Below are 115343 nucleotides of genomic sequence, written 5' to 3'. Positions count from 1 at the left end.
GTCGCTCTCAGGACCGCGACGCAGGCGCTCATCGATCAGGGCGCAACCGGCGACTCGCTGGTTGTGCTCAACCGGATGCTGCTGGAAGACGCCTTCCCGGCTGAGATCCGCCGCGCCCCGGGAGGTGGTGCGGTTCAGATCGTCAGCAACACGCTGGTCTACACGCCGGTCCCCGGCTTCGTCGGAACGGTACGATTCTTCTACGACGTCTCGGACGGACTTGGTGGAACCGGTACCGCCGAGGTGATCGTCAAGGTGGGTGATGTGAGCGTCAGCGATGACTTCTACACCGTGCTCGCCGGTGAAGGACCGGTGAGTCTCGACGTCACCGCCAATGATGGCGTGCGCAGGACCTCTTTCCCGGCCGTCCCCGATCCGGCCCAGGCCGACTTCACCCTGACCGCGTTGCAACCGGTGACAGTCGATCCGCTTGCCGCCGGTACCGCGATGGTGGTCGACGGCGAGGTCGAGTTTGTGCCGGACGCCGGATTCACCGGGATCGCGATGCTTACCTACTGGGTCGAGGACGACGGAAGCTGCACCTACCCTGGCACCGCCTACGTCGATGTCCGATCCCCGCTCGAGGACGAAAGCACTGCGGAAGTCTCGGTGACCGTGACCGGGATCAATGACGAGCCGATGCTTCTCGATGCCGATCCGAGCGCGATCGACGACACCATGCAGAACAATCCGTTCGCGAGTGCGACCGTGATCGAGTGGGACGAGCAGCGTCAGCAGATCGTCACGCTGACGATCACCTATGATCCGATTCGCGGCACGCTCATTGGCGACTTCACCGAGGTCTCGCCAGGTGTGCTGCAGTTCATCGGCACGGCCGAGGAAATCACCGCGGCCCTCCGCGCTCTGGTCTTCACCCCGACGATCAACCGCATCCCGGTCGGAACCACCGAGGACACCTTGTTCTCGGTCAGCATGGATGACGGTTTCGTGGCAACCCCGGTGGTGGTGGACACCGCGGTGGTGACCGTCACTCCGGTCAATGATCCGCCGGTGCTCACCGGCACGGTCGCCAGCCAACCGCTCTACCAATACTCCTGGATGTATCCGTTCAGTGGCGTGGACATCAATGACGTCGACGATTTGGGGCTGCAGAACCAGACCGTGACGGTCCAGATCGATGACCCGATCAAGGGCCAGCTCACCGAGCTCGGAGGTTTCGTTGAAACCGTTCCCGGAACTTATGTGGTGTCGGGCACGCCGGCTGCCGTATCGACCGCGATCCGGGGTCTCCTGTTCACACCGACTCCGGCGGACCGGGTCACCCCGGGGGCTCCGGAGGTTGCCCAGTTTACGATCAGTGTGGACGACGGCTTCGCTCCTCCGGTCGTAGATGCCTCAACAAGCGTGGTCGTCCTTCACGGCCAGGTCGACAAGCTGCTCCCCCTAGACGGGACCGGAGCGGACCAGTCGGAGCAGAACTCGGACTACGGCAATACCGTTGCGATCAGTGGCGACACTCTGGCGGTTGGGTCACCGTTCCGGGATGGCGTCGCCAACAATGAGGGCCGCGTGTTCGTCTACGAAAGGAACTCGGGCACAGGATTGCCATGGGGTCAGGTGGCTGAATTGACCGCCTCCGATGCGGCCGGTGGTGACCAGTTCGGCGATGCGGTCGGCATCGATGGCGACTGGATGGTGGTGGGCGCTCCTGGTGAGGACACATCGGGCGGCAATACCGGCGCGGTTTATGTCTTCCAGCGGGATTCGGTGAACCCCAACGCATGGTCCGAAGTCGCCAAGCTGCTTCCTCCAACCGTCAATGGCAGTGGTGGGGATGGTTTCGGCTCCGCGGTGGCTATCGATGGTGACACGATCCTTGTCGGTTCGCCCTTCGCCAATCTGCCCGGTGCGCCACGGTCCGGTCGGGCATTCGTGTTCCGTCGGATTCTCGGCACATGGACCGCGGGCGAGACGCTGATCGCGGCGGACAACCGGGTGAACAACGCATTCCCGAATGACTCCGAGCGCTTTGGTGCTTCGGTCGATCTGGAAGGGGACACCGCGGTGGTCGGTTCGCCGCGGGCCAACCTGAGTGGAACCAGTACGGACTGGGATTACGGTGCGGTGTATGTCTTCACCCGCACGGCCTTCGCCGATGCCTTCACCGAACAGACGAGACTCGACGAGTTCAGCGATCCCGATGGTCAGAGTTACTCCGGGTTCGGCTACTCGGTGTCTCTCTCCGGTGACCGACTCGCGATCGGCATTTACTCGGGTGGTTCGCCAGTCGGCAACTTCAAGCCCGGCCGCGCGCGCATCCACGAGCGGAATCAGGATGGCCCGAACCAGTGGGGGCTTGTTCAGAAGTTCACGCCGTTCAACGGCGGTCCGTCGACCCACTTCGGTCACGCGGTCGCGGTGTCCGGTGACCTGCTGATGATCGGCTCGCCCGGAGCGGACCAAGGTTCTCTCGAGCCCCGCGGGGCGGTCGATGTCTACCGCTTCGGTGACGGGGGAGTTCCGACGTGGAGCCAGATCGATCGTTTCATGCCCGGGGCGGAGGGTGCCGATGACCGTTTCGGTCACTCGCTCGCCTTCGACGGATTCACCGGTGTTTCGGGAGCGATCTTCGATGGTGTCAACCCGTTGCTCGCTCCGACGGCAGGTTCCGCCTACGTCTACCAGTTCCAGTACGACCTCGGACCCCGTCTGGTCATGCCTCCGACGGATCTCATGGCGGAGCAGAACGAGTTGTTCGAATTCATCTTGCCGGCCGAGACGTTCCGCGACCCGATCTACATCGATGACCTCATCATTGGGGTGGAACTTTCCGACGGAAGCCCGCTGCCGGTCGACGGCTGGTTGTCGTTCGATCCTGTCACCGGGACGTTCTCCGGAACACCGACTGCCGCCGAGCGACGGGACTACGCGCTGGTGCTATACGCGGTGAACCCTCTGGGCACGCGCTTCACCTCGGGTGTGTTCAACATCACCGTGGCGGTGTCCGACGATCTCCAAGCGGCCTACGACATCTGGGTGGCCACCCAGTTCCCGCCGGGCGTGCTGAACGATCCCGGTCAGGAGGCGACCGTGTGGGGTATGAATGCGAATCCCGATGGCGACGGCCCGAACATTCTCGACATGCTCTTCGGTACGTCCGCGACAACATGGGATCCGCCTCAGATGACCTTCGTGAAAGTCGATCCCTCCGGTGGTGAGCTGACCTTCCCGCTCTCCGATGGCATGCCGCCAGGGACGTGGCGCGTTCAGTGGAGCCTCGATTTGGTCACTTGGTTCGATACCGACGTCAGTTACACCTTCGGGCCATCGGTGCTCGGAGTACGCGAAACGATCGCCTTGGTCGATCCGCCCGGGAACCCGATCCGCCTGTTCGTCAGGATCGTGACGGACTAGGCGACCGCATTTTCAAACCTCGCTCCGCCCGTCCGTGATGGGCGGAGCAATCAGTCGATCGGCACGGTCAGGCGCCGCCACCGGTGATGCGCGCAAACTTGGCGTCGACGAAGCGGAGGACCATTTCCTCCAGTTTCTCGTTGCCAAGGCGCTCGACGACCTCAACCGAGAAGCCGCGGGCGATCAACTGGCGGGCGCGAACGGCATCGATACCGCGTGCCTGGAGATAGAAGATCTCTTCGTCGCTGATCTGGGCGCTGGTACTTCCGTGGGAGCACTTCACATCGTCGGCGTTGATCTCGAGCCCGGGCATCGAATTGGCTTCGGCCTCGTCGCTCATGAAGAGATTGCGGCACGTCTGATAGGCATCGGTGCGGTGGGCGCCCTCGTCCACGAAGATCAGCCCCGAGAAGATCGTGCGCGACTTGTCGTAGAGCGAGTTCTTGTAGAGGAGGTCGCTGTAGGCACCGGCGGAAACGTGGTGCTGGAAGGTCCGCTGGTCGTATTCCTGGGTGCCGGACGGGATGCTCACGCTGAGCATGTCTGAGCGCGAGCCCTCACCTTCGAGGCGGGAGAGCGATTCGTTGCGCGCCCACTCGGCTCCCACGTTGAGTATGAATCCGGTGGTCGACGCGTCTTTCGCCACGCCCGTCTCGTTGATCGAGATCATCTTGCTGCGGTTGTTGACTGCCTGAATCGCAAGGTAGTCGATCTTCGATCCCACGCCGGAGCAAAGGTCGTTGAAGGCGATGACCAGGCCGCTGTCGGTCTCGTTCTCCGACTGGAAGTAGTCAACGACGCTGACTTTCGAGTTCGCGCCGGTGACAATCAGAGTGTGGGGGAAAACCGCGCTGCCTTCGCCGGACAGCCAGTGGAAGACCTCGATGGTTCCCTCGACTTCGACGCCGTCGGGAACATGGACAAACAGTCCGTTGCTGACCCGGGCTTCGTGGAGCGCGGCCCACTTCGCAGAGCCGAGCCGGGTGTCCTGGCGTATGAACGATTCGCGCACCTTCTCGCCCTCGACGATGAGCGCTTCCGCGAGGGGCAGGCAGATCACCTCCTCCGGGAGGCTCGACTCGATCTCGATCAGCGTCTCGTTGACGAGGATGAACTTCGCGACCGGTGCCTCGACTCCTTGGGAGCGCTCGATCAGCGAACCCGTGTCCTCCGGGACGTTTACCGACCCCTTGAAGCCGGAGAAGTCGAGTTGCTTGATGCTGGCGAAGCGCCAGTTCTCATCCTTGCGGCCGGGCGTCGGGGTATCGAGAAACCGCTGCCACGCGGCAGCCTGCCGTTCCTTGAACCAGTCGGGGAAGTCGGCGGGGGTTTCGGGGGCGGCATCGAGAATGCCGGAGGCGCTTTCGAGAAGTGCGGACATCTGGGTTGGATGGGAGAGCAGTGATGGAAACTCTTGATGGGTGGGTTGCCGGTCTGAAAACCGGCAGTCCATGTCAGCCGACCGAACCTTCCATTTCGAGGTCGATCAGGCGCTTCAGTTCGACCGAATACTCCATGGGGAACTCGCGGACGAGGTCGTTGATGAAGCCGTTGACCGCGAGAGACATCGCGTGTCCCTCGTCGATGCCGCGCTGCTGCATGTAGAACAGCATCTCCTCGGAGACCTGCGAGACGCTGGCCTCGTGCTGGGTCGCGTGCTGGTTGCCTTTCACCGTGATGGCCGGATAGGTGTCCGTCCGGCTCCGGGTGTTGATCAGGAGGGCATCGCACTCGGTGTTGTTCTTGCAGCCCTTGAGGTGCTTCGGGATGTGGACCTGGCCCCGGTAGGTCGAGCGTCCTTCACCGACCGAGATCGACTTGGAGACCACGTTCGACGTGGTGTTGTCGGCGGCGTGGATCATCTTGGCTCCGGTGTCCTGGTGCTGTCCACTGTTGGCGAGGGCGATCGAGATCACCTCGCCGCGGGCGCGCTCACCCTTCATCACCACGCCGGGATACTTCATGGTCAGGCGTGAACCGATGTTGCAGTCGATCCAGCGGATCTCCGCGTCTTCCATCGCGAGCCCGCGCTTGGTGACGAGGTTGTAAACGTTGCTGCTCCAGTTCTGCACCGTGACGTATTGGATCTTGGCACCTTTCAGGGCCACCAACTCAACGACTGCGGAGTGGAGCGTCGATGTCTCGAACTTCGGCGCGGTGCAGCCTTCCATGTACATCACCTCGGCGCCTTCGTCGGCGATGATCAGCGTGCGTTCAAACTGTCCGAAGCTCTCCGAGTTGATCCGGAAGTAGGCCTGAAGCGGCTGCTTCAGTTTCACTCCCTTGGGGATGTAGATGAAGGAGCCGCCGGAGAAGACGGCGCTGTTGAGGGCGGAGAACTTGTTGTCGCCGGTCGGGATCACCTTGCCGAACCACGGGCGGAACACCTCTTCGTATTCCTTCAGGCCTTCGGTCGAGTTGACGAAGATCACGCCCTGCTTGGTCAGCTCCTCCTTCATGTTGGAGTAGGCGGCCTCCGAGTCGTACTGGGCCTCAACACCGGCCAGGAACGCGCGCTCCTGTTCGGGAATGCCGAGACGGTCGAAGGTCTTGAGCACCTCTTCGGGCACCTCGTCCCACGAGCGCTTCGGCTTTTCGCCATCCGAGAGGTAGTAGCGGATCGCGTCGAAATCGATGTTGTTGAGATCCTCGGTCGCCCAGTTGGTGGGCATCGGTTTCTCAAGGAACGTCCGGAGCGCCTTGTGACGGAACTCGCGGACCCACTCGGGGTCCTTCTTGACGTCGCAAATGTAATCGACGGTCTTCTCCGTCAATCCACGGCCGGCATCGTACTTGTGCTTCTCAGGGAAAACGAAGTCGCCCTTCGAGCGGTCGATGTCGATCGCGGTGCGGGTGTCCTGGTCGAGGGTGGTGGAGGAATCGTAGCTCATGTGTTGGGTCGCGCGGTGGCGTGCGTTCGGGCTCAGGCGGTAACGGCTTCCTTGAGGAAGTCGTAGCCGTTCTCTTCGAGCTCCAGCGCGAGTTCGGGGCCGCCGGAGCGGACGATGCGGCCCTCGGCCATCACGTGGACATGGTCGGGCGCGATGTAGTTGAGCAGCCGCTGATAGTGGGTGATGAGGAGGAATCCGCGTTCCGGGGAGCGCATCGAGTTGACGCCCTTGGCGACGATCTTGAGCGCGTCGATATCGAGGCCGGAGTCGGTCTCGTCGAGGAGGCAGTACTTGGGATCGAGCATCATCATCTGCAGGATCTCGTTGCGCTTCTTCTCTCCGCCCGAGAAGCCTTCGTTCACGGAGCGGCCGGTGAACTTCCGATCCATCTCGAGCAGGTCCATCTTTTCATAGAGCGACTTGTAGTAGCCGACCGCGTCGAGCTCCTGGCCTTCCGGAAGGCGGGCCTGCAGGGCGGCGCGGATGAAGTTGGCGTTCGAAACCCCTGGCACTTCCGCAGGATACTGGAACGCGAGGAAGACGCCGGCGCGGGAGCGTTCGTCGATGCCCATCTCCAGCAGGTCCTCGCCGTCGAGAGTGACCGAACCCGAGGTTACCTCGTAGCCTTCATGGCCGGCGACCACCTTCGAGAGTGTGGACTTGCCGGAGCCGTTCGGGCCCATGATGGCGTGGACTTCGCCGGCGGGAATCTCGAGGGAAACTCCCTTGAGGATTTCGGTGCCGTCTTCGAGCTGGGCGTGGAGGTCGGTGATGACGAGGGACATGGTGGGAAAGTTCAAATTTCTAAGTTCCAATTTCCAAATCAGGAGGAGGGGAGTTCGCCGCGGAGGGTAATCTCGATGTCGGTGATCACCGTGCCGGGGGGCAGGTCGAGGACGTCGGCGAGGTTGACGCCGGGCTTGAAGGTGACGTCGTGGATCGAGCCGGTGGGCTTGTCGTGGAAGTGGCCGTGCTCGGCCAGATTCGGGCAGAAGCGCGACGCGTCGCGGTCGAAATTCACTTGTCGCACGATGCCGTGCTGGGTGAGCGCCTCGAGGCAGTTGTAGACGGTCGCCAGCGAGATATTCGGCAGCCGGTCCTTGATCCGGATGAAAACCTCGTTGGCAGTCGGATGGTCCCGCTGCTCCATGAGGAGCCGGTAAACCTCCCAGCGCTGCTTGGTCATACGCAGCCCGGCAATCTCGGAAGGCATGTCACCTTTCGGATCGGGCTTGCTTTCTGGAGTCGGAGAGACCATGCGGGACGGCGGACGCTAGGCGGGGTTCGAATAAGAGCAAGAATAATTCTAAATTGCTCGGCCGAATCGGTGGCAATCCCTGAAAAATGGGCAAATCCGGTGCTCTGGCTCAGCCGCCGCAGCCACCACACCCCCCACAGCCACCACAACCGGAGCCGCAGCCGGATCCGCACCCCCCTCCGTCGGCGCCGGCCGAAGAGCTCGAACCGAGCTGTTGGTTCATTTTCTCATGGATGTGCTGGAACCCCATGACCTCGGCCATCGCGGTGGGACCGAAAAGTGCAGCGCCGATCGTGATGTCCGGGAGGTGGGCCGAAGGGTCGCTGAACCGCATCCTGCTCCGGTCCTTGTGCTTTTCGCGCAGCTGATCGACGACCCGTTGACCCGCGGGTGTCAGGTAGCCGCTCGTCCAGCCCAGCGCCAAGATCAGGATGCCTGTCACGATCACTCCCATCACCAGCAGCCCGACCGGCTGGTCCCGGACGAGTCCGATCACGATCCGGATCACCCCGATCACCGCGACGACCTTGAGGGGCCAAGTGATCGCCATTCGGGCCTTGCGGCGCTCTTCCGTGGTCGGCCGCAACCCGATGCCGGCGAGCCGGACTTCGATCGATCGCAGCCGTGCCGCGAGTCCATCGCTCAGTTGTCTGGCCGGCATGCCTTTGATTCCGAACAGCCGAATCTGCTGAAGCAATGTGTCCTCCACCGGATGGATCGGAGGTGGCCCAGCAGGTTCGTCAGCGATGCTCAGGGAAGACCCGGTCAGAGAGTCCCGCCACTGCGCCCGTCCGCTGGCGATAAGGGCTGTGGCGGCAGTGAGCGTGACCCGCCGGGGGCCTCCGGCGAGGTAGGCGACATCGTAGGGGTCCTCCGGGACCTCACGGATGTTGTTTTCGACTTGGGCGCGGAAGGCCGACCGGCGGATCGCGGCGTATCCGACTGCCGCAATCAGGGCGATGCCGTAGATGATCAGGAATTCGAAACCGCTGATGGCGAGAATGTTCATGTGCGGGAAAGCCAGCGGGGGCGGGGAACGAGCCAGTACCGGGAGCTGTCGACCCAGCGTCCGGATCCGGGGTTCGCGAAACGGACGGACGGCTCAGGCCATATCTCTCTTGGCGGGGCGGTGACGAAGGTCTCTTCGTAGCTCTGAAGAGTTCGCGAGTACCAGTCCTCGAACTTGTCTCCCTCCACCGGGCCACCTTGGGTCGGTTCGTGATGGAGTTCGCGGCCGAGGACTTCCCCGCAAAAACGTTCCCAGTAACTGCGCGTGTACGTGAGATGGAGATGCCATGCCTGATCGACCGCTTCGGACGGCGTGACCGGGTGGCCGCTCTCAAGCGCGAGGAAGACGAACCGCTTGTACTCGACGATCACCCGCGCGGCGAAGGCATGGGTCCAGTCCTGCTCGCGGGCGAGGCGGCTGGTGAAGGGAAGGGATGCGTCGGGGTGGTCGAGGCGGAAATCCTCGATCCGCCGCCAGAGGCTCGCCCCTTCCGGTTTCATCACCCGAGAATGGCCTGCCTGTCACCTCGTCGGCAAGGCGTTTGAAGTCCCTTACCTGAGCTGCTCGCGCTGCGCGGATGTGAGGAAGCCCTGCGCTTTCTTTCTGTCGCTGCGAATCCACGCATTCACCTTGGTTGCTTGAGCCGGGGAGAGGTCGAGCTTGGCCGCCGCAGTCCCGGACAGCTGCTTCTTTTGATCGGACTCCGGGGCGCGCCGGTAGCCTTCGAGTCTGCCGGTTTTCAGGCGGGTTGCCGGCAGTTTGCCGAGGTCGTCGGCCGGCAAATACACGGCATCGGCGCATTCGACGCGTGCGGCTGCCGCCACAAGGTCCGGGAGTTTGGCGGCCGAAGGGTCGTAACGGACGAGCGTGACCTCGCGGCCATTGAGGAAGCCGGCTTCGGTCGTCACCACACCTTCGATCCGGCCCAACTTCATCTCGCCGGTCCAAAAGCAGAACATCGCGAATGCCGCTTCCTTCAATCGCCCCGAATGTTCCGCCGCCGTTAGCGAGAGATAGCCTGGCACGGGACGACCGGCTCTTTTCAAGGCGGCGATCATCCGACCGGCGAGCGGACCGGTGGTCCAGACGCGATCCTTGCGCGGGATGAGGTCCTTGGCATCCGCGTCGAGGAAGCGGACGACCTGGTAGTTCCATGCCGGCTCGCCGAATCGCTTCAGCACTTCCGCATCCTTGCCGCCCTTGTTGTTGTGAATGAGCAAGGGCGTGAACTCGCTTTCTATGGCACTGACGACGAGCGGGTCGGACAGCACGTCGCGGCCGAACTGCTTGCAACCGGCGCAACCCGGCACTTCCTGGAACAGGGCGAAGACCGGCTTGCCGCTTGCTTTCGATGCGGTAAGCGCCGCGTCGAGCTCGCGTTGCCAACGGACGGTGCCGGTTTCGACCGGTTGATCGGGAGCTGCGGAACAGGAACACATGGCGATGAGGGCGGTGGCGAGCGTCCACTTCATGAGGGTGGGAGTCGGCGGGCGGCAGGCGATTCCCGAGTTCTCGGCTTTCATGGGTTCGCGGTCGCGGCAGGGGTGTGGATTCGTGACTCGACAATCTCCCGCAGGGAATCATCGAGGGAATACTCCGGCACGAAGCCGGTGATCTTCCGCAGCAACGATGCGTCGCATCCTTTCCGTAGCGCTCCCTCCGGCTTGGTCGTGTCGAAGCGGACCGGCTTGGAGATACCGCTGATGTTCATCAATCGCGGCACCAGATCGGCGAGCGAGATCTCTTCCGAGGATCCGATGTTCACCGGATCGGGAGTTGGATGCGTTTCGACGAGCAGGAGCAGGGCGGTTGCGACATCGCGGGCGTCGAGGAAACTCCGGGTCTGGCGGCCACTGCCCCAGACGACGACTTCCTCGGTCGCCGGGTCGAGGATCTTCGACAGCAGCGACGGGATCACATGGGCGCCTGGGCCGGTGGCTCGGTCACGCGGTCCGCAGGCGTTGAATGGGCGCGCGATCGTGATCTTCGTTACGTCTCCGGCGGCTGCGATGGCCCGCTTCTCGATCTCCCGCTTCGCCCGGCCGTAGCCTCGATTGGCCTGTTCCGGTTCGGTTTGCTCCAACGGCAGTTCGGGTGTCGGAACGGGCGCGTCGTCCGGATAAACGCAGGAAGAACTGACGACGAGCAATCGCGGCACTCGGGCGTCGACGGCGGCTTCGAGCACGGCGTCGGCGATGCGGAGGTTCTCCTGATAGAGGCGTTCATGCCGGTCTTCGTCCGGAGTCAGTCCAGGAGCGAGGCCGGCGAGGTTCAGCACGACGTCGGAATCACGGAAGGCCTCCCTGAGATCGATCCTGTGCACGTCGGTCCGAATTCGCCGGATCGCCGGACCGTGCGTATCGAGCCGCGAGAAGTCTCCGGAGGATTCGTCGTCGATGACCGTGACCCGGGCCGAGCGGGCCACCAGTGCATCGACCACCGACGAGCCGATGAAGCCCGCCCCGCCGGGAACGATCACCGATTTGCCGTCCCAGAAGCCGCACATCCTTCAAAGCTCCCCGCGCTGGTGGATGATGGCGAGGGAAAAGGCGGGAGGGCCGCGGCAGCGCGGGCTTTACCTGATCCGGGTTCGTGCGCCAGGTTCTGTCGGGTGCGGCTCAGTGTGATTGTGGCGGCGTTCAACGAGGAGCATGCGATCGGCTCGACCCTCGCGGACCTGCACGCGCATTTGCCGGCTGAGACCGAGATCCTGGTAGTGGATGGCGGGAAGGATCGCACCGGTGAAGTGGTTGAAGGATGGACGGATCGTCTGCCGGGCCTGCGCTACATTCCGCACCCCAATGATCGTGGGAAAGGACACGCGATCCGAACCGGGATCCGCGAGGCGACGGGCGACCTGCACGCGCAGTTTGATGCCGACGGTCAGTTCTTCGCCAAGGATCTGCTGCCGCTGGTTGAACCGCTTGAGCGTGGCGAACTCGATGTCGTGCTGGGCACGCGATTCGCGACCGGCAGCGGGCGCGATGCCGATGCGGCATGGTCCCGAAGCCTGGGCAATCGAGTCGTCAGCGGTTGGGCGAGCCTGCTGTTCGGACAGCGGATGACCGACGTGCTGGCCGGGATCAAGGCGTGGACCCGGGCGTCGGCGTCGGCGATCGACCTGCGAAGCGACACCTATGAGTATGAGGTCGAGATCCCGTGTCGCGCGATCCGTGCCGGCCTGCGGGTCGGTGAGGTGCCGGTCGACACCCGGGCCCGAGAAGAAGGCGAATCGAAGGTCCCGGTCCTGCGAACTGGCATCCGGGTTCTCACCGCAACCACCCGCTTCCGATGGCAAAGCTGAACGTTTGGTGGATGACGTTACTGCCGGCGCTTCTGGCCTTGGCCGTTTATGCGCCGGTCGCGGGATACCCCTTCGTCAACTACGACGACCCGTTCTACTTCTACAGCAATCCGCATGTCGTTGGCGGCCCGACTGCCGAGAACCTGCGGTGGGCCTTCGAGATCCACGGGCCGAGCATGTGGATTCCGCTTACGTGGATGTCCCATCAGGTCATGGCCGGACTTTTCGGTACGGACCCCGGGCCGCAGCATGTCTTCAACCTGATCCTCCATGCGGCGAATGCCATGCTGCTGGGCGTTTGGTTGCGGCGTTCCACCGGTCGTGCCGGGCTGGCTCTTGGCATCGCCGCGGTTTTTGCGGTCCACCCGATCCATGTTGAATCCGTCGCGTGGGTCACCGAGCGCAAGGACGTGCTCGCCCTGTTCTTCTGCTTGCTGGCCCTCCTCTTTCACGAGCGCCGTTGCCGCAGTGGCGGTTGGGGAAGCTATGTCGGCATGTTCGTCTGCCATGCGCTTGCAGTGATGGCGAAGCCGCTCGCGGTGACCCTGCCGTGTGCGATGCTTCTCTGGGAATGCTGGCCGCTAGTCGGAAGGCTCCGCGTGAGAGCGGTGCTCGAAAAGGTGCCGTTGCTGGCCGTGTCGGCGGTTGGTAGCTGGCTGACGATTCTCTGCCAGCAGTCGGCCGGAGCCATCGGGTCGGCTGCGGACTTCCCCTTCATCCTCCGCCTTCAGAATGCGGCCGTTGCATATGCGACCTACTTGAAGCGCCTCGTCCTGCCCGACGATCTGTCGGTCTTCTATCCCTATCCGGAAACGTTGCCACTGGCCGTCTGGCTTCCGTCGTTGATCGTGCTCCTGGTGATCAGCGCGGCTGCGTGGAAACTGAGGAGGACGCTCCCGGCGTTGGCGGTCGGATGGCTGTGGTTCCTCGGAACGTTGCTGCCCATGATCGGCCTCGTCCAGGCCGGTGCGGCGGCGATGGCGGACCGCTACGCCTACTTCAGCTTCATCGGTCTCTATGTCGCTGTGGCATGGAGTCTCGATGCCTGGCTCAAGCGCCAGCCGGAACTGAAGCCGGCGGTCGCCGGCGCGGTGGGCGCGATGGTGATCGGGCTGGCGGTTGCCGGACGGTGGCAGGTCTCCTTTTGGCAGGACTCGACAGCTCTGATGCGGAGGGCCATCGAGGTGACGGAAGGGAATTACCTGGCCCACAACAATCTGGGTCTGGCGCTCGAGGAAAGGGGAGACACCGCAGCGGCCCGAGCCGCTTACGGGGAGTCCTTGGCCGTTCGGCCCGATCACACCCAGGCGTTGTCGAATCTCGGAGCCCTTGAAGCGAAACAAGGGAACCTGATGGCCGCCTTGGATCTCCTCGAAGCGGCGGTGGCGGCGGATGTCGACCATGCGGCTGCGTGGCACAACCTCGGTAAGGCGCGGCTGCAGGGAGGGGATATCGACGGCTCACGCGAGGCATTCCGGAAGGCTATCGACATCGCGCCGGACTTCGGCATGCCGCGATACGATCTCGCGGTGTTGGAGATGGGACGGCGCCACTGGGATGAAGCGGTGACTCTTCTGGCGGATCTGGTGGCGCTGGCCCCCGATCATGCCGATGCGTGGGTGAACCTCGGCTTTGTCGAACTCAAGCGTGGCAATCTGGAGGCCGCCGAGCGGGCTTTCGTTCGCGCGGTCGGACTGGGCTCGGAGCTCGGTCGGCTGAACCTCGAACGATTGCGTGCCGAGCGAGGCAGCTCGCCGGCAGAAGAGTAAGCCTACTCGTCCGGTGATGAGCGAAGTGGCGCGCTCCGGCCGGAGGACTTGAGTCGCTCCAAGGCTTCCTTCAGTTCTCGAACCTTTTCCGGGTGCTTGAGGTAGAGATTCTCCGTTTCTCCCGGGTCCTTCTCCATGTCGTATAGCTGGCCCGGAGCGTCCGGCGCTTTTTCGGGAAGAATGTAGGGCGTGAGCTGGGGCTTTTTCCGGTAGTCGTTGCCGCCGGACCCCCGGTGGTCGAGGTACTTCCATTTCCCGCTTCGGATCGCCAGTTCGAGCCTGTTGGTCTGGTGGATCGTGAACGGACGGATCGGATCCTTCAGGTCGGGATCCTTCAGCAGGGGCAGCAGGTCGAAGCTGTCTTCGGCGGCATCGTTCGGCAGTTGGTACCCGATGATCGAGGCACAAGTGGCCATGATGTCGGTGAGGCATGTGGTCTGGCTCGTTTCACTTCCTGCTTCGATCTCGCCCTGCCAGCGAACGATGAACGGCACGCGGTGGCCGCCTTCCCACTGGTCCCGTTTCATGCCTCGCCACGGGCGGGCGCCATCGTGGCCGTGATCCGCCCGCATATTGACGATCGGTGCGATCTCCGGGCCATTGTCGCTGCTGAGCATCACGATCGTGTTCTCGGACATGCCGAGTTCGTCGAGTTTCGTCATCAACCGGCCGACGATGGCGTCCAGTTCCATGATGAAGTCTCCATGCGCTCCGAGTCCGCTTTTGCCGACGAACTCGGGCGCGGGGATCGATGGCAGATGGACCGCCTGGGTCGAGTGGACGAGGAAGAACGGCTGGTCCGGACGCTCGCTTTTGTGTTTGTCCAGAAAGCGGAGGCTGCGATCGAGAAACTTCAGGTCGACTTCGTCCATCTTGAAGTCCGGCGCGATGCGGCCGGGACGGCAATCCTTGGTGTAGGGGTTCTCGGGGATGGTTGACTTGTCGATTGGCGCCACCGGTGGATTCGGCACCCGGTCGTCCTCGATGTAGGCGTAGATCCAGTCAGTTGTCGGGCAGCAGGCGGTGCCGAAGAACTCGTCAAAGCCCCGGTGCACCGGCGAGTCGGTGATCGGCCGGCTGTAATCGATTCGCTTTTCCCCTTCCGGTCCGCCATCGGAGATCGGCTTGCCCTCCGAGTCCCGGAAAGTCAGTCCGACGTGCCATTTGCCGATGAGCGCCGTGAGGTAGCCCTTTTCCTTCAGCATGCCGGGCAGGGTCAGCCGGTCGGCCTCGATCATGTTGGGGCCGCCCGCTCCGGTGAAGACGCCCTTCAAGCCGGTGCGGAACGCCATGCGGCCGGTGAACAGGCTGTAGCGCGAAGGTGTACAGACCGTGGACGGACTGTGGGCGTCGGTGAAACGCAGTCCTTGGCTGGCGAGGCGGTCGATGCTGGGAGTCGCGACCTTGGACTCGGGATTGTAGCAGCCGACATCTCCGTAGCCGAGGTCGTCGGCGAAGATGATCAGGATGTTCGGCAACGATCCGGCCGCGGCCGCCGGGGCAACCGCGGCGGCAAGCAGCAGGCTGAGGAGTGCCGGTCGGATCATTCGGCTGGCGCCAGGCGCAGGATGGAATCCGGATCGTTCAGGATCACGTAGAGATAGCCGTCAGGTCCGTCGGTCACATCGCGGACGCGGCCGAGGTCCTTGAGGATGACTTCCTCTTCGACAACCTTGTGGTCCTTGATACGCAGCCTCCGCACCTCCTTCTGGGCGAGGGCGCCGGCGAAAAGGTCGTTCTTCCACTCGGGGAAGCGGTCACCGGTGTAGAAGTCGAGCCCGCAGGTCGCGATACTGGGAACCCAGTAGGTCACCGGTTGCTCCATGCCTTCCTTTTCCGTGATTCCGGTGATCGGCGTGCCGTTGTAATTCATCCCGTAGGTGATGACCGGCCAGCCGTAGTTGAGTCCCTTGCGGATCCAGTTCAGCTCGTCGCCGCCCCGCGGCCCGTGCTCGGTGCTGTAGATCGAACCGTCGCGCGGATCGATGTCGAGACCCTGCGGGTTGCGGTGGCCGTAGGTCCAGATTCCCTTGATGGCTCCCTCCGTCCCGACGAACGGGTTGTCTTCCGGTTCGCGGCCGTCATCGAACAGCCGGTAGATCTTGCCCTTCGGATTGTTCAGGTCCTGGGACTCCATCATGCCACCGCGTTCGCCGACGATGAAGTAGACGTAGCCCTTGTTAAAAACGATCCGGGTGCCGAAGTGCACGCCGGCGTCGGTGTAAAACGGCTTGTCGGTTTTCCAGATCCACTCCTGATCGACCCACTCGTGGTCTTTGATCCGGCCGCGGACCACAGCAGTGATGGTCTGAGGCTTGTCTGCCTTCTTGCCGTCCTTGCCTTCTTTCCCCGCACCCTTCTCCCACCAGCCGTCAGAGAAGGCGAGGTAGACCCAGCCGTTGGACTCGTAGCCGGGATGCACCGCGACCTCGAGCAGTCCACCCTGTCCGTGGGCGATCACCTCCGGCGTGCCTTTGACCGGTTGTGGGTCGAGCTTGCCATCGGCGCCGATGATTCGGAGTTGTCCGCCGCGTTCGGTCACGAGTTTTCTTCCGTCCGGAAGAAAGGCGAGGGCCCACGGAAGTTTCAGGCCGTCATCGGCGACCGTCTCGATCGTGTAGTCCTCGTGTGCGGTTTGGGTGACCTTGCCCGGCTCCGGCTTCGGAAAGTCGATGCCCTTCGCCAGGGCCTCCTTCTCCTTCTCACGGATGTAGATCACCAGCGAGCGGATCTGGTTGTCGTCAAGCACCGTCGAGAACGGCGTCATTCCGAGCTGCGGGTTGCCTTCGGCGATGCTCTTGCGGATCTCGGCTTCGGTCGCGCCATGCTTCCACTCGCCGTCGATCAATGAGCCGCCTTGCCCTCCGCTCAGATCCTTGCCGTGGCAGCCCGAACACAGCGTTTCGAACAGCTTGTCGACCTTCATTTCCGAGTAGTCGGGGGTGTCTTCAGCAAACAGAGACAGCGGCAGGAGGAGGAAGGCGGTGAGTGACTTCATCGGTTGGACGGAACCTTGACGCTTCCGGTTGATCGCGCAAGTGAAGAGCGCTGAAGCCCCTTGTGGGCTGGTCAGAATCCGAGCTCGGCGGTGATCCAGAAGCTCCGCGGCTGGCCGGTTCCGCGGATGCCGTCGCTGCCGAGGCCGGTGACGATTTCGGCATCGAGCAGATTCTCGACGCGGGCGTGAACGCTCAGCGAGTCGGTGGCCTGCCACGTTCCGCCGATACGGCAGGTGTAGTAGCTGGGAATCCGGCGCGAGGCGAGGGCGTCGTCGAAACGAGACGATCCGTATTCGATCCCGGCGAAGACCGAAACGGTGTCGCTTGGTCTTGCTGTCAGGCTGCCGATCAGGCGGAGGTCCGGCGCGAAGGGGAAGGGTTTGTCCTCCAGAAGAGGCTGGTTCCTCGATGAGCTGAACTCTGTGTCGGACCAGAGCCCGTCGAAACGCACGGTCCAGAAGTCATCGGGCCGCCACTCGGCCGAGGTCTGCAGACCAAGGATGCGGGCTTCGTCGACATTGGCTCGTTGGGCACCGGTGCCGCCGGGAGGCAGGCTGCCGAAGATCGCGGCGATTTCGGCGGGGTCGGTGACCGGCACGTTGGCAATCGCGTCGCGGACCCAGTGATGGAAAACGGATGCCTCGAGCGTGAAGCAGTCGTTCGGTCGCCACTCGAGACCGGCCTCGATGCTGTAGAACCGCTCGGGATCGAGATTCGGGTTTGCCTCGGTCAGGTCGTTGCGCACCCGGAACGGCCGGTGGAGTTCGTTCAGGGTCGGCAGCCGGTAGCTGGTCGAGATTGCGGCGTGGCCGGTCAGCCTGCGGGTGAGGTCGTGCCGGATCGAAAGTGCCGCCGAGGGCTCCCAGCCCTCGCGATTCGGCGAAAATCCGGAACGCAGCAGCGCGCCACTCGTCAGGGATCGTTCGATGCGCTTGCCGTCACGCAATTCCCAGCGGTCGAGCCGCAGGCTGGCGTCGAGGCGGGTGCCTGCTCGCGGCTGCCACTCACCCGTCGCGAAGATTCCGGCAAGGTTCTGCGAGCCGCCTGCCTTGCGGCGGCGGAAGGTGCCAGCGTCCTCGTTGGTTTCGCCTCGTAACAAGCGGAGGTCGGCGCCGACCGTGACAGCGGATGTGTCGCCCGTCTCGCGTCGGATCACGAAGGCTCCGCCGACGCCTTCGCCCGGGACGTCGAACTGGTTCAGCGCGACCCGTTCGGTGGAGCGGAGAGAGTCGATGGAACTGAAGACCGACGCGAACCGCCGGCGCTGGTAGTAACCGAGCAGCTGCCAGGAAAGCGGGCCATCTTCCGAAGTGATGCGCACGGAAGCGTCGAAGGCCTCCGTCGTGTTGCCGGTCACCGGAGTGCCGTTGCCACGGCGTTCATCGTAGAAGGACAGGGCCGGTTCGACCGTGAGATGATCCGTCGGCCGCCATACGGCCCGCAGGTCGAAGCCGGAGAAGTCGAGTCCGAGACGGCGGTCGATCGCACCGCGCTGCGATGCCGGAACCGTTTGGAATCCGTCGCTGTGGGTCGTGAAGCCGAGAAACGAGAAGCCCAGCCGTGTGTCGTCGGAAACCAGATTCGCCGCCACGGAACCGCCGTAGGTCCCGTGGGATCCCGCGGTCAGGCGCAGCATCGCGCGGTTTTGGTCGATCGGGCGCCGGTTGAGCCGGATGCTGCCGGCGGGGCTCAGGTTTCCCCAAGCGGCAGAGCGGGAGGCGGGGGCGATCCGCACGCTTTCCAGCGCCCAGGGATCGAAGCGTGCCCAGTGCACCCATCCGCCGAAGGGATCGTTCTGGGGGATGCCGTCCCGGAGGACCAAGGTTCGCGATGCGGCGGTGGCACCGGTATTGCGCAAGCTTACACCGGCGGCGGTGGGATTGGCGAAGATGGCCGACTGCGGACGATATAGGGAGAAGGAAGGATCCGTCGCGAGCAGTTCGTCGATGGTCCGGGGGGCGAAGCTGGATATCTCCGTTTCATCCCAGAAGGCGAGCGATCCGGGTGCGCTGCCATCGCGTTCGGCCAGCACCACCGTTTCCGGAAGCTCCTCGGCGGCGGCGAGGGTGCCGAGCGCGAGAAGCAGGCTGCCGCGGAACATCAGTAGCCCTTCCAGAACAGCAGCGCGCAGGCGAGGACGGCGACGCCGTATCCGAGACCGCCGAAGCAGAGCATCTTCCAGCGCTTGTCCTCGGCGGTCGCCCAGCTGACCGCATCGCGGAACAGGTAAGGCATGCCGACCCAGTAGAGCGACTTGATGATCAGCACGTAGGCGAAGATCGGGATCAGCAGGCGGCTGGTGGGAGCTTTCAGGAAGGCCGACTCGAGCAGCGGGGCCGCGACGAGGAGGCCGAGAAGACCGAGGGCACGGACGGCGAGGAATTCCTTCACCGCGATGCAGATGAGCACGATCGAGATCGGCACCGCCAACTTGAGGAACGGCTTCATCGCGTTGAACTGGTCGCCGAGGTCCATCGCCAGCGAGTTCAGCAGGCCGGGCCCAGGTTGGGCGACGAGCAGCCAGAACCAGATCAGGCCGACACCCACGAGAATCTGGCCGATCTGCTGGTTGCGTGGGAAGCGCTTGAGGAACCTCTTCACCGCGTCCGCTTTGACCAGCATCAGCGCGTGGAGGCCGATCAGCCACAGGCCGAGGACGATGCCGGTCGTGAAGAGCGGCAGTTTCTCGTAGGCGTGCATTGACTGAGAGGCATCCATGCGGGCTCGGGATTAGGGGGCGGAGGGGCGGATGTCCAATATTGATTGTTGGAGGCTCACGGAGCCTGGGTTTCCTCGGGCGGCATGCGGCCCGGGATGAGGCAGAGGCCGAGGAAAGTGAGAGTGGGAGCCGCGGCCAGCGGATACAGGAAACGAATTACGTCTCCGTCTTCATGGGCAAACCACACCATCGTCGCGGCAGCCATGCCCGCAATACATCGCAGGAAAATCCGCAGAAGCTTGCTGCTTCCGAGAAACGGAAAGAGAAAGGGTGCCGAGGTCACTACAGCGCTAACTGTCAGAAACGTGGCAATCGCGCGACCACCGTCGATTCCACCGGTATCCAACGTGACCAGGCTCTCGGCAACCCAAGGCCATACGTCGTGGCTTTCTGCGTCAAGGTAGACCGCTCCGTAACTTACAAGGCCGCCGATCAGTCCGGTCATCCCAGCCCACTCACGGGCGCTAGACGGAAACCGCGCCCTCGGCGCGCCGGTCGGCACCTCCGTCATTCCCCGGTGCCGTTCACCATGGCGATCGCCTCGTTGAGCGCGTCCTTCATCGTCTCCTTGAGTTGGATCCGGGCACCGAAGACCGCCTCGGCTTCCTCTTCGGTCAGGAACTCGGGAAGTCGCTTGCCGAGGAACTCCGTCTGAGCGTCCCACTCCTCGTCGAACCGTTTCTCCGGTTCACCGGCCACGATCGCCTGCATGCCTTCGAGGGAGTTCCAGTCGACTCCGCTGGTGGCCTTCCGGGCCTCGTGAAGCGTGGAAATCAGCATCCGCTCCTTCTCGATCTCAAGGGCCACTCCGCTCTGGTCCATGATCGGCCGGAGTTGCTCGACCATGTGACGCTCCGGCTGCATCTCGTGGTAGTCCTCGAAGGTTTCGAAGTCGGCGTCGCTGTCGAGGAAGTCCCGGATGCGACGGTCGTTGGCGACCTCGAACTCCGCGATTTCCTTCTCGATCAGCGGCCGGTCGGTCGGCAGCGCATCGACCCAGCGGGCGGCCATTTCGCGAAGCTTCGCATTGCGGGCGGCGATGAGGTCTTCGAAATAGGCCCGCTCCTTGTTGGTCAGGTTGAGCTCGTAATGCAGGTCGGAATACGGGCTCAGCGCGTTCTTCTGGATCACCCCGGTATCCGGAGCGGGGTAGCTGTCGGGCACGTTGCGGATTCCTTCGGCGATGACCGGCGCGGGATCTTCCGAGTTGTTGTCGGCGGCTCCGGGCGTCCCGGTCTTCGCGGGAGCCGTGCCGGCTTCAGGCTGGGCATCCGGTGGCGGCAGCGCCCGCAGCCGGTTGATCTCCTCTTGCAGCGACTTGATCCGGGTTTCCTCGACCACGACCGTGGCGAGCACCGCGACAACGACGGTGGAAATGGCGAGAGCGGGCTTCACGTTGTCGCGAGCATGGGGGCGGATCCGTGGCAGGGCAAGGAGGAGCGCCGAATATGGAATGGAGCGCCGGTTATGAATCCGGCAGTTCGGCCGCGGTTCGGAAAGATGCCGGTTTCATAACCGGCGCTCCTTCAGCCGATCAGCGCTTCTTCGCCTGATCCATCGCCTGGCTGAACCAGTCGTTGCCGCCTGCCGGCTGCGGCCGGTGGTCGCGACGCTGCGGACGCGGCCCACGTTGCGAATTGCCCCGCCCGCCACCGTTCGAGCGTGGCTCGAGATCCGGCTTCGCCTTCATCGAAAGGGAGATCCGGTTGCGGGGAACGTCGACTTCAAGGACGGTGACATTCACCTTCTGCCCGACCTTCACCACCTCGGCGGGATCACGGACGAAGTGGTCGGCGAGCTGGCTGACGTGGACGAGTCCGTCCTGGTGGACGCCGACATCCACGAACGCACCGAAGGCGGCGACGTTGGTCACGATGCCGGGCAGCTTCATGCCGGGGCTCAGATCGGATGGCTTCTCGACACCCTCGGCGAAAGAGAACAGCTCGAACTGCTTGCGCGGGTCGCGGCCGGGCTTAGCGAGCTCGTCGAGGATGTCCTGAAGCGTCGGCAGTCCCACCTCGTCACTGGCATATTTGCGCAGGTCGATCTTCTTGCGCAGGGCTCCATCGCGCATCAGGTCGGCCACACCGCAGCCGAGGTCGGCTGCCATTTGCTCGACCAATCCGTAGCGCTCCGGGTGGACGGATGAGGCGTCGAGCGGATGTTCGCCGTCGCGGATCCGCAGGAAGCCGGCGGCCTGTTCAAAGGCCTTGTCGCCGAGGCGCGGCACGTTCTTCAGATCCGCCCGCGAGCGGAACCCGCCGTTCTCGTTGCGGTAGGCGACGATGTTCTCCGCGAGGGACGCGTTGAGGCCCGAGACGTAGGCGAGGAGCTGCTTGGACGCGGTGTTGAGCTCGACCCCCACCGCATTCACCGAGCTGACGACGGTGTCATCGAGGCTTGCCTTCAGCGCGCGCTGGTCGACGTCGTGCTGGTACTGTCCGACCCCGATCGCCTTCGGGTCGATCTTCACCATCTCGGCCAGCGGGTCCATCAGGCGGCGGCCGATGCTCACCGCACCGCGCACGGTGACGTCCTCGTTCGGGAACTCGTCGCGGGCGACCTCGGATGCCGAGTAGACCGACGCGCCCGACTCGTTGACCATGATGACCGGGATGGAGGAGGGCAGCTTGAGTTTACGGACGAAGGCTTCGGTTTCGCGACTGGCGGTGCCGTTGCCGATGGCGATCGCCTCGATCTGGAACTTCTTGATCAGGCCGGTGAGCTCGACGGCGGCCTCGTAGAGCTGGCTGTTCGAGCCGGCGGTGGCGTGCAGCACGGTGTGGTGGAGCAACGAGCCTCGGGCATCGAGCACGACCGTCTTGCAGCCGGTGCGAAAGGCCGGGTCGATGGCAACGGTGCGCTTGCCACCGAGCGGCGAGGCGAGGAGCAGCTCGCGGAGGTTGTCGGCAAACACGCGAATCGCGGTTTCATCGGCCGCCTTCTTTCCGGCGAGGCGCATCTCGGTTTCCATCGAGGGCATCAGCAGGCGCTTGCAGCCGTCCTCGACCGCCAGCCGGACCTGTTCCGCGGCCGGGCCCGAGCCGGTGACCCAGTCGGGCGCGGCGAAGGTCGAGACCCGCTCGAGCGGCACCTCGATCCGCATGATCAGGAAGGCCTCCTTCTCACCGCGGCGGATGGCGAGCATGCGGTGCGACGGGATCTTGTGGAACGGCTCGCTCCAGTCGAAGTAGTCGCGGTATTTCGCGGCGTCCTTGTCCTCGTCCTTGCCATACATCACCCGCGAGCTGACGACGCCTTCCTCCTCATAGATCTTCCGTGTGCGGCCCCGCAGGTCGGCGTCGTCGGCCACGCGTTCCGCAATGATGTCGCGGGCGCCGGCGAGCGCTTCATCGGCGTCGGCGACTTCCTTCTCCGCATCGACGAACTTGGCGGCTTCGTCGGCCGGATCGGCGTTCTGGTTTTCCAGCAGCCAATCGGCAAGCGGCTCGAGTCCTTTCTCCCTGGCCTTTGTCGCACGGGTTTGGCGCTTCGGGCGGTAGGGAGCGAAGATGTCCTCAAGCGCGGCCATGGTGGAGGCACCGGCGACCTTCTTTTTCAAGTCATCGCTGAGCAGGCTGCGCTCCTCAAGGGACTTGAGGATGGAAGAGCGGCGGGCGTCGAGTTCGGCGAGCTGCACCATCCGGTCGCGGACGGCTTGGATCTGGACCTCGTCGAGTGAGCCGGTGGCTTCCTTGCGGTAGCGGGAAATGAAGGGGACCGTGGCGCCCTCGGCGAGGAGCTTGGCGGTCGAGGCAACCGAAGTGGCGGCGATGCCGGTTTCGGATGCGATGGTGGCGATGTGGCTGGCAGCGGCGGAAGTCGGAACGTCGGACATGGGTGAAAGGGCGAAACTAGCGGGGTCGGATTCGCGGTGGCAAGCGATGGAAAATTGCAAGGCCGGAGTGGCGAAACAAGAAGATGGGGAACAACGAAAAACGCGAAATTGACGAAATGACTGTGCTTGGACGGGAAAGCCCCCTCGCAGGATTTCCGGGAGACGGATGATTCGGAGAGATTTCGCGTCCTTTCGCGTTTTTCGTTGTTCCTCCGTCCTCTATTCGGGGGGGTGAAAGGCAGACGGGTCGGAAGTCGTTGAGGGGGACATGATTGCACGACTCCTGACCATTCTTTCCTTCAGCCTGGGCATCGCCGCGGCGGCGGACCGGCCGAACATCGTGCTGATCATGGCGGACGACCTCGGCTTCGCGGATCTCGGCTGCTACGGGGCGGAAATCGAAACGCCCCGTCTCGACCGGATTGCCGGAGAGGGTCTGCGGTTCACGCGTTTCTACAACACCGCGAAGTGCCACTCGTCACGGGTCTGCCTGCTCACCGGCCTGTGGTGCGACCAGGCCGGCAGCGAGTCACTGTCGCGCGGTGCGACGATCGCCGAAGCGTTGAAGCCGTCGGGCTACCACACGATGATGGTCGGCAAGTGGCACCTCTCGAAGGCGCCGACGGACTTCGGCTTCGAGCGCTACTGGGGGCACCTTTCGGGTGCGACCAACTTTTTCACCGGCGACAAGACCTTCCGGCTCGATGAGAAGCCGTGGAAGGTTCCGTCCGAGCTGAACGGCAAGCCCTTCTACGTGACGGATGCCAACATCGACTTCGCGCTCGATTTCCTCAGCGATCACCGGAAGTCGGAGCGGAAGGACGATCCGTTTCTTCTCTACGTCGCTTTCAACGCGCCGCACTACCCGCTGCAGGCGCCGGAAGAGGACGTGAAGAAGTATGCAGATCGCTATGACTTGGGTTGGGACGAACTGCGTGCCGCACGCCACAAGCGTCAGTTGGAGTCCGGGCTGCTGTCGTCGGAGTGGAAGCTCTCGCCGCGCCCCGGTCATGTGCCTGCGTGGGACTCACTTTCGGAAGCGGAGAAGAAGTGGGAGTCGGAGCGGATGGCGGTGTTCGCGGCGATGGTCGACATCGTGGATCGGAACGTCGGACGCCTCGTCGATGATCTGAAAGCGAATGGTGAGTGGGACAACACGCTCTTCCTGTTCTGCTCGGACAATGGCGCTTGCCCGTTCGAGCGGACGCGCGGCAAGGAGCTGCGGCCGTGGGATCCGAAGTCGTATTGGACCTACGACACCGGCTGGGCGCACGTCGGCAACACGCCTTTGAGGCTTTACAAGCAGAACCAGCACGAGGGCGGGATCTCGTCGCCGTTGATCGCGCACTGGCCGAAGGGAATGCCGGATTCAGGCGACGGCTGGCGCAAGCTGAACGACGGATCGCAGGCGACCGACCAACCGGGGCACCTCGTGGATTTCATGGCGACCTGCCTGGATCTGGCGGGAGCGGAGTACCCGAAAGAGGTAGGCGGGCGCGTGATGGATCCGCTGCAGGGCAAGTCATTGGTGCCGGTGTTGAAGGGGGAGGTGCGCGAGCCGCACGAGACGCTGTATTTCCACTTCGCAGCGGGTGACCGGGCGTTGATGAAGGGCGACTGGAAAGTCGTCTCGGCCAAGCGCGGCAAGTGGGAGCTGTATCACCTCGGCAAGGACCGGACGGAGTTGAACGACCTGTCGGCGAGCGAGCCGAAGCGTCGGCAGCAGATGATCAACGAGTGGTTCCGGATCGCGAAGGATGTCGACCGCTTGCCGGAAAGGCAGCTCAAGCCCGCCACCGGCGAGGCACCGAAGCTCGGAGTGGGGCGGAAGGAGTGAGGGATGGTGCGCGGACTTTAGTCCGCTTGGTCAGACCGAATCAGCGGACTAAAGTCCGCGCACCCTTGGCCAGTCGATTCCGGCGCTAGAGCAGGGCCATGCTTTCGGCTCGGAACAAAGACCGGCCTTCACGGGGTTGTTGCGGATGTAGGATCGGGCTTGGAAGAAGTGTTTTTCATCACGAATGGCGCGGTCGAAGTAGTCCTTTTCCCACAGAGTCCCCGTCCGGCCGAGCGTGCGATTGATTTTCATCGATGAACCGCCCTTCCACTGTTGGACGATCGCAGAGAGGGGATGTTCGCTCTGAATCCGAATCAACACGTGGACATGATTCGGCATGATGCACCACTCAAGCAGGTCGTAACGCTCCCCGTCTCCTGCAATCAGCGTGTCTTGGACGATTTTGGAGACAGATGCTTTGGCAAGAACACAGGCCCCGTAGCCGGAGTCTTCGTGCCGAGCGATCAGTTTACGAAGTCTCTCGGCAGCTCCTGAGGCGATCCTCTGGTCCGGCGAATCCAATAGCTCGGAGAGTTCGGTTTTCCACTTCGTGATGAGTGGTTTCGGAACCGAATCCGCCAACCGGAAGGTGATTCCCTGAAGTGAGCCGGGGACATCCCTATGAGGCAGGTAACCCCGATTGTAGATGCCCTTGTGCTCCATGGTGCGCGGACTTTAGTCCGCATCTCACCGGTGGACGATGAAGAATGCGGACTGAAGTCAGCGCACCATCAAACCACCTCGCCGTAGAGCGTGAAGCCGGTGGACTCGTCGACCTTGATGTCGATCAGTTCGCCGGTGAGCTTGTTCGGATCGCCTTCGAAGATGAGGATCTTGTTCTGGCTCGTGCGGCCGCTGAGGCGCGACTTGTTGTTCTTCGACGGCCCTTCGCAAAGCACACGCTGCACGGTGCCGACCAAGGCCTCGTTCTTGGCGCGGGCGATGACGTTCACGGCGTCGAGGAGACGCTGGTTCCGCTCCTCCTTCACGCTCTCCGGAAGTTGCTCGTCCATCTCGGCGGCCGGCGTGTCCTTGCGCTTCGAGTAGCGGAACACGAAGGCATTGTCGAAACGCAGCTGGTTGCAGGTGTCGACGGTCGCCTGGAAGTCCTCCTCGGTCTCGCCGGGGAAGCCGACGATGATGTCGGTGGTGATCGCAAGGTCGGGCCGTGCGGCACGCATCTTCTCGCAGATCTCGACGAACTTCGCGTGCTTGTACGGGCGGCGCATCAGCTTGAGGATGCGGTCGCTGCCGCTCTGCATCGGGAAGTGGATGTGCGAGCAGAGCTTGGGCAGGTAGGTGAAGGCGGCGACAAGGTCGTCGCGGTAGCCAATCGGGTGCGGCGAGGTGAAACGGATCCGCTCGATTCCGTCGATCTCATGCACCGCCTCAAGCAGCTGCACGAAGGGCGACTTGCCGTCGACCTTCTCGAACTCGGTGCGGCCGTACAGGTTCACGATCTGGCCGAGCAGGGTGACTTCCTTCACGCCGCGATCGACGAGGCGCTTCACCTCCTCGACGACCTCGGGGATCGGCCGGCCGCGTTCCTTGCCGCGGGTGTCGGGGACGATGCAGAACGAGCAGCGCATGTTGCAGCCCTGCATGATCGAGACGAAGGCGGTCGCCTGGTAGTCCTGCGGGACGTGGTCGCGGATTGTGTTCTGCGATCCTTCCTCCTCCTCGATGTCGCAGACATTGTCGCCGAGCAGCGAAAGCGCGGGATCGTCCATCCGGCGCTCGAGCCGGCGTGAAAGGATGCTGTCGACGTATTCGAAAACCTTGTGGTACTTCTGCGTGCCGACGACCACGTCGAGGTGCGGCACGCGTTCGAAGAGCTCGGGCCCGCGTGACTGGGCCATGCAGCCCATGAAGCCGTAGACGACGTGCGGGCGGGTCTGGCGGTGCGCACCCATCAGGCCCATCTTGCCCAGCGCCTTCTGCTCGGCTTGGTCACGCACCGAGCAGGTGTTGACCAGGATGGCGTCGGCTTCCGTCTCGTCGCCGGTCACCGTGTAGCCGCCTTCGCGGAACATCTGCGCCACCTGTTCGGAGTCGCGGGCGTTCATCTGGCAACCGTAGGTGCGGATGTGGACCTTGGGCATCGGGCGGGAAGCGATACCCCCCGCACGCGGTTGTTCAATGGCAAAAGTGCCGATTGACGGATCCCGTGATCCGGTCGAATGCGTGACGTGAAAGCGATCCTGACACTTCTGGCGGCGGCATTTCTCACGAGTTGCTCGACCCTGACCGTGCCCGGGCAGGGCGATACGGTCGCCGGACCGGACCGGGCCGCGGCGTTGCTGGAACGTTCGGCCAAGGCCACCGGAGACGCGTGGAGCCGGTATCGGAAGGTCACGGTTTGCTTCGATGGCGAGTGGGGTTCGATTGTGAAACGCCTGCAGCCGGAGCTGGTCGACGACCGGTTCCGGAAGACGTCGGTGGAGACCTACGACACCCGCCGGGGAACGGTCGTTCAACAGCACCGTGGGCCGGACGGAGCAAAGACCGTGGAGCGCAGTCGCTCGGATGTCGTGGTGACCTACAATGGCGAACGGATTGGCGACGAGCCGCGTCGGGATGCCTCGGCATTGGTGGCCGACGCCTACACCGCGTTTCTGCTCGGGACGTCGTGGTTGAAGGAAAAGGGTGAGGATCTTTCGGTGATCGGCACCGACACCATCGACGGCGAAGTCTGCGACGGCGTGCAGGGAACGTTGCGTCCCGGGCTCGGGTTTTCGGAAGAGGACCGGTTCATCGCGTGGATCGGCCGCGACAGTGGGCTGATGCGGCGCTTCCAGTTCACGATCGAGGGACTGGCGAGCACGCGGGGGGCTGACGTCGATGTGACGTTTTCGGAATTTTGGAAGGCGGCGGATGGCAGTGTCTGGCCGGGTCGGTTCCTCGAGTGGGTGCATCGGCCGGTATTCGTCATGGCGCACGAGTGGACGATGACCGGCCTGGAAGTCGACGGGCGGAAGCTGAGGTAGGGGGGCGGAGCGGGCCTTTCAAAAAGGTAGGGACAAGCGCCCCCGGGTCCCCCGATAAAGTCGGGGCTTGTCCGATGCGCGAAGGATCGCAACGGCTGTGTGGGTGGATCGCGGGCGACTGGGGGCAGTCGTCCCTACCTGCCGGGGTTCCGGGGCGCGGCTGGCGCCACGCGGTCCGCTCCGCCAGCCCTCCCCGTGCTTGCATGCCGGGGCGAGCGCCCCGATGCTCCGCACATGTTCGATTTCCTGAAGCCCCGCTGGAAAAAGGATGCGAAGCATCTTCTCAAGGGCGCGAAGAAGTTCATCCACTACAAGCGGGATCTGCTCGCGGACGACCGGATCGATGAGATCGAGTCGCGCCGGGTCGATCTCCGGGAGGCGATGAAGTCGAACGACCGGAAGCTGGTCGAGGAGGCCGGCAAGCAGCTCCGGGCGACCTGCGAGCAGGCACTGCCGCGGGCGCCGAAGCAGACGTGGTGGGAGGAGAATGTCGAAGTGCTGTTCGTCGCGCTGGTGATCGCGCTCGGCCTGCGCGCCTATGTGCTCCAGCCGTTCCGGATCCCGACCGGTTCGATGCAGCCGACGCTGAACGGGATCACGGTCGTGCGAGCGCCCGACAGTTTCGAGAAACCGTGGATCGGTCAGCGGGCATTCGAGTGGTTGTGGCGTGGCCGCACCTACAAGACCTATGTCGCGGAGAACGACATGAAGCTGGTGCCCCAACGCAACGGCCATGCGGGTCGTCCAGCTTCGTGGTTCCTGTTCACGAGGACGGCTTTCGACTTCAGCGACGGCACCACGATCAAGGTTCCGGCCGAGTCGAACGAGGCCGGTAACATTTTCAAGGGGAGTGACACGCCTGGGCAGTACAAGGCGGGCGAGACCATCTTCAACGGCTGGATCGACACCGGGGACCTCGTTCTGGTCGACAAGATCTCCTATCACTTCCGCAAACCGAAGCGGGGTGAAGTCTTCGTCTTCGACACACGGGGCATCCCGACCCGCGGTGAGTCGCGTGGGCCGATGGCCGATCAATCGGGCGGATCCCACTACATCAAAAGGCTCTGCGGTGTCCCGGGTGACGAACTCCAGATCGATGCCCCTGAATTGTGGGTGAACGGAAAAATCGCCGACGAACCCGGAATCGTCCGGGTGATGAAACACGAGGGCGAATACGCCGCGTACGCGAACGGAGAGCCACGGCCGGGATACATTCTCGGAGACCTGAGACCGGGCGGAATGGCGGTGGCCTACTCCAAGGCGCCGCTTGTGAAGGAAGGTGATGTTTTCAAACTCAAGGACTCCGAGCAGGTCGGCATGCGCCAGTATGCGGCGCTCGGCGACAACACCGCGAACTCGTTGGACTCCCGCTACTGGGGGCCGGTCCACGAGTTCAACCTCGCGGGGCCGGGCTGGTTCTCGCTATGGCCCTTCGGGTCCGGCCACTGGGGCTTCATCCGTTAAACGCGTTCAGGCCATGGCCTGCGCAAATGCACGCATTCTCCGTGCGGGCCATCCGGGGTAGCAGGGGCCCGTTCTTCACGACCGAATGACCGACGCCGCCACCATCACGCAGCAGGCCCGATCGAATCTGGCCTTCGCGTTGCACATCCTGCCGAAGGAACGGCGGGATGATGCGGTGATTTTCTATGCGTTCTGCCGGGTCATCGATGACCTTGCCGATGACCTCGAGAAGCCGCTCGAGGAGCGCGAGGCCGCGCTGGCCGCCTGGGAAGACGGATTGCGCGACGGATTCGCGGATCCCGATCCGTTGCAGAAGGACCTGCTTGCGATGCGCGAGCGCTGCGACATTCCGACGGACCTGCTGGTGGCGGTGGTCGACGGCTGCCGCATGGACCTCCGCCCGCAGCGATTCGGGACGTGGGAGGACCTGTCGAAGTACACGTGGAAGGTCGCCTGTGCGGTCGGGCTCGTAGCGATGCGGATTTTCGGGGCGCAGGATCCGGGCACCGAGAAGTATGCCGTGGCTCTCGGCCATGCCTTGCAGATCACCAACATCATCCGGGACGTCGGCGAGGACCTCTCAAATGGCGCACGGATCTACCTGCCGTTGGCGGACCTTCACCGTTTCCAATACAGCGAGCGCGACTTGGTGGGCCGGGTTCACGACGGGCGTTTCATGGCGCTGATGGCGTGGCAGGCGGATCGCGCTGAGGAGTTCTACAAGGAAGCCGCCGAGTCGCTGCCGGCGGCCGACCGCCAGCGGATGGTGGCGGCCGAAATGATGCGCGAGATCTATCAGACGTTGCTCGGCAAGATGCGGAAGGACGGATTCCGCGTATTCGACCGCCGATACCGTTTGTCGAAGGCCCGGAAGATGGCAATCTTCTCCAAACACTTGGTCGGCCGCGGGCTCTCGGGTGAATAACCCGGCCGACTGAACGTTTCATCCATCATGAAAGCGCTACGTTTCGGACTCATTCCGGTGACCGCGATCGCCTTGGCGTCGTGCACCGCCTACCAGCAGCAAGGAGCCCTGATCGGCGGTATTGCGGGTGGTTTGGCAGGTGCGGCCTTCGGGGACGATCATCAGGACGTGATCGCCGGTGCGGCGGTCGGTGCGGGCCTCGGCACCGGAGCGGCAGCAATCCATGAGGACAGCGTCCGGCGTCGGAATTACCAGCAGTACGGGATTCCGCCGGAGCAGCAGGGCCGGCCCCAGCCGCCGAGACAGCAGACACGGCCGCCAACGCAGCAGACGCGGCCAGCGCCGCAGCAGAGCGATTATCCGACCGCACAGCGCACGACGAATCCCGATGAAGTCCTGAGTCCGTATCCGCCTCACAACCGGATCAACGTTCAGGGATACCGGAGTGGGCAGCTGGTGAAGGACCCGAATACCGGCGAGATTTTCCGCGTGCCGTGAACGGGGGAATCAGGGCGGGGGTAAATCAGGGCTGCGCCCTGATCTGAGAAGTGCGGCTGCGCCGGTGGGATGTTGGAACCCGGAGTTGCCTCCGGGCTATAGGTATGTCGCCCCTGACGGGGCTGTGGAGGGCTGCGTTGTGGAGGACGGGCCAAGAGCCGGAACTTGGAACTTGGATCATGGAACTTCGGCCCGTTCACTGCGCGCATGCCCGTTTCGCGTCCCGATGGCCGTCAGGCCGACCAGCTCCGTCCCGTTTCTTTCGCCCCCGGTGTGGCCCCGCATGCCGACGGGTCGGTCCTCGTTTCCTTCGGCAACACAAAGGTGATCTGCGCCGCGACGGTCGAGGAGGACGTGCCGCGCTGGATGAAGTATCAGAAGGTGTCGGGTGGCTGGGTGACGGCCGAGTATTCGATGCTGCCGTACTCGACCCATGACCGGAAACCGCGGGACATTTCGCGTGGAAAACTCGACGGGCGTTCGTCCGAGATCCAGCGACTGATCGGCCGCTCGCTGCGCGCGGTCGTCGACCTGCAGAAGCTCGGGTCGCGGACGATTTGGGTGGATTGCGACGTGTTGCAGGCCGACGGCGGCACCCGCACGGCTTCGATCACCGGCGGCTGCGTGGCGCTGGCGATCGCGCTCAACCGCCTGATGGGCGAGGGCAAGCTGAAGGACTTCCCGCTCAAGCAACTCGTCTCGGCAATTTCGACCGGCGTGTATGAAGGCGAGCCGGTCCTCGACCTGAACTACCCGGAAGACAAGGCGGCCTCGGTCGACTTCAACGTGGTGATGACCGAGCGCGGCGAATACGTCGAGGTGCAGGGCAGCGGTGAGGAGGCCGTGTTCACCGGCGACCAGATGACGTCGATGCTCGAGCTTGCTTCGAAGGGAAGCAGCGAGCTGTTCACCCTGCAGAAGGCCGCGATCCTCGAGGCCGACCGCCCGGACGGGCCGATGCTCGCGGATCTGGCGGATTCGTTTTCGAAGTAGGTAGGGTCGACCGCCGAACGGAGGCGCGGCACCGCAACACCAACGATGCCACGGACAAGCCCCGACTTTATCGGGGGACCCGGGGGCGCTTGTCCCTACCTTGTCACTCGAGGGTGATCGTTTCGTCGAGGTTGAGCATCAGGTGGGCGGCGGCCGTGTAGGCGGCGTGTTCGACGGGGTCGAGGGTCGCGTCGCGGGGCGACTCGCCGATGCTGATGAAGTCCGCGGCCTCGGCAGGATTGTCGGCGAAGTGATCCGCGAAGTGCGCGCGATTGCGTTCGAAGACGGCGAGCTCTTCGTCGTCCGGCTCGTAGCCCGTTACCAACCGGTAGCCGAGCTTCAGCCTCTCTTCCGGTGTCGCGCCACCTTCCCGGATCATCCGTGCCGCGACGTGGCGGGCGGCTTCGAGGAAGGTCTCGTCATTCATCAACGCCAGTGCCTGAAGCGGGGTGTTGGTGATCTTGTTGCGCACGTTGCAGATCTCGCGTCCGGAGGCATCGAAGATGATCTGTCGCGGTGGGTTCACCGCGCGCTTCCAGTAGGTGTAGAGACTCTTGCGATAGAGGTCGGCACCCTTCGCCGGCTGGTAGCGGACGTTCGGGCTGTTGGCGACCGACTGCCACAGGCCGGCCGGCTGGTAGGGCTTCACCGGCGGCCCGCCGAGTTCGGTATTGAGCAAGCCGGCCGAGTGGAGCGCCAGATCGCGGATCGCGAAGCCGTCCATCCGGTAGCGTGGCCCGCGGGCGAGCAGACGGTTTTCCGGGTCGAGCTCGTTGAGCACCGAGTTCGACTTCGATGACTGCCGGAAGGTGTGGCTGGTGGCGATCAGGCGATACAACGCCTTGGTGTCCCAACCCGAGTCGATGAACTCGACCGCCAGCCAGTCGAGCAGCTCCGGATGGCTCGGCAGTTCCGCTTGGGATCCGAAATCCTCGGAGGTCTTGACCAGTCCGACCCCGAACAGTCGCTGCCACATGCGGTTGACCACGACGCGCGCGGTCAGCGGGTTCTCGCGGCTGACCAGCCAGCGTGCGAGTTCGAGTCGGTCGCCCGGCATGTCGTTGCCCGGGTGGATCGCCTTTGGCAGACCGCGCGGGAGCACCTCGGATTTGTCGGGCGCGTCATACTGGCCGCGGTCGAGCAGGTAGGCGGGAGTCGGCTGCTTCTGCTCGTTCATCACCATCACCGCGACCTTTCCACCGCCTGCATTCTCCGCCTTCTTCTCAAGCGCGGTGAGTTGCTCGCGGGCGGCGACCAGGTCGGGGTCGATGGTTTCGAAGAAATTGCGGATCGTCTGGCGCTCGCCGGCGGTCCGGACGGGCTCGTCCTTGAGCACGGCTGCGAGGACGTCGGCTGGCACCGCGCCGATCCCGCCGCGGTCGGCGAGCGGGCGTTCGGTTAGATAGATCCGGAAACGTCCCGGATTGTGGTCCGCGAAACCGGACAGGTGACGCATCGTTAGGACCAGGGCGCCGTCGCCGGATGTCGCCGGCTGTTGGAAGATCGCGAACAGGCTGACGGCCTCGGCCTTCACGTCCGGACCGAACACGGCCCAGCCGGATTTTGGGTTGCCGTCGATGACGGCGTCGACCGGATAGCGGTCCTGCTGGAAGGTGGCGGAGACGCTGGAGATGGCGACCGGGCTCGGCTTTTCCGCACCGGCGGAGACCCTCAGGTCGGTCAGCACGAAGTTGCCATTCACGCTCCGGGCGAGTTTGCGCGGCGCGCCGAAGGTCGGGTCGGTGAGCATGTCGATGCGCACGCCGGTGATCGCGCGGTCGCCGATCGGGATGCGGATCGTGTAGTCGATGTCACCGACGTTCTGCCCTTCGAAAAGCAGCGAACCGTCCGAGTCGACGATCAGCTTGCCTTCGTCACCGGTGACTTCCGCCGATGCGATTTCCTCGACCGGTACCCACTCGTTGCGGGCACGCGCGAAGCTCTCCCGGCTGGCGGTGATCCAGCGCTCGATGCGCCCCGGAGTTTGGTCTTCGAGAGCGGCGAGTCGGCCTTTCGCTTCGGCGACCTTCTCGTTGAGATCCTCGGGCTCCTTGCGGAGGGGGGACGCGGTGGTGAGCATCGGTTGCGCCTGTTTGCCGGCGCCGATGCCCCGTTCGCCGATGCTGTTGAAGTAGGCGAACATCTCGTAGAACTCACGCTGCGAAATCGGATCGTATTTGTGATCGTGGCAGCGTGCGCAGCCGGTGGTTAGACCGAGCCACAGGGTCGAGGTCGTTTCGACACGGTCGATCACGTTCTCGACGAAGAATTCCTCGGCGAGCGCGCCGCCTTCGCCGTTCTGCCGGTGGTTGCGGTTGAAGGCGGTGGCAAGGCGCTGCGAGTCCGTCGCGTCCGGCAGCATGTCACCCGCGAGCTGCTCGATGGTGAACTGGTCGAAGGGCATGTTGTCGCGATACGCGGCGATCACCCAGTCACGCCACGGCCAGTTGGTGCGCTCACCGTCGTTCTGGTAGCCATCGGTGTCGGCGTAGCGTGCGGCATCCATCCAGAACAACGCCATGCGCTCGGCGTAGGCGTCGCTTGAAAGCAAGCCGTCGACGTAGTGCTCGTAGGCATCGGGCCGGGTGTCGGCGAGAAACTCCTCCATTTGTTCCGGAGTCGGTTGCAGGCCGGTGAGCGCGAGCGTGGCGCGACGTGCGGCCACCTCTTTCGGCGCCTCCGGCGAAGGCTGCAGTTCTTTCTCGGCGAGCTTGCGCTGCACGAAGCGGTCGATCGGATTCCGCACCGGGGCTTCGGCTTCAAGCTGCGGCAGTTCGGCCTTCGCCGGCGGGATGAACGCCCAATGCTCCTCATACACCGCGCCTTCCTCGATCCACCGCTGGACCAGCTTCTTCTGCGCTTCGGTCAGCGAGCGGTTCGAATCGACCGGTGGCATCGGGTCATCGTGATCGAAGATCCGTCGCACGACTTCGCTGCGCGACGCGTCGCCTGGCACGATCGGCACGAGGTCGCCGTCGAGCGGAGCGTAGGCGAGCTCCGGGTCGTGCAGCGCGAGGTCGGCCTCGCGCTTGGCGGAGTCGGGTCCGTGGCAGTGGAAGCAGTTCTCCGAGAGGATCGGGCGGATGTGCTGGTTATAGCTCAGCTTTTCCCCCGGAAGGACGACCGGCACGTGGTCCGAATTCGCGGCCGGACGTTTCAGGCTGCCGGCTTCAGGGAGTTTGGCGAGGGTCTCGCTGTAGGCTTCCTCGGGCGTGCGGGGCTTCTCGTCTACCGGCGCATCCTTCGATGCCACCGGTTCGACGGGATTGAGCGTCACGCCGATGCCGACCCCGAGGGCCGCGATGACCACCGCCGCGGCGGCAACGGCCGGCCAATGTCGGAAGCGTGGGCGCTCGGGAGCTTCACCGGGAAATGGAACCACGGTTTCCGAAGACGCGGCAGCGGGAGCCTCGGTGCTTTGCTTCAGGGTCTCGTGGGCTTCCGACTGGCGGAGCAGCTCGGCGCGCGCTTCGGGGTCGTTGCGGAGCAGATCGTTGAGCATCCTTGCCTCCTCCGGCGTCAGGCTGCCGTCGAGGTAGGCCGAGATCAGGTGCTGATGTTTCGGGTCCATGGGAAAGTCGGTCAGGGAGTGGTGCGGACGCCGCGCAGGCAGCGCTGGAGGTTCAGGCGGGCGCGGTAGAGGAGCTGGCCGATCGCGGCCGGGGTGCTGGAAAGGCGTAACGCGAGGGCCTTCAGCGATTGCTTTTCGAAATAGTGGGCCTCGATCACCTCGCGCTGGCGGTCGGGCAGGGCCTTCATGCAGGCCGGCAGACGGCTGGCGTCGGATTCGTCTTCAAGTAGCGGTGTCGCTTCGGTCGCGAGCAGGTTGAGCACATCGTCGTCGAGCACCAACCGGTCGCGCTTGCGGCGTTTGCGGAAGGCCATGATCTGGAAGTAGGCGACCTTTTGCGCCCACGCCCAGAACGAGGTGCCCGGCTCGAAGTCGGCGCGCTTGCGCCACAGGACGAGGTTGGCTTCCTGCAGCACGTCGGCGGCATCGTGGGCATCGCCCAACGATGCGGTCAGGTACGCTCGGAGCCGGCCTTGCACGGCCTCGACTCGCGTTTCGAAGTCCTTGGCGGACGGATCTTTTCCGGGCACGGGCATCGGTGGCTGGGGTCAGGCGAGGATGTCCTTCACGAGGTGGCCGTGGACGTCAGTAAGGCGGAACTGCCTGCCTTGGAACTTGTAGGTGAGCTTCTCGTGGTCGACCCCGAGCTGGTGGAGGATCGTCGCGTGCAGGTCGTGCACGTGGACCGGCTTCTCGGTGATGTTGTACGAGAAATCATCGGTCGCGCCGTAGGTCATGCCCGGCTTGATGCCGCCGCCGGCCGCCCAGATCGAGAAGCAGCGCGGATGGTGGTCGCGGCCGTAGTTGTCGCGCGCCAGCTTGCCCTGGCAGTACGAGGTCCGTCCGAACTCGCCGCCCCACACGACCAGCGTGTCATCGAGCAATCCGCGCATCTTGAGGTCCTTGATGAGTGCGGCGGACGGCTGGTCGGTGTCCTGGCACTGGCCGGGGAGCTGCTTCGGCAGGGTGAAGTGCTGGTCCCAGCCCATGTGGAAGAGCTGGACGAACCGCACGTCGCGCTCGGCGAGGCGGCGAGCCATCAGGCAGTTGTAAGCGTAGCTGCCGCGCTTCTTCACATTGGGCCCGTACATCTGGAGGATGCTCTCCGGCTCGTCCGAGATGTCGGTCAGCTCCGGCACCGAAGTCTGCATCCGGTAGGCGAGCTCGTACTGCTTGATGCGGGTCGCGATTTCCGGATCGGCGAATTCGTTGAGCTTCTTCTCGTTGAGCTCGGCGAGGTCATCGAGCATCCGTCGCCGTGACTTCGCCGGGAAACCTGTCGGGTTCGAGAGGTAGAGGACCGGATCGCCGATGCTCATGAACTTCACGCCGGCGTGCTGGGTCGGGAGGAAACCGGAACCCCAGAGGCGGTCGTAGAGCGGCTGGCAATTCGGCCGGCCGGTGCCGCGGGAGACCATCGCCACGAAGTCGGGCAGGTCGCGATTCACCGATCCGAGTCCGTACGAAAGCCACGAGCCGATGCTCGGGCGGCCGGGAATCTGTGAACCGGTCTGGAAGAAAGTGATCGCCGGGTCGTGATTGATCGCCTCGGTGTACATCGAGCGGATCAGGCAGATGTCGTCGGCGATGCCCGAAATGTGCGGCAGCAGTTCCGAGATCTCGGCGCCGCTCTGGCCGTGTTTGGTGAACTGGTATTTCGAGCCGGCGAGCGGGAATGACTTCTGGTTCATCGTCATCCCGGTCTTCCGCTGGGTGACCTCGACGTGCTTCGAGAGCTCTTCGCCGAAGTGCTCGTTGAGCTTCGGCTTCGGGTCGAAGAGGTCCTGCTGCGATGGCGCGCCGCTCTGGAACAGGTAGATCATCCGCTTCGCCTTCGGGGCGTAGTCGGGGAGCTGGCGTGCCGGTCCGGCCGCGAACAGGTCACGATCGAGCAGGGAGGCGAGGGCGGCGACGCCGACGCCCTTGGCGGTTTTGCCGAAGAAATGGCGTCGGTTGAGCAGGAGCTGGGATTCGCTGAAGGGATCGGGCATGGGCCGGAATCGGGCTGTTGATCAATAGACAGCCACAATTCGCCGGATTTAACGCGGGAAACTGAGAAAATGTGAGGAGCGGGCGTGGTGCGCGGACTTCAGTCCGCATTTGCCCCGATGTCAGGGCGGACTGAAGTCCGCGCACCATCCCGGGAACCCTAGGCACGGATGCCCTACCGGATCTCCTCGGCGCCGAAGTAGGGCACGAGGGCCGCGGGCAGCTTGATCGAGCCGTCCGGCTGCTGGCACTGCTCGAGGATCGCCACGTAGAGACGGGGCAGGGCGGTGCCGGAGCCGTTGAGCGTGTGGCAGAAGCGGTTCTTGCCCTCGGCGTCCTTGAAACGCAGGCGCATGCGGCGCGCCTGGTAGTCGGTGAAGCACGAGCAGCTCGAGACTTCGAGATACTTCCCTTGGCCCGGCGCCCAGACCTCGATGTCGTAGGTCTTGGCGGAGCCGAATCCGAGGTCGCCGGTGCACAGCTCGATCGTCCGGTAATGGAGGCCGAGCTTTTCGAGGGCCGCCTGCGCGTGGCCGAGCAATTCCTCAAGTACGGCGAACGACGTATCCGGATGCACGACCTGCACGAGCTCGACCTTGTCGAACTGGTGCATGCGGATGATGCCGCGGTTGTCGCGACCCGCGCTGCCGGCCTCGCGGCGGAAGCAGGGCGTGTGCGCGCACAACTTCTTCGGCAGGTCGGCCTCCGCGAGCAGGGTGTCGCGATAGAGATTCGTCACCGGCACTTCGGCGGTCGGCGCGAGGAACATCTGGTTGCGTCCGTCCTCGTCGGCGTCGGTGCCATACATGTCGTCCTCGAATTTCGGCAGTTGGCCGGTGCCTTCCATGCACTCGCGCAGCACGACGTGCGGGACATTGACCTCCTCATAGCCGTGCTCGCCCGACTGCAGGTCGAGGAGGAAGCTGATCAGGGCGCGCTCGAGGCGGGCGCCGCTGCCGCGATACACCGCGAAGCCCGAACCGGCGATGCGGGTAGCGTCGTCGATCGAAATCAGGCCGAGCGCCTCGGCAAGATCCAGATGGTCCTTCGGCTCGGCGATGTCCGGCTTGTCGCCCCACTCGCGGACGACTGGATTCGCGGTCTCGTCGGCACCGACCGGGCAGGCCTCGTGGGGCGTGTTGGGAATGTTGAGAAGGAGCTCCGTCTGGCGGCTGCCGGCCGCTTCCGAATCGGCGTCGAGCTGCTCGATCTTCTCCTTGAGGCCGCGCACCTCGGCCTCGACGGCCGAGCTGTCCTCGCCCTTCGACTTGAGCATGCCGATCTGCTTGGAAATCTGCTTCCGCTGGGACAGGAGCTGCTGCTTTTCGGTCTCGGCCTTGCGGCGGGCTTCGTCGCAGGCCAGGACCTCGTCGATCAACGTCCAATGGTCGCCGCCGCGGGCCTTCAGGCGCTCGCGAACGGCATCGGCGTCCTCACGGATCTCTCGGATGTCCAGCATGGCGGGAGGGCTGTAGAACATCGAACCTCGAACGTCCAACTTTGAACGCCGAAGTTTTCGGAGGCCCGGTCCGAAACAAAAAACCCCGGCGCCCGAGGGGCGGCCGGGGTTTCGGTGAGGATGATGGGATCAGTCGTCGGTGCCTTTGACCTTCTGGCGCTCCTTCATGTAGTCGAGGGCCTTCTCGGCGCGGTCGATGACGTTGTCGCTTTCCGACTCGTCGACGAAGTACTCGATGACCGACATCGCCCAGTCCGAGGTCTCCTGTTTCGCGAGGCCGCTGACGATGGTGTATTGCTCGCGCTCGGTCTTGGCGTTGCGGGCGAGCATTTTCCAGAAGTCCTCACTGTCGAGGTCGTCGCGCTTCTTGGCGCGGTCCTTGTCGGTGAGGAAAACGTAGGCCGCATCGAAGGCCTTCGGGCGAAGCTTCTCGTCGGTCTGCTCCTCGAGGAACTCGATGAGCGTTTCGAACATCGAGTCGTCGCGCCAGTACTTGAGCGCTTCGAGCGCGGCGAGTTTGTCGTAGTCGTCGTCGCCCTCGAGAGCACCGGACACAACCTCCTCGGCCTTCTCGCCGCCGGCGGGGCCGAGCAGTCGGATCATCGCGCGGCGGTTGTCGTCATCGACTGCGGTCTCGGCAGCGGTGGCGATCGTCTGCGCGGCGGTGCCGGGATCCTCCGCCCTCTTGAGCACCTCGGCGGCGGCCTCTTCGGCGGCGCGACGGATGGTGTTCGAAGACGTGAACTGGATGACGTCGAGGAAGTCGTCGAGCTCACTTTCCCCGCCCATCGCGCGGACGGCCCGCAATGCGGCGGCGGCGGCGCTGTCGTTCTCCGTCTTGCGGGCGAACTCGATCAGGTAGGGGACCACGACCGGGTTCGAGCGGATCGCCAGAACCTTGTCGAGCAGGGTGACGCGGATTTCGTCGTTGAGGTTGCCGGTGGTGGCGAACTTGGCGATCTCGGTATCGACGTCGGTGCCGTCGGTGGCGGTGGCGATCGACAGCGCCTTGTAAACCGTCTGGCGGCTCTTGTTGTTCCCGAGCGTGATCGAGTTCAGCAGGATGCCGAGATCTTCGCCGCTCACGGGCAACTCCTTGGTGGCGGGGTCGGCGGCGATCCGGACGAGGTCGTTGTAGCGCTCGTTCACCTTGTTGCTGCCCATGGTGCTGGCGACCATGACGCCGACGATGATGACCAGCACCGCGAGGATGCTGGCGATGGCGATCTTGGCGCCGGCTCCCATGCCTTTCTTGGCGGTCGGGAGCATCGTCGCTCCACCGCTCTGGCCGGGCATCCCCGGACGGCCGGGCGCGCCGCCGCCGGCGGGTTGGGGTGCGGGTGCCGCTTGCGGCACCGGAGCTTGGCCGGTCGGCTGCACCGGACTACCGGAAAGCTGGACGGTTGGAACAACCTTGGCCGCTTGCGGCGCGGGAGCCGCCTGAGGGGCGGGCGCGGTCGGGGTGGCGGCCTGCACCACCGGCACGACCGGCTGCGCCGGAGGCGGAGCGTTGGGTGCGGTTTCCGCCACCGAGGCGGTCGGCTGCTGGGCAGTTGTGTGAACGCTGGGAGGGGCGCCGGCGGGAGGCTGAAGCGGCTGGGGTGCGGTCTGGGTCACCGGTGGCGCCGGCACGGGACCGGTCTGGGCGACGGGAGCGGGCGGGGCCGGCTCTGGTGTGGGCTCGGGTGCCGGCGGCGGTGGAGGAGTTTCCTGCACCGGAGCCACCGGCTGGATCGGCTGCGCCGGGGGCGTTGCCGGAGCGGGCGCCGGGGTCGGCTCGGGCGCGGGAGCTTCGGCTTCCGGAGCGGCGCCGGGGATGATCAGGCGCGGCCGCTTCGGTTGCTCGGGCTCGGGCGTGGAAGGCGTGGAATTGCCGGTGGTCATGGTCTCAGTGCCGGGGATGTCGTTGAGTTCGATGAAGTTGCTGAGCGCCTCGCGCGCGTTTTCTGGCCGTTCGGCGGGAGTGCGGTTGATGTGCCACATCACCCAGTCGGCGACCCAGCTTGGGATATCCGGCCGGAGTTCTGCAAGTGGAACGACCCGATGCTCCAAATGAGCGGCCATTACCTGCGGTCCGGTGTCACCTTGGAAGGGTGTGACGCCCGACAGGGCGAAGTAATACACGCAGCCGATGGCGTACATGTCGGTCCGGGTGTCGAGCGCCGCCCGCTCGAACTGCTCCGGCGCCATGAAGAAAATCGACCCGTAAACAGCGTCGTTTTGGTCGAGCGTCTGGTTGCTCGGCTTGGGCGAGAATTTCGCCAGACCGAAATCCACGATCTTGGCCTGGAATTTCCCGGACGGCAGCCAGTTGACCATGATGTTCGACGGCTTGAGGTCGCGGTGGACCAGTCCGAGGTCCTGCGCGGCGATCAGGCCCTCCATGATCTGCTGGCCCAGTTCCTTGAAGTCCTTCCAGGTCAGCGGTGCCTTCTCGACCAGTTCGTCGACCGTGTTGCCCTTCAACAGCTCCATCACGACGAACGGGCCGTCGTCATCGGTGCCGACGTCGTAAATCGTCACGATGTGCGGATGCTGGAGGGCGGCGAGCGCGCCGGTCTCCTGCTCCATCTGGCGGGTCGCCTCCTCGGCCTGGCCGTCTTCCTCGGTGAGGATCCGCTTGATCGCGACCTCGCGCTTCAGGCTCCGGTCGTAGGCGCGATAGACGGCGCCAAGCCCTCCCTGTCCGAGTTTGCCGCGGATTTCGTAGCGTTCCTGCATTTGAACTATGGACACAAGTGAAGCCGCGCCGCCCTTGGTGCAACGAAGAAACTGGGCATTCACGCAGGATCCGTGCCGGGTGGGCAACGGCCTCTATCGCGTCAATCCCCGCTGCGAGCCCTCGATGAAGGCGATGAGGTGCTTGACGTGCGGATTGTTGGCCGGGGTGTCGGCTTTCAGTGACGACAGGGCGATCGCGAGGTTGCCGTCCTTCTTCAGGAAGAGCTTCTTGTAGGCCTTCTTCAGGGCGCCGAGGTCCTCGGGAGTGAAGCCGCGGCGCTGGAGCCCGACCTGGTTCAAGGCGCGGGTGGTCGCCGGATTGCCCTCGACCACGGTGTAGGGGGCGATGTCCTGCACGATCCGCGAGCAGCCGCCGATCATCGCGTGGCAGCCGATCCGGCAGAACTGATGCACGGCGGCAAGTCCGGAGACGATGGCGTGGTCCTCGACCGTCACGTGGCCGGCCAGCGTGCCGTTGTTCGAGAGAATGATGTGGTCGCCGAGCTGGCACTCGTGGGCGACGTGGGAGTAGCAGAGGAACAGGTTGTCGTTCCCGATCCGGGTCGGCGTGTGGTCGAAGGTCCCCCGGTGGATTGTGGTGTTCTCGCGGAAGACGTTGCGGTCGCCGATGATCAGGGCGGTCGGCTCGCCGGCGTATTTGAGATCCTGGGTTCTTCCGCCGATCGCGGCGAAGGGGAAGAACTCGTTGTCGCGGCCAATGGTCGAGGTGCCCTCGATGACCACGTGGGAGTGCAGGGTGCAGCCATCGCCCAGTTCGACGTCGTCGCCGATGACGCAGTAGGGGCCGATGGTGACGTTTTCGCCGAGCTTTGCCTTGGGGGAAACGAGGGCGGTGGGGTGGATCACCGGGCGAGAATGGACTGCGGAGGGGGCCGGGTCCAAGCCCGAACGGCGGGCTGTGTCAGCCGACGGCGAGCAGTGGGTTCTTCACGGGCAAAAGATGCGCGGAATCGGGCACGAAATGGACCGCATTTCAGGTGGCATTTTCCGGCAGGCGATGGAATGATCGGTAACCCATGAAAAGAAAATCTACAGTGGCCGAGTCATCGGTCGGGCGTCTCCAGAATTGGATCAAAACGCCGTCGCCGCCTTGCTCGCTGGTGCTCGGGGCGGTCTGCAACTGCGACCTCCCCGAGGTCGAGCGCAACGTCTGCGAACTGCTCAATCGCGTCCGGGAAATGCACGGATTCCACTTCTCGTGGCTGGACTTCGAGGACATCCGCTTCCTTTCCGGCCAGCCCGACCTGCGGGCCGTGATTACCGAACGGGCGGGCATCGGCGGCGACCGCCATGCCCACTGGAACGATGCCGAACGCGTGCTGCGCGGGCTCGCCTCGATGGGCGGGCTGGTTCTCGGGGGCCAAGCGGCCCTCGATGCGACCCACGAGCTGCCGAACGTGTGCCGGATCATGCTCTGCAACTGCGAGGAATGCGACGAACCCGAGCTGCATGGCAAAGTTGATCGGGACTTCTGCGGCATCGAGCAGCTTCCGACCGAGGTGGCCAGCAGGTTCCTCGATTGGATGACGGAGCATCCCTACGGGGTCGGCGCACCATGCGCCGCCGCGGAGGAACTGCGACGGATGAAGGAATCGCTCCGGGCGCAGCCGCAGATGGCGTGATTTGATCCAGAAAGGCGGGGGCGAACCTGGCTGACCGGGGTGCAGGGAATTCCCAGCCCCGGAGGGGCGCCGGCATTTAGCCACGGGGTTTACCCCGTGGTCGTGGCGAGGGGGTGGATCCAAGCGCCGAAGGTGCGCAGGCGGAGCGGGAGGGCATCTCCAAGTCCGCCTACGCCCCTCGCGGGGCTCAATCGTTCCGCGGCATTTTGTCCACGGGGTGAACCCCGTGGCTAAGTGCCGGCGCACCTTCGGCGCTGAAGAATACCTGCGCACCTCCGCGGCTGAAGAGTGCCCACGCCCATTAGGTTCCTCAGACTACCGACGGCCCTTCGGGGCCAAAAAATATCGCCGTCGACTTTCCCCGCTCGTGGTCGGAACCCCGACTACCTCACCGGTTCAGCACGAGGTAACCGGCATTCAGGTAGGTCGCGTAGCCGACCCACAGGATGTAGGGCACCAGCAGCGCAGCGGATACCGGCACCAGCTGTCGGAAACGCACGATGGTGATCGCGATCGCGACCAGCAGCCCGACAATCACCACCAAGGCCGCGCCAATCTGGTGGGCGCCGAAGAAGACCGGAGTCCACGCGAGATTCAGGACGAACTGCACGGCGAAGGCGATCAGTGCCGCCGACTTGGCCTTGCCCCGCGGCGCCCGGTGCCAGACCAGCGCGAAGCTGATCCCGATCAGGGCGTAAAGCAGGGTCCAGACGGGTCCGAAGACCCAGTTCGGCGGATTGCCCGGCGGCCGGTTCAGCGCGGCATACCAGTCGCCGATCGAAGACGCCGTGATGATGCCACCGAGTCCGCCAAGGACTTCGGCGACGATGACGCTGATGAGAATTTTGAGCCAGAGGGGCATGACGACCCCAGTCTCTCGGCCGCCCGGCAGGGACTGTCAATCGGCGGTTCGGTTGCGGCCCGCTATTTGGACTTCTTGCGCGATTCAGATGCTTCCTTCTCCGGCAGCAACGCGTCGAACTCCTTTATCAGCTTCGCCGACTCCTTGTTCTTCGCGAGATTCGTCCACTCATAGGGATCGTCGCGGTGGTCGTAGAGTTCGCGGTCGCCGTTCGCGTAGCGGATGTAGCGGTGGCTCCCGCTCCGGACCGCGTGATTGCCCCGCCCGTGGGTGGTGATGGCAGGATGCTCCCACGTCGCACCCGGATCGCGCAGCAGCGGCGTGATGTCTTGGCCTTCGAGGTGGGACGGCTTCTCGATCGAGGCCAGCGAGCACAGCGTCGGATAGACACTCATCAGGTCCACAGGGCGGTCGCACTTTGTGCCCGCTTTGGTCACTCCCGGGGCCGACCAGATGAAGACGGTCCGCGTCGGTTCCTCCCACAGCGCGAACTTCCTCCAGTGCTTTTTCTCGCCAAGGGACCAACCGTGGTCGCTCCACAGCACCACGATCGTGTTGTCGCGATGCGGACTCTTCTCCAGCGCGTCGAGCAACCGGCCGACGTTCATGTCGGTGTAGGAAATGGTCGCCAGATACGACTGGATTGCGACCTTCCACTGGTTGTTCTTCACCATCTTCGCGTGGTCGGCCTGCGGTTTTGCCATCTTCACGCCGGCGGGCGGCACGTCATCGAGATCATCGTCACGATGGGGAGGCAGCTTGACCTTCTTGAGCGGGAAATCGTCGTAGTATTTCCGGGGAGCGACGAAGGGCAGGTGCGGCTTGTAAAGTCCGCAGGCGAGGAAGAACGGTTGCTCGTCTTCCTTCATCATGCGCTCGATGCAGTAATCGACCGCGTGCCAGTCGAGAAGATCGTCGTCCTTCAGATCGGGGAAAGTCTTCCGATTCAGGTAACCATCGTACTTCGAAACTCCCTTGCCGTTCAATGTCATGCCGGACGCGTCGATGTACTCCGTCCACTCTTCCGGGTGGTAGCCCATCGAGTGGTAGATCTTGCCCGCGCCGGCGACACGGTAGCCCGCTTTGAGGAACTGGGCGCTCAGCCCCTCGCCGGGTTTCTGGAAGCGCTTCCACGAGTCGCCGTTGTAGTAGCACCCGGTGGTCCACGGACGCCGCCCGCCCATCAGTGCCACCCTCGACGGCTCGCAGGCGGGCACGGCGCAGTAGGCGCTGGTGAAGGTGGTGCCCATCGCCGCGAGCCGGTCGATGTTCGGAGTGCGGGTCTGGGGGTTCCGTTCGAGGTGTCCGACCCAGTGGTTGAGGTCGTCGACCGCGATCATCAGGACATTCGGCCGGCCGGCAGCCAGCGCGAAACCGGCGGTTAATAGAAGAAAAGCTAGGGTTCTCATGGGTTCGGACGGACCGGCTGGTGGCGTGATTTGCCTTATTCCGGGCCTGTTACGGATGAAATGGGGTCGGGGTGTCCGGGCGTTACGACAAAATTGCCAAAAATGCTTGCTCGGGACACGGCACTCGTCCTGCTCCATACTGCACCCATGTCGATTCACTGCGCCATCCGTCACCGGACGAAATACGTCTATGACCGGCCCGTTCCGCTCTCCCCACAGGTCGTCCGTCTGCGTCCCGCGCCGCACAACCGCACCCAGATCCTTTCCTACTCGCTGAAGATCGGCCCCGAGGGCCACTTCCTGAACTGGCAGCAGGACCCGTTCGGCAACTTCCTGGCGCGCCTCGTCTTCCCCGAGCAGGTGCGCGAGTTCGAGATCCAGGTCGATCTCGTCGCCGACCTTTCTTCGATCAATCCGTTCGACTTCTTCCTCGATGAGGAAGCGCAGCACTGGCCGTTCACCTACGCCAACTGGCAGGCCAGCGAACTCGCGCCGTTCCGGACGCTCAACGAGCCGGGCCCGCTGCTGAAGAAGCTCATCGAGGAATGCCGCCCGACGATCGGCAAGGAGCGGACGATCGACTACCTCGTCCGCCTCAACCAGCTACTCGAGAAGCGCATCGATTACCTCGTCCGCCTCGAGCCCGGCGTGCAGAAGCCCGAGGAGACTTTGGAAAAGCGGTCCGGATCATGCCGCGACAGCGCGTGGCTGCTGGTCCAGCTGCTGCGGCATCTCGGCTTCGCCGCGCGGTTCGTTTCCGGCTACCTCATCCAGCTCAAGCCGGACATCAAGCCGATCGAAGGACCCGAAGGACCGGAAGAGGACTTCACCGACCTTCACGCGTGGACCGAGGTTTACCTGCCGGGAGCCGGCTGGGTCGGCTTCGATCCGACCTCGGGTCTGTGCACCGGCGAAGGCCACATCCCGCTGGCCGCGACGCCCGAGCCGAGCTCGGCAGCGCCGGTGACCGGGCATCTGCTCGCGAAGTGCGAGTGCGAGTTCGAGTTCGAGATGGAGGTGACCCGCGTGCGGGAAATCCCGCGTGTCACGAAGCCATACAGCCGCAAGGAGTGGAAGCGGATCGACGCGCTCGGCAAGGCGGTCGACGAACGCCTCGCCAAGGGCGGTCTCAAGCTGACGATGGGCGGCGAGCCGACCTTCGTCTCGATCGACGACATGGAAGGTGACGAGTGGAACACCGCCGCCATGGGACCGAACAAGCGCGGTCTCGCCGACGACCTGCTGCGCAAGCTTTTCGGACGCTTCGCTCCGGGGGGCTTCCTCCACCACGGCCAGGGGAAATGGTACCCCGGCGAGCAACTGCCGCGCTGGAGCTTCAGCTGCCACTGGCGGACCGACGGCGTGCCGGTCTGGAAGGACAAGGAGCTGATCGCGGTGGAAGGCCGCGACTACGGTCACGACGAAAACGACTCGCTCGCTTTCATCGAAAGCCTCGCCGAGCGTCTCAAGGTCGATGGCGACCATGCCATGCCCGCCTACGAGGATGCTTGGTACTACATGTGGCGTGAAAGGCGCCTGCCGACGAATGTCGATCCCTTCGACTCGAAGCTCGACGACGAGATCGAGCGCAAGCGCCTCGCGCGGATCTTCGAGCAGAAGCTCGACAAGGTGGTCGGCCATGTCCTGCCGCTGTGGCGGGGGCTGGATCCGGAGGAATGGATCACCGGCGACTGGTTCCTGCGCCCGGAGCGCCTCTATCTGCTGCCCGGCGACTCGGCACTTGGCTTGCGCCTGCCGCTCGACAGCCTGCCATGGACCGACGAGCACTGGGGTCCCGTCGTCGAGCCCGCCGATCCGAGCATTCCGCGTTCGCCATTTCCCGCCTACCGGCTCACGGCCGGCGGGGCGATCGACGGTTCGACCGGTGCTCCGGAGCCGAAGCACCAGTTTCCGGGAGTCGAGGGACCGGGTGCCGGTGATGAGGGGGCGGCCGTATCTTCCCGCTACGACGGCGGCCACCCGGAAGACTTCTTCCGCGGCCAGCCGGCTTCTGATATCGTCCGCACCGCGCTCTGCGTCGAGCCGCGCGAGGGGCACCTGAACATCTTCATGCCGCCGCTGCGCCGCGCCGAGGACTACCTCGAGCTGGTCGGGGCGATCGAGGACACCGCCGCGGAGCTCGGCCTACCGGTGATGATCGAAGGCTACCTGCCGCCCCGCGACCCGCGCCTGAACCATTTCTCGGTGACACCGGATCCCGGTGTGATCGAGGTGAACATCCACCCCGCGCGGAACTGGGACGAGCTGAAGACGATTACCCGCGGCGTCTACGAGGATGCCCGTAGTTCAAGGCTCGGCACCGAGAAGTTCCTGGTCGACGGCCGCCACTCGGGCACCGGCGGCGGCAACCACATCGTGGTCGGCGGATCGAGCACGCTCGAGAGTCCGTTCCTCCGCCATCCGCAGATCCTCCGCAGCCTCGTCAGCTACTGGCACAACCATCCGTCGCTATCCTACCTGTTCTCCGGACTGTTCATCGGTCCGACCAGTCAGGCGCCGCGGGTCGACGAGGCGCGGGACGACGCGTTGCACGAAATGGAGATCGCGTTCCGCCAGCTGCCGGAGCACGACACCATCCAGGACAACTGCCCGTGGTTGGTCGACCGCGTGATGCGCAACATGCTGGTGGACATCACCGGCAACACCCACCGCGCCGAGTTCTGCATCGACAAGCTCTACTCGCCCGACAGCTCGAGCGGCCGCCTCGGGTTGCTCGAAATGCGTGCCTTTGAGATGCCGCCGCACGCCGAGATGAGCCTCGTCCAGCAATTGCTGGTGCGTGCCGCGATCAGCCGCTTCCGTGAAGATCCCTACCGCGAGTCGCTGGTGCGATGGGGAACGTCGCTGCACGACAAATTCATGCTGCCGCACTTCATTGCCGAGGACTTCGAGGATGTCGTGGAAGACTTCCAGCGCCATGGTTTTGACTTCGATCCCGCGTGGTTCGCACCGCACCGCGAGTTCCGCTTCCCGGAGATTGGCACCATCGCGCATCGCGGGATCGAGCTCGAGCTCCGTCAGGCGATCGAGCCGTGGCACGTGCTCGGCGAGGAGCAGGCCGCCGGAGGCACCGCCCGCTACGTCGATTCGTCGGTCGAGCGGGTTCAGGTGAAGGTCGCCGGCATGACCGATCCGCGGCATGTCATCACCTGCAACGGCCGTCGCGTGCCGCTGCACCCGACCGGGCGGCCGGGCGAATACGTCGCCGGCGTCCGCTTCCGTGCTTGGGCGCCGTTCTCGGCCCGCCACCCGACGATGCAGGTTCAGGCGCCGCTGACCTTTGATGTCGTCGACCGCTGGAATGCCCGTTCGATCGGCGGCTGCGAGTATCACGTCACCCACCCGGGCGGACGTTCCTACGAAGACTTTCCGGTCAATGCCGAGTCGGCCCACGGCCGGCGGAAGGAGCGATTCATCGGCTTCGGGCACACTCCGGGGCCGCTGGAACCGGAGTATGAGCCGCTCGGCCGGGAATTTCCCCTTACGCTCGATTTGCAGGCCTGATAGATCGAACCCATGGAACCCGGAGCGCCGCAGGTTGACGACGGCATTCCGGCCGGAACGGCGTCTCTTCTGAGTGGCTACCGGCCGGAAGGCGGGCGCTATGACGAGATGCTTTCCAAGGGCGGGAAGCTCCGCGAGGGGTGGGACGAGTTCCTTTCGGCCTTCGGCAAGATCCGCAAGGAGGACTTCGTCCGCCGCTGGGAGCAGGCGCAGAAGCTGATCCACGAGAACGGGATCACCTACAATGTCTACGATGAGTCCCGTAGCACGGAGCGTCCGTGGGAGCTCGATCCGGTGCCTTTCGTGCTTCCCGAGGACGAGTGGAAGAAGATCGAGGGCGCGCTGGTGCAGCGGGCCCGCGTTCTCGACCGCATCCTCGCCGACTGCTACGGCTCGCGGGAGCTGATCCGGCGCGGACTGTTGCCGCCGGATGTCGTTTTCGGAAATCCTCGCTTCTTCCGTCCCTGTGCCGGGATCCCCCAACCGCGCGGGCGTTTCCTCCACTTTTACGCCGTCGACATCGCCCGCGCCGCCGACGGCCAGTGGTGGGTGTTGGGCGACCGCACCCAGGCGCCGTCCGGGATGGGCTACGCTCTGGAGAACCGGGTGGTGCAGACGCGCATGGTGCCGGAGGTCGCGCGCGACTGCCGTCTGGTCCGCTTGGTGAATTATTTCCGGGAGGTCCTCGAGGCCATCGCCAACGCCTCGCCTCGCCGCAAGGAGGACCCGCGAATCGTCCTGCTGACGCCCGGGCCGCTGGCCGAGACCTACTTCGAACACGCCTTCCTCGCCCGCTATCTCGGGATCGCGCTGGTCGAGGGGGAGGACCTGACGGTGCGCGACGACCATGTGTACCTGAAGACGCTCGACGGGCTTCAGCCGGTCGATGTGATCCTGCGTCGCCTCGATGAGGAGTTCGCCGACCCGCTCGAACTGATGAGCGAGTCGCAGATCGGCGTGGCTGGGATTCTCGGGGCCATACGTGCGGGCAACGTGGCGGTGCTCAATCCGCCCGGCAGCGGTCTGGCCGAGTCTCCGGCGTTGCTGGCCTTCCTTCCCATCGTTTGCCGAGAGCTGCTTGGCGAGGATCTCAAGATGCCGTCGGTGGCGACGTGGTGGTGCGGCCAGCCCGAGGCCCTCACGGAAGTGCTGGGCCGTCTCGACAAGGTGGTGATCAAGAGCGCTCTCGAGCGCGGCAAGCGCCAGGTGCGTTTCCCCGGCCAGGAGTCGGAGGCCGACCGCAAGCACCTCGAGCAAAGCATCCGCGCCAACCCGATGGACTACGTCGCGCAGGAGATTGTGTCCTTCTCGACCGCGCCGGTGTGGAACGGCAACGGTTTCGACGCGCGGACGATCGCGCTGCGGGTGCATCTGGTCGCGACCGATGACGGCTACGCGGTGATGCCAGGCGGACTGACCCGGTTCGCCGGCGAGTCGGGGCCGGAACGGCCGGTGTCGATGTCGATGCAGAAGGGCAGCGGCAGCAAGGACACATGGATCGTTTCGAAGGATGAGGTCCCTCATCACCAATCGATCTACGACGCCCGCTACCCGTTGGCCCTGCGGCGCAGCGCGACCGATTTCCCGAGCCGTACCGCGGACAACCTCTACTGGCTCGGACGCTACGCCGAACGCTCAGAATTCGCCGCCCGCGTCCTCCGGCAGATTGTCGCCCGCATGACTTCGGAGCGGGAATTCGGAGCACTGCCGGACGTCGCGCCGCTGTGGTCGACCGTCGTCGAACTCGGCCACCTCGCGGCGCCGCTCGCCCATCAGCAGCCGGCGGCGCTCGGCGTCGATGGTCTCGAGCGGGCGCTCTTCGACGCGATTTTCGGAACGGGCGAAGTCAACAGCCTGCGGCGCATCCATGACGTGTTGCAGCGGGTGTCCTCCATTTCCCGGGACGCGCTCTCCCACGACAGCTGGCGGATCACCCAGCAGCTTGCCCAAGCCCTGCAGCGAAAACGCGGCCGGCGCCTGCTCGATCTCATCCCGATCCTCGATCAGACGATCACCCTGCACGCGGCCTTGTCCGGGATGGCCTCGGAGAATACGACCCATACCCAGGGCTGGCGGTTCCTCGATCTCGGCCGTCGGCTTGAGCGGGCACTTTACCTGATCCGGCTCGGCGAGCTGACCCTGCGCTACCACGAGCGCGGCGAACCGCGGCCGCTGGAGTCGGTGCTCGAGGTCATCGACAGCTCGATCACCTACCGGCGCCGCCATTTCTTCGCGCCACGGCTGCTGCCGGTGCTCGACCTGCTGATCTACGACCCGACGAACCCGCGCTCGCTGGCGTATCAGTTCGAGCGCGTCGACCAGCATCTCGCGCTGCTGCCGGCCGAACGGGTCCGCCCGTATGCCACCGAAGCACGCAAGCTGCTGGCGCCGCTTCTGACGCAGACCCGGACGACCGAACTGAGTGCCGACGACCTCAACGACGAGCTCACGCACATCGAGCAGGTGAAGCAATTCCTCGGCACCGTCGAAGGCACGGTCGAGGCGATTTCCAGCGACCTCACCCGCGTCTATTTCTCCGTGCTGATGCCCGAACAATCGTCCGTGGCGGGACCCAGCCTCGGTGTTTCATGACCTCCTTCTTCCGATGAAATACCGAATCGAGCACCTGACCCAGTACGACTACAGTCAGGAAGTGTCGGCGTCGCACCACCTCGCGCGGCTGAAGCCGATGACGGGCGAGGGGCAGGACGTGCTGGAGTTCGAAATGGAGGTCGAGCCCGAGCCGGCCGACGTCCGGATTTCGCGCGACTATTTCGGCAATGAGGTCCAGCGCTTCGCCCTGCAGGAGCTTCACACCAGCCTGAAGGTCAAGACGACCAGCCTCGTCACCGTCAGTGGAGAGGATGTCGGGTTGGTGTCGCTGCCATGGACCGCGGTGCGCGACGAGGTTCGCGTCCAGGGTTCCCGCGACTATCCGGACGCCTGCGAGTATGTGTTTGCCTCGGGCGTGGTTCCGGTCGGGCGCGAGTTCGCCAACTACGCCTCCCGTTTCTTCAAGGACGGCACGCCGGTGCTCGAGGGGGCACGCGAGCTGACGCGGGCGATTTACGAAGAGTTCTCCTTTGATCCTACGGCGACCACCGTATCGACGCCAGTGGCGACCGTGCTGAGGAAAAAGAAAGGCGTGTGTCAGGACTTCGCGCATTTCCAGATCGCGTGCCTGCGCTCGATCGGGTTGCCGGCCCGCTACGTCAGTGGCTACGTCCGCACCGAGCCACCGCCCGGTCAGCCCCGGATGCAGGGTGCGGATGCGACACACGCGTGGGTATCTGTGTACTGCCCGGGTCTCGGCTGGACCGAGTTCGATCCGACCAACGATCTCGTGCCGACCGACACCCATGTCCGCCTCGCCTACGGCCGCGACTTCTCCGATATCAGCCCGCTTCGTGGAACTGTCGTCGGCGGCGGTGGCCAGCAACTTACCATCGGCGTGACCATGACGCCGATGGAGGAGTGAGCTTGGGGAGGCGGCTCGGAGACCCTTTTTCGTAGCCGCCGGGAGGCCGCGAATACGTAGTCCCCCGAGGCCACTTGTTGCTTGCCTGTCAACGACTTCGGGAGGATGGTCCGGCCCATCATCCGGGGGAAACATGAAACACGGTAGCCGCGCGTACGGACGTCTGGAAAATCTGGGAGGAAGCAACCGCGTCAGCCGGCTTCGCAACCTCGTAGTCGGAGCTCTGGTTTTCGGAGTCGGGACGGTGCCTGCGGTGCAGGGTCAGGAGGAGGTCCCCCGCCAGTTCCCCCCGGGCGCGATTCAGAAGACCGGTGATTTGCCTGCGAGCCCGTTTCGGGACCGTCTCGAAAGCCTGCCGGCCGCCGCGCGGGAGAAGGCACTCGCTCACTTGCGGAGCTTCCACTTTCCCGCGTCGGACGTCGATTCACTGCAGGTCGATCCGGATGGTGGCATCTGCTACGCCTGCAGCTTCGGTCACACCCACCGTCTGGAAGATCCCGCTCCCGCTCCGGCGGAAGAGCCGACCGATCCAACCCTTGGCGAGGCGGCCGTGCCGGTCAGCCCCTTTCCGGAGCACCTGAAATTCCACAGCCGTCCGGGACTGACGAAGCGGATCTACATCAACTTCTCCGGCCAGAACGTCACCGGAACCGCATGGAACAACAGCCTCGGTCGCTCGACGATTTTCGCTCTGCCCTTCAGCACCGATTCGGACACATCGACCTTCAGTGACTCCGAGCAGGCGGCGATCAAGCGCATCTGGCAGCGGATGGCGGAGGACTTCGCTCCCTTCGATATCGACGTCACCACCGAGCCGCCGCCGTCGATCAACAACACGACCGCGGTGGTTCTGATCACCCGCAATACCGATGCGAACGGTGATCCGAATCCCTCGACGGGTGCCGGCGGGGTTGCCTACGTCAACGTCTTCGGTCGCTCCGATTTCATTTCGACCTACAGTCCCGCATGGGTCTACTCGAACAATCTGGGCAACGGCGACGCGAACATCGCCGAGGCCGCTTCCCACGAAGCAGGTCACAACCTCGGGCTCAGTCATGACGCCACGTCGACCTCAAGCTACTACGGTGGCCATGGTAGCAGCAGCAATCCGATCTCGTGGGGCCCGATCATGGGCACCGGCTACGGCCGCAACGTCACCCAGTGGTCGAAGGGCGAGTACTACAACGCGAACAACACGCAGGACGACCTGGCGATCATCGCGGGCAAGGTCTCCTACCGTTCCGACGATCATGGCAACACGCCGGGTGCCGCGACGCCCCTGTCGATCACCGGTGGCACGACGGTCAGCTCGACCACGCCGGAGAACGATCCGACGAACTCGAATCCGGCCAACAAGGGGATTCTGGAGCGGAATACCGATGTCGACGTGTTCTCCTTCGTCAGCGGAGCGGGGACGGTGACGCTCAACGTGAACCCGTGGGACCAGCCGGCGGGTACCAACGGGGGCAATCTGGACGTCCTGCTCGAGCTCCGGGACGAGAACGGTGTTCTCATCGCGACGGACAATCCTTCCGGGCTGACCACGGCTTCGATTACAGCGACGGTCGGGCAGGGTGTTTACTACCTCTACGTGCGCAACACGGGCACCGGCGATCCGTTGTCTTCGCCGCCGACCGGCTACACCGCCTACGGCAGCATCGGCCAGTATTTCATCAGTGGCACGATCGTCGACGGCTCCGGGATCATCATCGCGCCGGTCGCGGAGGCCCAACTCGATGACCTCGCCGACAGCGGTCAAAGCACCCACACCTTCACAGTCACGTATTCAGACGACCTTGGCGTAAATGTCGCATCCATCGGAACGGGCGATGTCCGGGTCACGGGGCCGGGTGGCTACGACCAACTCGCCCAGTTGGTTTCCGTCGATCAGGCGACCAATGGCACGCCGCGCGTCGCGACCTACTCGGTGTCACCCTCGGGCGGAGGCACGTGGTCGGCCGCGGACAACGGCACCTACGTGGTCACGATGCAAGCCACGCAGGTGCAGGACATCCAGGGGGCTTCGGTGGCCGACGGTGTGCTTGGTCAGTTCGAGATCGACATCCCGGTGCCGCTCTTTTCCTCGAACATGACGACGGATCCGGGTTGGACGCTCGGGGCGAACTGGTCCTACGGCCAGCCTTCCTATGGCAACGGCGGTCCGAATGGCGGCTACACCGGCACCGATGTGATCGGGCACAGCATGAGTTCGGATTACGCCAAGGGTCTGGCCATGTCCTACGCCACGACGCCTCTGATCACGAATGCCGGCGGGTCGAGTTCTTTGACGCTCAAGTTCCGCCGCTGGCTCGGTTTGAAGCGGAATGACACCGCCATCGTTCAGGTTTCGGGCGATGACGGTGCGACTTGGTCCACACTGTGGTCCTCGACCGCCAACCTCAGTGACTCTTCGTGGCAATCCGTGCAGTACCCGTTGCCCCTGAGCGTGATCGGCTCGTCGCAGATCCGTTTCCGCTGGGGCCTCGCGAGTCTCGACGGTCGTGGAAACTCGCCGACGGCCATCGGTTGGCACATCGATGACCTCGAGCTTCTCGGGGGCGGAGCACTCGACGCCAGCCCGCCGTCTCCGGCACTGAGTGCGGCCGACATCACGGATGCCGGATCTCCGACCCAATCGTGCACCGTGACTTTCACCGACGCCACCGCGGTTCTCGGATCGAGTGTCGACGTCACTGACCTACTGGTGACCGGCCCGGCCGGGCCGTTGAATCCGTTGACAATTTCTTCAGTCGGCACCGATCTCACGGGAAATGGTTCACCTCTCGGAGCAACCTACACGATCGACGCACCGGGTGGAACTTGGGAAGCGGTCGACAATGGGGTTTACACGATCACACTGCAGGAAGGCGCGGTTGAGGACACCCTCGCCAACACCACTCCGGAGGCGGTGCTCGGGAATTTTTCGGTCAACATCAGCACGCTCACTCCCGGAGTGCTCGCCATCACGGCAGGTGGTGATCTGGAGGCGTCGGGAACCGCAGGCGGACCGTTCGCTCCGGCATCGGTGCAATACACGCTGACCAATACGGGCGAGGATGCCTTGGATTGGTCGGTGTCGAAATCAGTGGCATGGCTCGACCTCAGCGCGACCGCCGGCACTCTCGCGGGTGGTGCTTCCGCCTTCGTGACCGCTACGGTCAACGCCGCTGCCGACACCCTTGCGGTCGGGTCCTACAGCGACTCGATCATCTTTTCCAACGACACCAACACCAACGGCAATACCACCCGGAGCGCCCAGGTGACGGTGATGCCGATCCCGGTAACGGTAACGCTTGGGAACCTGAGCCAGACTTACGACGGCGGTGAGCGGCCTGTGACGGTTACTACGGATCCGACCCCGGTGGCATACACGGTGACCTACGACGGGGCGACGAGTGTGCCGGTCGACGCGGGCAGTTATGCGGTGGTGGCGACGGTCACCGAGCCGAACCACACCGGTTCCGCATCGGGCACTCTCGTTGTAGCGAAGGCTTCGCAGACGATCAGCTTCGACCCCTTGGCCGATCTTCAGTCGACTGCCGCGCCCCTCACTCTCGGGGGCTCCGCGAGCTCCGGGTTGACGGTGAGCTACACCAGTTCCGATCCTTCGGTGGCAACGGTGTCCGGAGATCAACTGACCCCAGTCGGGCCCGGCACCACGACGATTGCCGCGACCCAGTCCGGCGACTCGAATTTCGAGTCGGCCACACCGGTGACCCAGACGCTGACCGTCATCGGCCCGGTCGATCACTTCACGATTTCCAGCATCGGCTCTCCCTTGGTTGTCGGCACGCCGGTGGGCGGCATCACGCTGACTGCGATCGATGCCGTCGGGCAAACCGCGAGCGGTTTCAATGGTGCGGTGACCTTTGGCGGGACCGGTGGTTTCACGGGAACTTCGGCATCCTTTGCCGATGGAGTGCTGACCGGTGTGACCGTCACTCCAACCGTTGCGGGGACCGACCTGACGCTCACGGTGGACGACGGTGCGGGTCACACGGGCTCCGTGACCATCGCCTTGATCCAGAGCCGCTTCGAAGTGTGGTCGGGTGGTGCGGCATTCGACTCCGACTCGAATGGCGACGGGGTTCAGGACGGCCTGGCATGGCTACTTGGTGCGGCTGATCCCGGGCAAGATTCGCTCCAGTGGCTTCCCAGTGCTCAGGAAACCGGTGGCGGACTCGTGCTGTCCTTCCGTTGTCTCAATGCGGCGGCACGAGGTGGTGCTACTCTGGAACTCGAGCATAGCTCGTCGCTGGGAACGGAAGCCCCATGGTCTTCGGTCGCGGTGCCGGAAACTTCCGGCAACCACGGCGGCATCGACTTCACCATCACTCCCGATGGTGACTACAACCAAGTGAGTGTGACCGTTCCCGGCGGTGTCGCAGGCAGGCTCTTCGCCCGCTTGCGCGGCACCGCGGCCCCATAGCGGAGGTGCGCTGAAGAGCCACCATTTCCAAGTTGCGGGGCGGTGGGGGAACGTCGGATGATTCTCGAATCGTGGACGATCCCAAACCTCCGCCACCGATGCCCCAAGGCTCTTCCCAACCAGCCATGGGCGACGACGTCGGCATGCGGATGCTGCTGCCGGTCGGCCGCTCGGGATGGGCCATTGCCGCCGGCTATCTCGGCCTGATCAGCCTTGTGATCGTGCCGGCGCCTCTGGCGCTCATCGTGTCCATCGTGGCAGTTCGCGACATTCAGAAGAGCCGTCGCACGGGGAAACCGAAGCACGGCATGGGTCGCGTGATCTTCTGGTTGATCATGGGCGGACTCGGAACTGTCGTGTTACTCGTCATCCTCGCGGACTTCTTTAGCAGTCGGTAGGTCCGCACCTTTTTCATTGAGGTCGAACTCTCGTCTCTCACCGCCCGTCTCCGGTGTAGATGATCTTGCCGTCTTTCGGGGCCTGGGGCCACGGGGTGGTTCCGGGTGCCCACTCGGTCGGTTGGGTCGCGCGGACCTGCTTGACCAGTTCCTTGAGCCAGTCGGGAGCGTTGGCATTTTCCTCCTGACCGTAGACCCACGGAAGGGCCGGGCTCATGAGCCGGTCCATGCCTTCGAGCGGCGGGCGTTGCTTGCTGACGGTGTCGAGATGGGAGGATAGTTCCTTCGCGATCTCCGGAAGCTTGCCGGCGAGGTCGGTCTTCTCCGACGGATCGGCTTCGAGATCGAACAGCTCCTTGCCGACGAGCTTGTATTTCCCCCGTCGCATCGACGGCGGGCGAACGCTGCCGGTGATTTCAAAGACGATCTCTTCGCGGGGGCTTTCGGCGCCGGCGAAAAGCGCTTCGGTCATGTTGATACCGTCGAGCGGGCGTTCCTGTTCGAGTGATGCTCCGGCCAGTGTGGCGAAGGTTGGGAACAGGTCGGTCACGTGCATCATGGCGGAGTTGGTGCCACCGGCCTCGAGCTTGCCCGGCCACCGCATCACGCATGGCACGCGGACCCCGCCTTCGTAGTTGGTGTTCTTCGTGCCGCGGTAGGGGGCGTTCTGCTCCGGCGTGAGGCCGCCGTTATCGTTGGCGAGGATGACCAGCGTGTTGTCGCCGTAGCCGCACTGGTCGACCGCTTCGACGATCCGCCCGACCGCGTCGTCGAGGCACTTCAGCGCGGCGTAGCGCTTCTCGTATCGATCGGTGTAGCGCGGAATCTCTTCAAGCGGTCCGTGAATGGCGTTGAACGCGACATACATGAAGAGCGGCTGTGCCTCGCCGGAGGTCTGCTGCTTCATCCTGTGCTGGGCGATCACGCGAACCGCTTCGTTGGCGATCAGGTCGGTGCTGTAGCCGGGTTCAAGGATCGGCTGTTGGTTGCGGTGCCAGTCGTACACCGCGTAGCGCGCGGGCGCGTTGTGCGGGATGGTTTTGTTGTTGTAATCGATGCCCCAGCCGTAGTGGCCGTACTGGTGCATGAAACCCTGACCCATCGGCAGTTGGCCCGGCAGCCATTCGCCGCAGTGCCACTTGCCGACGATCGAAGTGAAGTAGCCTGCCTCCTTGAGGGCCTCGGCCACGGTGCGTTCCTCGGTGGCGAGACCGTGGATTCGGCGGGTGTCGTCGCCGGCCTCGTTCTTCGCGAGCTTCATGTCGAGCATGGCGAGGTAGCTCGGCTTGCCGAAGTCCTCCGACCTCCAGTCGGCCCAGGTGCGGAACGCATACCGGCCGGTCATGAAGGCTGCCCGCGTCGGCGAGCACACCGCATGGACGTAGAACTGGTCGAGGCTGACTCCGGCCTTGCGGAGTTGGTCCATATGCGGGGTCCACTCGGCCTTGCCGCCATTGAAGGCGGGTTCGTTCCACCCCATGTCGTCGGAGAGGATGAAGATGATGTTGGGTTTGGAGCCGTCGGCCGGCGACGCCAGCGCGTTGCCGGCGAGGCCGAGGAAGAGAATCAGCAGGGATTTCATGAGTTTCAGACGTTGCAGGCTTCGATCGATTGCTTGAGTTCCTCCAGGGGGTTTTCGCCGGGGATCCATTCGTGTCCGACGTAACCGGAGTAGCCGGACTTGAGGATGGTCTTCATCAAGGCGGGGTAGTGGATCTCCTGGTCCGGCCCCAGATATCCCCGGCCCGGATTACCGGCCACCTGAACGTGACCGACGAACTCCGCATACTTCTCGAAGCGACGGATCAGGTCGCCGTCCATGATCTGGATGTGGTAGGCGTCGAAAAGGATCTTCAGTCCGGGCGAGGAGACGGCACGAACGATCTCCATGCAGTAGTCGATGTGGTCGCCTTGGTAACCGGGGTGGCCTTTCATGTCTTCGGCGACCCGCGAATTGAGCGGCTCGAGCACCATCGAGACTTTGTGTTTCTCTGCGAGGGCGGCCATCTTCTTGTAGCCCTCGATGCAGTTGCGCATGCCTTCTTCGGGGTCGACCACGCCGCCGTTCGGTTGGTCGGAGGTGTCGGCCATGCCAGTAAAGGTCATCACGTTGGGAAAGCCCCACTCACCGGTGGCGACGATCGCCTTGGTCAGCGCGTCGAAACATTCCGCATGATGACCCTTGTGGTTCATGCCACGGACGAAGGTGTGCGATTTGGTGGCTGCGCAAACGAGCCCGGCTTCTTTGAGAAGCGGCCATTCTTCGATCGGGAACAGTTCGACACCGGCGACGCCGAGTGCCTTGGCGTGGTGGACGAGGTCGGCTGGACTCCATTTGGCGGCGCTGAAGAACGGCCATGCGGCGATCACCTGCCGGATTCCCTTCGGCTTTTCCTCCGCGGCGAGGGTCCGGGAAAGCGGCAGTGCGGAGGCGGCGAGGGTTCCCAGAAAAGCGCGTCGGTCAGGCATGGTCGGGTTTGCGGGTGGCTGGTGGGGGAATGTCCCGGGGTGGGCCGGGGATGCAGGCATTTACGTCCGGGCGGGAGGATACTGACCTCGGAATGACGAGATAACGCCGTCTCCTTGGTCCGCCTGTCACGGGCCCGGTTGGGAGCGGACCATCGTGTTTTGGAACAGGAGCACCTTCCACGCGCCGTTTTCGCGCGCGAAGACCCTCGTGAAGGTGAAGGTGTCCGCCGGCACCGGATTCCCGTCGCGGATCGCCTTGGCGTGGATCGTGCCGGTGGCGACCGCGAGGTCGGTGTCGAGGAACCACTCGATCTCGGGTGTTTCGTACGACTCGAATTGCAGGATGCCTGTTTCGATGTCGCTGAGGAATTCGTCCTTGGTCAGGCGCGTGCCGAACACGTTGTTGTGGATATGTCGGTCGGAGAGCATGTCGCGGAGCGTCGTGACATCCTCCGCGACGTAGGCGGCGACGAGCGCGTCGTTGATCGCATTCATCTCCGCTTCGGTGGGTTTCCGTTCGGTCGCTGCGGGGCGGGAGCAGGATGCCAGCGCGAGCGCCGGGACGAGCATGAATCCAAGTCTCATGAAGGAAGGGTGCTAGCCGGTATCCCGTGGAACGACGATCAGAAACGGGGAGTGAAAGGGGTTCGGGCTGCCGGAAAGGCGGGCGGGGTTGACGCAAATCCCGCGAAGAAATGAGGGGCTAGGTTTCGTATGAGCCGATGTGATGCGTCGGATTCCCTGCTGCATTCTGCTGGGCCTCGCGGGCTTTCTGCCCGCGCAGGAGCCGGCGGTATCGGGTCAGGCGATCTATGCGGAGCATTGCGCTTCCTGCCACGGCAAGGACGGCGAGGGGAATCCCGACGAGGTCGACGAGCCTCTCTACGGCGAGCGCACCTTGGAGTCGCTGGCCCGCTACATCGACCGCAAGATGCCCGAGGGCGAGCCGGAGCTTCTCGACGCCGCGGAGTCGCAGCGGGTAGCGGACTACATCTACGGCACGTTTTATTCGGCAGAGGCAAGGGCGAAACGGCAGCCGCTTCCCGAGGCGGCATTCGCGCGATTGACCAACCGTCAGTTCCGCGAGTCGGTCGCCGATTTGCTGGGGAGCTTCGGCAAGCCGACGCAGCCGGGCGAAGGCCGCGGACTCAGGGCGCAGTACTTCGATTCGGACGGGATGAACAAGAAGGCGCGCAAGGCGCTCGAGCGCGAGGATCGCGCTTTGGCCTTCGACTTCGGTGAGGGACCGCCGCTCGAGGGGATGAAGGCGGACCAGTTCTCGATCGCGTGGGAAGGATCGCTGCTCGCGCCGGCCACCGGGTGGTATGAGTTCAAGGTGGCCACACCGAATGGCGCGCGGCTCTACCTCAACGGCGACCAGCAGGAGGGTGACGGGAATTTCCGCGACGACAGCGGTGCCAAGCGCCAGCCGGCATTCATCGACAGTTGGGTCAGCTCCGGCGCCGAAGTGCGTGAGAAGACCGCGAGGATGTTCCTGCTCGGCGGGCGCGCCTATCCGATCCGGCTCGACTACTTCAAATACAAGGACAAGCGGGGGATGGTCCGGCTCGAGTGGAAGTCGCCTCGTGGAGAGTGGGAGGTTCTGCGGGCGCCGTATCTGTCACCGTCGAGGGCGGTCCGGGTCGGAGTGGTCAGCACCCGCTTTCCCGCCGATGATGCCAGCGAGGGCTACGAGCGTGGCACCGGAATTTCGAAGGACTGGCACGAGGCCACGACCAAGGCCGCGATCGAAGTGGCGAACCAGGTAGTCTCACGACTGCCGCACCTGAGCCGCGTGCCGGACAACGACCCCGAGCGGGCTCGGAAACTCAAGTCGTTCATTGCGACCTTCGCCGAGCGTGCCTTCCGGCGTCCGCTGGACGAGGAAACGCGCCGGCTCTACGTCGATCGTGCCTTCGCCGATGGCACGCCGCCGGATCGCGCGGTGAAGCGCGCTGTGATCCTGATCCTCAAGTCGCCGCGCTTTCTCTACCCCGAGCTGGGAGCGGAGAAGGATGCCTTCACGGTGGCGACGCGGCTGGCATTGGCGGCTTGGGATTCCTTGCCGGACCGCGAGCTGTTCGAGGCGGCGAAGGCAGGCCGGCTCGGGTCACATGATCAGGTGCTCGCCCAGTCGCGCCGGCTGATGGCCGACCCCCGGGCCAAGGCGAAGGCGAACGAGTTCTTCCAACGCTGGCTGAAGCTGGATGCGGAGGGGGACTTGCGGAAGGATCCCGAGGCGTTTCCGGAGTTCGATGCCGAGCTGGTGGCCGACCTGCGGCGCTCGCTCGAGTTGTTCGTGGAACGCGTGGTCTGGAGCGAAAAGTCCGATTACCGCGAGCTGCTTCAGGCCGACTATCTCCTCTTCAATGATCGGCTGGCGAAATTCTACGGGGTGCAGGTCCCGGAAGGTGGCGGGTTCCAGCCGGTCAAGTTCGATGCCACGCAGCGAGCCGGAGTGATCACGCATCCCTATGTGCTGGCGCGGCTTGCCCACCCGGACGCCACATCGCCGATCCACCGCGGGGTGTTCGTCACCCGCAACCTGCTTGGTGGTTTGCTCAAGCCGCCGCCGGAAGCGATAGCCTTCGAGAACCACAAGTTCGACCCGAAGATGACGATGCGCGAGAAGGTCGCGGAATTGACCCGCGACGCGAACTGCATGACCTGTCACGAGACGATCAACCCGCTTGGCTTCACGCTGGAGAACTTCGATGCGGTGGGTCGCTACCGGACGACCGAGGGTGACCGCGCGATTGACCCCGAGGCCGACTACCACACGCTGGAAGGCGAGACGCTGCGGCTGCGTGGACCGCGGGATTTGGCCGACCACGCCGCGACTTCGGCCGGTGCCCGCCGGGGATTCATCCGCCAGCTTCTCCAGTATGAGCTGAAGCAGAATCCCGCCGTGTATGGCCACGATACGCTGACCAGGCTCGAGAACTCCTTCACCAAGTCCGGACAGAACGTCCGCAATCTGCTCGTTGAAATCACCGCGATGGCCGCCCGCCATGGCATTCCCGACCCCGACCAAGCCCGTCGATGAACCTGACCAGCCGCCGCCAGTTCCTCCGCCAACTCGGCCTTTCCGCCGCCGCGTTGCCGTTTCTTCCCGCGTTGCCGTCGCTCGCCCAAGGCAAGCCCGGTGCCCGGACGCAGCGGGTCATTTTCGTGTTCACGCCGAACGGTACGATCCCCAACGAGTTCTGGCCGGATCAGATCGGGCCGGACTTCCAACTGAAGCGGATCCTCGCGCCGCTCGAGCCGTTCAAGAACCGGCTGATGACCCTGAAGGGCGTTCACAACCGGATCCGCGGCGACGGCGACGGGCACATGCGCGGCATCAGCTGCCTGCTCACCGCCGACGAGCTTCTGCCGGGCAATATCCAGGGCGGAAGCCACAAGCCGGCTGGCTGGGCGCGGGGAATCTCGATCGACCAGGAAATCCGGAACTTCCTCCAGGCCCGACCGGAGACGGCCACGCGTTTCGGATCGCTGGAGCTGGGGGTTGCGGTGCCCAACCGGGCGGATCCATGGACCCGCGAGTCGTACGCCGGACCGAACCAGCCGTTGGCTCCTCTCAGCGATCCCTACGCGATGTTCGACCGACTCTACGGCAGCATGAAGGATCGTGAGAACCTCGGCAGCGTGCTCGACGAGGTCCGCGATGATCTTCGCTCGATCGCCTCCCGTGTCGACAAGTCGGAGCGTGAGCTGCTCGACCAGCACGCGACCTTCGTCCGGGAAATGGAGCAGGACCTCCAGAGCAGCGGAACGCAGCAGCTGATGTTCCCGCCGCCGGCGCTCGAAGCCGGAGTGGCGCTCGACAATGACGGCATCCCGAAGATCAGCCGCATGCAGGGCGACCTGCTGGTCAATGCCTTCGCCAACGACATGGCACGGGTAGCGACGCTCCAGTACACCAACAGCGTCGGTCAGGCCCGGATGCGGTGGCTCGACATTCACGATGGCCACCACCACCTGTCGCACGAGCCCGACAACAACGCCGACGCGCAGGAGAAGCTGGTCAAGATCAACACCTGGTTCTGCGGTGAGATCGCCAACCTCGCGCAGAAGCTCGAAAGCACACCGGAACCCGGTGGCGAGGGCACGATGCTCGATCACACGACCATCGTCTGGACGAACGAGCTGGGCAAAGGCAACAGCCACACGCTCGACAACATTCCGTTCGTACTGATCGGCGGCGGGCTCGGCTTCCGGGCGGGTCGCGCGATGCAGTTCGACAACGTTCCGCACAACCGCCTGTGGCTGTCGCTCGCCCATGCCTTCGGTCACCACATCCCGGTATTCGGCCAGCAGAAGTTCTGCGACGGCGGGGCGCTGGCGCTCGGCTGATGGTAGGGACGACCGCCTCGGTCGTCCGCCGAGTAAGGTGAACGGCGGTCCGCGAGAACCTTCGCGGTCGGGCGAGGGCGCCCGACCCTACCCCGGGGAGCGGGCTGGAACGACCGCCCCCGGTCGTTCGTCGCGACTCGTCGCTTACGGCAACCCGGGCAGCGGGTTGTAGCGGCGGATACCGAACTCGGAGGGGCTCAGCAGGCTGTCGTCGTTGCGATCGCGACGGGAGAATTCCCTAAGCGTTTTCGACCAAGGGTTCGTTGACGGCTGGGTGTCGGAGAACTCAAGCGGATCGAGAAAACCGTCGTGGTCGGCGTCAGCCAGTTGGAAAGCCTCGAGCTTGTCCGGCTTTCCGCCGGCCTGGCCGCCACGCGATGCCCGGAACTCGGTTCGATCAATGCGGTCGTCCGAATTCGCGTCCGCCCAGTTGAAGCGGAAGGTGGCCAGAACCTGCGATGCCCTGCGACCCTGGGTCCTGAGCCATTCGACGGCATCAAGGAACTGATCTTTGTTCAGGTCCGCTTGGTCGAACTTGCGGTCGACACGCTGGGTTGGGCCAGCTTGGGCACCTCCGACAAAAACCGCCGCGATGAGCAGCGGACAAATGAGCCGTTTCATGTTTGGTTAACGGATGCTAACTAGTTTGCGGCTCCCTGACCGTCAAGCGATTGTGTGAGGGCCGGAAAAGGTGGTCCTGTCGGGGCCCGACCGATGATCGAAGGCTCCAAATCGGGGGTTTCCGTTCGAGCCGGTTGCCGTCAGGTTCGGCGATGATGAAGTGGCTTCCGATTCTCGCCGTGGCCTGTGCCGGCGGACTGGCTTCGTGCCGTCCCGGAGCCTCGATGGGGGACTACATCAAGATCCATAAGGACGGAATCGCGAAGCTTGCTCCCGCGGGGCAGATCCATACCCAATATGCGCAAGTGGACCATTTCATCGTGAGCTTCGGCTCATCGCGCCAGCCCCTCGAGTGGCAGACAGTTGCTTTCATCGAGGGGAGGTTCGAACTGACGTTCGTGCAGCCGGTGAAGGTCGACTACGCCGCCGGAACGGTGACGCCCGACGGAGATCCGGAGTTCTATCTGCATGCGGCGGAATCCACGGACGGGCGGTCCACCCGCTACGAGGGTAGGCTCCAGAGGGAATTCGGGCAGGCCGAGTGGAACGCCTTCGTCGCTTCCGGATTCGATCTCGGGACGCTCGGTATTCCCGCGAGCGAAGTCCATCCGGTGAAGAATTGGCAGACCTACGTCGACGCGGTCCGGCGAGACCGGATCCCGATCAAGTAGGCACGCTCGCGAACGTGGAGAATCGACAGGAATGCCGATTCTCCGGAAATCCTTACGCGAGGATCTGGTCGAGGACGTAGGGCAGGATGCCGCCGCTGGTGTAGTAGTCGACCTCGGCCGGAGTATCGAGGCGGACCTTGAGCGGGACCTCGACGGTGGTGCCGTCCGCGGCGTGGGCCACAAGCGTAGCGCCCATGCCCGGGGTCAGCTCGCCGCCGATGCCGGTGATGTCGAAGGTCGCGTCCACGAGGCCGCTGACCTTCTCGTAGTCGGCCTTGTCGACGAAGTTCAGCGGAAGCACGCCCATGCCGATCAGGTTGGAACGGTGGATGCGCTCGAACGACTTGGTCACGACGGCCTTCACGCCGAGCAGGCGGGTGCCCTTGGCGGCCCAGTCGCGGCTACTACCCATGCCGTAGTCTTCGCCGCCGATCACGACGAGCGGGGTGCCTTCGCTCTGGTAGGCCATGCAGGCGTCGTAGATGAACGTCGGCTTGGCGCCTCCGGCCGCGGTGATCTCGGTGTCGGGCGCGGGGACTTCGGCGGAGCCGAAATACTGCGTGTAGCCGCCCTCGATGCCGGGGCACATCAGGTTCTTGATCCGGACGTTGCCGAAGGTGCCGCGGGTCATCACGCGGTCATTGCCGCGGCGGGCGCCGAAGGAGTTGAAGGACGCCTTTTCGACACCGTTGGCGATCAGATACTGGCCGGCCGGGGAGGTCGGCTTGATCGCGCCGGCGGGCGAAATGTGGTCGGTGGTCACCGAGTCGCCGAAGATGCCGAGCGGACGGGCGCCGGTGATGTCCTCGGTGGAGCCTGCGGCGCCTTCGAAGAACGGCGGCGACTGGATGTAGGTCGACTTGTCGTCCCACGTGTAGGTCGCGCCGGTGCTGCCCTTGATCTCGCCCCACTTCGGGTTGGCGTTGTCGACGTCGCCGTAGAGCTTCTGGTAAACGGCGGGCTTGAGGGCGGCATCGAGCTGCTCGCGGATCTCGGCCTGGCTCGGCCAGACGTCCTTGAGGAAGACCGGATTGCCGTCCTTGCCGTTGCCGATCGGCTCGGTGGTGAGGTCGAGATCGACCCGGCCGGCGAGGGCGTAGGCGACGACCAGCGGCGGGCTCATCAGGAAGTTCGCCTTGATCGAGCCGTGGACGCGGGCTTCGAAGTTGCGGTTGCCGGAAAGCACCGAGGCGCACACGAGGTCGCCTTCCTTGATCGCGCCTTCGATCGCCGGATGGAGGGGGCCGGAGTTGCCGATGCAGGTGGTGCAGCCGTAGCCGACGGTTTGGAAACCGAGGGTGTCGAGCTCGCTCTGCAGGCCGGTGGCCTCGAGGTAGTCGGTAACCACGCGCGAGCCGGGGCCCAGCGAGGTTTTGACGAACGGCGCTACGGTCAGGCCGAGGGCGTTGGCCTTCTTGGCGACGAGGCCGGCGGCGAGCATCACGCTCGGGTTCGAGGTGTTGGTGCAGGAAGTGATCGCGGCGATCAGCACCGAGCCGTGGCGCAGCTCCGTCTTGATCGGATCGAAGGCTTCCTTGGCGAGGACCGTGTCGGGCGCCGGGCGGTTGGTGGTCATCTCCGCCTTGTCGAGGGCGGCGCCGGGCTCGGGCGCTTCGAGAAGCGAGCCGACCGCGTAGCCGGCGGGCTCGGGCATGTCGACCGTCACGGTGGTGCCTCGCTGGTCGGCGGAAAGACCGAAGCCACCGTCGGCTGCCGTCGCGGTGAACAGATCGTTGAACTTGCTGCCGAGCGCCGGGACGTCGATGCGGTCCTGCGGGCGCTTCGGACCGGCGACGGCCGGCACGATGGTCGAGAGGTCGAGCTCGAGCAGGTCGGTGTATTCGCACTCGCCCTTGTCCGGGATGCCGAACAGGCCCTGCGCCTTGTAGTAGTTCTCAACCGTCGTGCAGAGCTCCTCGGAGCGGCCGGTGCCGCGAAGGTAGCTGATCGTTTCGCCGTCGACCGGGAAGAAGCCCATGGTCGCGCCGTACTCGGGGGCCATGTTGGCGATGGTCGCGCGGTCCGGCAGGCTGAGCGCCTTCGCACCGGGGCCGTGGAACTCGACGAACTTGCCGACCACCCCGTGCTTGCGGAGCATTTCGGTGACGCGGAGCGTGAGGTCGGTGGCGGTGACGCCCTCGGCGAGGCTGCCGTGGAGGTAAACGCCGACGACTTCCGGAACGAGGAAGGTGACCGGCTGGCCGAGCATGCCGGCTTCCGCCTCGATGCCGCCAACGCCCCAGCCGACGACGCCGAGGCCATTGATCATGGTCGTGTGCGAGTCGGTGCCGACGAGGGTGTCGGGGTAGTAGACCTCGTCCTTCGAAAGTACGCCCTTGGCGAGATACTCGAGGTTGACCTGGTGGACGATGCCGATGCCCGGAGGCACAACCGAGAAGGTTTCGAACGCCTGCTGGCCCCACTTCAGGAACTCGTAGCGTTCGCGGTTGCGGATGAACTCGATCGCCATGTTGCGGTCGAGCGCGGCCTGCGAGCCGGCGAAGTCGACCTGCACCGAGTGGTCGACGACCAGATCGACCGGCACCAGCGGCTCGACCTTTTCGGCCGAAGCGCCGCGGGCCACGGCGGCGTCGCGCATGGCGGCGACATCGACCAGCAGCGGCACGCCGGTGAAGTCCTGGAGGACGATGCGGGCGACGGTGAACGGGATCTCATAGTCGCCGGGCGACTTGGCGTTGTAACCGGCGAGGTTCTTGACGTCGTCCTCGGTCACCTTGCGGCCGTCGACGTTCCGCAGCACGGACTCGAGCACGATCCGGATCGAAACCGGGAGCTTGGCGAGATCGGGGAATCCCTGTTCGGCGAGGGCCGGGAGGGAGTGGAACTTGCCTTCGGTGCCGGAGCCGGTGGGGAATGTGCGGAGTGTGTCCATGAGTCGATCTGAAGAAGGATTTTTGGCCGTTTTCGGGCCTTTCGGGCGGATCGGATCCGCCGCGGCGAAGGCGGGAGGGTAGGACCAGCCCCACAAATGTCAAAAAGGATAGGCCCAGCAAGTTCCGGGCAAATCCGGGCTTCAATTTCCGTCATCCGCCGGATAGTTTCGGGAATGCTGATTCTTCGACTTTCCGTGCTGTCCTCGATCCTCGCGCTGGCTGCCTGTGCTCCCGGTGGTGGCGCGGCGAGCGGCTCGATGGGTGACCTTCCCGAGGACGACGGAGCGGTCGGCGGAATCTCCGAGGTGCCGAATCCGACACCCGAGATGGCCAAGGCCAGCGGGACCTCGCTGGACACGCTGCAGCACGGGCATTCGACCTACATGCTGCAGTGCGGGCAGTGTCATGACTACATGCTGCCGAAGAACCTTTTCGAGGACGAATGGGAGGACGCGGTGCCCGAAATGATCAAGCATGCGGGCCTGCAGCCGGCCGATGAGAAGGCGGTGCTCTCCTACGTGCTGGCGGTGAAGAAGGTGAAGGGGTAAGGCAGGCCGCCTCGGTCAGCCGAAGCCCGGGACTCCGGGACCCCGTAAACGGGGAACTACAAACCCCGGTGGCGGGCTTCGGTGGTTCGTAGTTCCGCCTTCAGGCGGTTGCGGAGCTTTCGGCATTTCTTGGAGGTTCCGACGCGCTGGCGTCCGCTCGGCTTCCCGCATCGCCAGACCCCGTAAACGGGGAACTACAAACCCTGGTGGCGGGCTTCGGTGGTTCGTAGTTCCGCCTTCAGGCGGTCGGACGCGGCGCGATTGGTGTGCGCGGAACCGAGCTTGATGGAGTCACGGTCCGGCTGCTAGAACCTTAGCCATGAAGAAGTGGCTTTTGTTGGCGATGGGGGCCGCGCTTGCAGGATGCGCGACCGAACCGAAGACCGCGGCGGTGCCGAGTCAGGAAATGTCGGACATGAGCGGGGTGTCGCTGGAGCAACTCGAGCGTGGCCGGCACATTTACGAGACCGATTGTTCGCGTTGCCATGTGCCGATGCTTCCCAGCGAGGCGTCGGAGGGCGACTGGCACGTCGTGGTGCCCGGGATGGCGTGGAACGCGGGGATCAGCAGGGAAGACGAGGACGCGGTGCTCGCCTACATCCTCGCCGCCAAGCAGATGCCCTGAGCGGGCGCGGATGAGCGACGGCCTCGAACTGCTGGCATTCGCCGGGGTGATGGCGCTCGGGCAATTCAGCCCGGGTCCCGACATGCTGCTGCTGACCCGCACGGCCTTGGCCGAAGGCGTCGGCAATGGCGTGCGGATGGCGCTCGGAATCGGCACGGGCCTGGCGGTGCATGCCAGTCTGGGGATCTGGGGCACCGCGGCGCTGCTGGAGCGCGAAGGCTGGCTGCGTACCTCGTTGAAGTGGCTGGCGGCGGCCTACCTGCTATGGCTGGCCTGGGGTCTCCTGATGCAGTGGTTCGTGCACTTCTATTCGGGCTCGAAGACAGTCGAGCCGAAGCCCCCGGGGAAAAGAAGCGCCTACCTCCGAGGCCTGTTCTGCAACCTCCTCAACCCGAAGGCCCTGTTCTTCCTCGCGGCGGTGGTTGCTCCGTTTCTCGCCGGCGATCGGCCGAGCTGGTGGCCGATGGCCCTTTGGCTGGTGATCGTGCTGCAGGGCTGGCTGCTGTGGTCGCTGTGGGCCGCCGTGCTCCAGTGGCGGCCGATCCGTGAAGGTCACCGGAAAGCGGGTCCATGGATCGACGGCGCTTTCGGCGTCACGTTGGCGGTGCTGGCCGTCCTGCTCGTAATCTGAGCCCGGAGCTAGTCGTAGCTCGGCGACTTGTGGTCGGTGAAATACGCGTCGCCGATGTAGTAGAACGGATCGTAGTCGGGCAGCGGGCCGGCGTCGGGTGGCAGCGGGATGTTCGCATACTCCGAGTCCTCGGGCTGGGTGGTGGCGATCTCGACCGGCGTGCCGACTTTCACGAGCTGAAAGAACTTCGGCGCGAGGTTCTCGTGCATCCGGATGCTGCCGTTGGTGCACGGGGTGTGCTTGATCCAGCCGGTGTGGAAGGCGTGACCCGACTTGAACTCGCACCAGTAGGGCATCGGCGTTCCCTTGAACGACCAACCGGAGGGGATCTCGTTGGTGAAGCAACGATCGGTCTTCTGGCCGGAGTAGGCGTAGCCGTGTTCGTCGGACCGGTGGCGGGCGACTTTCCGCAGGATCCGGAAATTTCCGTGGGGCGTGGGCGTCGCGGGAGTGCCGACCGAGACCGGCATGATCAGGAGTGGCGTCGATCCTTCCATCACGTAAACCCGCTGCCGCGCGGTCGAGACCTTCACCCGGACTTGGGACGGCTGCTTGGGCAGGGCGGTGGGCCGGTCGTAGGCCTTGTAGACCTCGACGCCCGAGATCGAGGGGTCGGAGCAGGACGCGAGGCAGATCGCTGCCGCCAGCAAGAGAAGCATCTTCATGGCCGCCGCGGGCATAGGGCATTCGTCCGGCAACGGCAAGCGGTGGGCTCAGCGGGAGCGCTCCCACTTGGTGACCCGATCGTTGCGGAACCAGACGCTGGCTCGGCGGTAGGGGACGAAGTCGACCTCGGGCCCGAGACCGTAAGCGTAGCGCGGGCCGTATCGCCCGTAGCGTCCGTAGGGACCATAGCCGTAGCCTCCGTAGTAACGGGTGCTGTAGACTGCCTTGGATCCCGCGTAGTCCCAACGGCTTGTCTTCGTCTTGCCGTCCTGGCCGTCGTAGCGGCGGCTCGGGCGTCCCCATGCGAGCTCGACCGCCTCGGGCGGCATTCCGTTCTCGATCCGACCCTGACGGACGAGTTCCTGATGCGAGTCACTAAGCTTCCAGTAGCTCGACGGGTTCGCCGAGATCCGGGCTTCGGGTGTCGACGGCGCGCAGCTGGCGAGCGCGGCCGCGAGCAGCGGGAGGAGAAGGTATTTCATGATCCGAAAGTAGCCGCTGGAAGAGTCCGCCGCAACGTTTCCGACGACCGCGGGTTCGCGGATTCGGAAGGCTCCCGCAATTCTCCGAATCTCGCTTGCCAAGGCCGAATCGGAGGTCGCAACCTGCCCGCGAAATCCCTTGCCCGTCATGTCCGACCTCCTCGACGAATCCGAAATCGAAGCCGCCCTCAAGAAGCACCCGGACTGGGAGCTGGAGGGGAATACGATCCGCCGCACGATCGAGTTCGAGGAATACATGGAAGGCATCGATTTCGTGAACGATCTCGCCGAGATCGCCGAGGAGGCCCAGCACCACCCTGACGTCGAGATCCAGTACACGAAGATCACGCTGACGCTGACTACCCACGACGCCGGCGGATTGACCGATGCCGACCTGGAAATGGCGCAGCGGATCGACAACCTCGTCGACTGACGAAGGATCGGCGGGATGTCCGGCGTATGCCGGTCTTGATGAACCCCGCCCCATGCCTCCGGTCGCTCGCAGCCGGATTGATTTTTGCCGGTGCCGCCTTGGCGGCCCCGGAACGCCCGCCGAACTTTGTCATCATCCTGGCGGATGACATGGGCTACGGCGATGCCGGCTGCTACGGCAGCAAGGCGCTGAAGACGCCCCACCTCGACCGGATGGCGGAGCGTGGTCTGCGGTTCACCGATTTCCACTCGAGCGGGAATGTCTGCAGCCCGACCCGGGCCGGGCTCGTGACCGGCCGCTACCAGTACCGGTCGGGCGTCGACGGCGTGGTGAATGCCGACCCGAAGGTGCCGGCCCATCATAGCGGCCTGCAGCGTAGCGAGCACACCTTCGCGGAATCGCTCAAGGCGAAGGGCTACCAGGTCGGCCTGATGGGGAAGTGGCATCTGGGATACGACAAGAAATACAATCCGACCCACCACGGCTTCGACCGCTTCCGCGGATTCGTCAGCGGTAACATCGACTATCATTCCCACTACGACCGGATGGGGGTCTATGACTGGTGGGATGGTCTCGAGCAGGTGAAGGAGGAAGGTTACTCGACCCACCTGATCAACCGGCATGCGGTCGAGTTCATCGAGGAGCACAAGGACAAGCCGTTCTGTCTCTATGTGGCGCACGAGGCCGTGCACTCGCCCTGGCAGGGGCCGGAGGATCCGGCAGTCCGTGGACCCGGTGTGAAGAAGGGAGCGAAGGAGTCGCCGAAAGACGTCGCGCTGAAGGCGATGATGACGGCGATGGATCAAGGCATCGGAGAGATCATTTCCAAGCTCGAGGAACTGGAGCTGGCGGAGAACACGCTGGTGTTTTTCTTCTCCGACAACGGACCCGCCGGCGGTTCGGCTGGCCCGCTGCGTGGCAGGAAGGGCAGCAACTGGGAAGGCGGCCACCGGGTTCCCGCGGTCGCGTTCTGGCCGGGGAAGATCAAGGCCGGGCAGGTGACCGACGAGCTGTCGATCAGCATCGACCTGATGCCGACGATGCTCGAACTGTCCGGAGCGTCGGCTCATCCCGAACGCCCGCTCGACGGAGTCAGCCTGGTGCCGGTCCTGCTCCGGGGCGAGTCGCTCGGCGAGCGTCAGCTGTTCTGGAACCACAAGGCGATGCGCGACGGAAACTGGAAGCTGATGCTGGGTGGCAAGGGTGCGGCCGGCGAGGTCGGGCTTTACGACCTTTCGAAGGACATCGGCGAGAAGAACAACCTCGCGAAGCAGCATCCCGAGCGGGTCGAGACAATGCGGAAGGCACTCAAGGCATGGAGTGAGGACGTGATGTCGAACGTGACCGCCCAGCCGGATGTCGAGGCGGTCACTAGTGGTAAGAAGGACGCGAAATAACCAACGACGATCATGAAATTCGCACCGTTTTTGAATCTGCTGCTCTGTCTGGTGTTCGCGCCACTGTCCGTCCTTGGTGCCGAGGCGCCTGCGGAGAAGCCGAACATCCTCTTCATCATGGTCGATGATCTCGGGAAGGAATGGATCAGCTGCTACGGCGCCGAGGACATCCGCACACCGAACATCGACGCTCTGGCCGCGGGCGGAATGAAGTTTCACAACGCCTACTCGATGCCGCAGTGCACCCCTTCACGGGCGACGCTGCTGACCGGCAAGTATCCATGGCGGAACGGCTACGTGAACCACTGGGACGTGCCGCGTTGGGGAGTCGGCTACTTCGACTGGAAGAAGCGCGAGAACACGACCTTCGCGCGCCTGATGAAGGATCTCGGCTACGCGACCTGCGCGGCCGGCAAGTGGCAGATCAATGATTTCCGGATCGAACCGCAGGCGATGAAGAAGCACGGCTTCGACGACTGGGCGATGTGGACCGGCTACGAGAGCGGTGTGAAGGCGAGCGCCGAGCGTTACCAGGATGCCTACATCAACACGCCGGATGGCAGCCGGACGTATAAGGGTGAGTTCGGCCCCGATATCTACACCGACCGGCTGATCGCATTCATGAAGGCGCATCGCGAGGAACCGATGTGCCTCTACTTTCCGATGGCCCTGACCCACGGGCCGTTGGTTCCGACGCCCGACGAGCCGGATGCGAAAACCGGTGCGGCTAGGCACAAGGCGATGGTGAGCTACACCGACAAGCTGGTGGGCCGTTTGGTGAGCGCGCTCGACGAGCTCGGCTTGCGGGAGAAAACGATCGTCATTTTCACCACGGACAACGGCTCGGGTAGTGGGATCGTCGGCACGCGGAACGGGAAGAAGGTAAAAGGGCAGAAGGGCAAGGAGTCCGAAGCGGGCACCTGCGCGCCGTTCATCGTGAACAGTCCGGGGTTGGTTCCTTCCGGTGTGGAGACCGATGCCCTGACCGATTTCTCCGACCTGCTGCCGACCTTCGTCGAACTCGGTGGCGGCAAGGTGCCGGAGGATCTCACGGTCGATGGCGTGTCGATCGCGCCGGTGATCCTCGGCAAGGCGAAGGATTCGGAGCGCGAGTGGATCATGGCGCTGGGTCACGGTCCTGCTCGGCTTGACGAGAAAGGCGTGCGAGGGGTGAAGGATTTCGCCACCCGGGTGATCCGCGACAAGCGGTTCAAGGTGTGGGTGTCATCGGAGCGGGAGATCATCCGGCTCCACGACTTGAAGGAGGATCCGGACGAGAAGGTGAATCTGCTCGGCAGCGAGAAACCCGAACACCTCAAGGCGATCGAAAAGTTCCGGAAGGTGATCGACTCGATGCCGGAGAAGGACGCGCGACCGCTCTATGAACCGCGGGCGGCGAATCCGTGGGACAGGAAGGTGAAATGAGGGGAGCGGCTTTGTAAGCCGCCGATCCCCTGGCAGCGGCTTACAAAGCCGCTCTCCCAATCACCGAGGAAGCAGCAACTCCTCTTCCTTGAGCCCGGTGATCTCGTGGAGCCCCTTGAGCAGGCGCTTCAACAGCAGGAACATGATGGCCAGCAGCGGGATGCCGATCACGGCGAAGCCCCAGCCGGTGAGCTTGCCGATGATGCCGTTGTAAACCTCGAGGGCGTCGGCGGCGCCGCGGTCGAAGCCGCGGAAGAACCACAGCGCGAGCAGGAGGTTGAGCGCGGAGCTGAGGAAGAACGAACCGGCGAAGATCACGTTGGCCTGATCGAGCAGCGAGCGGTAGCGGTCGCGGTTGTCCGAGTCATCGACCCGCTGTTCGATCTTGCGGATGTCGAAGAGCGAGTCGTTGTAGAGGAAGACGTTCAGCAGCGGAGTGGCGGTCCGTTTTGAGAAAAATACGGCGAGGCCCAGTGCCAGCGGGATGGCGGCCTCCTTGAGTCCGAAGAGCAGCCCGGCGTTCTCCTTCACCGTGCCGTCCTTGTTCCACAGATAGAGGGTCAGGCCGCCGGTCAGGAGCACCGAGAAGAGTCCGAGGCCGGAGAAGAAGTTGAACTTGCGGGTCTTGGCGAAGTGCCAGACGCCGTAGCCGAGCGGCAGGACCAGAGCGACGATCAGCGCCTTGAGCGGACCGATGTGCCACGGCTTGGCCGACTTGCCGAGCTGCTCCTGAAGCGCCGGATCCTTGCTCAGGTAGCTGAGCACCAGCACCGGCACGAGCACATTGATCAGGATGTTGGCGAGCGGATGCTCCTGGTGCGTCTTGGTCGCCTTGGGGGCTTCGTCGGTCATGCGGATGGGTGAAGCAAGCAGGCGGGGGACGTGACGCAAGCAAAAGGGGTAGGGACGAGCGCCTCGCTCGTCCGCCGAATATGCCGGGTAGCGGCGATCTCAGCCACCACCTTGCGGACGGGCTCCGACCTCGTCGGGGGACCCGGGGGCGCCCGTCTTTGCCTCGTCGTCCAGCAAGTCCAGCGCCTTCAGCGTGCCCGCCACCGTGCCGAAGGTCGGGGCGAACATCCAACCGATGAAAGGGATGAGCATCAGCAGCAGGTAGCCGGCGCCGAGGCCGATCGAGACGCCGCGGTGGCTCCTCACGAAACGGTCACTCTCGCGACGCCCGAAGCCCCGGTGCTCAAGCGGGAAATCCATCAGGCCGTAGCCGAGGAACTTCGACTGCGTGGCGAACATGCCTACGGCCGACACGACCGACCCGATCACCGGGACGACCCCGCAAAGCAGGAACAGCAGGTTGGTAAGCAGCTCGCGGACGAAATAGTGCAGGTTCACCCAAGTGCTGCGCGCGAGGGACTGGGTGAAGGTCAGTTGGGACTGCGCGTAGGCTTCGCCCTTCACGGCCTTCACCGTTTCTTCCGCGATCTTGCCGAGAAAGGGAGACAGCACGATCAGGACGAGGTGCTTGTGGACGAAAAAGAAGGCGGCGAGCAGGGCGAGGAAGGTGAGGATCCAGATACCGGCGTTGACCGTCTTGTCGAGCCACTCGATCCGGAGGTTCACCAGTCCGTCGAGCCAGGCGGTAGTCCCGTGGGCGGCGAAGTAGAACCCGACCAGCAGCCCGATGGTCAGGACGAGGCTCATGATGGCCGGCAGGAACTGGTAGGGCCAGAGTCCGTATTTCAGCAGCGTGCCGGGCACTCGGCGGTACACGGAGAGTCCGGTGAGAGTTTCGGATAGCATGGAGCTGAGGGCGCTTGAGTGGGGATAACTACCGGACTTGGCAATTCGTCAAGTCTGCGAGGAATGATCGGGTTTCCTTTGAGGTCAACACCGCGCTTTTTCAGTGCAGGAAACCTTCTGTCCAGCATGACAATGACTTGACCCCAAAAGGGACAAGTAATCGAGCGGTTTCCTCTTGATTTCTACTTGGCGCAATCGATTGAACGCGATGCTCGGTTCTCATCGGAGCCGAAGGAAGATCACGTGTAACTCTGCCAATTGCCGCGGAAACCATCGCTGGCCCCACAATATCCGAACAGCCATGAAAATGAATACCCCCTCTTTCGTCGGAGGACAGGCCCCGGCGGCCGGTCTCGCGATTTTGGCCGCCGTCAGCCTGACCTCGGCGGCTGCGCACGCCCAGCTGGCGCCCGGCCTGTCGCTGAACTTCGACGCCAATGATCCTCTCAGTGGGGTCGATAGCGCCAATTGGAACTCCCTGACCACCGACAGTTCGAAGGACCTGGATTTCGGCGCCGATGTGACCTTGGTGAATGTCACGACCGCCTTTGCCGGCATCACCTGGGCCTACAGCTTCGACGGGACGGGAACCGCCGACAGCGACAATCCGACTTGGGACAACCAATACGGTGACGGCTCAGGGAGCAGCGCCACGGCGACGACTTGGGAGCTTTGGATCAAACCTGCAGATACCGGAGACGCGGCAGCCCAGTGCATCACGGAGAGTGGTGGCTCCGGTACGGGCTATGCGATCTGGTATGACAAGGGCGTGGATTCGGACAATTCGGGTACGATCAACTTCACCATTGATGGTGGAAACGGCGCTCAGATCCAAACGGTTCGGGCAGTGATCGATACGACGGAATTCCACCAAGTTACCTGTGTTTACGAAAGGGACGGTGCCGCCGGAGGAATCGATGTGATGCAGATCTGGGTCGATGGCGTGCTGATCGACGACAACCTTTCGGCCAATCCGGATGCGGATGCGACCAACGACAACGACAACCTGGACATCCCGGACTGGAGTGGATCGAACGGATCCGGCTTCGGAGACGCCAACGACAGCTTCGTCGACAACATCACCAACGGTGAGTTCGAAGGTGAGGTCTCGGTGTTCCGCGTCTGGGGTGGGAAGGCACTCAGCGGCAAGGAGATCGTCGGCAACTTCAATGCGATGGTCGGATCCTTCTCCGTCGACGCGGGCACCGACACGGATGGCGACGAATTCTGGGAAGACATCGCCTCCGGCAATCCTTCGGGGCTCGGTCTTCTCCTCGACGACTCCCCGGCGGTGACGCGTGAGGTCATCGTCGGTTCGGGCACCTTGCTCAGCCACGCTTACGATTTCCCGGGAGGATCCACTGAGAATGAGGCGGGAGCCCTGCTGGTCGACTCTGACACGACCACTGCCCGGTCTTTCCAGAATGCGCCCGGGGATTGGTCGAACAATGCAATCTCCCTTGAGGTCTGGTTCAAGCCCGACGATCTCCTCGCAGGCGACAGCCCGACGAACGGGCAGATCATTTTCGAGGATGGTGGCGGCACCGGGCTCGGGCTGTTCATCGACAACAACTCGCTTGTTTGTGGCCAGGACAACAACGACCCGCTCATCACCTACGACCTTGTCGCCGACGCTCTCGACGTCATTGACGACGCCACGACTCCCACTTCGGAATTCATTCAGGCGGTGGTGACCCGCACCCAGCCGGGGGCAACCACGCTTTACATCAATGGCATCGACGTCGGATCGGTAGCCGACGACACGGATTGGTCCGGCGGGGATCCGGCCGGTTTCGGCACGCGCGGGGGAGTGAACACGGGTGGACGCGGAAACAATCAGGCCAGCACCGAGTCCTTCGATGGCCAGATTGCCTTGGTCCGACTGTACAACGATCTGGTGCTCACCGCCGGGCAGGTTCAGGCAAGTTACGACCGGCTCACCGCCCCGGACACATTGGACCCCGAAGTGGTCACACTCAGCCCGGCCGATGATGACCCGGCCGTCGTGCTTACCGGCGATTTGGTCGTCGAGTTCACCGAGGCCATCCAGCTCGGCACCGGTGAGATCCGCATCGTCAATGAGACGGACCTTGTGACGACCACGATCGATGTGGTCACGGACGCCAGCCAGCTTTCCGTCTCCGGAGCGACGCTTACGATCACCCCCGCGGTCGTCCTGATCGGCGGCAAGGATTACCATATCGAGATCGATGACGGTGCGATCGAAGACGAGGCAGGGAACACCTTCGCAGGTATTTTCGACGCCGACACCTGGAACTTCTCCGTCGAAGGAATCCCTCCGACCCTGGACAGCTTCGCCAACAACAAGCCCGGCGGTCAGGTCTTCGACAACGATTCGGTGACCTACACCCTGACCTTCAGTGAGGACCTGAATGCTTCCACCGTCGACGTCGGCGATTTTTCCAATAACGGAACCGCCGGCATCACGGTCGACAGTGTGACTCCGGTTTCCGGCAGTGTCTATGAGGTGGTGGTATCACCGACTTCCATCGGCACCATTCAGCTGCAGGTCAACGCGCTGACCAACATCGAGGATCTCTCGGGCAACGAACTCGACACGTCCGCGGCAATCCAGGATTCCGCCATCATCGATGTGCTCCCATTTGTCTCCAATTCCGGCAGCCTGGCTCTCGATTTCCAGGAAACACTCGCCAGCGAGGAATTCGACACGATCGCAGCGGGAGACAACCTCTGGGGCGACACCACACCGGCAGATTTCTATCACGTTTCGGTGAACTCGAACAATGCGGGCTACGGCTCCTACATCGCGCTCGATGCTTTGGATGCCGCCATCCCACCTTACACACGGCCGTTCACCGGACCGATCCTTGGATGGGCATTCTACGGTGGAAGTCCCGATAATGTGCTGAGCTTCTCGGAAGAGAGCGGCGGACGGGTTTCCTACACCACGACCGATACTGAATTCGACTCCTTCGGTCAGGATCAGCTCAAGTTCTGGAACGCGACGGATCCCGGCGCGAATCTGAACCTTCCTGCTGACGAAGCCGCGGAGGGTGCGACGACGCAGGATAAGAACGTGGCGGGTTACCGTTCGTTCAACCAAGTCAGCGGCACCATCGACATCTCCGGCCTGGCATCGGGCACGGCTTACATCTTCTACGGCGATTTCAACAACACTCCCTCGGTCAATGTGGTCATGAGGGACGTCGACGGGTTGCACCCCGACGTTGTTCTCGGTGATGTGCATTCCGTTGGTGTCGGTGGCAATGGGCGCGCCGCCAACCGATGTGAGTTCTTTGTGGCTGAAGTCAGCTTCGATACCGACGGGGGACTCTATGAAGAGATCCTGTATGACTACAGCGGCGGAGATGCCGGCCGTGCAGGAGGTGTCGTGCTGACGGGCACCGCCCCGGCGCCGCTTGTGAAGGACGACGATACCGACGACCTCAACCTCGGCAGCAGCTGGGTCGGGGGAATCGCTCCCGGGCCGATCGACACCGGACTGTGGGACAGCACCGTGACCGGCAGCAACAGCACCGTGCTCGGTACCGACCAGGAATGGAATGCCATCGCGGTTCAGGATCCCGGCGGCGATGTGACCATCGGTGGAGGAAACATCCTGACACTCAATGGTTATGGAGTGAGCGGCACCGTGATTGACATGGGCAGCGCTACCGTCGACCTGAGCATCAACAGCGGCCTGGCCTTGACGGATGGAGAGATCTTGAATGTGGCCTCGGGCCGAACCCTGAGCATCGCAGGCGCCATCTCCGGCAGTCCCGGGATCGAGTTGACAGGCGACGGCACGGTCGTCTTGTCGGGAGCCAACACCTTCGGCGGCGACACGACCATCAGCTCCGGCATCCTCCAACTCGGCGCCGCCGACGTCATTCCCAACGGCACCGGCAGCGGCGACGTGTCGGTCAGCGGAACGCTGGATCTGAACGGGTATTCCGATACGATCAACGGTCTGCTCGGAAGCGGAGTGATCGACAACACGGCGGGCTCCACCACGGCGACGCTCATCGCAGGGGATGATGATCGATCGACCGTCTTCAGCGGCACGCTCCAGAATAGTGGTGCCAGCGCGATTCTCGGTCTGCAGAAGACAGGGAGCGGCACGCTGACATTGGACGGAACCAGCACCCACTCCGGCGGGATCACCGTGAATTCCGGCACGGTGGTATTCGATTCGGCCTCTGCCCTGGGTTCGGGGGCACTCGCGTTCGACAACGGAGGGACCGCTTCAGCGACCTCGATCTTCAGTGTGGATGGCACCTACTCCAATGCCATCACGGTTGCTGCCGGCAGCACCGACACGAACACCATCCGGACGACCAACGGCCTCGGTTCGGTGATCTTTGATGGTGCGGTAACGCTCGACGGTGGCACCACGCTGACGCTGGACAACAGCGGCAGCACCTTCGATATGGCTGGTCTCGTGGCAGGCGGCGGCGGACTGGAAACGACCGGTTCTTCCGCGGACAATTTCATTTTCCGAGGAGCCAGCACCTACTCCGGGGGCACCGTGCTCGGTGGTTCGGGCGTGTTCATTCCGACCGTGAGTTCCACGGGTCCGGCGGGCAGCCCGACGAGTGGGCCCTTCGGCACCGGCACGCTCACGATCGGCGGCATTTCGATGCGGTCGACCAACACGGCCGACACGACAATCGGCAATCCGGTCGTTCTCTCCGGCAACCTGACCGGCGTCACCGCGACGAGTGAGAAGAACCTGACATTCACGGGTCCGGTGACTCTCACGGGAGGCCGCACGATCACCAGCGCGATCGGCCAGACTGTTGGCACTTCCAGCCTGATATTCACCGGAGACATCGATGATGGGGCCAGCTCCTTCGGCCTGACCAAGGATGGAGGCGGCGTCTTGGTGCTCGCTGGAACGAACACGTTCGGAGGTTCTCTGGCGCTAGGAAACGGCACCGTGCGCGTGGCTTCTTCTGCCTCCGCCGGGAACAACGGGCAGATCATCAGCAACAGCTTCAACGCCAACAACGTCACCTTCGCTTCGGCAGACGGAACGCCGCTGACTTTCACCAAGACCGTAACCACCAACGCTGCCGGAGGAGGAATCACCTTCGGCGATGCCATCGGCACGGGCGATCTGACATTCACCGGCGACCTGACGCGCGCCGGTGGTGCCACCAATCGGACCGCGGTTGTCGCCGGGTCGACCACGGTGACCTTCGAAGGCAATCTGCTCTCTCCGGCAGCGGACAATGCCAATACCACCTTCATCAAGGAAGGCACAGGCACCTTGGTTTTCAAAGGCACTGGCGGCGCTACTGATGCATTCTCCAAGATCCTGATCGCGGGTGGAGCCTTGGCCGGCACGCGCTTTTCAGATCTGGGGGTTCCATCCTCCATTGGCTCGGCGCTGGCAGCGACCCCGGGTGCGGTGAGCATCACACTCGACGATGCCGAACTGCTCTACATCGACGGCGGCGCCGCCGCATCCTCGACCAACCGTTTGCTCCAGATCGGCCGTACCACTGATGCAGCTTCCGGCGCCATTCGCAACAACGCCACCAATCCTGCGGAAACCGTGACCTTCTCGAACACGGATCCCATCGCCTACGGCACCGTCGATCAGACCCGCACGCTGGTTCTCGGCGGCACCAACACCGGCGCCAACACATTTGCCTCGGAGATTGGCGACAACGGCACGGCCGCGGTTGCCCTGACCAAGGAGGATTCCGGTACCTGGGTGATTTCCGGCACCAACCCCTACACCGGCAACACTTCGGTCAACGAAGGCACCCTTGGACTCGACGGCGCCAGCTTGGCTTCGGCCGTTACCGTGGCGAGTGTTGCCTCGGTCGAGTTCACCCTTGGCGCACCGAGCAGCACCTCCAGCACTCTCGATCTGGGCACCGGCACGGTGAAAATCGTCGGCGCCGTGGACAACGTGTCGGACTACCAGTTGATGACTGCGACCGGCGGCATCAGCGGCACCCTGAGCTTGGATTCGGCGATTCCCGACTACGAGCTTGAGCTGCGCAACGGCGGCACGGAGCTTTGGCTCTCCTTCATTGGGACAGGCGGCTACGCCGCTTGGGCCGCCACCAATGCGCCGACCGACGCGGATCCCACCCTCGACGAGGACGGCGACGGTGTCACCAACGGGGTCGAGTATGTGCTGGGCGGCCTGATCTCGACCAACGACCTCGACAAATTGCCGACCGTCGGCACTTCCGGCGGCGACATGACCTTCAGCTTCGTCCGCGATCAGGCGTCGATCGATGGATCGACCACGGTGGAGATCGAGGTCGGCACCACGCTCGCGAGCTGGCCGGACGTTTATGCCGTTCCGGATGCGGCTGCAGCGAACAATCCGGGTGTGACGGTGGTCAAGGACTCGCCATCGGCCGGTTTTGATACCGTGACGCTGACGATCGTCCGTGCGCCGGACGCCGCGAAGTTCGCCCGACTCCGTGTGACCGTTCCGGCTCCTTGATTTGTTTCAACCCTTCCCGTGCGGCGGAGGCGCCCCACGGGAAGGCGGGCGGGAGGGGGACGCGGCGGCACAGTGGGAAAATCGGAAGGAGGCTTGGAGTTGAAGGCCCTCCACGTGCTCCGGTAGCTTGGCGGAATCTTACACGGAATTGACGCGCTCGGCCTAGTGGCTTTGAGCCTTCAGTGCTTGATTGGGAGTGCGACAGGAGCGGCAGAGACCCAAGTTGCCGCCCGGTCGCAATCCTAACAGTCGAAGAAGCCGAATTCGGGTGATTTTTCCCCAGAATCGGCGATCTTCGATAACCCACCGCCGGGTGTCAGAAACCCCACCCGGCACGTCCCGTGAAAACCCATCACTGCCCGCAACCGCTCCGAGCGCAAGCGCGGCTCCTCGCCATCGGCCTCGCCGCGGCAGGGAGCGCGCTGCTCGGGGTCGCATCCGCCCTCGACATCCCGGGAGGCGTCCAGACCTACGATACCCTGCCGGGTGTCACCGTGACCTTGGAGGGCCGGTCGGAGCTGCGCATCACGGGTTCGGGAGATCCGATCGCCGGCTCGACGATTCACCTGAACTCGCCGGACTCGTGGGTTGTGCTGACCGGTTTGAAACCCGCCGATGTGGCTTCCGGCCAACTTGGGAAGTTCCGGGTCGATGGTGCGGCGGCCGATCCCAGCTCGAATGTCCGGGTGGTGCAGTATGGCGGAGGAACGATCATCATTCCCCACGGTCCGGACTTCCGGCCGTTGACGGTGTTCGACGGGGTTTCGTTCACCGGGAATTCCAGGACGTTGCGTCAGTACACCAACTACGGGTGGCAGGAACTTGGCGCATTCAACGACGCCATCACTTCCTTCAAGCTGAAGCGCGGCTACATGGCGACTTTCGCCAGCGAACCGAACGGTGCCGGAATCACCCGCAACTACGTCGCGGCGGATGGTGACCTCGAAATCGGTCGGATCCATCGTGATCTCAACAACGCGACAAGTTTCGTGCGGGTCTTCCCGTGGCGTTGGGTGAGCAAGAAGGGGACTTGCGACACCAGCCCGGACGCGCTGAACGCGGCCTGGAACTACAACTGGAACATCAACTCCCAATCGACCTCCAACTGGGAGTATGTGGCGATCAAGCAGCAGCGCTGGTGGCCAAGCCTCAATCAGGACTGGAGGGCGCGCGGAGTGAACCATGTGTCAGGATTCAACGAGCCGGACAATTCGGTGGAAGATGCCTACACAACCCTTGGTGACGGCTCACGGGACGTTGCGGTGTCGGTCTGGCCGGAACTGATGGGCACCGGCCTGCGCGTCGGTGCGCCGGCGGTGACCGATGGCGGCCTCTGGTGGCTTGAGGATTTCATGAACAAGGCGAACACCGCCGGCCATCGCGTCGATTACGTTCCCGTCCACTACTACCGCTCCTACTGGAACAAGGACGACCCGGTGGGAGCCGCCAACCAACTCTACAACTTCCTCAAGCAGGTCCACGACATGACCGGGCTTCCGGTCTGGGTGACGGAGTTCAACAACGGGGCGAACTGGACCGACAACGCCCACGATCCGAACACCGATCAGAACCGCAATGCGATCGAGGCGATGATCAACCGCATGGACTCGACGTGGTGGATCGAGCGCTACGCGATCTACAGCGATGTCGAGTGGTTCCGCCGGACCCACTACGACGACGGCAGCCTCACACCGATGGGTGCCATGTACCGCGACCACCAGTCGCCGATCGGGTATCAACAGGTCGTTCCCTCGGCCGGTATGTCGGCGGCGGCCGAGTACGACTTCGACGGCGATCTCCGCGACCGCCTGTTCAATGGCAACGACGGCATGGCCGTCGGGGCTCCGCAGTTCGTTCCCGGGAAGACCGGCGAGGCGATCTCGTTGGACGGCCAGCATGATTACGTCCAACTCGCCGAGCCGCTGGGTGACAGCAACGACTTCACCTTCGCCGGCTGGGTCAATTGGAACGGCGGCGGCAACTGGCAGCGGATCTTCGATTTCGGCAATGGTGGAACCGACAACTATGTGTTCCTCACGCCGAAGTCGTCGGGCAACACCATGTCGTTCACGATCCGACAGAACGGGGTCGACCAGAAAGTCGAGACTCCAACTCTGCCGGCGGTCGGTGCCTGGACCCACGTGGCGGTGACGATTTCCGACACGACCGCGAAGATTTTCGTCAACGGCCAGCTCAAGGCGACCAACTCGTCCTTCACCCTCGATCCGGGGGCTCTCCAAACCAACTTCAACTACCTCGGCAAGAGCCAGTGGCCGCAGGATCCACTCTTCGGTGGCAAGCTCGACAGCCTGCGATTCCATACCTATGCGCTCAGCGACGCGGAGGTGGCGGGTCTTGCCGCGGCGACTCCTCCGTCTTTCGCCGCCTCGCGCTACACCGACACCGCGACCACGCGCTTGCCTTACACCGGTAGCCTCGCGGCTGCGGTCAGTGGCGGCTCCGGAGGACTCACCTTCAGCAAGGTGATCGGCCCGGCATGGCTCACGGTTGCCCCGGACGGGACTCTCAGCGGAGTTCCGGGTATCGGCGATGTGGGCATGGTGCCGACGCTGGTTCGGGTGACGGACAGCGCCGGCGAGTTCAGCACAACGACGCTAGAGGTGACAGTCGGGGAGCCGGCCGGGTTGGTCGCTCGCTACGCGTTCGACGGCAATGCGACTTCGAATCCAGGCACGCTGCACGGAACGACCAGTGGATCGCCGGCCTACGCCACGGGAGTGAATGGCTCGGCCATCGACCTCGATGGTGCCGACGACTTCGTGACCCTTCCGGAAGGCGTGGCGGACTTGGACGAGATCACGATCGCCTCGTGGTTCCGTCGCGACTCGACCGCCGGATGGCAGCGCCTGTTCGACTTCGGCACCGGCACCGACCGCTACATGTTCCTCAGTCCGAGGTCCGGGGGTGGATCGGTGAACATCCACTTCGGAATCAAGAACGGCGGCCCCGAACAAAGCCTTGTCACTCCCGCGTTGCCGACCGGGCAGTGGGTGCATGTCGCGGTGACGCTGGGTGGCGGTCAGGGGAAGCTTTACGTCAACGGCGCATTGGCCGACTCCAAGGCAATCTCGATCAAGCCCAGCGATTTTCCACACGAAACGAACTACATCGGGAAGAGCCAGTGGCCGGATCCCCTGTTCGACGGGAAGGTCGACGAGTTCCTGATCTTCAACCATGTGCTCGACGCCACGGCGATCGGCCAACTGGCGAACTCCGCCCAGCGGCCACCAGCTTTCTCGGTGGATCCGATCAACAAACCCGCCGCCACACCGGATCTGGCGTATCAGGATTCGATCGGTGGCAGCGCCACCGATCCCAACGGCGGCACTGGACTCACCTTCTCGAAGGTCGGAGGCCCTCGCTGGCTGACCGTCGACCCGGACGGCCGAATTTCCGGCGTGCCCTCCCATGCCGATGCCGGGACCAACCGTTTCGTCGTGCGTGTGACCGACCCGGCCGGATACATCGCGGAGGTCACGATGACGATTGTGGTCAGCGCCCCGCCCGGCCTGCTCGCGCACTACCAGTTCGATGGCAACGCGGTTGATTCGGCGGGTGGATATCACGGAACGACATTCGGTGGCCCGGGCTACATCGGGGCCGGTACCGGTCAGGCGCTTGACCTCGATGGAGCGGACGACTTCGCGACCTTGCCTTCGGGCATGATGAACGGCACCAGCGACGTCACGTTTGCCGCGCGCGTTCGGTGGGACGGCGGCGGTGACTGGCAACGGCTCTTCGACTTCGGCACCGGAACCGGTGCCTATTTTTTCCTGACCCCGAAGACCGGCCCGTTCCTTCGCTTCACGATCAAGAATGGAGGTGGTGAGCAGCAGCTCAACGCGCTTGCGCTCCAGGTCGGCGAGTGGGCGGATGTCGTGGTGACCTTGGTTGGCAACACCGGCTCGCTATACGTTAACGGAGTGTTGGTCGACAGCCAGCCAATCTCGATCGATCCCGGACAGGTGGCACCGACTCAAAACTTTCTCGGCGACAGCCAGTTCGGCGCGGATCCGTTTTTCAATGGCGCGATCGATGAATTCCGGATCTACAACCGGGGCCTCTCTGCCGCGGAGGTGGCGTCACTGACCGTTCCGCTGGATCCGGTGATTGTTCCGGTTTCCGATTACGATGCTTGGACCGGTCCGATCGCGTTCCCCGTCGGCAAGGATTTGCCGGAGATCGACGCGGATCTCGACGGCCTCGCCAATGTCTTCGAATTCCTTTTTGGAAGTAATCCGCTCGCCCCCGGTCCGAACTCGTTGCCGCAAGGTGTGGTGCGGAGCGCGGCCGAGATGGGTCTCGCCGGCGACAAGCACTACCTCACGATCAGTGCCCGCGTGCGAACGGACCGAAACGGCGTGGCGCTCATTGCCGAAGCCGGCGCGACCCCGTCGGAATTGTCGCTCCCTGCGGCGACCGCCCACGCGATCCCGGTCGGTGCTCCGGTACCGGATGGCGACTTCGAAATCCTCACTTGGCGTTACGACGTCGCGATCGAAGATTCACCGAGTGGCCGCGGCTTCATGCGTCTCCGTGCGGAGGTGGATGAGTGACCGCAGACCCCAGACCCATGCCGACTTCATCTCGATATCTCCTGACACTTCTCCTGGCTGCCGCTGCTTTGGCTCCGGCAGCCCGGGCGGCTTCGTGGAGTGGTGATCCGGGTCCGTGGGGGACGGGTCCGATGGATGCGGCGGTCCAGACGTGGAACGATTATTCAACTTACGGCTACAACTTCCCGGTCTACTACGATTCTGGTATTCCCACCGCCCAAGCGAACTATCTGGGATCGATTGGCTTCGGAGGGCAGGGCAACTACCGGGTCGCGATGCATGAGTCGGCGCACTGGCTGGGAACCGGCTCGGTGTTTGAATGGGATGCCCACCAGCGCTTCGGCGTCTGGAATGGGACCTATGCGGTGAATCTGCGTCGCGCCTACGATGGTCCGGGCGAGCGACAGTTCATCTACGGCGTCCATTACGGGCCGGACGGTGCGAACTACGACGAAGAGGGAGTCAATGGCCCGCGCTTTGTCGGGACGGTCGGGGCCTTCCGGCGTGACATGAATCTCGGCGGTGGCGACCAGACGATCGGCATCGCCTCCGGCAACTACCGGCTGCGACAGCGCGTGGCGGTGAAAATGCTGGAGAACGCCAGCTCGGGAGCCGAAGGAGCGCAGCCGACGCAAGACGCGAACAACTCGGGCGACTCGCAGCTTTGGAATGTCTCCCTGCAGCTCGGCACCCCCTATTTCACGATTCAGAACGTGGCCGGTGGCAAGTATCTCGATTCGCTCGGAGCCACCGGTAACGGATCGCCTGTGGGTCTGACCTCGCTGGCCGGCGGCATTCCGTCCGACAGCCAGTTGTGGCAAATCATCCAGACCGACTCGTTCTTCTTCAAGATCGTCAACAAGGCGAATGGCAAGGGTCTCGACAATCTCGGCGCCACCGGCGACGGCGAGGGGATTTCCCAATGGGATGCGGCCGGGAACTTCAGCTGGAACCAGCACTGGACCTTCCTCAACGCGCTTCCGCAGACGGTCGCCGATCCCGCGGTGGTTTCCCAAGGGCGGCCGGTGACATCGAGTTCGACCGAAGCCAACCATTACGACAACAAGGGCAACAACGGGGTCGCGGCTGACCGCTGGACCGCGGCTGACGCGTCCTACCCGCAATGGTGGCGCGTCGATACCGGGATCGTCCAGCCGATCACCCGTGTGGAGATCGATTGGTTCAAGGACGGCTCGCCGGCATTCCAGTATCAGATCGAGGTCAGCAACAACGACTCCGACTGGACGGTGGTGGCCGACCGAACCTCCAACGGCGTCTCCGGAACGACGGTTGATCCGCTCACCGGCGTCAGTGGCAGATTCGTGCGCGTCACCGTGACCGGTGTGAACTTCGGTGGCTACTTCGCCGCGTTTTACGAGTGCCGGGTCTTCAATGAGAACACGCCGCTGAAGAATCTCTCGCAGTTCCGCCCGACCAGTGCCAGCACTGAGCAGGTCGGGAATCTCGCGGTGAATGCCAACGACGTGGATCCGGTGTTCACCCGCTGGTGTGCCGACTCCTCCGGGTATCCGGCGTGGTGGCAGGTCGATCTCGGCTCGGTCCGGCAGGTCAATCGGGCGGTCATCGCATGGTTCGATGATGGTGCCCGGTCGTATCAGTACCGCATCGAAGGCAGCACCGACGGGACCAACTTCACCACCCTCGCCGACCGGACGGGAAATACCGATCCCTACACCACGGCGGACGAGTTTTCCGGTTCCGCCCGCTACGTGCGGATCATGGTCACGGGAGGAAGCGCGGATTGGCCGAGCATCTACGACGCTCAGATCTTCGGTGCCACCGCGCTGGATCCGACCGATCTCGCCGGCACGGTCGTGGGTGAAGATGTTTCCCTGAGTTGGACCGCCGCGGCGGGCGCCACCGGCTATCAGGTCAAACGCTCGACCACGAAAGGGGGGCCTTACCTGCCAGTGGGGAGCGAGGTGGTGGGAACCGGCTTTGTCGACGACACCGTTTCGCCCGGCACGGTTTACTACTACGTGGTCACCGCGAAGAGCGGAACCGAGGAAGGCGGGACATCGGGCGAGGTGCGGGTGACGACTCCCGGAACTCTCGCGCTGTGGGACTTTGAAGACGGAGTTGCCGGACAGTCGTTCACACCGACCGGGCAGCCGAACGGCTCGGGCGGGTCGGTGGACACCGTGAGCGGCATTCTGATGCGTGGCTACGATACATATGCGGGTCCGACGTGGACGTCCGCGGCGCCTCCGAATGGGGACGGTCTGGCCATGCTCAATGCCGACAACCATCAGGACGGATATGTGACCGAAGGCGTGCTGCACGGGTGGTCACCTGAGGAATGGACGATCGAGTGCACCGTTTTTCTCGAAAGCCTGACGGGGTGGAACACCTTCATCGGTCGCGACGGTGCAAGCCACGGCGAACCCGAGTCCGACTTCTATCTGCAGAATAGCGATGGCGACGACCGTTTTCGGGTCAGTATCGAGACCGTCGGTGGGCAACGCTGGATTCTCGATGGCAATTATACGGTCGAAGCCAACACCTGGTACGCCCTTGCCGCCCGCAGCGACGGATCGACGCTTTCGCTCTGGCTGGACGACGGCACCGGCTACCAGCAGATCGGGTCGTTGGACATCACCGCGCAGAGTGTGGCCGACAACGCGTTGCCGGCGTCGGACTTCGCTTGGACATTCGGTCGCGGCTGGTTCGGGGGCGGCTTGACCGATCACATCGATGGGGGCATGGACAACATCCGGTTTACGGATGGTGCGCTCGGGCCGGAGGAGATGATCCCTCTCGTGCTGCTGACTCCCGAGCAGCAGTGGCGACTCGATCATTTCGGAACGACCGAGAACGTCGGTGACGCGGCCGACGATGCCGATCCGGACGGTGACGGATGGATCAATGCCGACGAGCGGGATGCCGGGACCGATCCGAACGATCGGGGCAGCAATCTCAGGTTCACTTCGCTGTCGCCGAGCGGCGCCGACTACGTCCTGGTCTTTCCGTCGGTCGTTGGCCGGATCTACACGGTCGAGTACTCGGACAATCTCGGTGCGGCGAGTTGGCAACCGGTCCTGACGGCTGGAGTGCCGGCCATCGACCTTGTCGGAACCGGTGGTCCCATTCAGGTGATTGATTCCGGCGGTGCCGGGCATGGCCGCAGGTTCTACCGGATTTCGGTAGGGCCTTGAGGCCCGGATCGGTCTGTGTCTCCGGCCGTGGCGCACCGATTTCGCGATTTCCGAACTTTTTTCGTGATGGCGTCCACGTTCCTTCCAAGGAAGGGATGTAAGGATGAACGACGAACGGTCAGATCACGAAACTCCGGGAGAGCCGCCTGTTTCCGACGGAATCGACGCCAAGGCGGCCTTCGAGCTTGGAGCGGGATCGACGCTTCCGGGGGTTCCCGCTTCATGGTCACCGCCCGAACCGGAGACACTGGACCCGTTGTTTCCCAACTACCGGATCGTCTCCCTTGTCGGCCGGGGCGGGATGGGTGCGGTTTACCGCGGCGTGCAGGAAAGCCTCGATCGCGAGGTTGCGATCAAGGTGCTGCCGCCGGAGATGGCCGAGGTCGACCCGAGCTTTGCCGAGCGTTTCCAGAGGGAAGCGAAGTCGATGGCACGGCTCGACCACCCGAACATCGTCCGGGTGCACGATTTCGGCCGGACGAGTGCCGGTCACTGGTTCATCGTGATGGAGTTCGTCGATGGCATGGACTTCCACCAGCTCATCCGCTCCGGGGAACTCGACGTGACCGGAGCCCTCGATGCGGTAAGTCAGATCTGTGATGCCCTCGAGTATGCCCACGGCATGGGATATGTGCATCGCGACATCAAACCGGAGAACATCTTCATCAACCGGAAGGGTGTGCTGAAGGTCGGTGATTTCGGATTGGCCAAACTGATCGAGGGGGATCCTGCGGGTGCCCCGCAACCGTCGCTCACGCTCACCGGAGCCTCGATGGGCACGCCGTTCTACTGCGCTCCCGAGCAGATGGAGGGTCGGGAGACCGATCATCGCGCCGACATCTACAGCCTCGGCGTGATGCTTTACGAGATGCTCACCCGTGAGCTGCCTCGCGGGAATTTTCCGCCTCCCTCCCGCAAGGCCGGGGTCGATGCGAGACTCGACGAAGTGGTGATGCGCGCCATGGAGAGCGAGCGCGACCGCCGATATCCAAGTGCGGGTGAGATGCGCACCGATGTGGACGCCGTCCGAACATCGCCACCCGCTCCACCAAAGAATCCCAACCCCGATGCAAGCCCTATGAATACGACCACCGCTCCCGTCTCCACCGTCTCCGTCCCTTCCGAGCAGCGCTCCAATGCCAAGGTCTTTGGAGTCATCGGACTGATCTGTTTCATCCTGGCGATCCTCTCGCCGCTGGTGGTGATGCTCGTTGCATCGTCCGTCAAACTACCCACGGTGGTACTGCTCCTCGCGTCACCGCTTTTGCTCCTTCTCTCCCTGATCTTCGGGATCATCGGATGGAAGCATGTGACCGGAAAGATCGCCGTGATCGGGTCGATCTGCCTCGGTTTCCTCAGTGTCGTGATCGGGGTGATCTCCATCTACTTCTTCTCGCTGAAGCCCACAGTCGTGAGCGATGGACCGATGGATCGGACCATGGAGGCCGAACGAGTCGAGAGCATCGAATTCCTTCCCGATCCCGAGTGATGTCCTCCCGATTCCAAGCGACCCGCTGGAGCATGATCCACAGCGCGGCCGCCGCCGAGGATGGCGAGCGCCAGCGGGCGTGGGAGGAGTTCGACCACCTGTACCGGGGGCCGCTGCTGGTCTTCATCCGTCGCTGCGGTTGTCCCGGGGACCGGGCGGAGGACCTCCTGCAGTCGTTTCTGTCCGTGGTTGCGGAGAGAAACTGGCTCGCCGAAGCGGATCCGGAGCGCGGCAAGATGCGGACTTTCCTGCTGACCCGTCTCAAGCGTCACCTCAACGATGCCCGGAAGCATGATCAGGCACTGAAGCGCGGCGGTGGAACGGAGAGCGTTGACTTCGACGAAGTCTCAGCGGTGCTTGCGGATCCCGGCAGCGAGCGGAAGGCCGAGTCGGAGTTCGACCGGGCTTGGGCCAAGGCGATTCTGGACCGCACTCTCCGTTCTCTTGAGGAGAGCTCGGAAGCGCGGGGGACGGGCGAGGTGTTCCGGCTTCTGAAAGGTCAGATTACCGGTGGCTCCGAGGAGAAGCTGGGAGCCGTAGCGGCGACGCTCCAGCAGAGCGAGGGCGCGGTGCGGATGCGCTTGCAGCGCCTGCGGGAGGAGTTCCGAAAACGACTCCGCGCCGAGGTGGCGGAAACCCTCCTTCCGGATGAAGACGTCTCGGAAGAGATGAGATACCTCGCGCAGGTTCTGAGCGAGTGACCTGAAAGGAAAAGGCCCGGCGGGTGCCGGGCCTTGGGAGAGCGGGTTTGTGAGCCTCTGGATGAGGAAGAGGGCAGCTGGAAGCAGCCCCTCCTTGGATATGGCGCCCGGAGGGCGCCACTCCTATTTGCCGTAGATCGTGTTGCCGGTCGACTTGAGTTCGTCGCAGGCCTGGACCATGCGGGCGCTGAGGCTGACTTCGGCCTTCTTGAGGTAGGAGCGCGGGTCGTAGACCTTCTTGGCTCCAACTTCACCGTCGATCTTGAGAACGCCTTCGATGTTCTCGCAGATGTGGGTGACGATCGGGCGGGTGAATGCGTACTGGGTGTCGGTGTCGATGTTCATCTTCACGACGCCGTAGTCGAGGGTCTCCTGAAGGTCCTCGCTGGACGTGCCGGAGCCACCGTGGAAAACGAGGTCCATCTCGGCTTCGGCGCCGTATTTGTCGGTCACCGCCTTCTGTCCGTCGCGGAGGATGGTCGGCTTGAGCTTCACCGCGCCCGGCTTGTAGGCGCCGTGGACATTGCCGAAGGTGGCGGCGAAGAGGAAGCGGCCGATCGGATTCAGCGCTTCGTAAACCTCCACCATGTCCTCGGGAGTCGTGTAGAGCTTTTCGGCAGGCAGGCCGGAGGTGTCGTGACCGTCTTCCTCACCACCGACGCAGCCGGCTTCGACTTCGAGGATGATGTCGAGTTCGGCGCACTCCTTGAGGAGTTCCTTCGAGATCTTGAGGTTCTCGTCGAGCGGCACCACCGAGCCGTCGAACATGTGGCTCTGGAAGAGCGGGCCCTTGCCTTCGGCGATCCGCTCGCGCGAGGCCTGCAGCAGCGGCTTGAGGAAACCTTCGACCTTTTCCGGGTGGCAGTGGTCGGTGTGGAGGGCGACGAGAATGTCGTATTTCTCGGCGAGCCGGTGGACGGCCTCCGCGAGCACGATCGCGCCGAAGGCGGCGTCATTGACCGAGGTGCCGGAAGCGAACTGGCCGCCGCCGGTCGAGACCTGGATGATGCCGTCGGACTTCGCTTCGGCGAAGGCCTTCAGGGCGCCGTTGATGGTCGGCAGCGAGGTGACATTGATGGCCGGATACGCGTAGCCGCCTTTCTGGGCGGCATCGAGCATGGCGCGGTACTGTTCGGGAGTGGCGACTGGCATGGCGGGACTGGGGTAGTGGGCGGGGGGTCGACGCGCAAGGGCGGAAAGGGACAGCAGGGAGGTAGCAGGAAGGGTGCCGGGCGCGTTTCGGGTCTGGGGGCTTGGCGGCGGGAAAGGCCGGTGCTTAGGGTGAAGGCATGATCGCTGGCATTGAGATGGGGGGCACGAAAACCGTGGTGGCCGTGGGTGAGGCGAACGGCTCGGTTATCGAGGAATTCCGCTATCCGACGACCGACGGCCCCGAGACCTTCGCCACGGCGATCGACTGGCTGGGCAAGCGCGGCGTGCCGTCGGCGATCGGAGTTGCGGCCTTCGGGCCGGTGAGTGTCGGTCGCGACCGGCCGGATTTCGGCAGCATGCTGGCGACCCCCAAGCCGGGCTGGGCCGGATTCTCGATCACCGGGGCGTTGGGCGAGGCATTTCCCGAGGCGCGGGTGGAGCTGGAGACCGACGTCAACGCGGCCGCGCTGGCCGAGGCCGACGGCTTGGAGGATCTGGTTTACATCACGATCGGGACGGGCATCGGCGGAGGTGTGCTGAGTGGCGGCAAGCTGGTGCACGGCGTCCTACATCCCGAATTCGGCCACTGGCTGCCGCGGCGGGCGGACGGTGATGATTTCGCCGGCGTGTGTCCGTTCCACGCCGACTGCCTCGAGGGCATGGCCAGCGGGCCGGCGATCGCCAAACGCTGGGGCAAGGAGGCCAAGGACCTGCCGGCGGGACATCAAGCGTGGGAGTTCGAGACGCATTATCTGGCGCAGGCGGTGATGACCCTCCTGGCGACCGTCAATCCGGCCCGCGTGGTGATCGGCGGCGGGGTTTCGCAGGCCGAAGGTTTTCACGAGCAGGTCGAAGCCAAGGTCCGCGAGTGGGCGAATGGGTATTTCCCGGCGCTCGATGAGAACAAACCTTTCGTGGTCCCTCCGAAGTATGAGCAGCAAGCTGGAATCCGCGGCGCGTTGCTGTTGGTCGGGCAGTGACTGATACGTTGTTTCCGTTCGACGCCATGGACCAGGCTACGAAGGGTGCGGATGGTCACCAGCCCCGAAGGGGCGTCGGCATTTAGCCACGGGGTTCACCCCGTGGAAAGCTGCACAATGAGGATCGAGCGCCGAAGGTGCGTAGGCAAAGCGGTTCTACGAGATGAGGCCGACCTCGCCGTCGCCCCTCGCGGGGCTCAATCATGTTGCCGTCCGGGGATCCACGGGGTGAACCCCGGGGCTAAATGCCGGCGTCTCTCCGGGACTCGATGGAGGGCACGGGTTTGACCTCATTGACCGGATCGTCGCCTGCGATCGGTCCGCCATTGAACCACAGCAGGAAACGCCAGATCCCGGCGAGGCCGTAGCCAAGAAGGAAGATGTTCGGCACCAACAGCGCGCAGTAGAAGAGAAAGTCGGACAGGCTGTAGAGTCCCATCGAATTGAACTTCAGCAGGGCCACAGGGAACGACAGGGTCAGCAAAGCCAGTCGGCAGAGTTCGGCGCAAGGAACCGGCAGACCGTCGACCAGGAAGACCGACCACGCGGCCGCCCAGATGAGCGCGAGCCCGATCGAGAGGCGGCCGCCGAGGGTCATACTCTACAGACTAACCGAAAGCGGAGGGTTGGCGAGGTTTTGAAAGCGGCAATGTTGCCGAGTCTCGAGACCGTCCGCGACTTTCAACACCTGACCCCGGGTTCTTCCCGGATTCAACCCGACTCCTCATCCGATCTTGATGCCGGTGCCCGTTCGGGAGAGAGTGAACGCTTCGATGTTCCACCGGACTTCCCTCTTGGCCGCTCGTATTTGGATGGTCGTCGCTGCCGTCCCGCTGTCGGCCGGCCAGATCTTCCTGCTCGATTTCGACACCTACGAAGGAGCCGTGGCCGACAGCCATACCTACACGCCGACGGAGCGTGATCAGATCACCGCGGAAATGGATGCGCACTTCGCGCCGCTCGGGATGAGCGTGACGCAGACGGCGCCGGTCGGGCAGCCGTTCAGCACGGTCTTCTTCAACACAGCCGCTGCGAGTACGTCGGACGGGATCGATCTCGGTAACCGGAATCCCAGCGACAACGCGCAGGTCAACGCGGTCACGATGCTCGGGGTCGTGGACATCGTTCCACCGAACATCACCTCGGAGATGATCGTCCGTGCGTCGGTCAATGTCGGCATGCACGAGGCACTGCACCTTCTCGGGGCCCGACACCAGGACGCGTTCGCCTTGCTCGGTGCCGGTGTGCCGACGTCGGCGGTTGCAGCGAAGTACATCCCTTCCTACCCGGGATTCGCGATGGCAGACCTGACGGAGCGCTCGTTCATGTCGCTGACGACCTTGCTTGGAGTGACGGAGGAGAAACTGCTGGCGGATGACCTGATCATCGGGACCCGGTCGGTGATCAAGGCGATGATGGGCGATCATGTCACGGTGACCCAGCGACTTCCCGGGAACCAGCTCCCCGAGGATGCGCAGCCCGTGTCGGTCGATACCTACGAGATTCCAAACACGATCCCTCCCGGCTACGAGTTTCCGTTCTTTCCCGGAGAGGACGCTTCGACGCTGGTTCTCACCGCGGGGGTGGCGTGGATTGAAGGAAGCATTGGTCCGGGCGACGCGCCGACGCTCAAGAATTACTTCGTGTTGCCGGTGATCGGCGGCCGGCCGTATTCGATCGAGACGTACTCGGAGATCCTCGACTACCGCACCCCGTTCAGCCCGTTCGACACCTCGGTCGCGGCGCTTCGCGAGCTGCCGGGAGGTGGTTTCGGTACCCTCGCGTATTACACCGGATCATCCTCCAACTCCGACGGTTTCGAAGGTTCCGATTCGACCATCACCGATCTTCCGGTTCCTCCGGTTCTGACCTCGATGCTTGTCGATGTGCTTCCGGAGAATGGTGATTTGGCGGGCGACTACGAGTTGCTCGTCTACTCGATTTTGGTCGAAAAGCTACCTGAACTCACGATCGAGCGGAGCGGTGACGACGTCGTCCTTTCCTGGCCGACGACCTCTGACGGATTCGAGCTGGAAGCGAAAACCGATCTGGGTCCGGGACCGTGGACCCGGGTGCCCGACGCCCCGGTCGTGGACGCGAGCTTCTACAGGGTGACCCTTCCGATCATCCCGGACAGGCGTTTCTTCCGGTTGGCGAAGCCATGACGCTCACCACTCCTCGCGGGCGGCTTCGAGCAGCGCCTTGAATTCGGCATTCGAGAGCAGGACGTCGACGAACTTGCGCGCGGCGACCCGTCCCGCCCCGGTGTCGCTGGGATAGTGAAAGCCGGCGATCTCCCGATTGCGGGCGATGCGTAACGCGTCCTTGAGGTAGGTGTCGGCATTCGCCGGATCGAGTTCCTTCAGGAGATAGGCGATCGTGAAAGCCTGGGTGCTGTGGCCACTCGGGTAGGCCGGATGGTCAGGGACGGGAAAAAGATGGCCGAGCTTGGTGTGGAGGAAGGTCGGCCGGACGCGATCGAAGCGGTGCTTGAGCGTGAAGATGACGATGCTCAGGTCGGGCGTGATCGCCTCGAACATCCGGTGGGTTGCGACGTGTTTCCGCGACTTCGGAAGGTCGCCGTAGCGATACTTTCCGAATTGGAATCCGTCGGAAACCAGTTCCTTCCGGACGTCCTCGCGTCGCTCGGTTCTCGACCCGCGGGCCTGCTCCAGATGCGCGAGTTCGGCTTGGGTTCTCGGCGAGCTGTTGGCGGGAGGCGGAGGAATGACGACGCGCTCGGTCCAGTCGGCGGGCAGGAACTTCGGCTTGGCCCGTGTGGCGGCGAGGAACTCGGGATTCCAGCGCTGGGTGTTGGAGAAGCGGAGCTTGTCGAGTTCGGGATCGGTTCCGTCGCCCGACAGGTCCGGCAGGTCATCGGCCTGCAGCGGGAGAAACGGGAGCAGGAGGAAGAGCGCAGCCTTCAGGGAGTGATCACGGATTGGAGCTGCAGGAACCCGCGGCTGCCGGAGAGGGAAATGGCGGCGCGGGCCAGGCCGTCGGCTTCCGGGGCGGGCGCCACGGCGAAGGGCGTCATGCTAGCCGGGTCGGTGCCGCTGGCTGGGGTGAGCGTGAAGCGCGTCGAGGAGGTGAGACGCAGGGGATAGGCGAGTTCCAGTTCGGTGCCGCCGTTGACGAGCGAGCGGACGATCTTGTGGCCGTCCTTCATGGTCGGATCGAGGCCGAGACCGAATTCAACGCCGGCCGGGACATTGTCGCCGTCGCTGTCATCGCTCTCCGGCAGTCCGGTGAGACCGAAGCAGTCCATCCAAGTCGCAAAGGGCATGTCGATCTGGCCGGCGGTCTTGCCCAGCATCCCGCCAAGGATCTCGGTCGCGGTCAGCGGCGCGATGCCGGTATCGTACTTCGAGTTGAAGGCATCGACGATCACGTTGGCGATGACCGCTTGGGCGTTGGTGTTCGGGTGGAAGTTGGCGCTGAGAGCTCCGTTCAGCCAGACGTAGTCGAGGTCGCCGGTGGTCGAGCCGGTATTGAAGAACGGGATGCCGTGGATGCAGAGCGGATCGGCTTCGAGGAGCGGCAGGGTGGGGGTGAAGATGTCGGCAAAGCCGAGACCGCGTGCGTCGGCGAGGCCCTTGAGCTGGGTGTTGAGATCGCGGGTAAGCGCCGTCACCAGAGGGGTCTTCAGCGGGTCGGTCGGGTAAGTCGACTTGATGTCAGGAGTGATGCCGACATGGGGAACCGCGACCACGACGATCTCGACAGTCGGGTTGAGCGCCAGCACCCAGTCGAGGATGAAGGCGGCGTCATCGATGAAGTCGGCGACGAAGGTGCCGGCCGAGCCGCCGTTGTAGATGGTACCGTAGATGCCACGCAGATCGTTGCCGCCGATGAACAACGTGACCCGCTCGGCAACGGAGGTGATCTGTGATTCGAGATCGACCACGTCGAAGTCGGATTCCTGGAAATCGGACGCCTGGAGCAGGGTGACCAACTGGGCGAAGTCGGGATCCTCGTTGAGCAGGTCGTAGAGGGTCGCATCGCCATTCACGAAACGCCGGAGCTGGTCGATCTCCAGCCCGGGAATCGCCCAGTTGTGGAGCTGCCTGAGATAGAGGTTTGCATAGGTCGCGGGGAAGAGCGTCTTCTGCACGCGGATGGTGTCGCGAGTGCCGAGATCGAAGAAATCCTCGCGATAGGAAGACGAACTCAGTAGTTCGATCCAGTTGCGCACGGTCGAGTTGAAGCCGTCGCCAACCGTATTGCCGAAAATCGTTTCCTGAAACGCGAACGACCCCTCGTAGGCAAAGGTCAGGGAGTCGCCGAGGGTGACGATCTGGTCGACGGCGGGAGCACTGGTGGCGAGGGCGATGCCGGCGAGGGCGGAGGGGAGCAGCTTCACGCGGCTACGCATAGACCCGGAATTGCCGCAGGTCGACCAAGGAGATGGCGCAATTCGACAGCCGATCCTTCTGCGGAGGACCGGAACCGCGAAAAGGGCGAAAAGGTGACCGGGGCTCCGGGGTCGGCTGAAGCCGGCGGTCCAATCACTTCGCGAGTCCACGGATGTGCTCGCCGTACCAGTCCGGCGAGCGCCACTTGGTGTGCAGCGGCCAGCCGACGTCGACTTGGTCGAACTGGGTGGTCGCGAACTCGTGGTCCTGGCCGAACCATTCGATCGGCAGCACGCTTTCGATGTCGATCAGCGAAATCACGCCGTCGCACATGATCACGTTGTGATCGATCAGGTCGTAGTAGTAGAAACCTGTCTCCTCGGTCGCTTGGCAGACGAGCGGGCGCATGACGGTGTCGACGTAACGCTCGAACTCGTAAGCAGTCAGCTCGCGGCCGGAACGGATGGCGTAGCCGATGACCGCGCCGTCACGGTCGCGGATGAGGAACTCGAAGAGCGGGCAAAGATAGTTGAAGAACCCCGAACGCAGGGCGTCCTCGATGAACCGTCCCTCGCCGTTGGCGGCGAAGGCCTTCGGGAAGAGCTTGATGTGGCGGCGGGCGACCCGGTCTTTGAAAAAACGGATGCCGCGGGGCTGCCAGCGGCCGGGCCGGCCGAACTCGTCGAGCTCCGGTCCGTCTTCCGATGCGACGAAGGTCTTGTGCGGGTCGTACTGGAACTCGCTGAATCGTTTCGGGTCCGCGAGATCAATGCTGTCGATGCTCCGTGACGGCGGCTCTCCGGGCGTGGCGACCGAGCTTTCCATCCAACCGGCGACCCGGCGGGCGAGCTTCTTCTCCAACTCCGCGTCGTAGCGGTAGGAAGTCGCTTTCTGAAGGGCGTAAAGCCCTGCGCGCTTGGCCTTGCGCAGAGCCCGATCTCTGAATGTGAGGGGGGACATCGGACGGCCAATCTACCGGAATCGACACATCACCCCAAGTCGATTGTGACGGATCCGACACCTACGGGATCACGTAGCGTGCCCTCCCACATGAGGAGGACTCATCGATGGAAAGCATCGCCAGCGCCTCTGCTCCGATCCAATCTCCGGCCATGAGCGACGGCCCGAGACGCGGTGAAAGGACCCGGAACGAGCAGCCCTGCCCCTGCGGCAGCGGGCAGCCGTATGTGTCCTGCTGCATGCCCTTTCTCCACTCCAAGACCAAACCGGCGACGGCCGAGCAGCTGATGCGGTCGCGCTACAGCGCCTACTACTTCCGCAAGGTGGACTACCTCGTCGAGACGACCCATCCCGACACCCGGAAGCCCGGCTTGCGGAAGGAGCTGACCAAAATGGTGCCGCAGGTGAACTGGGCCAAGCTGACCGTGCTCGCCACCGCCAAGGGCGGCCGCGAGGACAAGGTCGGGAAGGTCGAGTTCATCGCGAATTACTTCGTTCAAGGAGAGCCCTTCGAACTCCACGAGGTCTCCCGTTTCCGCCGCCACAAGGGCGACTGGAAGTATCTGGATGGCAAGGGCGAGGGTTAGGTTGGCGACGGGGAGGGGTCAGCGACCGATGGTTGCGCCTGACACGGGGTTGATCGGGCAAGCGAAAGCAAGAAGTGTCATGCTTCAGGAGGCGATGAGCTGCCTCAACGGGTCCGCTTTTGCCTCAAGGGAGCAGTCTAAAGAGCTCATGATCAATGAGTTGAGCCCCATGGTTACGGACGCAACAATAAACCAAGTTTGCGATTGAGGTCAAAGAATCAGTCATGTAGATCCTTTATGCTCAGCATTATTGAGTTTTGTTTCCGTCTGAACCGGAAACCCCCGACCCAATCCCACACTGCCCAAGACCTCATGAAATCCATCGATCCACCTCCCCACCATCGGCGCTATGCCGCATCATCCTCGGTTGTTCTGCGAACCGCCGCGTTCTCCCTCATCACGACCGCTGTCGGTAGCGCGGCGACGGTCAACTGGTCTTCAGCCCCGTATGTCCACTCCGACGCCAGCGCCGGGACCATGGGAATCGATCAGTTCGACCAGAGCGACCTGCCCTTCCTCGCTGTCAATCTCGGGGCGGGAGGCGCGACGCTGACGCAGTCGGCCGATCCCGACATCGACTTCGCTGCCAGTGATCCGCGTCTCGGGCTTACCAATCTCGGGAGCAGTTATGGCGGCTTCCACGCAAACAACGGCTCCGCCAACAACCTGATCTCCCGGACCGGAGCTTACTCGGGTTCGGTCGGGACCGTGACGATTTCCGGACTGTCGATCGGTGAAGACTACCGGGTGCAGCTTTACCTGATGGACGGCCGCGGAGGCGGCCTCGCCGGACGCTACGTCGAAGTCGATGGGATCAACCAAGGCGTCTATGGCAATGGCGTCTCGGGCTCGACCTGGGGGGACGGCCTTCTGGTAACAGGAACCTTCACGGCCGATGCCAACCAGCAGAGCTTCACCATCCAGACCTTCAACTCCAACAGTTCTTCGGCGGGCACGCAGCTGAATGCCATCGTCGTGCACGGCACCGCGCTCTACTGGGACGGCCAGAACAGCGGCGGAGGGAATGGCTCCAGCGACAACTGGGACAACGCGACCGCGAACTGGAACCCGCTCGATGACTTTACCGGCATCGCGACTTCCTGGATCGGCGGACGGAATGCCGCGTTCACTGGGACGGGAGGGGCTGTGAACCTCACCGACACGGTCCTGCCGAAGACGCTCTTCGTAACTTCACCCGGATATTCCCTGACCGGCGCGACGCTTGAGCTGAATGACGCCGCGATCAACAACAGCGAGGACTTCGAGGTGGCCGCGACTGTGACCGGAACCGGCACGTTCTCGAAGTCGGGTGCGGGCTTGCTGACCCTCAGCGGTGACGGATCCGGCTTCACCGGATTGCTCTCGAATGCCGACGGGTCGACCGCGCTCGCCTCTGCCAACTGGGCCAGCGCCGGCTTCTTCGTCCCAGCGGGCACGCTCTACGCCGACCCTGTCGGAACGATCACCATCGATGCCCTGGAAGTCGGCAACGGCACCGTCTCCATCGCACCTGGCAGCGGAATCGAGATCGCCAGTGGGGTTCTCGATTTCACCACCGGCCAATCAGGCCTCGTGACGGGTGGCGGTCCGCTCACCTCGTCGCTGGCAACGCTGACGGTCAATGGCAGCACGGTGAACGATGGCGGTATCGGCACAGCCAACCAGCGGATTTTCACGGAAATCACGGATGGAGGCGGCGCGGTGACATTGGTGAAGAACAACAAGAATCAGCTCTCGTTGGCTGCCGCCAACAGCTACACCGGCGGCACAACCATCAACGGCGGCCGCGTGGTGTTCAGCGGCTCGGGAGCCTTCGGTCCCGGCGACGTTACGATCAACGACGGCGGTCAGGTCTTTCTCACCACCAACCAGTCCAACAACGCGATTATCAGCGGTCTCGGTGCTTCGGAAGGGGCCGGCAAGCTCGGTGCGATTCGCTTCGAGAGCACGACGTGGAACGGCAACGTGACGGTGGCGAATCCGTCGCGGGTCGTCGGCTACAACAACAAGAGCGGTGCCATCACCGGTGACCTCCTCGGCAGCGCCGATCTGGAGATCAACATCGCCTCGAACGCCACCGCCAACGGCACGATCAGCCTGCTCGGCGACGGCAGTGGATACACCGGTACCGTGACCGTATCCGGAGGTCGCTTCAACACCGGTGCAGCGCTTGGCGGCAGCGTGGTCGTCGGCGACCCGGCGACCCTCGGTGCGGAAGGTTCGATTGCCGGAGACCTGACACTGGGTACGACAGGTGGCGCGACCTTGGTCGTCGACCCGAACAGCCCTCCGAGCTGCAACGATCTCTACCTGAACGGAATCACGACCGTGGTGCTGTCCGCCGCTCCGCCGGTCGGCTCACCGCTGACCGTGGTTTCCTACGCCGGCAACGTGAGTGACGACGGGGCTCCGGGCGATCTGACCGACAATCTCGACTTCAACTCGACCGGTTTCCGGATGGCCACCTTCAGCGACAACATGCCCGGGATGGCCATCGAGCTCGATCTGGGAACTGTGGCCAACACGTGGACCGGTGCGGGTGATAGCGTGTGGGAAATCGGCGGCGTCTCGACCAACTGGAGCAACGGAACCGACAGCCTGTTCTTCATCGGGGACTCCGCGCTGTTCGACGACACCGCGAGCTCGTTCAACGTGGTGGTGGATGACACCGCGGGATCGGTCGTGCCGAATTCGGTCAGCTTCACCAATACCGCGGGCAACGACTACGTCGTCAGCGGCGCGGCGATCGCGGGCGGAGGAATGCTGAGCAAGACGGGTAACGGTGAGCTGACCCTGACGAACAACAACAGCTACTCGGGCGGCACCTTGGTGAGCGACGGGCTGCTGCGTCTTGGTAACAACACCACGACGGGATCGATCCAAGGGCTCACCACTGTGAATGCGCCGGGCACGGTTCAATACTTCCGGAGCAATGGTGGCGGCGTCGGCGCGCTGACTGGTGACGGCAACCTGTTGATCAACGGCAACGGTCTCTCAGGGCAATCGCAGTATGATGTCGTTGGTTCGACTGCCGGTTTCAGCGGCAAGCTCGTCATTGACGACGCCCGCCTGCGGATCGATCCGCCGGACTTCGATGATATCACTTCACCGATCCAGGTGCTGGATGAGGGGCAGGCGTGGCTGATTGCCGGGACGCACAACGAGGATCTCGAAGTCACCGGACTTGGCTGGCTTGAAGGTGCCGGCCGTCTGGGTGCGATCCGCTTCGAGATCAACGCGGTGCTTGCGGGTAACGTCACGCTTACCGGTGACAGCCGGTTGGTTTGCTACCAGGGAGCGGGCTCGGGTCGTGTGACCGGCCAGATCAGCGGTGGCTTCGAGTTGGAGAAGTGGGGAGCCAGCGGGCTGATCCTGGATCCCGCCGCGCCGAACACCTACGGCTCAACCCGTGTGACCCAAGGCGTGCTGAGCGCCGGAGACCAAGGTGCTTTCGCCTTCAGTCCGGGTCCGCTCAAGGTGAATGGAGGATCGCTGCGCCTCAACGGTTGGGATTTCTCGTTCGCCAGCCTGTCGGGCACCGGCGGCGATGTGGGGAACTACTTCGGAGGAGTCGCATCGACACTCACCGTTGGGTCGGACAACTCGAGCACGAGCTACGACGGCACTATTGTCGACGGTGGTGCGGAGGTGCTCAACCTGGTCAAGGTCGGCACGGGCACCTTGGTGCTGAACGGCGCCAACACCTACACCGGCACGACCGAAGTCAATGATGGCGCTCTCGGCGGCACCGGCTCGCTGACTTCGAGTGTCACGGTGGCGGCGGGCGCGGGAATCGCACCGGGAGCTTCCGCGGGCACGCTGACGATCGATGGTGACCTCGACCTGTCTGCCATGGCGGGAGGCGCGGGCGTCCTCGACTTCGAGCTCGATGCCATCGGTGCCAGCGACCAGATCGTGGTCACCGGCGATACCGCTCTCGGCACTGGAATCTTCGGCTTCTCCGACTTCAACTTCACCGACCTCGGGGGGCTGCAGAACGGCGTTTATGTGCTTGTCCAGAGCGGCACCCTGAGCGGCACCTTCGATGGTGCTGATCTCAGTGGTCCGATCGGCTCGGCGACGGGCACCTTGCAGGTGAACAACAACGACATCGAACTCCTCGTGACCGGCGCGGGTACGGCCTACGATGCCTACGAAGTGGCGAACAACATCGTCGGAGCCGGACCGGAGGCGGACTCGGACGGTGACGGCATTGCCAATGGGATCGAGTTCGTAGTTGGCGGCATTTCCGATCCCGCCGCCAACAGCAACGATAGCGACCTGCTGCCGACGCTGACCGACAACGGTGGCAGCGTGACCTTCTCGTTCCGGCTCACCGATGAAGCGGCTTCGTTCAGTCCGGACATGTGGTCGGTCGAATTCGACGAGGACCTCGTGGCTCCGTGGACCACGGCCGTCGATCCCGGCAACGCGACCATCAGCGTCACGCCCGACGGAATGAATCCATGGAGCACGGTCGAGGTTACCGTCGCCAAGCCCGTGGCAGGGAGGTTGTTCCTCAGGTTGAGCGTGACCCTGCCCTGAGATTGGAAGACCGCTTCTCAAGCACGAGGCCGCCCGGAAATCCCGGGCGGCCTCTTTTGCTTCCGCGAAAGCGAGGGGTTGACAGTCATCGGCTGAAATGCTGTTTTTCTAGCATGAAGACGAAGTGGATGCGGTCGTGGCTTTCGATGGCGGGTGTGGTTTCGGGGAGCCTGATGCTTTCGAGCTGCTGGTGGGGTGTCTCGGACGCGCCGCTGGCGACGAATCCGCCGATGACTCCGCCCGGGACTCAGTTGCCACCGGACGAGCCGACTCCGCCCGAGGAGGAACCCGAGCCGGAGATCCGCCGCGATCCGAACCCGTTGCCTCCGTCCGGGTCGGTTCCGGTGGCGCGCAAGGTGCCGGGTCGCGACGGGTTCGTTTTCAGTCCGTACAACAACAAGCTGGTCGACGTCGCGGGCTTCCCGAGCGGCGCGCTGGTGGCGGACCCGCACTATCCGGCTTCCGAGAAGAAATACTTCAAGGTGCCCTGACGCTCGGGCGCCGGGGTCGTCTTGCCTAGCGAGCCGGGTGCGCGAGTGGGCTCGCGCGGTCCGCCTTACGGCTCACGACTCGTCCTTGTCGACGGTGATCGCGGCCCTCGGCGTGGAGGCTTCCTTCGGCGGTCCGAAGTTGAGCTTCTTGGTTGCCGGGGCGCCGGGCTTGGCGGGTGGCGGAACCGTCTTGGGCGGGTTCAGTTTGATGGTCGGCGGCGGAGGATTGCCGGCGGCGGGGGGTGCTCCCAAGGTTGGAGTTTTCGATTTCTCCGGTTCGGGTTCTTGTTTGGCTACCGCGGGCTTCGGAAGCGACTTTGGTTCCTCTTCTGCGACCTCGGCTTCCGGCTTTGGCGATTCGGCCGGCTCGGAGGTTTCGGCCTTCTTCGCCTTGCCGGCGTCAGGGGCTCCCATTTCGGAATCGAAGCGACGGTGCTTCGGGTCGACCCGGTCGACCGGGATGGTCACGGCAGGCGGCGGGCTCGGGTCGGCGCCCTTCTTCGCCTCCTGCTGATACATGTCGTTTTCCAGTTCCTCGCCGGCGGCGGGTTCGAGATTCGGAACCTTCACCGGAGACGTATGGTGGCTGACCTTGCTGGTCAGCTTCATCGCTTCCTTCGGATCGCGTTTCATCCAAGGCAGTTCGCCGAGCTTCGGCTTGCGATTCTTGAAGTCGCCCCACAGTGATTCTTCGTCGTCGGTCCAGAGGATGAAGTGCTCAAGCTCCGGATTGGCGAAAGAAGGATCGGCTTCCAGGGCAGCTCCGTAGAAGCGGGCGGCCTGGAGTACCATGCCGTGGTGCATCAGGGCGTTGGCCAGTCCGAGGTTCTGGACGGCCTTGCCCTTGTTGTGTTCGAGCAGCGCGGTGAGGAGCCGGATCGATTTTCTCGGCGCGGCCTTGGCCAATACACGCGCGGCGAAGGCCAGTTCGAGGTCGACACTCGGGATCTCTTCGGCGTCCCAGATGACGTGGGCGGCGTCGCCGAACTCCCCGCTGTCGTAAAGCCGGTGGGCCAGTGACTTGCGTGCCTCCCAGTCGGAAGGGTCGTTCTTTACGGCGTCGCGGAGCGATTCGAGATTCGGGTCCTTTGCGTCTTTGCTCATGGTCGATTGGGTTTCGGTCGATCGCACCGGTCGTCCCGCATCGTCCGGCGCGCAAGTTGGAATCCGTGGGTATGACAATGGAGCAGGGGGCCGCTTCCGTCGGGAAACCACCTAGCGGGCCGGGGTTATTTCCGGGTGCCGAAAGGATGCCGATACTGGTTCGCCTCAAAGTCCCGAAGGGACGCCGGCAGTTAGCCACGGGGTTCACCCCGTGGTCTCGTGCGCAACGGAATTTTGGAGCCCCGTGAGGGGCGAAGGCGAAGCGGGACCCATCGGTTGCTCGCGACTCCGCCTGCGCCCCTCGCGGGGCTTGGGAATCTCACTGCGAACATAACCACGGGGTGAACCCCGTGGCTAACTGCCGACGCCCCCTTCGGGGCTGGAGTTTGTGACGGGCCGCCGTCGCCACTCTAGGGCTGGAGCCGGCGGTTTCGCCATCGATCCCGCGGGGCTGGAGATCCGCTTCTTGGTATGCCGGGACTCAACGCCCGTGGCCGGCTGCGGCGAAGGCCTCCTCGTGGGATTGGATCTGAAGCACGGCCTCGACACCGCCATGGACGGCGGCGGCCTTCAGGAGATTCCGGAGCGCGGACCCGGAGGCGCCGCCTCGTCCGATCAGATCCTTGACGTCCTTCTGTGAAACGAGAACGCGGAAGCCGAAAAGCGACGGCGCGATTTCGCGAACGGTCACGTCCACCGAATGCGGATCACTGACGAGGCTCGCCACGGTGAATTCAAGGAAGCTGCGAAGTTGCTCCCGCAGGGCTTCCTTCTCGGACTTGCTGAGACGTCGGGTTTGCTTGGGTGCGCTGGAGTGGTTCTTGAGCGCATCACGGAAGTCCCACTCGATGACCTTGTAGTGGGCGGTGCGCCGCACCATGCCGGCGATGTCGACTTCCCGGTGCGCGAGGCGTTGGACCGCCGGCATCACGTCGCCGAGCTCCCAGTCGGTGACCTTGGTGTTGCCGAGCCTGCGAAGGGAATCGCCGATCTCAAGGTCGCGCACGTCCTTGTGCAGGACCTCCATCAAGTCCCACGGGGTCACCTCGATCTCCCCGAGTTGACGCAGGGATTCAGTGAATTCGGAAAGTCGCTTCGGCATGGATCGCCACGGGTTCACTTCCGTGGCTTTCGTTCAGGCTCACGGAATTTCAAGTGATCCTGCCGAATTGGTGACGCAAAGGCAAGGTTGGGGGTTGGAACCCATGCCACCGGGGTAGGGCGGCGGACAAGCGAGGGCGCTTGTCCCTACCTTTCTTAAAACGGAAGCGGCCTCGCTCAGGAGAAGAGCGAGGTGATCGGCTTGCCGTCGAGGCCGCCCATGCGGAACGGGCGCTTGGTCGGCGACATCACCGGCAAGGCGTGCGGCAGGCCGAGGGCGAAGGCCATCGTCGCGTTGAAGTCCTTCGCGGTGACGGCGTTCTCGACGACGTTCGACGCGGTCTCGTCGGTCGCTCCGTAAATCTGGCCACCCTTGATGCCGCCGCCGGCCATGAGCGCGGAGAAGGCTTTCGGGTAGTGGTTGCGGCCGGCGTTGTTGGTCACGATCTTGGGTGTCCGGCCGAACTCGGTTGCTACGACGATCAGAGTACTTTCCAGCATGCCGTTCGCCTTCAGGTCGCCGAGCAAGGCGGAGAGGGCCTGGTCGAGAACCGGGATCTTCTGCTCCATCTGCTCGAAAGCATCGGCGTGCCAGTCGAAGCCGCCGTATTCGACTTCAACAAAGCGCACGCCCCGCTCGACGAGGCGTCGTGCGAGCAGCACGCCCTGGCCGAAGCGATCGGTGCCGTAGGCGGCGCGGACGTCCTGGCTTTCCTTCGACAGGTCGAATGCCTCGAGATCCTTCGAGTGCATCATGTTGACCGCGGAATCGAAGACGTCGTTGTAGGCGCGGACCGCCTTCTGGCCACCGTGGAACTTGGTATCGAAATCGTGGTCGAGTTCCTTGCGCAGATCGATCTGGCGCTGGAATGACTCGTCATTGGTGTCGCCGCGCTGGCGGACGTTGCGCAGGCCCTGTTCGGGAGCGCCGATCGGCAGCGGCGAGAATTCCGGCTCGAAGAACCCGCCGCCGGGGTGGCGGTTGGCGCCGCCAACGAGGACGAAGGACGGCAACTCGTCATTGATGGGGCCGGCGAGCTTCGAGACCCATGCTCCGGACGACGGGTGGGTGATCGTGCCGCGCGGCGCGTAGCCGGTGTGCATCACGTATTTCCCCTCGGCGTGCGCACCCTGCTTGGTGGTCATCGACCGGATCAGCGCGATCTTGTCGGTGTGCTTCGCGAGCAGCGGCAGGCAGTGGCCGAGCTGGATGCCGTCGACCTTCGTCGAGATGGCTTTCGTTGGTCCGCGGTAGGCCTCGGGGGCGTCGGGCTTCGGGTCGAAGGTGTCGATGTGGGTCATCCCGCCCGACATGTAGAGGTAGATGACGTGCTTGGCTTTGCCGCCACCGGCACCGACGACCCCCGGGTCGGCGGCGAAGGCGCGGGAGTTGAACAGGTTGGCCATCGAGCCGCCGATGGTCAGCCCGAAGCAGGTTTTCGCGGTGCGGCTGAGGAAGTCGCGGCGGGAGAGTTCGTCGAGGCGATTCGGGTTCATGGCGGTCGGGATTACTGGATGAAGAGGAAACGGTTGGAGGTAAGCATCGCGCGGGCGAGGTCGCGCAGCGCGATCCGGTCCTCGGCGAACTTCGAGTAGCGTTCGATTTCCTCCTCGGTCGGAGGCGTGGCGTAGAGGGTGATGAAGAGGGTCTCGATGCGCTTCTCCGGCGACTTGATTGCCTCGATGTTGCGGCCGAGGGAGCTGCCTTTGCCGCGGAACACGTCCATCTGGTAGTCGTTGAGCAAGGCGAGTGCCTGAGGGACGGTGGCAGTGGTGTGGGCCGATGACGGCGTTTCGCGGTCGGAGCCGCCGAACTCGCGAACGAGCGTTCCCGCCCGGAATGGTGTGGGATGCTCCGATGCACGGAGGCCGGAGTCGCGCTTGCCGTTGCCGACGCGAGTGTAGCGCATGACCGGCTCGGCCATCATACGGGCCTCCTGGACCTTTTCACGAATCTTGGCGAGTTCGCGCTGCGCCTGCCGCCGTTGCTCCTCCGTCTTCGCCTCGGCCAGCTTCTTCTGGGCGGCGCGTTGTTCGGACTGGGCCTCGCGACGGAGCTCTTCGCCGGCCCGTGCGGACTCGGCGAGGATCACCATGTCCCGAGCCGGGGCGTTGAGGAGGTCGGAGACCTTCTTGCGGTAGTCGTCCCACTTGCGCTCGAAGGCCTGCGTCGGCGCGTCGTTCACCTTGCCGCGGGTGAGTACGAGGAACGAGTCGTAGATCTGCTCGGCGCTCATCCGGGTGAGTGCGGGGCCGCGGAACGCCAGAGGCAGTCCCATGGCCGGTTCCTCCGTAAGGCATTCGCGTTCGAAGAGCCGGGTGTGGAAAAGGATGCGCAGGAACTGGCGGAGGTCGTAGTCCACGCCCTTCATCGTCGTTTCGAGGTAGGCCAGCACCTCCGGGTGAAGCGTCTCGGAGTCCTCGTCCCAATCATCGACGGGATCCACCAGTCCGTGACCGAAGGTGCGCTGCCACATGCGGTTGGCGATGACCTTGGTGAAATACGGATTCTCCGGTGAGCTGACCCACTCGGCGAAGAGCTGCCGGCGTTCCTCCGGGGCGACGTCCTTGAGGCGGCGGCCGAAGAGCGTCTCGGCCGACACGACCGAGCCCGGCTTGGCGTCGCTGTACTGGTAGTCTTCCGGCAGGGTCAGCGCGACCGACGGGTTGTCGTGCAGCGCGTTCTTGGCGAAGTCCTTGAACAGCGGCCGGAACTGGCGCGAGAGGGTCTGGAGCTTGCGCTGCATCTGCTGCTTGCGCTCGCGTTCGGCGCGCATCGCCCGGGCCTTCTTTTCGCGTTCCGCCTTCATCTTCGCGGCCTTCGCTTTGGCCTCCGCCGCCTTGTTGGCGGGAGCGAAGTCGGCCTTCGGAGCGGCCTTCTTCTTCTGATCCTTCTCGAGGATCGTCATCGAGAGGTTGCGGACCGTTTTCTCGGCCTCCTGACTGCGGTACTGGAAGCCGCCACCGAAGGCGGCCATCTGGTAGTATTCGTACTGCGACCAGTCGTCGAAGGGATGGTCGTGGCACTGGGCGCAGCCGATCTGGCGGCCGAGGAAGACCTGCATCGTGTTGCTGAAGTTATCCAGCTGCATGTTGCGGTCGCGCAGGTAGTAGCCGACCGCCGGGTCGGAAACTGTGTGGCCTTCCGAGCCGAGCATCTCGCGAACCATGTCATCCCACGGCTTGTCCTCGGCCAGCGACTTGCGCAGCCAGACATGCCAGCCCAGCCCGAACTGCTCCTGGCTGGTCTGCACCCGCAGCAGGTCGGCGGTCCAGTTGAAGAGGTGCGAGTCGAAACCCGGCGAGGCGACGAGTTCGTCGATCAGCGCGTGGCGCTTGTCGGCCGACTTGTCGCTGAGGAAACGGGTGGCCTCGTCGTGGGAGGGAATACGTCCGATGATTCCGAGGTAGGCGCGGCGCAGGAAGGTCGCGTCGTCGATCCGGGCGGTCGGCTTGAGGCCGGCGGTCTTCAGGTCCTGCTCGAGAAGCTGGTCGATCTTGGCCGCCGCCTGGCGCACGGTCTTTTCCGGCAGCGGTTTGGCGCCCGCCACAAGGACGAGGGCGGGGAGCAGGGTCAGGAAGGTCGCTTTCATCGGATAGGTCAGTTACCGCGCTGTGACTCAGAAAGTTGCGCGGGGAAGTTCATTTTGTGCCGGGGTCCGGCAAAATGGGGCCTCGGAGATGCCCGAGTCCGCGAAACCTATCCGATTTTGACCCCTTCGGCAGGCGATTTTTGCGATGAACTTTGGCGGTCCGGTGCGTAGGTTCGCCCATGCGCCTGAGAAATCTCGGACTTTTCTCGCTGCTTTGCACCGCCCCGGTGCTGGCCGAGGTCGACTTCGCCCACGAAGTGGTGCCGCTGCTGCAGAAGCACTGCGTGGAATGCCACGGCGGCGAAAAGTCGAAGGGCGGCTTCTCGATGAACACCCGGGCCCTCGTGCTCGACGCCGACGTCACCGACACCGAGAAGCCGGACCGTTCCCTGCTGCTCGAACTCGTGCTGAGCGACGATCCGGACGAGAAAATGCCTCCGCCGGACAAGGGCAAGGACGCGCTGACCCCGGACGAGGTCGACATCCTGCGCCGCTGGATGGCCGCCGACCTGCCGTGGGAAGAAGGCTTCACGTTTGCCGAGGATCGCTACGAGCCGCCGCTGAAGCCGCGACCGGTCGAGGTGCCCGAGGGTGCGCCGGGAACCAACCCGATCGACCTGCTGGTGCGTGAGTATTTCACGGCCAACGAGATCACGCCGCCGGAGCCGGTGAGCGACGAGGTGTTCCTGCGCCGCCTGTGGATGGATGTGCTCGGGCTGCCTCCGGGCGAGGACGCGCGGGCGATGCTGTCCGCATCGGGCCGGCTCGACCGCGACGCCGCGATCGAACGCGCGCTTGGCGACTCGACCCGCTACGCCGAGCACTGGATGACCTTTTGGAACGACTTGCTGCGAAACGAGTACTCCGGCACCGGCTACATCGACGGCGGCCGGACCCAGGTAACCGCATGGCTCTACAAGGGACTGCTGGAGAACAAGGCGTACGACGACTTCGTCCGCGAGCTGATGGTGAAGCCGGAGGCGAAGGGCTTCATCGGAGGCATCAAGTGGCGCGGCGAGGTGAATGCCAGCCAGACCCGTGAGATCCAGTTTTCGCAGAACGTCTCGCAGGTGCTGCTGGGCATCAACATGAAGTGCGCGTCGTGCCACGACAGCTTCATCGACAGCTGGAAGCTCGAGGATGCCTACAACCTGGCCGCGATTTACTCCGAGAAGCCGCTCGAACTGCACCGCTGCGACAAGCCGACCGGCCAGACGGCCAAGGCGGCATGGATTTTCCCGGAGCTCGGGCAGATCGACCCTGAGGCGCCGCGCGACAAGCGGTTGGCCCAGCTCGCCGACCTGATGACCCACCCGGAGAACGGCCGGATGCAGCGGACGATCGTGAACCGCCTGTGGGACCGCCTGATGGGGCGGGGGATCGTTCATCCGGTCGATGCGATGGGCACCGAGCCGTGGAGCGAGCCGGTGCTCGATCTGCTCGCCAACAAGATGGTCGAATCCGACTACGACCTAAAGGCGGTGCTGAAGCTGATCCTCACGTCGCGGACCTATCAGTCGAAGGCGGTCGTTCGCTCGGAGGAAAGCGGGCCCTACGTCTTCCGCGGACCGGTCCGGAAGCGGATGACGGCCGAGCAGTTCCTCGATTCGATCCGCCGCGTCACCGGTGTCTGGCCGAAACCCGACGGCAAGGCGTTCAAAGGCGGCGCCCAAGGCGGTCAGCTCAAGGCGGTGATGGATGCGCATGGGTTGAAGGATTGGGACAACCGGCCGATCCGCACCGTCTTCGCCCCGCGCGACGCGTTGCAGGCGGCGCTCGGTCGCCCGAACCGCGAGCAGGTCGTCTCCGCACGCCCCGATCTCCTGACCACCCTCGAAGCCATCAACCTCGCCAACGGTCCCGAGCTGTCCGGCTTGCTGAAAGAGGGAGCCAAGCAACTCATGGCCCAACCGGATCCGGCCGCCGTGATCGACCGGCTTTTCCTCGAAGCCCTGACCCGCAAGCCGACCACCGAAGAGCGGATGATCGCAGAGGCCCTCGTCGGCAAACCCGCCACCGCCGCCGGCATGGAAGACCTTCTCTGGATGGTCTTCATGCTTCCCGAATTCCACTACGTGAACTGAAACCAACCTTCCCATGAACGATTGGTACGATGAATCCCGTCCTTCGCTGACCCGCCGCCGTTTCCTCAACGCGCTCTCCGGCACCGCCGCCGCGACCCTGCTCGGCGGCGCGCCGCGCTTGCGTGCCGAGGACGCTCCCGATCACCCCGATCCGACCGCCGACTCGTGCATCCTGATCTGGCTCGCTGGCGGCATGGCCGCGCCCGAGACCTTCGACCCGAAACGCTACATGCCTTTCGAAGTCGGCACTCCGGTCGAGAAGATCATCAGCACCTTCCCGGCGATCGATACGAACGTTGACGGCATCAAGATCTGCAAGGGGCTGGAAAACATCGCCGGCGTGATGGACCGCGCGACGCTGATCCGCTCGCACGTCCAGGCCGACCTTGGAAACATCCTGCACTCCCGTCACCAGTATCACTGGCACACCGGCTATGTCCCGCCGACGACCGTGGCCGCGCCGCACATCGGGGCATGGATGGCCAAGGTGCTCGGCCCGCGCAACGAAGTCATGCCGCCCTTCATCAACATCGGACAGCGCCTCGAAGGGCACGGCGAGTCGGAAGAGCTCAAGGCCTTCACCACCGGCGGCTTCTTCGGCAGCGAATACAGCCCGATGAACCTGCCCTATCCGGAAAAGGCATCGGAAGCGGTGAAACCGCCGGGCGACATGTCGGCCGACCGCTTTTCGAAGCGCTACAAGGCGCTGCAGGACCTGCTGAAGAACTCGCCGAAGGGCGAGCAACTGAGCGACTACCACCAGGAGTCGATGCTGCGTTCTTTGGACAACGCGCACCGACTGCTCGGCTCTCCGGAACGCAAAGCCTTCGACCTCACGCTCGAAGATCCGGACGTTTACAAGCAGTACGACACCGGCCGATTCGGTCGCGGTTGCCTGCTGGCCCGACGCTTGGTGGAAAACGGCGCGCGTTTCGTCGAGGTCACCACCGAGTATGTTCCGTTCCTCCACTGGGACACCCACGAGAACGGCCACACCACCGTCGACCGCCTGCACAAGGAGGTAGACCGTCCGATCGCGACCCTGATCAAGGATCTGGAAGCCCGCGGCATCCTCGACCGGACGCTGGTGATCATCGCCAGCGAGTTCAGCCGCGACATGATGATCGAGGGTGTTCCCGGCAGCACCGCGCGCGACCAGTCGCGGGCCAAGACCGATGTGATCAAGGAGATGAAGCACTACGGCCTCCACCGTCACTTCACCGGCGGCACCTCGGTGGTGATGTTCGGCGGCGGCATGAAGAAGGGCTTCCTCTACGGCGCGACCGCCGACGAGCGTCCGTGCCTCGCGATCGAGAACCCGGTCAGCATCGAGAACCTCCATGCCACCATCTTCCAAGCGATGGGGATCAGCCCGAAGACCTCCTACGACATCGAGAAGCGTCCGTTCTACGCCACCAAGGACGGCAAGGGCGAACCGGTGATGGACCTGTTCGCCTAAGTGCTGTCGGGTCGCCACATCGAACGCGAATTGCATCGACTCAACTCGCCACCGATCCTATCGAAACGCCCGATGAACTTCCCGAGCTTCAGAAAGACCGTTCCGCTTCTCCTTATCGCACTCTGCGGTCTTCTGGCCAGCTGTGCTCCGAGTTTTGTCACGCCGGTCGCGCAGGCGAACCCGAACCCTCTGGTCGGCGCGAAGCGCTT

Annotated in this window: 81 protein-coding genes (2 of these 81 cut by a window edge); 37 read left to right on the top strand and 44 right to left on the bottom strand. The window is 64.0% G+C overall.

What is annotated here, in order from left to right:
* Positions 1 to 3375: the 3' end of an Ig-like domain-containing protein gene (locus tag HAHE_RS07560; RefSeq protein ID WP_338689869.1), read on the top strand. 9114 nt of this gene lie to the left of the window's left edge; only the last 3375 of its 12489 coding nucleotides appear in the window; its start codon lies off the left edge, out of view; the stop codon is at positions 3373 to 3375.
* Positions 3376 to 3442: 67 nt separating this feature from the next.
* On the opposite strand, the gene HAHE_RS07555 is transcribed toward HAHE_RS07560, so the two are convergent.
* The 8 genes from HAHE_RS07555 to HAHE_RS07520 all read right to left on the bottom strand — a co-directional run bounded on the left by HAHE_RS07555 (position 3443) and on the right by HAHE_RS07520 (position 11039).
* A complete protein-coding gene (locus tag HAHE_RS07555) occupies positions 3443 to 4756 on the bottom strand; it encodes a SufD family Fe-S cluster assembly protein (RefSeq protein ID WP_338689867.1) in 1314 nt (437 codons plus the stop codon).
* Positions 4757 to 4829: 73 nt separating this feature from the next.
* A complete protein-coding gene (sufB, locus tag HAHE_RS07550; protein ID WP_338689866.1) occupies positions 4830 to 6266 on the bottom strand; it encodes a Fe-S cluster assembly protein SufB in 1437 nt (478 codons plus the stop codon).
* A gap of 32 nt (positions 6267 to 6298) precedes the next feature.
* Entirely contained in the window at positions 6299 to 7051 is a 753-nt protein-coding gene (sufC, locus tag HAHE_RS07545) for a Fe-S cluster assembly ATPase SufC (protein ID WP_338689865.1), read from the bottom strand.
* A gap of 38 nt (positions 7052 to 7089) precedes the next feature.
* Entirely contained in the window at positions 7090 to 7479 is a 390-nt protein-coding gene (locus HAHE_RS07540) for a transcriptional repressor (RefSeq protein ID WP_338689863.1), read from the bottom strand.
* Positions 7480 to 7633: 154 nt separating this feature from the next.
* The gene (locus HAHE_RS07535; protein ID WP_338689861.1) at positions 7634 to 8533 is read right to left on the bottom strand and encodes a TIGR04222 domain-containing membrane protein; all 900 of its coding nucleotides are present in this window, start codon (positions 8531 to 8533) and stop codon (positions 7634 to 7636) included.
* Positions 8530 to 9033: a hypothetical protein gene (locus HAHE_RS07530; protein WP_338689860.1), complete on the bottom strand. Its 504-nt coding sequence runs from the start codon at positions 9031 to 9033 to the stop codon at positions 8530 to 8532. Before HAHE_RS07530 ends, HAHE_RS07535 begins: the two co-directional genes overlap by 4 nt.
* A gap of 51 nt (positions 9034 to 9084) precedes the next feature.
* Entirely contained in the window at positions 9085 to 10056 is a 972-nt protein-coding gene (locus HAHE_RS07525; RefSeq protein WP_338689859.1) for a VPGUxxT family thioredoxin-like (seleno)protein, type 2, read from the bottom strand.
* Positions 10053 to 11039 (bottom strand): NAD-dependent epimerase/dehydratase family protein, encoded by a 987-nt coding sequence (locus tag HAHE_RS07520; protein ID WP_338689858.1) that lies wholly within the window; start codon positions 11037 to 11039, stop codon positions 10053 to 10055. The genes HAHE_RS07525 and HAHE_RS07520 overlap by 4 nt, the downstream gene beginning before the upstream one ends.
* 105 nt (positions 11040 to 11144) lie before the next feature.
* On the opposite strand from HAHE_RS07520, the gene HAHE_RS07515 reads away from it, so the two are divergent.
* Both HAHE_RS07515 and HAHE_RS07510 read left to right on the top strand, forming a co-directional pair.
* Positions 11145 to 11837 (top strand): glycosyltransferase family 2 protein, encoded by a 693-nt coding sequence (locus tag HAHE_RS07515; RefSeq protein WP_338689857.1) that lies wholly within the window; start codon positions 11145 to 11147, stop codon positions 11835 to 11837.
* The gene (locus HAHE_RS07510; protein ID WP_338689856.1) at positions 11825 to 13606 is read left to right on the top strand and encodes a tetratricopeptide repeat protein; all 1782 of its coding nucleotides are present in this window, start codon (positions 11825 to 11827) and stop codon (positions 13604 to 13606) included. The genes HAHE_RS07515 and HAHE_RS07510 overlap by 13 nt, the downstream gene beginning before the upstream one ends.
* A gap of 2 nt (positions 13607 to 13608) precedes the next feature.
* Here the strand turns inward: HAHE_RS07510 and HAHE_RS07505 are convergent, their stop codons facing one another.
* The 7 genes from HAHE_RS07505 to HAHE_RS07475 all read right to left on the bottom strand — a co-directional run bounded on the left by HAHE_RS07505 (position 13609) and on the right by HAHE_RS07475 (position 23162).
* Entirely contained in the window at positions 13609 to 15153 is a 1545-nt protein-coding gene (locus HAHE_RS07505) for a sulfatase-like hydrolase/transferase (protein WP_338689855.1), read from the bottom strand.
* Complete coding sequence (locus HAHE_RS07500) at positions 15150 to 16604, bottom strand: PQQ-dependent sugar dehydrogenase (RefSeq protein WP_338689854.1); 1455 nt, start codon at positions 16602 to 16604, stop codon at positions 15150 to 15152. The genes HAHE_RS07505 and HAHE_RS07500 overlap by 4 nt, the downstream gene beginning before the upstream one ends.
* Positions 16605 to 16675: 71 nt before the next feature.
* Complete coding sequence (locus tag HAHE_RS07495) at positions 16676 to 18706, bottom strand: TonB-dependent receptor (protein ID WP_338689853.1); 2031 nt, start codon at positions 18704 to 18706, stop codon at positions 16676 to 16678.
* Positions 18706 to 19323 (bottom strand): hypothetical protein, encoded by a 618-nt coding sequence (locus tag HAHE_RS07490; protein WP_338689852.1) that lies wholly within the window; start codon positions 19321 to 19323, stop codon positions 18706 to 18708. The genes HAHE_RS07495 and HAHE_RS07490 overlap by 1 nt, the downstream gene beginning before the upstream one ends.
* Before the next feature lie 56 nt (positions 19324 to 19379).
* On the bottom strand, positions 19380 to 19769 hold the full coding sequence (locus HAHE_RS07485; protein WP_338689851.1) for a hypothetical protein: 390 nt from the start codon (positions 19767 to 19769) through the stop codon (positions 19380 to 19382).
* Between the two features lie 62 nt (positions 19770 to 19831).
* A complete protein-coding gene (locus HAHE_RS07480) occupies positions 19832 to 20719 on the bottom strand; it encodes a hypothetical protein (protein WP_338689850.1) in 888 nt (295 codons plus the stop codon).
* A gap of 139 nt (positions 20720 to 20858) precedes the next feature.
* Complete coding sequence (locus HAHE_RS07475) at positions 20859 to 23162, bottom strand: Tex family protein (RefSeq protein ID WP_338689849.1); 2304 nt, start codon at positions 23160 to 23162, stop codon at positions 20859 to 20861.
* Positions 23163 to 23430: 268 nt separating this feature from the next.
* Between HAHE_RS07475 and HAHE_RS07470 the strand changes: the two genes are divergently transcribed.
* Positions 23431 to 24999, top strand: coding sequence for an arylsulfatase (locus tag HAHE_RS07470; RefSeq protein ID WP_338689848.1), 1569 nt, complete (start codon positions 23431 to 23433; stop codon positions 24997 to 24999).
* Between the two features lie 48 nt (positions 25000 to 25047).
* On the opposite strand, the gene HAHE_RS07465 is transcribed toward HAHE_RS07470, so the two are convergent.
* Together HAHE_RS07465 and miaB are read right to left on the bottom strand one after the other, a co-directional pair.
* Positions 25048 to 25662, bottom strand: coding sequence for an REP-associated tyrosine transposase (locus HAHE_RS07465; protein ID WP_338689846.1), 615 nt, complete (start codon positions 25660 to 25662; stop codon positions 25048 to 25050).
* Between the two features lie 68 nt (positions 25663 to 25730).
* Positions 25731 to 27101, bottom strand: a complete 1371-nt coding sequence (gene miaB / locus HAHE_RS07460) for a tRNA (N6-isopentenyl adenosine(37)-C2)-methylthiotransferase MiaB (RefSeq protein ID WP_338689845.1) — start codon at positions 27099 to 27101, stop codon at positions 25731 to 25733.
* 78 nt (positions 27102 to 27179) lie between these two features.
* Here miaB and HAHE_RS07455 point away from each other — a divergent pair, with 78 nt between their 5' ends.
* The 5 genes from HAHE_RS07455 (at position 27180) to rph (ending at position 31866) form a co-directional block, all read left to right on the top strand.
* Positions 27180 to 27986 (top strand): hypothetical protein, encoded by an 807-nt coding sequence (locus HAHE_RS07455; RefSeq protein ID WP_338689844.1) that lies wholly within the window; start codon positions 27180 to 27182, stop codon positions 27984 to 27986.
* A gap of 234 nt (positions 27987 to 28220) precedes the next feature.
* Positions 28221 to 29450 carry a signal peptidase I gene (gene lepB / locus HAHE_RS07450; protein WP_338689843.1) on the top strand — a complete coding sequence of 410 codons (1230 nt, stop codon included), beginning with the start codon at positions 28221 to 28223 and terminating at the stop codon, positions 29448 to 29450.
* 85 nt (positions 29451 to 29535) lie between these two features.
* Entirely contained in the window at positions 29536 to 30375 is an 840-nt protein-coding gene (locus HAHE_RS07445; protein WP_338689842.1) for a phytoene/squalene synthase family protein, read from the top strand.
* 27 nt (positions 30376 to 30402) lie between these two features.
* The gene (locus HAHE_RS07440) at positions 30403 to 30873 is read left to right on the top strand and encodes a hypothetical protein (protein ID WP_338689841.1); all 471 of its coding nucleotides are present in this window, start codon (positions 30403 to 30405) and stop codon (positions 30871 to 30873) included.
* A 207-nt stretch (positions 30874 to 31080) separates the two neighbouring features.
* Positions 31081 to 31866, top strand: coding sequence for a ribonuclease PH (gene rph / locus HAHE_RS07435; RefSeq protein ID WP_338689839.1), 786 nt, complete (start codon positions 31081 to 31083; stop codon positions 31864 to 31866).
* A 103-nt stretch (positions 31867 to 31969) separates the two neighbouring features.
* On the opposite strand, the gene HAHE_RS07430 is transcribed toward rph, so the two are convergent.
* The 6 genes from HAHE_RS07430 to lpxA form a co-directional block, all read right to left on the bottom strand.
* Positions 31970 to 35437, bottom strand: a complete 3468-nt coding sequence (locus HAHE_RS07430) for a PSD1 and planctomycete cytochrome C domain-containing protein (protein ID WP_338689837.1) — start codon at positions 35435 to 35437, stop codon at positions 31970 to 31972.
* Positions 35438 to 35448: 11 nt separating this feature from the next.
* Positions 35449 to 35973 (bottom strand): sigma-70 family RNA polymerase sigma factor, encoded by a 525-nt coding sequence (locus tag HAHE_RS07425; RefSeq protein WP_338689836.1) that lies wholly within the window; start codon positions 35971 to 35973, stop codon positions 35449 to 35451.
* Between the two features lie 12 nt (positions 35974 to 35985).
* On the bottom strand, positions 35986 to 37428 hold the full coding sequence (locus tag HAHE_RS07420; RefSeq protein ID WP_338689835.1) for a DUF1501 domain-containing protein: 1443 nt from the start codon (positions 37426 to 37428) through the stop codon (positions 35986 to 35988).
* A 173-nt stretch (positions 37429 to 37601) separates the two neighbouring features.
* Positions 37602 to 38885, bottom strand: coding sequence for a serine--tRNA ligase (gene serS / locus HAHE_RS07415; protein ID WP_338689833.1), 1284 nt, complete (start codon positions 38883 to 38885; stop codon positions 37602 to 37604).
* Between the two features lie 129 nt (positions 38886 to 39014).
* Complete coding sequence (locus tag HAHE_RS07410) at positions 39015 to 41606, bottom strand: serine/threonine-protein kinase (protein ID WP_338689832.1); 2592 nt, start codon at positions 41604 to 41606, stop codon at positions 39015 to 39017.
* 93 nt (positions 41607 to 41699) lie between these two features.
* Positions 41700 to 42473: an acyl-ACP--UDP-N-acetylglucosamine O-acyltransferase gene (gene lpxA, locus HAHE_RS07405; protein WP_338689831.1), complete on the bottom strand. Its 774-nt coding sequence runs from the start codon at positions 42471 to 42473 to the stop codon at positions 41700 to 41702.
* A 170-nt stretch (positions 42474 to 42643) separates the two neighbouring features.
* Between lpxA and HAHE_RS07400 the strand changes: the two genes are divergently transcribed.
* Positions 42644 to 43249, top strand: a complete 606-nt coding sequence (locus HAHE_RS07400; protein ID WP_338689830.1) for a hypothetical protein — start codon at positions 42644 to 42646, stop codon at positions 43247 to 43249.
* Positions 43250 to 43637: 388 nt separating this feature from the next.
* On the opposite strand, the gene HAHE_RS07395 is transcribed toward HAHE_RS07400, so the two are convergent.
* Positions 43638 to 44111, bottom strand: a complete 474-nt coding sequence (locus tag HAHE_RS07395) for a TspO/MBR family protein (RefSeq protein WP_338689829.1) — start codon at positions 44109 to 44111, stop codon at positions 43638 to 43640.
* Positions 44112 to 44173: 62 nt separating this feature from the next.
* Positions 44174 to 45520, bottom strand: coding sequence for a sulfatase (locus HAHE_RS07390; protein WP_338689827.1), 1347 nt, complete (start codon positions 45518 to 45520; stop codon positions 44174 to 44176).
* Between the two features lie 147 nt (positions 45521 to 45667).
* Between HAHE_RS07390 and HAHE_RS07385 the strand changes: the two genes are divergently transcribed.
* The 5 genes from HAHE_RS07385 to HAHE_RS07365 all read left to right on the top strand — a co-directional run bounded on the left by HAHE_RS07385 (position 45668) and on the right by HAHE_RS07365 (position 57350).
* Positions 45668 to 49045, top strand: a complete 3378-nt coding sequence (locus HAHE_RS07385) for a transglutaminase family protein (RefSeq protein ID WP_338689826.1) — start codon at positions 45668 to 45670, stop codon at positions 49043 to 49045.
* A gap of 12 nt (positions 49046 to 49057) precedes the next feature.
* The gene (locus tag HAHE_RS07380; RefSeq protein ID WP_338689825.1) at positions 49058 to 51637 is read left to right on the top strand and encodes a circularly permuted type 2 ATP-grasp protein; all 2580 of its coding nucleotides are present in this window, start codon (positions 49058 to 49060) and stop codon (positions 51635 to 51637) included.
* Positions 51638 to 51650: 13 nt separating this feature from the next.
* The gene (locus tag HAHE_RS07375; protein ID WP_338689824.1) at positions 51651 to 52523 is read left to right on the top strand and encodes a transglutaminase family protein; all 873 of its coding nucleotides are present in this window, start codon (positions 51651 to 51653) and stop codon (positions 52521 to 52523) included.
* A 133-nt stretch (positions 52524 to 52656) separates the two neighbouring features.
* Positions 52657 to 56952, top strand: a complete 4296-nt coding sequence (locus tag HAHE_RS07370; RefSeq protein WP_338689823.1) for an MBG domain-containing protein — start codon at positions 52657 to 52659, stop codon at positions 56950 to 56952.
* A 125-nt stretch (positions 56953 to 57077) separates the two neighbouring features.
* Positions 57078 to 57350 carry a hypothetical protein gene (locus HAHE_RS07365; RefSeq protein ID WP_338689821.1) on the top strand — a complete coding sequence of 91 codons (273 nt, stop codon included), beginning with the start codon at positions 57078 to 57080 and terminating at the stop codon, positions 57348 to 57350.
* Between the two features lie 37 nt (positions 57351 to 57387).
* On the opposite strand, the gene HAHE_RS07360 is transcribed toward HAHE_RS07365, so the two are convergent.
* The 3 genes from HAHE_RS07360 to HAHE_RS07350 form a co-directional block, all read right to left on the bottom strand.
* Positions 57388 to 58932 (bottom strand): arylsulfatase, encoded by a 1545-nt coding sequence (locus HAHE_RS07360; protein WP_338689820.1) that lies wholly within the window; start codon positions 58930 to 58932, stop codon positions 57388 to 57390.
* A 5-nt stretch (positions 58933 to 58937) separates the two neighbouring features.
* Positions 58938 to 59819, bottom strand: coding sequence for a TIM barrel protein (locus HAHE_RS07355; RefSeq protein WP_338689819.1), 882 nt, complete (start codon positions 59817 to 59819; stop codon positions 58938 to 58940).
* A 126-nt stretch (positions 59820 to 59945) separates the two neighbouring features.
* Positions 59946 to 60404: a nuclear transport factor 2 family protein gene (locus tag HAHE_RS07350; protein WP_338689818.1), complete on the bottom strand. Its 459-nt coding sequence runs from the start codon at positions 60402 to 60404 to the stop codon at positions 59946 to 59948.
* Positions 60405 to 60546: 142 nt separating this feature from the next.
* On the opposite strand from HAHE_RS07350, the gene HAHE_RS07345 reads away from it, so the two are divergent.
* Together HAHE_RS07345 and HAHE_RS07340 are read left to right on the top strand one after the other, a co-directional pair.
* Positions 60547 to 62865, top strand: coding sequence for a DUF1592 domain-containing protein (locus tag HAHE_RS07345; protein ID WP_338689816.1), 2319 nt, complete (start codon positions 60547 to 60549; stop codon positions 62863 to 62865).
* On the top strand, positions 62862 to 64175 hold the full coding sequence (locus HAHE_RS07340) for a DUF1552 domain-containing protein (RefSeq protein WP_338689815.1): 1314 nt from the start codon (positions 62862 to 62864) through the stop codon (positions 64173 to 64175). The genes HAHE_RS07345 and HAHE_RS07340 overlap by 4 nt, the downstream gene beginning before the upstream one ends.
* A gap of 144 nt (positions 64176 to 64319) precedes the next feature.
* Here HAHE_RS07340 and HAHE_RS07335 read toward each other — a convergent pair whose 3' ends face one another.
* Entirely contained in the window at positions 64320 to 64796 is a 477-nt protein-coding gene (locus HAHE_RS07335; RefSeq protein WP_338689814.1) for a hypothetical protein, read from the bottom strand.
* 152 nt (positions 64797 to 64948) lie between these two features.
* On the opposite strand from HAHE_RS07335, the gene HAHE_RS07330 reads away from it, so the two are divergent.
* Positions 64949 to 65467: a hypothetical protein gene (locus HAHE_RS07330; RefSeq protein ID WP_338689813.1), complete on the top strand. Its 519-nt coding sequence runs from the start codon at positions 64949 to 64951 to the stop codon at positions 65465 to 65467.
* A gap of 52 nt (positions 65468 to 65519) precedes the next feature.
* Here the strand turns inward: HAHE_RS07330 and HAHE_RS07325 are convergent, their stop codons facing one another.
* Entirely contained in the window at positions 65520 to 68360 is a 2841-nt protein-coding gene (locus HAHE_RS07325; protein ID WP_338689812.1) for an aconitate hydratase, read from the bottom strand.
* Between the two features lie 174 nt (positions 68361 to 68534).
* On the opposite strand from HAHE_RS07325, the gene HAHE_RS07320 reads away from it, so the two are divergent.
* From HAHE_RS07320 to HAHE_RS07310, 3 genes are all read left to right on the top strand, one after another.
* The gene (locus tag HAHE_RS07320) at positions 68535 to 68909 is read left to right on the top strand and encodes a hypothetical protein (protein WP_338689811.1); all 375 of its coding nucleotides are present in this window, start codon (positions 68535 to 68537) and stop codon (positions 68907 to 68909) included.
* Between the two features lie 319 nt (positions 68910 to 69228).
* On the top strand, positions 69229 to 69534 hold the full coding sequence (locus HAHE_RS07315; protein WP_338689810.1) for a cytochrome c: 306 nt from the start codon (positions 69229 to 69231) through the stop codon (positions 69532 to 69534).
* Positions 69535 to 69544: 10 nt separating this feature from the next.
* Complete coding sequence (locus HAHE_RS07310; RefSeq protein WP_338689809.1) at positions 69545 to 70165, top strand: LysE family translocator; 621 nt, start codon at positions 69545 to 69547, stop codon at positions 70163 to 70165.
* Positions 70166 to 70173: 8 nt separating this feature from the next.
* Here the strand turns inward: HAHE_RS07310 and HAHE_RS07305 are convergent, their stop codons facing one another.
* Positions 70174 to 70830: a L,D-transpeptidase gene (locus HAHE_RS07305; protein WP_338689808.1), complete on the bottom strand. Its 657-nt coding sequence runs from the start codon at positions 70828 to 70830 to the stop codon at positions 70174 to 70176.
* Between the two features lie 48 nt (positions 70831 to 70878).
* Positions 70879 to 71313 carry a hypothetical protein gene (locus tag HAHE_RS07300; RefSeq protein ID WP_338689807.1) on the bottom strand — a complete coding sequence of 145 codons (435 nt, stop codon included), beginning with the start codon at positions 71311 to 71313 and terminating at the stop codon, positions 70879 to 70881.
* Between the two features lie 148 nt (positions 71314 to 71461).
* On the opposite strand from HAHE_RS07300, the gene HAHE_RS07295 reads away from it, so the two are divergent.
* From HAHE_RS07295 to HAHE_RS07285, 3 genes are read left to right on the top strand one after another with little or no spacing between them, the layout of a single operon-like run.
* Positions 71462 to 71746: a 4a-hydroxytetrahydrobiopterin dehydratase gene (locus HAHE_RS07295; RefSeq protein ID WP_338689806.1), complete on the top strand. Its 285-nt coding sequence runs from the start codon at positions 71462 to 71464 to the stop codon at positions 71744 to 71746.
* A 38-nt stretch (positions 71747 to 71784) separates the two neighbouring features.
* Entirely contained in the window at positions 71785 to 73143 is a 1359-nt protein-coding gene (locus HAHE_RS07290; RefSeq protein WP_338689804.1) for a sulfatase-like hydrolase/transferase, read from the top strand.
* Between the two features lie 12 nt (positions 73144 to 73155).
* Positions 73156 to 74568, top strand: a complete 1413-nt coding sequence (locus tag HAHE_RS07285; RefSeq protein WP_338689803.1) for a sulfatase-like hydrolase/transferase — start codon at positions 73156 to 73158, stop codon at positions 74566 to 74568.
* A gap of 60 nt (positions 74569 to 74628) precedes the next feature.
* On the opposite strand, the gene HAHE_RS07280 is transcribed toward HAHE_RS07285, so the two are convergent.
* Positions 74629 to 75420: a VC0807 family protein gene (locus HAHE_RS07280; RefSeq protein ID WP_338689801.1), complete on the bottom strand. Its 792-nt coding sequence runs from the start codon at positions 75418 to 75420 to the stop codon at positions 74629 to 74631.
* Positions 75421 to 75519: 99 nt separating this feature from the next.
* Positions 75520 to 76326, bottom strand: coding sequence for an EI24 domain-containing protein (locus tag HAHE_RS07275; RefSeq protein ID WP_338689798.1), 807 nt, complete (start codon positions 76324 to 76326; stop codon positions 75520 to 75522).
* Between the two features lie 301 nt (positions 76327 to 76627).
* Between HAHE_RS07275 and HAHE_RS07270 the strand changes: the two genes are divergently transcribed.
* From HAHE_RS07270 to HAHE_RS07250, 5 genes are all read left to right on the top strand, one after another.
* Positions 76628 to 82780 (top strand): autotransporter-associated beta strand repeat-containing protein, encoded by a 6153-nt coding sequence (locus HAHE_RS07270; RefSeq protein ID WP_338689797.1) that lies wholly within the window; start codon positions 76628 to 76630, stop codon positions 82778 to 82780.
* A 341-nt stretch (positions 82781 to 83121) separates the two neighbouring features.
* On the top strand, positions 83122 to 87357 hold the full coding sequence (locus HAHE_RS07265) for a LamG-like jellyroll fold domain-containing protein (protein ID WP_338689796.1): 4236 nt from the start codon (positions 83122 to 83124) through the stop codon (positions 87355 to 87357).
* Positions 87358 to 87374: 17 nt separating this feature from the next.
* On the top strand, positions 87375 to 90533 hold the full coding sequence (locus HAHE_RS07260) for a discoidin domain-containing protein (RefSeq protein WP_338689795.1): 3159 nt from the start codon (positions 87375 to 87377) through the stop codon (positions 90531 to 90533).
* Between the two features lie 103 nt (positions 90534 to 90636).
* Positions 90637 to 92022: a serine/threonine-protein kinase gene (locus tag HAHE_RS07255; protein WP_338689794.1), complete on the top strand. Its 1386-nt coding sequence runs from the start codon at positions 90637 to 90639 to the stop codon at positions 92020 to 92022.
* On the top strand, positions 92022 to 92723 hold the full coding sequence (locus HAHE_RS07250; RefSeq protein WP_338689793.1) for a hypothetical protein: 702 nt from the start codon (positions 92022 to 92024) through the stop codon (positions 92721 to 92723). The genes HAHE_RS07255 and HAHE_RS07250 overlap by 1 nt, the downstream gene beginning before the upstream one ends.
* Positions 92724 to 92846: 123 nt before the next feature.
* On the opposite strand, the gene fbaA is transcribed toward HAHE_RS07250, so the two are convergent.
* Positions 92847 to 93875, bottom strand: a complete 1029-nt coding sequence (gene fbaA / locus HAHE_RS07245; protein ID WP_338689792.1) for a class II fructose-bisphosphate aldolase — start codon at positions 93873 to 93875, stop codon at positions 92847 to 92849.
* Between the two features lie 137 nt (positions 93876 to 94012).
* Between fbaA and HAHE_RS07240 the strand changes: the two genes are divergently transcribed.
* On the top strand, positions 94013 to 94855 hold the full coding sequence (locus HAHE_RS07240) for an ROK family protein (RefSeq protein WP_338689791.1): 843 nt from the start codon (positions 94013 to 94015) through the stop codon (positions 94853 to 94855).
* 241 nt (positions 94856 to 95096) lie between these two features.
* Here the strand turns inward: HAHE_RS07240 and HAHE_RS07235 are convergent, their stop codons facing one another.
* Positions 95097 to 95453: a hypothetical protein gene (locus HAHE_RS07235; protein ID WP_338689789.1), complete on the bottom strand. Its 357-nt coding sequence runs from the start codon at positions 95451 to 95453 to the stop codon at positions 95097 to 95099.
* Positions 95454 to 95649: 196 nt separating this feature from the next.
* Between HAHE_RS07235 and HAHE_RS07230 the strand changes: the two genes are divergently transcribed.
* Positions 95650 to 97020: a hypothetical protein gene (locus HAHE_RS07230; protein WP_338689788.1), complete on the top strand. Its 1371-nt coding sequence runs from the start codon at positions 95650 to 95652 to the stop codon at positions 97018 to 97020.
* Between the two features lie 3 nt (positions 97021 to 97023).
* Here the strand turns inward: HAHE_RS07230 and HAHE_RS07225 are convergent, their stop codons facing one another.
* The 4 genes from HAHE_RS07225 to HAHE_RS07210 all read right to left on the bottom strand — a co-directional run bounded on the left by HAHE_RS07225 (position 97024) and on the right by HAHE_RS07210 (position 100411).
* Positions 97024 to 97395 (bottom strand): phosphatase PAP2 family protein, encoded by a 372-nt coding sequence (locus HAHE_RS07225; protein WP_338689786.1) that lies wholly within the window; start codon positions 97393 to 97395, stop codon positions 97024 to 97026.
* 383 nt (positions 97396 to 97778) lie between these two features.
* A complete protein-coding gene (locus tag HAHE_RS07220) occupies positions 97779 to 99218 on the bottom strand; it encodes a hypothetical protein (RefSeq protein ID WP_338689784.1) in 1440 nt (479 codons plus the stop codon).
* 145 nt (positions 99219 to 99363) lie between these two features.
* Positions 99364 to 100170, bottom strand: a complete 807-nt coding sequence (locus HAHE_RS07215) for a hypothetical protein (RefSeq protein WP_338689782.1) — start codon at positions 100168 to 100170, stop codon at positions 99364 to 99366.
* A gap of 61 nt (positions 100171 to 100231) precedes the next feature.
* A complete protein-coding gene (locus HAHE_RS07210) occupies positions 100232 to 100411 on the bottom strand; it encodes a hypothetical protein (RefSeq protein WP_338689780.1) in 180 nt (59 codons plus the stop codon).
* Here HAHE_RS07210 and HAHE_RS07205 point away from each other — a divergent pair.
* The 3 genes from HAHE_RS07205 (at position 100323) to HAHE_RS07195 (ending at position 105793) form a co-directional block, all read left to right on the top strand.
* The gene (locus HAHE_RS07205) at positions 100323 to 100757 is read left to right on the top strand and encodes a YchJ family protein (protein ID WP_353415599.1); all 435 of its coding nucleotides are present in this window, start codon (positions 100323 to 100325) and stop codon (positions 100755 to 100757) included. The genes HAHE_RS07210 and HAHE_RS07205 overlap by 89 nt on opposite strands.
* A gap of 312 nt (positions 100758 to 101069) precedes the next feature.
* Entirely contained in the window at positions 101070 to 105302 is a 4233-nt protein-coding gene (locus HAHE_RS07200; RefSeq protein ID WP_338689775.1) for a beta strand repeat-containing protein, read from the top strand.
* A gap of 113 nt (positions 105303 to 105415) precedes the next feature.
* Positions 105416 to 105793: a hypothetical protein gene (locus HAHE_RS07195; protein ID WP_338689774.1), complete on the top strand. Its 378-nt coding sequence runs from the start codon at positions 105416 to 105418 to the stop codon at positions 105791 to 105793.
* A 72-nt stretch (positions 105794 to 105865) separates the two neighbouring features.
* Here HAHE_RS07195 and HAHE_RS07190 read toward each other — a convergent pair whose 3' ends face one another.
* The 4 genes from HAHE_RS07190 to HAHE_RS07175 form a co-directional block, all read right to left on the bottom strand.
* Positions 105866 to 106897 (bottom strand): hypothetical protein, encoded by a 1032-nt coding sequence (locus HAHE_RS07190; protein WP_338689773.1) that lies wholly within the window; start codon positions 106895 to 106897, stop codon positions 105866 to 105868.
* 481 nt (positions 106898 to 107378) lie between these two features.
* Complete coding sequence (locus HAHE_RS07185; protein ID WP_338689771.1) at positions 107379 to 107999, bottom strand: hypothetical protein; 621 nt, start codon at positions 107997 to 107999, stop codon at positions 107379 to 107381.
* A 176-nt stretch (positions 108000 to 108175) separates the two neighbouring features.
* Entirely contained in the window at positions 108176 to 109495 is a 1320-nt protein-coding gene (locus tag HAHE_RS07180) for a DUF1501 domain-containing protein (RefSeq protein WP_338689769.1), read from the bottom strand.
* An 11-nt stretch (positions 109496 to 109506) separates the two neighbouring features.
* Positions 109507 to 111591: a DUF1549 domain-containing protein gene (locus tag HAHE_RS07175; protein ID WP_338689766.1), complete on the bottom strand. Its 2085-nt coding sequence runs from the start codon at positions 111589 to 111591 to the stop codon at positions 109507 to 109509.
* Positions 111592 to 111770: 179 nt separating this feature from the next.
* Between HAHE_RS07175 and HAHE_RS07170 the strand changes: the two genes are divergently transcribed.
* The 3 genes from HAHE_RS07170 to HAHE_RS07160 all read left to right on the top strand — a co-directional run.
* Positions 111771 to 113675: a DUF1553 domain-containing protein gene (locus HAHE_RS07170; RefSeq protein ID WP_338689764.1), complete on the top strand. Its 1905-nt coding sequence runs from the start codon at positions 111771 to 111773 to the stop codon at positions 113673 to 113675.
* Positions 113676 to 113688: 13 nt separating this feature from the next.
* Positions 113689 to 115134 carry a DUF1501 domain-containing protein gene (locus HAHE_RS07165; RefSeq protein ID WP_338689762.1) on the top strand — a complete coding sequence of 482 codons (1446 nt, stop codon included), beginning with the start codon at positions 113689 to 113691 and terminating at the stop codon, positions 115132 to 115134.
* Between the two features lie 72 nt (positions 115135 to 115206).
* A protein-coding gene (locus HAHE_RS07160; protein WP_338689760.1) for a hypothetical protein crosses the window boundary here: on the top strand, positions 115207 to 115343 show its start. 454 nt of this gene lie beyond the right edge of the window; 137 of the gene's 591 nt are visible here — the first part of the coding sequence; the start codon lies at positions 115207 to 115209; the stop codon falls past the right edge of the window.

The organism is Haloferula helveola (genome assembly GCF_037076345.1).
GTDB classification, from domain to species: Bacteria; Verrucomicrobiota; Verrucomicrobiia; order Verrucomicrobiales; family Akkermansiaceae; genus Haloferula; species Haloferula helveola.
The sequence above is the reverse complement of the archived record's forward strand: the minus strand, read 5'-3'. Positions and strand labels throughout refer to the sequence as shown.

Excerpts from the sequence above, each read along its gene's own strand:
- HAHE_RS07555 (WP_338689867.1), bottom strand. The coding sequence starts at position 4,756 with ATGTCCGCACTTCTCGAAAGCGCCTCCGGCATTCTCGATGCCGCCCCC.
- sufB (WP_338689866.1), bottom strand. The coding sequence starts at position 6,266 with ATGAGCTACGATTCCTCCACCACCCTCGACCAGGACACCCGCACCGCG.
- sufC (WP_338689865.1), bottom strand. The coding sequence starts at position 7,051 with ATGTCCCTCGTCATCACCGACCTCCACGCCCAGCTCGAAGACGGCACC.
- HAHE_RS07540 (WP_338689863.1), bottom strand. The coding sequence starts at position 7,479 with ATGCCTTCCGAGATTGCCGGGCTGCGTATGACCAAGCAGCGCTGGGAG.
- HAHE_RS07535 (WP_338689861.1), bottom strand. The coding sequence starts at position 8,533 with ATGAACATTCTCGCCATCAGCGGTTTCGAATTCCTGATCATCTACGGC.
- HAHE_RS07530 (WP_338689860.1), bottom strand. The coding sequence starts at position 9,033 with ATGAAACCGGAAGGGGCGAGCCTCTGGCGGCGGATCGAGGATTTCCGC.
- HAHE_RS07525 (WP_338689859.1), bottom strand. The coding sequence starts at position 10,056 with ATGAAAGCCGAGAACTCGGGAATCGCCTGCCGCCCGCCGACTCCCACC.
- HAHE_RS07520 (WP_338689858.1), bottom strand. The coding sequence starts at position 11,039 with ATGTGCGGCTTCTGGGACGGCAAATCGGTGATCGTTCCCGGCGGGGCG.
- HAHE_RS07510 (WP_338689856.1), top strand. The coding sequence starts at position 11,825 with ATGGCAAAGCTGAACGTTTGGTGGATGACGTTACTGCCGGCGCTTCTG.
- HAHE_RS07505 (WP_338689855.1), bottom strand. The coding sequence starts at position 15,153 with ATGATCCGACCGGCACTCCTCAGCCTGCTGCTTGCCGCCGCGGTTGCC.
- HAHE_RS07500 (WP_338689854.1), bottom strand. The coding sequence starts at position 16,604 with ATGAAGTCACTCACCGCCTTCCTCCTCCTGCCGCTGTCTCTGTTTGCT.
- HAHE_RS07495 (WP_338689853.1), bottom strand. The coding sequence starts at position 18,706 with ATGTTCCGCGGCAGCCTGCTTCTCGCGCTCGGCACCCTCGCCGCCGCC.
- HAHE_RS07490 (WP_338689852.1), bottom strand. The coding sequence starts at position 19,323 with ATGGATGCCTCTCAGTCAATGCACGCCTACGAGAAACTGCCGCTCTTC.
- HAHE_RS07485 (WP_338689851.1), bottom strand. The coding sequence starts at position 19,769 with ATGACCGGACTGATCGGCGGCCTTGTAAGTTACGGAGCGGTCTACCTT.
- HAHE_RS07475 (WP_338689849.1), bottom strand. The coding sequence starts at position 23,162 with ATGTCCGACGTTCCGACTTCCGCCGCTGCCAGCCACATCGCCACCATC.
- HAHE_RS07470 (WP_338689848.1), top strand. The coding sequence starts at position 23,431 with ATGATTGCACGACTCCTGACCATTCTTTCCTTCAGCCTGGGCATCGCC.
- HAHE_RS07465 (WP_338689846.1), bottom strand. The coding sequence starts at position 25,662 with ATGGAGCACAAGGGCATCTACAATCGGGGTTACCTGCCTCATAGGGAT.
- miaB (WP_338689845.1), bottom strand. The coding sequence starts at position 27,101 with ATGCCCAAGGTCCACATCCGCACCTACGGTTGCCAGATGAACGCCCGC.
- HAHE_RS07455 (WP_338689844.1), top strand. The coding sequence starts at position 27,180 with ATGCGTGACGTGAAAGCGATCCTGACACTTCTGGCGGCGGCATTTCTC.
- lepB (WP_338689843.1), top strand. The coding sequence starts at position 28,221 with ATGTTCGATTTCCTGAAGCCCCGCTGGAAAAAGGATGCGAAGCATCTT.
- HAHE_RS07445 (WP_338689842.1), top strand. The coding sequence starts at position 29,536 with ATGACCGACGCCGCCACCATCACGCAGCAGGCCCGATCGAATCTGGCC.
- HAHE_RS07440 (WP_338689841.1), top strand. The coding sequence starts at position 30,403 with ATGAAAGCGCTACGTTTCGGACTCATTCCGGTGACCGCGATCGCCTTG.
- rph (WP_338689839.1), top strand. The coding sequence starts at position 31,081 with ATGCCCGTTTCGCGTCCCGATGGCCGTCAGGCCGACCAGCTCCGTCCC.
- HAHE_RS07430 (WP_338689837.1), bottom strand. The coding sequence starts at position 35,437 with ATGGACCCGAAACATCAGCACCTGATCTCGGCCTACCTCGACGGCAGC.
- HAHE_RS07425 (WP_338689836.1), bottom strand. The coding sequence starts at position 35,973 with ATGCCCGTGCCCGGAAAAGATCCGTCCGCCAAGGACTTCGAAACGCGA.
- HAHE_RS07420 (WP_338689835.1), bottom strand. The coding sequence starts at position 37,428 with ATGCCCGATCCCTTCAGCGAATCCCAGCTCCTGCTCAACCGACGCCAT.
- serS (WP_338689833.1), bottom strand. The coding sequence starts at position 38,885 with ATGCTGGACATCCGAGAGATCCGTGAGGACGCCGATGCCGTTCGCGAG.
- HAHE_RS07410 (WP_338689832.1), bottom strand. The coding sequence starts at position 41,606 with ATGCAGGAACGCTACGAAATCCGCGGCAAACTCGGACAGGGAGGGCTT.
- HAHE_RS07400 (WP_338689830.1), top strand. The coding sequence starts at position 42,644 with ATGAAAAGAAAATCTACAGTGGCCGAGTCATCGGTCGGGCGTCTCCAG.
- HAHE_RS07395 (WP_338689829.1), bottom strand. The coding sequence starts at position 44,111 with ATGCCCCTCTGGCTCAAAATTCTCATCAGCGTCATCGTCGCCGAAGTC.
- HAHE_RS07390 (WP_338689827.1), bottom strand. The coding sequence starts at position 45,520 with ATGAGAACCCTAGCTTTTCTTCTATTAACCGCCGGTTTCGCGCTGGCT.
- HAHE_RS07385 (WP_338689826.1), top strand. The coding sequence starts at position 45,668 with ATGTCGATTCACTGCGCCATCCGTCACCGGACGAAATACGTCTATGAC.
- HAHE_RS07380 (WP_338689825.1), top strand. The coding sequence starts at position 49,058 with ATGGAACCCGGAGCGCCGCAGGTTGACGACGGCATTCCGGCCGGAACG.
- HAHE_RS07375 (WP_338689824.1), top strand. The coding sequence starts at position 51,651 with ATGAAATACCGAATCGAGCACCTGACCCAGTACGACTACAGTCAGGAA.
- HAHE_RS07370 (WP_338689823.1), top strand. The coding sequence starts at position 52,657 with ATGAAACACGGTAGCCGCGCGTACGGACGTCTGGAAAATCTGGGAGGA.
- HAHE_RS07365 (WP_338689821.1), top strand. The coding sequence starts at position 57,078 with ATGGGCGACGACGTCGGCATGCGGATGCTGCTGCCGGTCGGCCGCTCG.
- HAHE_RS07360 (WP_338689820.1), bottom strand. The coding sequence starts at position 58,932 with ATGAAATCCCTGCTGATTCTCTTCCTCGGCCTCGCCGGCAACGCGCTG.
- HAHE_RS07355 (WP_338689819.1), bottom strand. The coding sequence starts at position 59,819 with ATGCCTGACCGACGCGCTTTTCTGGGAACCCTCGCCGCCTCCGCACTG.
- HAHE_RS07350 (WP_338689818.1), bottom strand. The coding sequence starts at position 60,404 with ATGAGACTTGGATTCATGCTCGTCCCGGCGCTCGCGCTGGCATCCTGC.
- HAHE_RS07345 (WP_338689816.1), top strand. The coding sequence starts at position 60,547 with ATGCGTCGGATTCCCTGCTGCATTCTGCTGGGCCTCGCGGGCTTTCTG.
- HAHE_RS07340 (WP_338689815.1), top strand. The coding sequence starts at position 62,862 with ATGAACCTGACCAGCCGCCGCCAGTTCCTCCGCCAACTCGGCCTTTCC.
- HAHE_RS07335 (WP_338689814.1), bottom strand. The coding sequence starts at position 64,796 with ATGAAACGGCTCATTTGTCCGCTGCTCATCGCGGCGGTTTTTGTCGGA.
- HAHE_RS07330 (WP_338689813.1), top strand. The coding sequence starts at position 64,949 with ATGATGAAGTGGCTTCCGATTCTCGCCGTGGCCTGTGCCGGCGGACTG.
- HAHE_RS07325 (WP_338689812.1), bottom strand. The coding sequence starts at position 68,360 with ATGGACACACTCCGCACATTCCCCACCGGCTCCGGCACCGAAGGCAAG.
- HAHE_RS07320 (WP_338689811.1), top strand. The coding sequence starts at position 68,535 with ATGCTGATTCTTCGACTTTCCGTGCTGTCCTCGATCCTCGCGCTGGCT.
- HAHE_RS07315 (WP_338689810.1), top strand. The coding sequence starts at position 69,229 with ATGAAGAAGTGGCTTTTGTTGGCGATGGGGGCCGCGCTTGCAGGATGC.
- HAHE_RS07310 (WP_338689809.1), top strand. The coding sequence starts at position 69,545 with ATGAGCGACGGCCTCGAACTGCTGGCATTCGCCGGGGTGATGGCGCTC.
- HAHE_RS07305 (WP_338689808.1), bottom strand. The coding sequence starts at position 70,830 with ATGAAGATGCTTCTCTTGCTGGCGGCAGCGATCTGCCTCGCGTCCTGC.
- HAHE_RS07300 (WP_338689807.1), bottom strand. The coding sequence starts at position 71,313 with ATGAAATACCTTCTCCTCCCGCTGCTCGCGGCCGCGCTCGCCAGCTGC.
- HAHE_RS07295 (WP_338689806.1), top strand. The coding sequence starts at position 71,462 with ATGTCCGACCTCCTCGACGAATCCGAAATCGAAGCCGCCCTCAAGAAG.
- HAHE_RS07290 (WP_338689804.1), top strand. The coding sequence starts at position 71,785 with ATGAACCCCGCCCCATGCCTCCGGTCGCTCGCAGCCGGATTGATTTTT.
- HAHE_RS07285 (WP_338689803.1), top strand. The coding sequence starts at position 73,156 with ATGAAATTCGCACCGTTTTTGAATCTGCTGCTCTGTCTGGTGTTCGCG.
- HAHE_RS07280 (WP_338689801.1), bottom strand. The coding sequence starts at position 75,420 with ATGACCGACGAAGCCCCCAAGGCGACCAAGACGCACCAGGAGCATCCG.
- HAHE_RS07275 (WP_338689798.1), bottom strand. The coding sequence starts at position 76,326 with ATGCTATCCGAAACTCTCACCGGACTCTCCGTGTACCGCCGAGTGCCC.
- HAHE_RS07270 (WP_338689797.1), top strand. The coding sequence starts at position 76,628 with ATGAAAATGAATACCCCCTCTTTCGTCGGAGGACAGGCCCCGGCGGCC.
- HAHE_RS07260 (WP_338689795.1), top strand. The coding sequence starts at position 87,375 with ATGCCGACTTCATCTCGATATCTCCTGACACTTCTCCTGGCTGCCGCT.
- HAHE_RS07255 (WP_338689794.1), top strand. The coding sequence starts at position 90,637 with ATGAACGACGAACGGTCAGATCACGAAACTCCGGGAGAGCCGCCTGTT.
- HAHE_RS07250 (WP_338689793.1), top strand. The coding sequence starts at position 92,022 with ATGTCCTCCCGATTCCAAGCGACCCGCTGGAGCATGATCCACAGCGCG.
- fbaA (WP_338689792.1), bottom strand. The coding sequence starts at position 93,875 with ATGCCAGTCGCCACTCCCGAACAGTACCGCGCCATGCTCGATGCCGCC.
- HAHE_RS07240 (WP_338689791.1), top strand. The coding sequence starts at position 94,013 with ATGATCGCTGGCATTGAGATGGGGGGCACGAAAACCGTGGTGGCCGTG.
- HAHE_RS07235 (WP_338689789.1), bottom strand. The coding sequence starts at position 95,453 with ATGACCCTCGGCGGCCGCCTCTCGATCGGGCTCGCGCTCATCTGGGCG.
- HAHE_RS07225 (WP_338689786.1), bottom strand. The coding sequence starts at position 97,395 with ATGTTCGAGGCGATCACGCCCGACCTGAGCATCGTCATCTTCACGCTC.
- HAHE_RS07215 (WP_338689782.1), bottom strand. The coding sequence starts at position 100,170 with ATGTCCCCCCTCACATTCAGAGATCGGGCTCTGCGCAAGGCCAAGCGC.
- HAHE_RS07205 (WP_353415599.1), top strand. The coding sequence starts at position 100,323 with ATGAGCGACGGCCCGAGACGCGGTGAAAGGACCCGGAACGAGCAGCCC.
- HAHE_RS07210 (WP_338689780.1), bottom strand. The coding sequence starts at position 100,411 with ATGCAGCAGGACACATACGGCTGCCCGCTGCCGCAGGGGCAGGGCTGC.
- HAHE_RS07200 (WP_338689775.1), top strand. The coding sequence starts at position 101,070 with ATGAAATCCATCGATCCACCTCCCCACCATCGGCGCTATGCCGCATCA.
- HAHE_RS07195 (WP_338689774.1), top strand. The coding sequence starts at position 105,416 with ATGAAGACGAAGTGGATGCGGTCGTGGCTTTCGATGGCGGGTGTGGTT.
- HAHE_RS07190 (WP_338689773.1), bottom strand. The coding sequence starts at position 106,897 with ATGAGCAAAGACGCAAAGGACCCGAATCTCGAATCGCTCCGCGACGCC.
- HAHE_RS07185 (WP_338689771.1), bottom strand. The coding sequence starts at position 107,999 with ATGCCGAAGCGACTTTCCGAATTCACTGAATCCCTGCGTCAACTCGGG.
- HAHE_RS07180 (WP_338689769.1), bottom strand. The coding sequence starts at position 109,495 with ATGAACCCGAATCGCCTCGACGAACTCTCCCGCCGCGACTTCCTCAGC.
- HAHE_RS07175 (WP_338689766.1), bottom strand. The coding sequence starts at position 111,591 with ATGAAAGCGACCTTCCTGACCCTGCTCCCCGCCCTCGTCCTTGTGGCG.
- HAHE_RS07170 (WP_338689764.1), top strand. The coding sequence starts at position 111,771 with ATGCGCCTGAGAAATCTCGGACTTTTCTCGCTGCTTTGCACCGCCCCG.
- HAHE_RS07165 (WP_338689762.1), top strand. The coding sequence starts at position 113,689 with ATGAACGATTGGTACGATGAATCCCGTCCTTCGCTGACCCGCCGCCGT.